Below are 115,343 nucleotides of genomic sequence, written 5' to 3'. Positions count from 1 at the left end.
GTAGCCGCCGTCGCGCAGAGGCGACATGTAGAACGGCGGGAGCCAGAGGGCGTCGATGCCGAGCCACTGCAGGTAGTCGAGCTTGGAGGCGAGCCCGTTGATGTCGCCGGCGCCGTCGCCGTTGGAGTCGTAGTACGACCGGATCATCACCTCGTAGAACACCGCCCGGCGGTACCACTGGGGGTCGAGGGCGAGTCCGGGGAGTTGGATCGGCGACGTGAAGCTCACGGTGCTCCTTCTGCTGCTGCCTGAGCGGATGACCGTCTCGCGAGACGGGTGGGCGGTGCGCCGTGTTGCGAGCGCGTGATCATGCTCCCGGCTCGGATCGAGGCCACGCAAGGCGTTGCGGCCAGATCTTCGACGGGCTTTCCCTACGATAAGGAACGCGATGACCACTCCCTCCCCCTACGCCTCCGATCTCGGCCGTGTCCCCGTCCGCGAGGCCGCGGTGGACGTCGCCGGATCCCGCACCGCCTACTGGACCTACGGCGCTCCGGACGCCTCGAGCGTCCTCGTGCTGGTGCACGGGTTCCGCGGCGAGCACCACGGCCTCGAGCCCGTCGTCGCCCGTCTGCTCGCCGGGGGAGCGGACGTGCGGGTCGTCGCTCCCGACCTGCCCGGCTTCGGCGCCTCGACCCCCATGACGCGCCTGCCGCACGACGTGGACGGCTACGCCTCCTGGCTCGGCTCCTTCCTCGACGCGCTGGGGCTCCGCGGAGAGGCGGCCGTCCTCGGCCACTCCTTCGGCTCGATCGTCGCGGCCGCGGCCGTCGCGGACGGGCTGCCCGCTCCGCTCCTGGTGCTGGTCAACCCGATCGGCGCGCCCGCCCTGCAGGGTCCCCGCGGCGTCCTGACCAGGCTCGCCGTCCTCTACTACCGGCTCGGCGCGCTCCTGCCGGGGCCCCTCGGACGCCGCCTGCTCAGCGACCCGTTGATCGTGCGGGTGATGAGCCTGGCGATGGTGAAGACGAAGGAGCCGGCGCTGCGACGCTTCGTGCACGACCAGCACGACCGCTACTTCAGCGCCTTCGCCTCCCGCGACACGGTCCTCGAGGCGTTCCGCGCCTCCGTCTCGCACGACGTCGGCGAGTACGCCTCCCGGATCGGCGTGCCGACCCAGCTGATCGCCGCGGCGCAGGACGACATCACTCCGCTCCCGGCGCAGTACCGCCTGCTCGAGAGGCTGCCGCACGCCCGCCTGCACGTCATCGACGGAGTCGGCCACCTGATCCACTACGAGACGCCGGACGAGGCCGCCGCCGTGCTGCGGACGGCCCTCGAGGAGGGGATCGACCGATGAGGATCGTCGTCGACTGCCGGTACACCCGGCTCGAGCGGCACGACGGGATCAGCCGCTACACCGCGGAGCTCGTCCGCGAGCTCGCGAAGCTGCACGACGTGACCATGCTGATCAGCGACCGCCGCCAGCTCGCGATGCTCCCGTCGCTCCCGTGGGAGCGCGTGACCGGGCCGACCAGCCCGTTCGAGCCGTTCGTCGCGCTGCTGGTGAACCGGCTGCGGCCCGACGTGGTCTTCTCGCCGATGCAGACCATGGGCTCGCTCGGCCGCCGCTACCGGCTCGTCCTGACCGTGCACGACCTCATCTACTACCGCCACCGCACTCCGCCGCGCGACTTGGCCGCTCCCGTGCGCGCGCTCTGGCGGCTCTACCACCTCGCCTGGTGGCCGCAGCGGAGGCTCCTCCAGCGCGCCGACGCGGTCGTCACCGTTTCGGAGACGACCCGCGACCTGATCCGCTCCCACCGCCTCACCACCCGGCCGGTGGTCGTCGTCCCGAACGCGGCGACCGAGCCCGACGAGGCGAGCGCCGCTCTGGCGGGATCGCTGCCCGACCGGTCGGCCGCGCGCTCGCTCGTCTACATGGGCTCGTTCATGCCCTACAAGAACGTCGAGACGCTCGCGCGCGCGATGCGGCTGCTGCCCGACTACGAGCTGCACCTGATGAGTCGGGCGACCGACGAGACCGTCGAGACGCTCCGGGCCCTGGCGCCGACCGCGAAGCTGGTGTTCCACCAGGGGGCGCCGGACGCGGAGTACCGTGCGGTGCTCGCGCGGGCGACCGCTCTCGTGACGGCGAGCAGGGACGAGGGCTTCGGGATCCCGCTGGTCGAGGCGATGGCGCTCGGGACGCCGGTCGTGGTGAGCGACATCCCGATCTTCCGCGAGATCGCCCAGGACGCCGCCGTGTACGTCGACCCGTCGAGCGCGAAGGGCATCGCGGACGGCGTGCGGTCGCTCGAGGACGGCGCCGTGTGGCGGACGCACTCGGCCCGGGCGAGGGAGCGGGCCGCGGCCTTCTCCTGGCGCGACTCCGCCCGGGTGCTCTTCGGGCTCCTGCAGGACCTCGGCCGGCGCTGACGCGGTCCGGCGATCGGACCGCCTCCGGGAGGCGGGCCGTCAGGCTCCCGGGGCCGGGCTGAGCACGTCGTCGAGGTCGACGTCCGCCACGACCACGTCGCCGGAGTCGTCGACGCCGACGATGCGCAGTGCCCCGTCGACGATCGCGAAGTCGTGCCGGGAGCCGTTGCCGACCGAGACGCCGTGCACGGGGAGGTCCTCGCTGCTGAGCGCGCGGATCAGGCTGCCGATGACCGCACCGTGCGTGGCGACGACGACGGACGCGTCAGGGAAGCGCTCGGCCACCTCGAGCAGCGCGGCGGTCGCCCGCTCGACGACTTCGGCGCGGGTCTCGCAGCCGGGGATCGGCGCGCGCTCGATGCCTCCGGGGAAGCGCTCGGCGAGCTCGGGACCGGTCATCCCCTCCGCCTCGCCGTAGGCGCGCTCGGCCAGGCCCGGCACCGCCAGCGGCTCGTCGAGTCCGAGACCGCGCGCGATGATCGCTCCGGTGTCGAAGGCGCGCTGCAGCGGACTGGCGACCACCGCGTCGAAGCGCCGGTCGGCGAGCAGCCGCGCCGCCGCCCGCGCCTGGGCGCGCCCGGTCGCGTTGAGCGGGATGTCGCTCCTGCCCTGGATGCGCCGGGTGGCGTTCCAGTCGGTCTGGCCGTGGCGGACGAGGGTGAGCTGGGTCACAGGGGCCTCTCGGGAGGTCGGGTGCGGAGCGGGCGGGAGCTCAGAGGGCGGCGGTGCGGCGCGCGGGCAGGCGCTCGGCGAGCTCGCGGAGCACCTCGCTGGTGCCTCCGTCGATCTTGATGCTTGCCCGCGAGTCGCCCTTGGTGGTGCCGCGGTTGACGATCACGATCGGCATCCGGGCGCGTCGGGCGATCTCGAGGAAGCGGATGCCGGAGTTGACCACGAGCGACGAGCCGGCGACGAGCAGGGCGTCGGCGCCCGCGACGATGGCGCGCGCCTCCTCGAACCGCTCGGTCGGGATGAACTCGCCGAAGAAGACGATGTCCGGCTTCAGGATCCCGCCGCAGACCGTGCACTCGGGGACGGTCATCGCCGAGACGTCGTGGACCTCGGCGTCGCCGTCGGGGTTGAGGGAGGAGACGTCGGGGTCGTCGAGCCAGGGGTTGAGCGCCTCGATCCGCTCGGCCACCGCGTCGCGGGCGAAGTACTGGCCGCAGGTCATGCAGCGCACACGGTCCGCCGAGCCGTGCAGATCCACCACGCGGCGCGAACCGGCTCGGACGTGCAGGCCGTCGACGTTCTGCGTGACGACGCCCGTGAGCAGGCCGCGCTCCTCGAGCCGGGCCAGGGCCCGGTGGCCGTCGTTGGGGCGCGTGCTGGTGAAGCGGCGCCAGCCGAGCTGGCTGCCGGCCCAGTACCGGCGGCGGTAGTCGGGATCGGCGACGAACTGGGAGTAGGTCATCGGGCTGCGCACCGGTGCCCCGGCTCCGCGGTAGTCGGGGATGCCCGAGTCGGTGCTCATGCCCGCGCCGGTGACGGCGGCGATGCGGCGCCCGCTGAGGAGTTCGACGGCCTGCTCGACCGCGAGCGCCTCGGGGCCCTCGGCGACCGGTGTCGGACTCGACTCCATCCGCGCCTCCTTCGAGGGCCGTTCGAGCGGCCCCTGGACGAGTTTAGTCCGCGCCGTGCCCTAGATTGCCGGGATGCCGATCGTGCACATCACCGACCTCGACCACCCGCTCCTCGCCGACTACCACCGCCTCACCGACGTGGCGCTGCGGCGGGTGCTGGAGCCGGAGGGCGGTCTGTACATCGCCGAGTCCGCCAAGGTGATCGAGCGGGCGCTCGACGCCGGGCACCGTCCCCGCTCGGTCCTGGTGCAGGAGAAGCGGCTGCCGGACGCGGCCGGGGTGCTCGAGCGTCACCCCGAGGTGCCGGTCTTCGTGGCGCCGGATCCGCTGATCGAGGAGCTGACCGGATTCCACCTCCACCGCGGAGCGCTCGCCTCGATGCACCGTCCGCCGTTGCGGCCGATGGCCGAGCTGCTGGAGGGCGCGCGCCTCGTCGTGATCCTGGAGGACCTGGTCGACCACACGAACGTCGGCGCCGTCTTCCGCGCCGCGGCCGGCATGGGCGCGGACGCGGTCCTCGTGACGCCGCGCTGCGCGGACCCCCTGTACCGTCGCAGCGTCCGGGTGAGCATGGGCACGGTCCTGCAGGTGCCGTGGACCCGCACCCCCGAGTGGGCACCGGCTCGCCGGGCTCTGGAGGAGGCCGGGTTCTCGGTCGCCGCGCTGGCGCTCGCTCCGGACGCGGTGCCGCTCGACGAGTACGCGGCGGCTCGCCCTGAGCGCGTCGCGATCGTCCTGGGCGCCGAGGGGGACGGGCTCAGCCGCGCGGCGCTGGCCGCCTCGGACACCGTCGTCACCATCCCGATGCTGCACGGCGTCGACTCGCTCAACGTGGCCTCGGCGAGCGCCGTCGCACTGTGGGCGCTGACCCGCGGGCGCTGACCGCCCGGCTCCGGCGCTCGGCGGCCCCGCGGTGACCTGCTGCTGACGCTCCCGCCGCTGGATCGGGGTCGGTGCCGCGCGTCACCCGCCGCGTCCGACGACGGGGCGGCGTCCGGGACGGGTGAGAGGCCCGCCCGTACGATGACGGGGTGACCTCCCCGACCCGATCCGACGACGCCCTCGACCTGTTCGGGGAGCCCGCCGCGCCGGAGCCGCGACCGCGTCGACGGCGCGGGGCGGTCGTCGCCGGTCTCGTCGCTGCGACCGTGCTGGTCGGTGGAGGCGGTGCCTACGCGACCAACGCCGCGACCGCGGAGCTGCCGACGGCGAGCGCCGTCGCGGTGGACCCCGTCTCGAGCACCGTCGACGCGCCCGCTCCGGCCTGGCCGGCCTACGGCTCCGGCGCCGTGGCGGCCGTGGGCATCGACGGGACGGAGGAGGACGGGCTGCTCGCCCGCTACGGCTCCACCGGAACCGTGCCGACGGGGAGCATCGCCAAGGTCGTCACCGCTCTCGTCGTCCTCGCGGCGAAGCCGATCGCAGAGGGGACGGACGGGGAGACCATCACCTTCACGAGCGCGGACGTGCAGTACTACAACGACACCCTGGCCGAGAACGGCTCGAACGCTCCGGTCACCGCGGGTCTGCAGCTGACCGAGCGGGAGGCGCTGACCGCCATGATGCTCCCGTCCGCGAACAACTACGCGAAGTCCCTCGCGATCTGGGCGTACGGCTCGGAGGACGCCTTCCTCGCCGCGGCGCGCGGCTGGCTGGACGGGCAGGGGCTCGAGCGGACCTCCCTCGCCGACACCAGCGGGCTCTCGCCGGCGACGGTCAGCACGACGGCCGAGATGGTGCGCCTGGGCGAGCTGCTGATCGCGGACCCGGTGCTCGCTCCGATCGTCGCGATGCCGACCGCGGTCATCCCGGGGGTCGGCGAGGTCGACAACACCAACTCGCTCCTCGGCCGCTCGGGAGTGGATGGGATCAAGACGGGGACGACCGACGAGGCGGGCTCGTGCCTGCTGTTCTCGCTCGACGCGACCGTCGAGGGCCGGCCGGTCACCCTGGTCGGCGTGGTGGTGGGCGCGCGCACGCACCCGCAGCTCGCCGCGGACGTGCTGACCCTCGTCCCGACCGTCGAGGCGGGCTTCCGGACCGTCCCGCTGACCGTCGAGGGGCAGGACTACGGCACCCTCACGAGCGCCTGGGGGGAGACGGCGACGGCCGAGACCGCGGAGGCGCGGTCCGTGCTGGTGTGGGGTGCGGTCTCGACGTCGACCACGGTCGCCCTCGATCCGCTCGAGACCGTCGCCGACGGCGAGCGCGTGGGGACCGCGACCGTCGACGTCAACGGCACCCCGTACGAGCTTCCCCTCGTCGCCGACGGGTCGATCGAGGACCCGGGCTTCGCCTGGCGCCTCGGCCACCCGGCCGAGCTGTTCGGCTGAGCGCGGGGCGAGCCGCCGCCTCCCGGGAACTGATCAGTCCACGGGATCCGCGGCCCGGTCGCCGACGATCCGCACGCCGGCGGTCGCGATGTCCTCGGCGACCTCCTCCGGCGTCGCGTTGCCCGGCACGACCGAGCCCGGCTCCGAGGCCGCGGGAGCGGTGCTCCAGCGCTCGGCGGAGGGCCGCTTGGCGGTGATGAAGTCGCCGAAGGACTGGTGGCGGACTCGGCGCAGCACCCAGGGCACGAGGTACTCCCGCGCCCACTGGATGTCCTCCGTGCGGGCGGCACGCCAGGTGCGGGCGTGCAGCGGCTCCGGGGCGAGGGGGCGCAGGTCGTTCTCGACGTTCAGCGACTCGAGGACCATGCGCGCGACCTCGTGGTGGCCGTGCGGGTTGAGGTGCAGGCGGTCCGGCGCCCACATCCGCACGTCCTGGATCTCCTGGAGGGACCACTGGTCGGCGACGATGCAGTCGTACCGCTTGGCCAGCGCCCGCAGGTTCTCGTTGTAGATCGCGACCTTCCCGCGGATCCGCCCGAACACGGGGGAGAAGCCCACGTCCACTCCGGTGAAGAGGACGACGGTCGCCCCGTCGGAGCGGAGCCGGGCGAGGCCCGACTCGAAGCGGGACGCGATGTCGTCGGGGTCGGTCCCCGGGCGGATGACGTCGTTCCCGCCCGCGGAGATGGTGATGAGGTCGGGGCGCAGCTCCAGGGCGGGCTCGACCTGCTCGTCGACGATCTGCTGCAGGAGGCGGCCGCGGACCGCCAGGTTGGCGTAGGCGAAGTCCTCGTTCTGGCTGCCCAGGACCTCCGCCACGCGGTCCGCCCAGCCGCGGTGCCCGCCGGGGCTGCCGGGCTCGGGATCGCCGATCCCCTCGGTGAAGGAGTCGCCCAGGGCGACGTAGCGGGACCACGGATGACGCTGCTCGACCATCCCTCCATCATGCTCCGCACCCGGCCGCCGGTGGCACGGCGCGACACGCCGTGCGCCTCCCGGCGGGCCGCGGAGACCGAGCCGCTGTCGGAGGCGTCGGCTAGATTCGGTCCACGTGAACAGTCCCTCGAGCTTCGGTCATCAGGTCGGCACCTCCGCCGCTGAGCACCTGTCCCCGTCGTTCCCGGGCAGGGCGCCGTGGGGTACCGCGAACAAGCTCCGCGCCTGGCAGGCGGAGGCGCTCGAGGCCTACTTCCAGCACGAGCCGCGCGACTTCCTGGCCGCCGCGACCCCGGGCGCGGGCAAGACCACCTTCGCGCTGCGTCTGGCCGCCGAGCTGCTGCACAACCGCACGGTCGACCGGATCACCGTGGTCGCACCGACGGAGCACCTCAAGCGCCAGTGGGCCGAGGCCGCGCACCGCGTCGGCATCCGGCTGGACCCGACCTTCACCAACCGCATGGGCCGCCACGCCCGCCACTACCACGGCGTCGCCGTCACCTACGCGCAGGTCGCCGTCCGCGCCGAGCTCCACCGCGAGCTCACCCTGTCCGGACGCACCCTCGTCATCCTCGACGAGGTGCACCACGCCGGCGACGCCCTCAGCTGGGGCGACGCGGTGCGCGAGGCCTTCGAGCCCGCGGTCCGCCGGCTCTCGCTGACCGGGACGCCGTTCCGCTCGGACACGGCGGCGATCCCGTTCGTCAGCTACCTGCCGGACGAGGAGGGCATCCGCACCTCGCTCACCGACTACGCCTACGGCTACGGCCGCGCGCTCGCGGACGGCGTCGTCCGGCCGGTGCTGTTCATGGTCTACGCCGGGCAGATGCGCTGGAAGTCGAAGGCCGGCGACGAGATGGAGGCGCGGCTCGGCGAGGGCAACACCAAGGACATCACCTCGCAGGCCTGGCGGACCGCGCTGGACCCGAAGGGCGACTGGATCCCCTCGGTCCTCCGCGCCGCCAACACCCGCCTCACCGAGGTGCGGCGCGCCGTGCCCGACGCCGGCGGCCTGGTCATCGCGACCGACCACTACACCGCGCGCGCCTACGCCGCCATGCTCCGCGAGATCAGCGGCGAGACCGTCACCGTCGTGCTCTCCGACGAGAAGGAGGCGAGCGACCGGATCGAGGAGTTCGCGAAGGACACCGGTCGCTGGATGGTCGCGGTCCGCATGGTCTCCGAGGGCGTCGACGTGCCGAGGCTCGCCGTCGGCGTGTACGCGACATCGGCGTCGACTCCTCTGTTCTTCGCCCAGGCGATCGGCCGCTTCGTGCGCGCGCGGCGCCGCGGCGAGACCGCCTCGGTGTTCCTCCCGAACGTGCCCGGCCTGCTCGCGCTGGCGGGCTCGATGGAGCTGCAGCGCGATCACGCCCTCGACCGCAGGACCTCCGACGACGAGGAGTACCCCGAAGCCGACCTGATGGCCGACGCCGAGCGCAGCGACAAGGCGTCCTCCGATCTCCTGGAGGAGGGCCGCTTCGAGTCGATCGGCTCGGCCGCCACCTTCGACCGCGTCGTCTACGAGGGCGCCGAGTTCGGGATGGAGGTCGAGGTCGAGAGCGAGGAGGAGCTCGACTTCATCGGCCTGCCGGGGCTCCTCGAGCCCGACCAGGTGCGGGAGCTGCTCCAGCACCGGCAGCAGCGGCAGGCCAAGCGCGCCGGCAGCCGCGCGGGGGCGGCGGCCCCGGCCGAGCCGGCGAGCGAGATCCCGGCGCCGCTCTACCGCACGCTCAAGGAGCAGCGCAGTCTGCTCAACTCCCTGGTCGGCCTGTGGGCACGGGGGACGGGCGAGTCGCACGGCCAGGTGCACACCGAGCTGCGCCGGCTCTGCGGCGGACCCGCGGTGGCGCAGGCGAGCGTGACCCAGCTGCAGGCGCGGATCGACCTCCTGCGGCGCAGGCTCGGCTCGCACTGATCGCGGTGCGGCGCCCCGGTACGTGGCGCCGCATTCTCGACGACGGAGCCGATCGCTGCTCCTGCCCAGCGGGCCGGCCCCTCTTCGTGCGCCGGACAGTCCCTCCGGCGCGTTCTAGCCGATGCACCCGGCGCGGCGCCAGCCCTCCCCGGCGGACCGGGCGCGACCGTACTGTTCGAGCGTGACCCACCGGAACGACCTGCCCGCTCACGCGCCCGCAGGACGAACCGGACGGCGGTTCCGGCCGCCGGTCGTGACCACCGGAGGAGGACCGCGCGATGAGCGCTGACCGTCAGGGGAATGCTCGAGACACGCTCGCTAAGCTGAGCAGTCGGTCCGTCGCGGAAGTGACGGACCATCACCCCCGACGTCGGGCATCCGCAGACCGCACATCGGCGTCTCCCGGACTGCCCGAGAACAATCCCCTGAGGAGTCTCGTGGAGACCTGGCCCGGAACCGCCTACCCGTTGGGCGCGACGTTCGACGGAAGCGGCACGAACTTCGCCCTGTTCAGCGAGATCGCCGAGCGCGTCGAGCTGTGCCTCTTCGCGGAGGACGGCACCGAGACGCGTGTCGAGATCCAGGAGTCGGACGCCTACGTCTGGCACTGCTACCTCCCGCAGGTCCAGCCGGGCCAGCGCTACGGCTTCCGCATCCACGGACCGTACGACCCCGACGCCGGCCACCGCTGCAACCCGAACAAACTGCTGCTGGACCCCTACGCGAAGGCGATCTCGGGGGAGATCGACTGGGACCAGTCCCTCTTCTCGTACACCTTCGGCGACCCGGACTCGACGAACGACGAGGACTCGGCGCCGCACATGATGATGGGCGTCGTCATCAACCCCTTCTTCGACTGGGCCGGTGACCGCCGCCCGCGCACCTCCTACGACAGCACCGTGATCTACGAGGCGCACGTGAAGGGGCTCACCAAGACGCACCCCGACGTGCCGGAGGAGCTCCGCGGCACCTACGCCGGAGTCGCCCACCCCGCGGTGATCGACCACCTCAAGCACCTGGGCGTCTCGGCGATCGAGCTCATGCCCGTGCACCAGTTCGTGAACGACTCGACGCTGATGGACAAGGGCCTCTCGAACTACTGGGGCTACAACACGATCGGCTTCTTCGCACCGCAGAACACCTACTCCTCCACGGGCGACCAGGGCCAGCAGGTCCAGGAGTTCAAGAGCATGGTGAAGGCGCTCCACGCGGCCGGCATCGAGGTCATCCTCGACGTGGTCTACAACCACACGGCGGAGGGCAACCACCTCGGCCCCACCCTGTCGTTCCGCGGCATCGACAACGAGGCGTACTACCGCCTCGTCGACGACGACAAGCGCTACTACATGGACTACACCGGCACCGGGAACACCCTGAACGTGCGACACCCGCACTCGCTCCAGCTGATCATGGACTCGCTGCGCTACTGGGTGACGGAGATGCGCGTCGACGGCTTCCGCTTCGACCTCGCCTCGGCGCTGGCACGCGAGTTCTACGACGTCGACCGGCTCTCCACCTTCTTCGAGCTCGTCCAGCAGGACCCGGTGGTCTCGCAGGTGAAGCTGATCGCCGAGCCGTGGGACGTCGGGCCGGGCGGCTACCAGGTGGGCAACTTCCCGCCCCAGTGGACGGAGTGGAACGGCAAGTACCGCGACACGGTCCGCGACTTCTGGCGCGGCGAGCCGTCGACGCTGGGGGAGTTCGCCTCGCGCCTCACCGGCTCGGCCGACCTCTACGCGCACTCGGGCCGCTACCCGGTCGCCTCGATCAACTTCGTCACGGCGCACGACGGCTTCACCCTCCGGGACCTGGTCTCGTACAACGAGAAGCACAACGACGCCAACGGCGAGGACGGCAACGACGGCGAGTCGCACAACCGCTCCTGGAACCACGGCGTGGAGGGGCCCACGGACGACCCGCGGGTGCTCGCGCTCCGGGCGCGCCAGCAGCGGAACTTCCTCGCGACGATGCTGATCTCCCAGGGCGTTCCGATGATCCTCCACGGCGACGAGCTGGGCCGGACCCAGAACGGCAACAACAACACCTACGCCCAGGACAGCGAGCTGACCTGGATCGACTGGGCGCACGCCGACCGGCCGCTGCTCGAGTTCACCGCGGCGCTCATCCGCCTGCGCGCCGAGCACCCGACCTTCCGCCGCATGCGCTTCTTCGACGGCCGCCCCGTCCTGCGCGGCGACGGCGAGCCCCTGCCCGACATCGTCTGGTTCACCGCCGCCGGCACCGAGATGTCCCCGTCCGACTGGGACTCCGGTCTCGGCCGATCGGTGGGCATCTACCTCAACGGCAACGGGATCCGCGAGCGCGACCAGCGCGGGCGCCCCGTCACCGACGACAGCTTCCTCCTGTACTTCAACGCCGACGACGTCGACGTCGAGTTCGCGATCCCGAGCGACGAGTACGCGCTCGAGTGGAGCGTCCTCGTCGACACCGCCGGCGCCGAGGCGGACTCGATCCCGCGTCCGGCGGGGGCGATGCTCACCGTCCAGGCGAAGTCTCTCGTCATCCTCCAGGAGCACAGCACCCCCGAGCCCGAGGTCGACCACTCGGTCGCCGCCTCGCTCGCGTCCCTGGCCGCCACCTCGGCCATCCCGATCGTCTCCTCGACGGGACCCACCAGCCCCCACGCCGAGTCGACCGACTCCGCGACCGCACCCTCGACAGGAGCCTGACGTGCGTCTGCCCGCCTCCACCTACCGCCTCCAGATCCGGTCGGCGTTCGACCTCGACGACGCCGCCCGCGTCGCCGACTACGTGCGCGCGCTCGGAGCGGACTGGCTGTACTTCTCGCCGCTGCTGAAGGCCGAGCCCGGCTCGGACCACGGCTACGACGTGGTGGACCACACCGAGGTCGATCCCGACCGCGGTGGCGCGGCCGGCCTGGCGAACGCCTCGGCCGCGGCGCGGGCGGAGGGCCTCGGCGTCCTCATCGACATCGTCCCCAACCACATGGGCGTCGCGACCCCGAGCGGGAACTCGTGGTGGTGGGACCTGCTGAGGAACGGGAAGTCCTCCCGCTACGCCACCGCCTTCGACATCGACTGGGAGGCGGGGGGCGGGAAGCTGCGCGTGCCGATCCTCGGCGACGGTGCGAGCGAGGGCGACAGCGACAGCGAGCTCGACGCGCTCGAGGTCGTCGGCGACGAGCTGCACTACTACGAGAACCGCCTGCCGATCGCGCCCGGAACCGCCGAGCCCGGCGACTCCGGCCGCACGGTGCACGAGCGCCAGAGCTACGAGCTCGTGAACTGGCGCCGCGCCGACGCGGAGCTGAACTACCGCCGCTTCTTCGCGGTGAACACCCTCGCCGCCATCACGGTCGAGCGGCCCGAGGTGTTCGACGCCTCGCACGCCGAGATCGTCCGCTGGTTCACCGAGGGGCTCGCAGACGGCCTGCGCGTCGACCACCCGGACGGCCTGGCCGACCCGGGCGGATACCTCGACGACCTGGCCCGCGCGATCGGCGGCGCCCCGGTCTGGGTCGAGAAGATCCTCGAGGGCGACGAGGAGCTCCCGCCGCACTGGGCGACCGTCGGCACCACGGGCTACGACGCCCTGGCCGACGTCGACCGCATCCTGGTCGACCCCGACGCCCGCCCCGTGCTGGAGGGCCTCGACGCCGAGCTCACGGGGAAGGGCGCCCCGCTGCAGTGGGCCGACCTCATCCACGACACCAAGCGCGGCATCGCCGACGGCATCCTCCGCTCCGAGGTCCTGCGGCTGGCCCGCCTGATCCCCGGCATCGAGGGAGCGGACGACGCGCTGGCGGAGCTCCTGGCGACCTACCCGGTCTACCGCAGCTACCTCCCCTACGGAGCGGAGCACCTCGAGCACGCCCGCGTCGACGCCGTGCGCCGCCGTCCCGAGATCCGCGCGACCATCGACGAGGTCGCCGCGGCGCTCGGCGAGACCGGCACTCCGGTGTCCGTGCGCTTCCAGCAGACCTCCGGCATGGTGATGGCGAAGGGCGTCGAGGACACGGCGTTCTACCGCTTCAGCCGCCTCACCTCGCTGAACGAGGTCGGAGCGGACCCGGACGAGTTCGCGATCGACCTGGTCGAGTTCCACCGCCGCCAGGCCGTGCGCCAGGCCTCGTTCCCCGCCTCGCTCACCACGCTCTCGACCCACGACACGAAGCGCGGCGAGGACACCCGTGCCCGCATCACCGCACTGGCCGAGGACCCGGAGGCGTGGGCGGCGACGCTCCGCGAGCTCCACGACCTCGTCGGCTTCGGCGACGGCCCGATCGAGCACCTGCTCTGGGAGGCCGTCGTGGGGACCTGGCCCGCCAGCCGCGAGCGCCTGCACGCCTACGCCGAGAAGGCGTCGCGCGAGGCCGACGACTCGACGCACTGGACCGCTCCTGACGAGCAGTTCGAGAAGCGGATGCACGCGGCGATCGACGCGGCGTTCGACGAGCCCGCCGTCCGCCGGCTGGTCGAGCAGACCGTCGAGCGGGTGTCGGCCGCCGGCTGGTCGAACGGCCTCGCCGCGAAGCTCGTGCAGATCACCGCCCCGGGCATCCCGGACGTCTACCAGGGCAGCGAGCTCTGGGAGACCTCCCTCGTCGACCCGGACAACCGCCGCGAGGTCGACTTCGGGCAGCGTCGAGCGCTGCTGGAGCGGATCGACGGCGGCTGGAAGCCCGCGATCGACGCCGAGGGAGCCGCGAAGCTCCTCGTCACCTCACGCGCCCTCCGGCTCCGCCGCGACCGCCCCGAGCTGTTCACCCGCTACGCCGCCGTCCCCGCGATCGGGCCCGCCGCCGAGCACGCGATCGCTTTCGACCGCGGCGGCGCGCTGACCGTCGCGACCAGGCTCCCCGAGGGCCTCGCCGCTTCGGGCGGGTGGAACGGCACGGTCGTGGTCCTGCCCGGGCACCCGATGGAGGACGTCCTCACCGGCCGCACCTTCGCGGGAGGAGTGACTCCGGTCGCCGAGATCCTCGCCGACTACCCCGTGGCACTGCTCGCCCCGGTCTCCTGACCGGTTCCGCACCGCACCGCAGACCGATCCGACCCCTCCTGGAGACAGCAGTGATCAGCACGACTCCCTACCGCTACGCACTCCCGACGACCGGGCCCGAGCGGTTCGACGTCTGGGCCCCCGAGGCCTCGACGGTCGAGCTCCTCCTCGGCGACGACTCGTCGCTGACGATGACCCGCCACGGAGACGACGGATGGTGGCGGGCGCCCGCGTCGGCCCCGGCCACCGGCGAGGTCGACTACGGGTACCGGGTGGACGGCAGCGGTCCGCTGCCGGACCCCCGCTCGCGTCGCCAGCCGAAGGGCGTGCACGAGCTCTCGCGCACGTTCGACCCCTCGGCGCACGAGTGGGGCGACTCCGCCTGGACCGGGCGCGAGCTCGCCGGCGCCGTCATCTACGAGCTGCACCTCGGCACGTTCACACCCGAGGGCACCCTGGACGCGGCGGCGGAGCGCTTCGAGCACCTGCGCTCGATCGGCGTGGACTTCATCGAGCTGCTGCCGGTCAACGCGGTGAACGGAACGCACAACTGGGGCTACGACGGCGTCCTCTGGTACGCCGTGCACGAGCCGTACGGCGGACCCGAGGCGTACCAGCGCTTCGTGGACGCCGCCCACCGTGCCGGCCTCGGCGTGGTCCAGGACGTCGTCTACAACCACCTCGGCCCGAGCGGCAACTACCTGCCGGAGTTCGGCCCGTACCTCAAGAACGAGAAGGCCAACACCTGGGGCAGCTCGATCAACCTCGACGGCGAGGGTTCGGACACCGTCCGCGGGTACATCATCGACAACGCTCTGATGTGGCTGCGCGACTACCACGTCGACGCCCTGCGCCTGGACGCGGTGCACGCCCTCTCGGACGAGCGGGCCGTGCACGTGCTCGAGGAGATGGCGAGCGAGGTGGCCGTGCTGTCGGCCCACGTCGGGCGCCCTCTGACGCTGATCGCCGAGTCCGACCTCAACGACCCGACGCTGATCACTCCGCGGGAGGCGCACGGCTACGGGCTCGACGCGCAGTGGAGCGACGACTTCCACCACGCGGTCCACGTCGCGCTGACCGGGGAGACCACGGGGTACTACGAGGACTTCGCGCCGCTCGGCGCCCTCGCGAAGGTGCTGACGCGGGGCTTCTTCCACGACGGCACCCTCTCGACGTTCCGCGGCCGCCACCACGGCCGTCCGGTGGACACCGAGCACATGCCGACCTGGCGCCTGGTGGTCTGCAGCCAGAACCACGACCAGATCGGCAACCGGGCGGTCGGCGACCGTCTGACGGCGACCCTCGACGAGGGGCGCCTCGCGATCGCCGCGGCTCTGACGCTGCTGGGCCCTTTCACTCCCATGCTGTTCATGGGGGAGGAGTGGGCGGCGTCGACCCCGTGGCAGTTCTTCACCTCGCACCCGGAGAAGGATCTGGGCGAGGCGACGGCGAAGGGCCGCATCGAGGAGTTCGCGAAAATGGGCTGGGACCCGGAGGTCGTGCCCGACCCGCAGGACCCGGAGACGTTCCTGCGCTCGCGGCTCGACTGGTCCGAGGTCGGGGAGGGGCGTCACGCCCGCACCCTCGAGGTGTACCGCGAGCTGGCGGCGATCCGCCGCCGCTACCCCGAGCTGACGGACCCGCGCTTCGGGTCGCTCCGCGTGGAGTTCGACGAGGAGGCCCGCTGGCTGACTCTCGGCCGCGGTCGGGTGACCGTCGCGATCAACGTCGGCGAGTCCGCCGCCCGCATCGCCCTGCCGGAGGTGGCGGAGACGCTGCTCGGCGTCGGGGAGTACGCGGTGCAGCCCGGGGACACCGAGGTGGATCTCGGCGGTTCCTCGCTGCTGGTGACGCTGAGCGCCTGAGCTCCGTGGCGGCCGGCTCTTCAGGTGGCCGGCCGCCGCTGTCCTGAACGGCCGCCTCGGGCCCGAGCGCTCAGAGCGTGACCGCGGCGTACTCCGTCGCGGTCACGACCCGCACTCCCTCGTCGTGGACGAGCAGGAGCGCGCGGAGGGGGATGGCCCGCTTGTGGCACGCCGCCGCCAGGTGACGGGCGAGGACCCGGTCGGTCTCGCCGAGGAAGGCGCGCCCGGGACGTTCCAGGGCGAAGGCGAGCGAGCCCACGTCCTGGTGCGCGACGGCCTTGGCGAGGGTGGCGACGATCCGCTCGGTCTTCTCCTCGTCGGGGTGCACGGGGAGCCCGTCCACCGGGTAGAGGATCGGCAGCTGCACGCCGTCGCGGTCGAGGAAGATCGGCCACAGGGCCCGGCGGTAGGCCGGTCCGATCAGCGAGGAGACGCGCTCGCGCAGCTCGCGGTCGTTCAGGAGCGGCGCATCGAGGTGCGGAGCGGGAGCGGCGTGGTCGAGAGTGGTCATGGTGTCGCTTTCTCGTGGGCGAGCGGGCGGTGCCGCTGAGGGGTCATCGGAAGTTGCGGGAGGTGGTGCGAGCGCCGACCGTGAGGGTCTCGAACCTGTCGGCGAGGAGGTTCGTCACCCCCTCGTCGGAGCGCTCGAGGATCCCCCTGACCAGCAGGGCGGGTGCCTCGCGGGCCACGCGGCGGTAGCGGTTCCATACTCCGACGGAGCAGATCACGTTGAGGATCCCGTGCTCGTCCTCGAGGTTGAGGAAGGTCACTCCACCGGCTGTGGAGGGACGTTGGCGGTGGATCACGACCCCACCGACCTCGATCCGGGTCCCCGAGGGGATGCCGGGAAGATCGGCCGAGGAGCGGGCGCCGCGGCGAGCGAGCCCCTCGCGGAGGTGGCGCAGCGGATGGTCGTCGGGCGAGATGCCGGTGGCCCAGAAGTCGAAGACCACGCGCTCCTGAGGGGAGAGCATCGGCAGGAGCGGGGGCTGCACGACGACCGTGGAGCCGGCGAGGAACTCCTCGCGGTCGCCTGCGGCGGTGCCGGCCTCCCAGAGCGCCTGCCGACGCTGCAGACCGAGCGAGTCGAAGGCGCCCGCGGCGCCGAGGGCCTCCAGCTGAGCCGCGGTCGTGCCGACCCGACGCGAGAGGTCGGCCATGCTCGCGTAGGGTCCGCCGCGTTCGCGCTCGGCGACGATGTGCTCGGCGAGCGCGGTGCCGATGCCCTTCACCCCTGCCAGCCCGAGCCGGATCACGAAGCCGCTGTCGCGCCTGTGGTCGTCCGTGTGGAAGTGCTCGGTGCGGTCGAACAGTCCCGTGGGCGGCTGATCGGCGCGGAGGCAGTCGTCGCTCCCGTAGGCGGCACCGCCCCTCCGGCGTGCGGGGGTGTCCTCCTTCGCCTCGAGCCCGGGAGGCGCCAGCGAGCGGTTGACGTCGGGCGAGACGACCTCCACTCCGTGACGCCGGGCATCGGCGACCAGGGTGTGCGGGGCGTAGAAGCCCATGGGCTGCGCCCTCAGCAGCGCGGCGGTGAACGCGGCGGGGTAGTGCAGGCGGAGCCAGGCGCTCGCGTAGACCAGCAGGGCGAAGCTGATCGCATGGCTCTCGGCGAAGCCGAAGTTCGCGAAGGCCTGGATCCGGAGGTAGATGTCGTCCGCGACCTCGCCCGTGATGCCGTTGCGGGCCATCCCCTGGTAGAGCCGCTCGCGGAGGGTCTCGATCTTCTCGGTCCCGCGCTTGGACCCCATCGCCCGGCGCAGCAGGTCGGCGTCCTCCGCGTTGCAGTCGCCGACGGCCACGGCCACCTGCATGAGCTGCTCCTGGAAGAGCGGCACGCCGAGGGTGCGCTTGAGCGGCGTCACGAGGAGGGGGTGCTGGTACGTCACCGGCTCCTCGCCGAGCTTGCGGCGGATGTAGGGATGGACCGCACCGCCCTGGATGGGGCCGGGGCGGATGAGCGCTACCTCGATCACCAGATCGTAGAAGCGGCGCGGCTGCAGCCGGGGGAGGGTGCCCATCTGCGCCCGGCTCTCGACCTGGAACACCCCGATCGAATCGGCGCGGCAGAGCTGGTCGTAGACGCCCTTCTCCTCCCGGGGGAGGGTGGAGAGGTCCCACTTCTCGCCGACGTGCTCGGCGACGAGGTCGAACGTGTACTGCAGGGCGGCGAGCATCCCGAGCCCGAGGAGGTCGAACTTGACCAGGCCCATCCAGGCACAGTCGTCCTTGTCCCACTGCAGGACGGTGCGGTCCTCCATCCGGGCGGGCTCGATCGGGCAGACCTCGCCCACGGGCCGGTCTGTCAGCACCATGCCGCCGGAGTGGATGCCCAGGTGCCGGGGCGTTCCCAGCACCCGGGTGGTCAGGGCGACCACGTCCTCGGGGATGTCGTGGTCGGTGCTCTCGGTGACGGACCCCCACCGCTCGACCTGCTTCGACCAGCCGTCCTGCTGCCCGGCGCTGTATCCGAGGGCCTTGGCCATGTCGCGCACGGCGAACTTGGGCCGGTAGGTGATGACGTTGGCGACCTGGGCCGCGTTCAGACGTCCGTACTTCCGGTAGACGTACTGGATCACCTCCTCGCGTCGCTCCGAGTCGAAGTCGACGTCGATGTCGGGCTCCTCGTCGCGGATGCTGGAGAGGAACCGCTCGAACGGCAGGTCGTAGAAGATCGAGTCGACCGCCGTGATGCCCAGGACGTAGCAGACCGCCGAGTTGGCGGCCGAGCCGCGTCCCTGGCAGAGGATGCCGTTCCGCTTGGCGTAGTGGACGATGTCGTGGACGATCAGGAAGTAGCCCGGGAAGTCCTTCTGCTCGATCACCGCGAGCTCCTTCTCGAGGCGCGCGAGGACGTCGGCGTCGGCGCGGGGGTACTTGGCCGGCACGGCCTCGCGCACGAGCTCGCGCAGCCAGCTCATCGAGGTGTGCCCCTCGGGGACCTCCTGGCGCGGCAGCCGGGGCCGGACTCGGCCGAGCTCGAAGGCGATCTCGTCGGCGACGCGCACCGTGTTCTCCACGGAGCCGGGGTAGCGGCCGAAGCGCTCGGCCATCTCGGCTCCGGAGCGCAGGTGGGCGCCGCCCGCGGCGGGGAGCCAGCCGTCCATCTCGTCGAGGCTCCGGCGTGCTCTGACCGCGGCGAGGGCCGTCTGGAGGGGGCGCTCCTCCGGCCGGGCGTAGTGCACGTTCCCGGTGGCGACCGTCCGCAGCCGGAGCTTCTCGGCGATCGCCGCCAGCTGGTCGTTGGCGCGCGAGGCGAGGGGATCCCCGTGGTCGTACAGCTCCACGAGGACGTTGGCGGGACCGAAGAGCCGGACGAGCTCGCGGACCTCCTGCTCGGCCGTGGCCACTCCTGCGGCGGCGAGCGCTTGACGGACCGCTCCCTTGCGGCAGCCCGTCAGCACGATCCAGTGGCCGTCGGCGGCGCGCGCGAGCTCCTCGAGGTCGTAGCTCGGCTTGCCCTTCTCGGCTCCGGCGAGCTGGGCGGTGGTGATCGCACGGGCGAGGCGGTGGTAGCCCTCCTCGCGGCGCGCGAGGACGAGCAGGTGGGTCCCCTCCGGATCGGCGACCCCGTTCTGAGGCGAGGTGAGCCCGATCGAGAGCTCGGCTCCGAAGGCCGTGCGGACGGCGTGCCCCTGCGCGGCCTCGGCCATCCTCACGATGCCGTAGAGGCCGTCGTGGTCGGTGAGCGCGAGAGTGTCGATGCCGAGCCGGACCGCCTCCTCGACCAGCTGCTCCGGCTTGCTCGCCCCGTCGAGGAAGCTGAAGTGGGAGTGGGCGTGCAGCTCGGCGTAGGGCACCGGATGAGCCGGCGGCCGGACGTCGTCCCCTGCCACGTAGGCGGGGCGCTTGTGCGACCAGGCCGGACTGTCGCCGCCGTCGCCCTGGACGACCGTGCCGTCGGCGCGCTTGCCGCTGGAGAGGCGGCGCTCGAACTCCGACCAGGGGATCGGCGGGTTGTTCCAGCCCATCGGGGCTCCTTCGGTGCTCGTTCGCGGTGGTGGAGGGATGCTCCGGTTCAGTCGTAGCGGGCCTCTGCGGCCCAGACCCCGTCGAGGCAGAGCAGCAGCCAGGCGACACCGGCGGCGTCGACCACCTGGAAGCGGTCGTAGCGGACGGCGGTGCTCGGATCCCACCAGCGCTCGTCGATCGGCCAGGGACCCGCCCATCCGGCGAGGGGCTCCAGGCGTGCCTGAGAGGTCCCGGGGGTGAAGTAGGCGGGCACGGAGCTGAGGGCGCCGCGCTCGTCGACGGCGACGGGTTCGCCCCTCGGTCCGCGGACCAGCACGGCCGCGGGCTCCGCGAAGACCGTCGGCGGGAGGGGCGGCGGCAGGGAGCCGGGCCAGGGCAGGGTCCTCGGCCGTGCGTCGCCCGGCTCCCGGTCGCCCCAGGGGATCAGGTGCTGGCGGTCGCGGAGGGATCGACCCCCTCCGATCGACGCGGTCATCACGGCCTCGTGCCCGAGCATGCTCTGCACGCGGCTCAGCCCGTGGTGGACGCGCTCCTCCGGAGCGGTGCCCCAGAGACCCTGCTCGTGGTTGCCGATCGCGTCGACCGCCTCGGGCTCGACGCACAGCCGCGAGATCGGCGCTCCGAGACCGGTGTCGATCTCCCCGCTGCCCTGCAGCTGCCAGCGGACCCGGTCGAGCACGTCGCCCGGGGTGAACCATCTCGGGTGCAGCCAGCTCCGGGAGGAGACCTCACCGCGCTCGCTGACGACCTCGATGCGGATGGCGGTCGCGACCAGCTGTGCGCGGGTGAGCCCGGCGACGAACTCCTCCGCGGGGACGCGGAAGGCGAAGGCGGCCTGGTCGATGCGGTCCAGAGGGGGCTCGAACTCCATCGCCCGGTCGAGGCGCTCCGGCGGGAGCCGGGGCACCACCGTCTCCGACTCCGCACCGGCGGCGAGGAGGTGCGCGTGGGCGCCCTCCGGTCCGAACCGGGCGGCGACGTCCTCGCGAGGGAGGGCGGCGAAGGCGCCGAGGGTGCGGACGCCGAGCCTGCGCAGGAGCGCCACCAGGTCGTCCCCCCGGCGGGGAGCACGGGCAGGGGCAGCGACGGACTCGGTCTCGAGGGCGTCGAGCGGGAGCGGAGCGAGGAAGCCTGCCGCTGCTCCCGGGGGCACGACGGCGACGGGGCAGCCGGAGTGCTTCGCGGCGAGCTCGGAGGCGAAGAGCCCGTCGGCGATCCCGATGCGGGCGTCGGGGAGACCCAGCTCGGCCAGCCGCTGCAGGATCGCCTCGGCCGCGCTCTGCTCGCTCCCGTAGTAGCGGCGCGGACCGCGGGCGCGGATCGCGCACAGACCGGGCCGGATCAGCTGGACGCCCGGGGTGATCTCCTCGAGCGCCTGGATGAGCGGCTCGAACGCCCGGTGGTCGAGCACCGGGTCGTACGGGAGGACGGCGAGACCCGTGCAACGGGACTGCGCCTCGCGCACGCGCATGCCCCGCCGGACCCCCTCCGCCCGAGCAGCGGGGGAGGAGGCGAAGACCAGGCTCTTCTCCGTGAGGGCCAGGGGGTGCCCGGCGCCGAGGCCGGCGTCGGCGGCGGCCGCGAGGAGGGGCCAGTCGGGGCACCAGACGAGGATCGTCCGCCGCAGCTCGGGTGCGCTCGCCATCTCAGACCGCCCGCTCGTGCAGGCGGCCGTGCTCGACCCGGGAGCCGAAGGCGCTCTCGACGCCGGGCATGCTCATCCGCACCGTGCGCACCCGGGTGCCGGCCCGGCCGACCACATCGACCATCGCCTCCCGGGAGCGCAGGTAGCCGTGGCCGTCGCCGAGCCCCTCCCAGCGGCTGCTGCGGATGCTGAGCCGCGCCTCGGCCTGGGGCCACTCGCCGAGGACCACGAGCGTGGCACCCCGCTGGCGCAGTCGTGCTCCCAGACGTGAGACGTCGGTCGAGGAGACGGAGGCGGGCGGACGGGTGAGCACGACGGTCAGCACATCGACCAGAGCGGCGGTGACGGTGAGCCAGTGCTCGGCCGGTGCGGGCACGAGCACCAGGCGCTCGAGGTCGATCCCCATGCCGGCCGCGGCCTCGGCCCCGAACTCCGGGACGCCCACCACGCCGCACCACGAGCCCTCGGCGGACGGGCCGGCCAGCAGCCCCATCGCCAGACTCATCGAGCCCTCCACCGAGTAGGCGGCACCCTGCTTGAGCGAGCCGCCCGGGAGCACGGAGGAGAAGGCCGGCAGGGTGGCGAGGCTCCTGGTCTCGAGGGTGGTCGCCTGCATGTCCCGGATGCGGGACTGCAGCTCCTTCACCGACGCGAGCTGCCGCAGAAGGGGCTCTGCGGCCTCGGCCGTCTCCGCGGAGACGAGGGATGAAGGGGGGCTCATCTGCCCATGTTCGAACATGTGTTCGAGTATGTCAATCGCCACCGACATCCACCGGCGAGCCGCTCGGACCCTTCCGTGACCGCCCGGCAAGGGGCACCGTGAAGGAGGTTCCAGACGTCCCGGGCAGTCTCGCATCCGCCCCCGACATCCCCGTCCGGGGGCGTTCTCCGCCGGGTCTCGGCGAGGGAGGGCCTCCTACCGCGCCTCTAGCATGGAGCCATGTCCGACGCCCTGCCCGACCCCGCCGACTCCGACGCCACCGCCCCGGCCGCGCCGCGCAGAAGGACCCTCGTGGTCAAGATGGGGTCCAGCTCGGTCACCAAGCAGTCGGGTCCGGATCCCGTTCTCCTGGCCAGCGCGCTCGAGAGCGCCTTCGCCGCCCGCGCGCTGGGCTGGGACGTCGTGCTGGTCTCCTCCGGCGCCGTCTCCTCGGGTCGGGCGCTCTTCGCCCGCTCGCAGGAGGAGCCGATCAGCGCCCGCCTGGCGGCAGCGGTGGGCCAGACCGTCCTGATGGGCTTCTACCGCTCGGTGGCCGAGCTCTCGGGCGCCCTGATCGCGCAGATCCTCATCGGCGAGTCCGACCTCGCCTCTCCCCGGCAGATGGCACACGTCGCCGAGGCGATCCGCCACGCCCTCGACGCCGGAGTCGTGCCCGTGGTCAACGGCAACGACACGATCGACTCCGCCGGCTCGGACAACGACGGCGTCGCCGGCGGATTGGCGATGCTCCTCGGCGCGGACCTGCTGCTGCTGCTCACCGACGTCCCCGGCGTCTTCGCCGGCAGCATCGCCGAGGGCGTGCACCTCGAGGAGCTGGGCATCTCGGAGCTGCGCCGCATCGGCGTGCAGAAGGGCGGCACCGGCCGAGGGGGCATCCGCTCCAAGCTGCGGGCCGCCGAGCTCGCCGCGCACAACGGCGTCTCGACCAGGATCGCCGGGGCGCGCACCCCCGAGGTCATCCTGGGCGCCCTGGGAGGGCCGGGCCCGGGCACCCTCGTCCGCGCCGTGCACGCGCATCCGCCCGTGGAGCAGCGCTGGATCTCCGGAGTGGCCACCGGCCGCGGCCGCGTCGAGATCAACCTCGAGGCCGAGCGGAGCATCGGAGCCGGCTCGAGCCTGTTCGCCTCGGGCATCAAGCGCGTCTCCGGCGAGTTCGGCGGCGGCGACGTGATCGAGGTGCGCGCCCTCAGCGGAGAGCTCCTCGCGCGCGGCGTCTCCCGCGTCTCCTCGCGTCTGCTGACCCTGGTCCGCGCACTCCGGGTCGACGAGATCGCCCGCGTCTTCGTGGCGGTCCTCGGCCATGCCGCCACGACGGCGCCGTCGGCGAGTCCGGAGGGGGAGGAGAGGCCGCAGCTGACCCGCGCTCTGGAGTACGCGCGCACTCTCTCCTCCGAGCACGCTCGGGCCGTCGCGATGGAGATCGTCTCCCTCTTCCCCGCCGAGAGCATCTCGGCCCTGCTGGGGCAGGGCGCGGGGGAGGGCGAGCTCGTCGAGCGCTACACCCGCCTCGTCCGCACCCTCGCCATCGTGGAGAACGAGAACCTGGCCGTCTTCCGCTCCTGACCGCCGGTGGCGCGCCACGTCTCAGTGCATTTCGCGCCTTCGCGTCATGATCGCCGTTCTCCGGTGTCTTCCTGGTGATGGCGCCGCTCCTGGGCGCCCCCGACGGAACGGATCATCGATGAGCGTCCCCACTTCCACAGCCGGCCACTTCCGCGAGTCCGACATCACGCCCGAGAGCTTCGAGATCGAGCGGCTCGAGCGGCGGCTCGCCCTGCTCGAGGCCTCGATCGCCCAGGGGGAGCGGGCACTGCTGGGCCGGGTCGACCCGAGCACCGGAGATCCCCTCCCAGGCGCCTGCGGGGGGCACCGAGCCCAGCTGGTCAGCAACCTGACGACGGAGCGGGCCCTCGCCGACCGCATCCGGGAGATGCTCGCCGCTCGGAGCTGACGGGGTGCGTACGGCACCATGGGGCCATGGTCACCATCACCGTCGCCGGTCTCGCCCAGCACTTCCACCCCGCCGAGCGGGGCACCGTCCGCCTCGAGATCCGGCGCGAGTCGCGATCCCGACCCCAGGCGCTCGCCGAGGTCACCGCCCTGCACGCGCGGGTCCGTGAGGAGGCGGCCGCCGAGCAGGCGTCCGGCGCCGCCACCTGGTGGTCCTCCGATCAGATCTCGGTCTCCTCGATCCGCCGGTACATCAAGGACTCGGACGTCACGCAGCTGTTCCATGTCGCGGCCGCCGGGGTCCGGGTGAAGTACCGGGACTTCGCGGCTCTCGGGCGCTGGGTCGGCTCGATCTCGGAGGTGCCGGGGATCCAGATCTCGGGGATCGACTGGGACGTGACGGCGGCGCGACGGGCGGGCATCGAGCGCGAGGTCCGCACCGCTGCCGTGCGCGACGCGCGCGAGCGGGCCGAGGCCTATGCGGCGGCCCTCGGCCTGACCGAGGTGCGGGTGCTGACCCTCTTCGAGCCGGGACTGCGGCCGCACACGCGCATCGAGGGCGGCTCGGCGATGATGAGCCGCGCCAAGGCGTTCTCCTCTCCTGAGGAGCCGCTGGCCCTCAAGCCGGAGGACATCGAGGTCACCGCCTCGGTCTCCGCCGACTTCGAGGCGCACTGACGCGGAGACGCGACCGGGCGACCGGTTCCGCTGCGGACGGAGAGCGCATGCCTGCACCTGCGACCCGCTGATCGTCTGCATGGCGACCCCGAGAGTCGCCCCGAGGCGACCGACCATCGGCTCCACGACGACCCCTCTCCGCCCCGATCAGCGGGCACGCGACCACCATACGTGTATTGAGGACTCCTCGGGAGCGCTGTCGCGGTTCGGCGTCCGCCGTGCACACCCTCCGGGAATAGCGGGGGACCCCCGAGCGCTGAGGCAGGCATGGTCTCGCGCATCGGCTTCCTCTCCTTCGGCCACTACCAGTCCGTCCCCGGGTCTCAGACCCGCTCGGCTCGCGACGTCCTCCTCCAGACGATCGAGCTCGCGGAGGCGGCGGAGGAGATCGGCATCGACGGCGCCTACGTCCGCGTGCACCACTTCGCGCCGCAGCTCGCCTCGCCGTTCCCGCTGCTGGCGGCGATCGCCGCGCGCACCCGCCGCATCGAGATCGGCACCGGGGTCATCGACATGCGCTACGAGAACCCGCTCTACATGGCGGAGGAGGCGGCCGCCACCGACCTGATCTCCGACGGCCGGCTCGAGCTCGGGGTCAGCCGGGGATCGCCCGAGACCGCCCTGCGCGGGTCCGAGACGTTCGGCTTCGTCCCCCCGGAGGGGATGACCGACGCCGACCTCGCCCGGCAGAAGGTGCGCATCCTCCGGGATGCGCTCGCCGGAGCGCCGGTCGCGCAGTCGGATCCGGCGATGACGCGCCAGTCGCTCCCGCTCTCGATCGAGCCGCGCTCGCCCGGCCTCGAGGACCGGATCTGGTGGGGTGCCGGCAGCTTCGCGACCGCGCGCTGGGCGGCCGAGCAGGGCATGAACCTGCAGTCGTCGACCCTGCTCCTGGAGGAGGAGGGCGTGCCCTTCGACGAGCTGCAGGCCCGCCAGATCCGCGAGTACCGCGCCGCGTGGAGCGAGGCGGGCTGGGAGCGCACCCCGCGCGTCTCCGTCTCGCGCAGCGTCCTCCCGATCACGAGCGATCTCGACCGCATGTACTTCGGCGGCCGCGGTGAGCAGGACCAGGTCGCCACCCTCGAGGGCGTCCGCGCCCGCTTCGGCCGCAGCTACACGGGCGAGCCGGACGCCGTCGCCGCCGAGCTCGCTGCGGACGCCGCCGTGCAGGAGGCGGACACGCTGCTGCTCACCGTTCCCAACCAGCTCGGGGTCGAGTACAACGCGCGGCTCCTGCGCACTGTCGTGGAATCGATCGCTCCGGCTCTCGGCTGGTCGCCGGCGACAGCAGGCGTCTGACGCCGAGGCACGGTCTGTGCAGGAGGGCCCTGCGGTGCAGGAGCGCCCCTGCGGTGCAGGAGCGCCCGTTTACTGCAGGAGCGCCCGTTTACTGCAGGAGACGCCCCCACCTCTTCGGGAAAGAGCGGGGCGTCTGCTCTCTCCGACCACAGCATCTTTCCCGCCGGCGCGAGGAGCGGACGGTGCCGGGAACGACGGAACCCCCCGCCTCTCCGAGGAGAGACGAGGGGTTCCGATCAGTGTGTCCGAGGGGGGACTTGAACCCCCACGCCCTATACGGGCACTAGCACCTCAAGCTAGCGCGTCTGCCATTTCCGCCACCCGGACGAGTGTTTCCTTCGACCTGCGTTTCCGCGGCCGAAGAAGACATTAGCACGGTTCCGGGGCCTCTCACGCCACCTCCCGGCCCACCGTCCTCCGCGCGCCGTCGAGCCCGCGCCGGTACCGTTGCCCGCATGTCCGACAGCATCGACAGCGCGCCCGTGACCGACAGCACCCTCGACGAGACGGCGCTCATCGCGCGCGATCTCATCCGCTTCGACACCAGCAACTACGGCGACGGGAAGGCGGAGCCGGAGCGCCCGGCCGCGGAGTACGTCGCGGCGAAGCTGCGCGACCTCGGCCTCGAGCCCGAGCTGATCGACTCCGACCCGGGACGCACGAGCGTCGTGGCGCGGGTCGCCGGGGAGGACCGCGAGCGCGGCGCCCTCGTCGTCCACGGGCACCTCGACGTGGTGCCCGCCATCGCCGACAACTGGAGCGTCGACCCGTTCGGCGGCGAGATCAAGGACGGCATGCTCTGGGGCCGCGGCGCGGTCGACATGAAGAACATGGACGCGATGATCCTCGCCTCGCTCGGCGACATCCTCCGTGAGGGGAGGCGCCCCTCCCGCGACCTCGTCATCGCCTTCTTCGCCGACGAGGAGGCGGGCGGTGTGCGGGGATCGGGATTCCTGGCCCGTGAGCGGCCCGAGCTGTTCGCCGGAGCGACCGAGGCGATCAGCGAGGTCGGCGGCTACTCGATCGAGCTGGCCGGCAAGCGGGCCTATCTCGTGCAGACGGGCGAGAAGGCGCTGATGTGGCTGACCCTCCGCGCGCACGGCACGGCGGGGCACGGCTCGCAGATCAACTCCGAGAACGCCGTCACCCGGCTGGCGCAGGCGATCGCCCGCATCGGAAGCGAGGAGTGGCCCACCCGCCTCACCGACACCACGCGCGAGCTGCTCGACGAGGTCGCCCGCCTGCTCGGCCACGACCCTCAGCGCAGCACTCCGGAGGAGCTGGCACTCGCCACCGGCACCGCCTCGCGCTTCATCGCCGCGACGCTGCGCACCACCGCCAATCCGTCGATGCTGTCGGCCGGCTACAAGGCCAACGTCATCCCGGACACCGCGGACGCCACCATCGACGTGCGCGTCCTCCCCGGCGAGGAGGACGCGGTGCTCGAGCGCCTGAAGGTCCTCGCGGGCGAGCACGTCGAGATCCTCGTCCAGCACCGCGACATCGGACTCGAGGTGCCCTTCGCCGGCCCCCTCGTCGAGAGCATGGCCTCCTCGATCCGCCGGTTCGATCCGGGCGCCGAGGTCCTCCCGTACCTGCTCTCCGGAGGCACCGACAACAAGGCGCTCTCGACGCTCGGCATCACCGGATACGGGTTCGCGCCGCTCCAGCTGCCGTCGTCCCTGGACTTCCCGGCGCTGTTCCACGGGGTCGACGAGCGCGTTCCACTGGACGCACTAGTGTTTGGCAGGAAGGTCCTGACCGATCTCCTGCTGAGCTCCTGACGGCGCCGCGGACCGGGTCAGCACCGACCGATCCCGACCGACTGCTGGCCGACGACGCCCCAGCCCTCCTCGAAAGTGACGCATGGGCCTGCTCGACGCGCTGATCCTGGGACTCGTCCAGGGTCTGACCGAATTCCTCCCCATCTCCTCCAGCGCCCACCTCCGGATCGTCAGCGAGCTGCTGCCCGGCCTCGGCGGCCGCGACACCGGAGCCGCTTTCACCGCGATCACGCAGCTGGGCACCGAGACCGCCGTCATCATCTACTTCTGGCGCGACATCGTGCGGATCGTGTCGCACTGGGCGCGCTCCCTCGTCGGCCGGATCCCGCGCTCGGACCCGGACGCCCGCATGGGCTGGCTCATCATCCTGGGCAGCCTTCCGATCATCGTCCTCGGCCTCGTCTTCCAGGACGCGATCGAGACGACCCTCCGCTCTCTGTGGGTGGTGGCCACCACCCTCATCCTCTTCGGCATCCTGCTCGGCATCGCCGACGCGGTCGGCGCGAAGAAGCGCCGCCTGCGCGACCTGGGCGTCCGCGACGGCCTGATCTTCGGAGGTGCGCAGGCGCTCGCCCTGATCCCCGGCGTCTCGCGCTCGGGAGGCACCATCACCGCCGGCCTCTTCCTCGGCTACGAGCGCAAGGCTGCGGCGCGCTACTCCTTCCTCCTCGCGATCCCCGCGGTGTTCGGCAGCGGTCTCTACCAGCTGTACAAGAGCATCAGCGACCCGGTCGTGCTCCCGAACCAGGTCCAGGTCGGCGGGCTCGAGACCCTCGTGGCGACCATCGTCGCGTTCGTGGTCGGCTTCGTCGTGATCGCGTTCTTCATGAGCTACATCTCCCGCCGCAGCTTCCTCCCGTTCGTCGTGTACCGCATCGTCCTCGGCGTCGTCCTGATGGTCGCGCTCGCCACCGGCCTGATCGCCGCCTAGATGCGCGCCTGGACCGCCGCCGACGTCCCCGCCCTGCCCGGCCGGGGGAGCGCACCGCGCCTGCACGACACCGCGACCGCCGGCCCCGTCGAGCTCGACGCGCCCAGCGGAGTCGCGAGCCTCTACGTCTGCGGCATCACGCCCTACGACGCCACCCACCTCGGGCACGCGTCGACCTACCTCGCCTTCGACACGGTCCAGCGCGTCTGGCTCGACGCGGGCTACACGGTCGAGTACGCCCAGAACGTGACCGACGTCGACGACCCTCTGCTCGAGCGTGCGACGGCCACCGGCGTCGACTGGCGCGACCTCGCCGAGGAGCAGGTCGAGCTGTTCCGCGGCGACATGGCCGCCCTGCGCGTCCTGCCTCCGCAGCACTACGTCGGAGTCACCGAGACCGTGGATCCCATCGCGGAAGCGGTCGCCCGCCTGGAGCGCGACGGCGTCGCCTACCGCGTCGCTGCTCCGGACGCGGCGGAGGAGGGCGCGAGCGACCTCTACTACGACATCGCCGCGGCCGAGAGCGCCGTCTGGCACCTGGGCAGCGAGAGCCGGCTCGACGCGGAGTCGATGGCCCGCTTCTCGGCGCTGCGCGGGGGCGACCCGGAGCGCGCCGGCAAGCGCGACCCCCTCGATCCGCTGCTCTGGCGGGCCGAGCGCGCCGGCGAGCCCGCCTGGGACGCCGAGGTCGGCCGCGGCCGTCCGGGCTGGCACATCGAGTGCTCGGTGATCGCCCTCGACCGGCTCGGACCCGAGTTCACCCTGCAGGGCGGCGGGAGCGACCTGGTCTTCCCGCACCACGAGTTCAGCGCCGGCCACGCCGCGTCGCTGTCCGGCCGTCCTCTGGCCCGCGCATACGCGCACGCCGGGATGGTCGCCTACCAGGGCGAGAAGATGAGCAAGTCGCTCGGGAATCTGGTGCTGGTCTCCCGTCTGCGGAGCGAGGGCGCGGACCCGCGGGCGATCCGCCTCGCGCTCCTCGCGCACCACTACCGCTCCGACTGGGAGTGGCTGCCCGAGGACCTGCCGTCGGCCGAGGCGCGCCTGGCGCGCTGGGAGTCGGCCCTCGCCGCCGTCGGACCGCGCTCGGCGCTCGAGGTGCTGGCGCAGCTGCGCGAGGCGCTGGCCGACGACCTCGGCACTCCGGCCGCCCTCGCCGTCGTCGACGCCGCACTGACCGAGGGCGTGGACGACCCGTCGCTCCTGCGCGACGCGGTCGACGCCCTGCTCGGGGTGCGCCCGGCCTGAACCCCGTCAGGCTCGAGTCCCGAATGGCTCGAGTCCCGTCAGGGCGGCCGGGAGGGGCATCGGCCGGCAGCGGTCCCGTGATCGACGACCGTCTCGGACGAGCGGGCGCCGGCGGATGCTACGGCCGCCAGGGCTCCTCGCCGGAGCGGCCGTCGCCGCGGCGGCGCAGGTAGCGCTCGAACTCCTGGGCGATCGCCTCGCCGCTCGCCTCGGGCGAGTCGACGGTGTCGCGCGCCTGCTCGAGCTGGGCGATGTAGGACGCCATCTCCTCGTCCTCGGCGGCGAGGGCGTCGATGCCGCGCTCCCACTCCTCCGCCTCCTCGACGAGGTCGCCGCGGGGGATCGCCAGGCCGACGACCTCCTCGAGCTTCTCGAGCAGCGCCAGCATCGCCTTGGGCGAGGGCGCGTTGTGCACGTAGTGCGGGACGGAGGCCCAGATCGAGACGGCGGGGATGCCGACCTTCTGCGCGGCCTCGCCGATCACGCTGAGGATGCCGACCGGCCCCTCGTAGCTGGAGCGCTCGAGCTCGAAGGAGCTCCGCAGCTCCGCGTTCTCGCTCGAGGCGAAGATCGAGATCGGCCGGGTGTGCGGGACGTCGGCGAGCATCGCGCCGAGGAAGACGACGGCGGAGATGTCGATCGCGAGCATGGCGTCGACGACCTCGGCGGCGAAGCTCTTCCAGCTGCGCGAGGGCTCGGTGCCGATCATGAGGTACAGCGCGCTCTCGGCGTCGACCGAGGTGTCGGCCGGGCCGAAGATCTGGGTGCCGGGCCAGGCGAGGCTGCGGCGGCCGTCCTCGCCGATCGAGAGCATGGGGCGGGTGTACTGGAAGTCGTAGTACTGCTCGGCGTCGACGGCGAAGAGGGGCACGTACTCCCCGGCGTCCTTGACCAGCCGCAGCGCGCCGCTGGCGGCGTCCCCGGCGTCGTTCCAGCCCTCGAAGGCCACGACCAGGACGTTCCCCGTGATCACGTTCATAGGCAGGATCTCCGCGTTCGGCTCGATGTGCGGGGAGCGCACACCGCGCCTGTCCCTCCGTCCAGGATAGGACCGCCCCCGGCCGCGCCCGTCCCGTCCGGCGGGATCGGCCGCGCTGTTCGCTCTCGGCCCGCGGCCGGGGAGGGGCGCGGCCCTGCCGGTACCATGGTCGCTCGTGACTCCCGAGACCTCCGCCCGGCCGCTGTCCTCCGAGCCGCTCGGAGGAGCGTCCGCCCCCGCCGCCGTCCTCTGGGACATGGACGGGACGCTCGTCGACACCGAGCCGTACTGGATGGCGTCGGAGCACGCGCTCGTCTCCTCCTTCGGCGGAGTGTGGACCCACGAGGACGCGATGGGACTCGTCGGCTCGGGCCTGCCCGCCGCCGCCCGCATCCTGCAGGGCAAGGGCGTCGACCTCTCCGTCGACGCGATCATCGACCGGATGACCGACGAGGTCGTCGACCAGCTGGCCGTGAGCATCCCGTGGCGACCGGGCGCGCTCGAGCTGCTGCACGCGGTGTCCGAGGCGGGAGTGCCGCAGGCGCTGGTCACGATGTCGATCTCGCGGATGGCCGCGGCCGTCGTGGACCGGATCCCGTTCCCCGCCTTCGCCGCCGTCGTCAGCGGCGACATGGTCGAGCGCAGCAAGCCTCACCCCGAGGCGTACCTCCTCGCCGCGAGCACCCTCGGTGTCGACATCGCCGCCTGCGTCGCGATCGAGGACTCCCTCACGGGCCTCGGCGCGGCCGTCGCCTCCGGAGCCGCGTCGATCGGCGTCCCGCACCAGCTGGAGCTCGACCCCGCCGGCCCCTACGCCCTCTGGCCCACTCTCGCGGGCCGCACCGTCGCGGACCTCGCGACGGTGTCCTCCGAGCACCGCGGCTCCGGCCCGGCCACGACCGAGACGGAGGCCCGCCGATGACCGGTGAGGCACTGCAGCATTCCGGACCCTTCCGCGCGGGAGACCGCGTCCAGCTGACGGGACCCAAGGGGCGGATGAACACCATCACGCTCGTTCCCGGCAAGGTGTTCCACACGCACCGGGGCGGCATCGAGCACGACACGGTGATCGGGCTGCCCGACGGCTCGGTGGTGACCAACACCGTCGGCGTCGAGCACCTCGCGCTGCGCCCTCTCCTCGCCGACTTCGTGATGTCGATGCCCCGCGGCGCGGCGATCGTGTACCCGAAGGACGCGGCCCAGATCCTCGCCCTCGCCGACGTCTTCCCCGGCGCCCGCGTGGTCGAGGCCGGTGTCGGCTCCGGCGCGCTCTCGCTCTGGCTGCTGCGGGCGGTGGGTCCGACCGGCCGGCTGTCGTCGTTCGAGCGGCGCGAGGAGTTCGCGGATGTCGCACGGGCGAACATCGAGACCTTCCTCGGCTACACGCCCGACAACTGGAGCGTCACCGTCGGCGACCTCGTCGAGGCGCTGCCCGGCACGGTCCCGTCCGGCGAGGCCGACCGCGTCGTGCTCGACATGCTCGCGCCCTGGGAGTGCCTCGACGTCGCCGCCGAGGCTCTCACGCCCGGGGGAGTCCTCCTCTGCTACGTGGCCACCGTCACGCAGCTCTCGCGGACGGCGGAGGCGATCCGCGCCTCGGGCCTGTTCACGAACCCGTCGTCGAACGAGACCATGGTCCGCGGCTGGCACGTCGAGGGCCTCGCGGTCCGGCCGGACCACCGGATGATCGGCCACACCGGCTTCCTCATCACCGCTCGCCGGCTCGCTCCGGACACCGTGCTCCCCGAGCTCAAGCGTCGCCCGTCGAAGACGGACTTCAGCGACGAGGACGTGGAGGCCTGGACCCCCGGCGCGCTCGGCGAGCGCGCCGTGAGCCCCAAGAGCCTGCGCAAGCGGGTCCGCGAGTCCGCCACCAGCGCCGAGCTCTCCCGGGCCCGCGGGTTCGGCGAGGAGACCGCGGAGCCCGACGACGAGGGCATCCTCTAAGCTGTTCCCGGCCTCCGGGCCGTCTCCACCCCGGGCGTCACCGCTCCCCTTCACTCGAATCGAGGACCCGTGCGCAGGACCACCGCGCTCATCGCCGGCATCGGCATCGTCGCCGCTCTCACCGGATGCACCGCGTCCTCCTCGCAGGCGGACTGCGACGCTCCGTTCTCCTCCGGCGACTCCTCGGCGGCGGTCAGCGCCACGGGCGACTTCGGAGCGAAGCCGGACGTCAGCGTCCCGACGCCGCTGAAGGCGGACGGCACGCAGGTCAGCACCCTCATCGAGGGCTCGGGCGCACCGCTCGAGAAGGGCCAGCTCGTCACCATCGACTACACCCTGGTCAACGGAGCGGACGGCACGGTCCTCGAGACCTCGCCCTACGACGGGTCGAGCACCGCCCGCTTCGGCGTCGGCGGAGCCGGGCTCGTCGGCCTGAACGAGGGCCTCCTCTGCACGCAGGTCGGCTCGCGCGTCGCCATCGCGATCGCCCCCGAGGACGGCTTCGGCCAGTCCTCGTCGCAGCTCGGCATCTCGGAGGACGACACGCTCGTGCTCGTCGCGGACGTCCGTGAGGCCTCGCTGGCCCGCGCGAACGGCGCCGCCCAGCCCGCGCCCGACGGCTTCCCGACGGTGACGCTCGGCGACGACGGACGCCCGGGGCTCGCGAAGCCCTCCGGTGACGCGCCGACCGACCTCCGCATCGCCCAGCTCAAGAAGGGCGACGGCGACGTCGTCGCCGAGGGCGACCAGGTCGTCGTGGCCTACACAGGCTGGCAGTGGAGCGACGGGAAGGTGTTCGACTCCAGCTGGGAGAAGGGCGCTCCCGCCGTCTTCACGGCCGCCGACGGCTCGACCACCCAGGGCGGAGTCATCGCCGGATTCGCCGACGCCCTCATCGGCCAGCCCGTCGGATCCCAGGTCATCGCGGTCATCCCGCCGGACCAGGGCTACGGCGACCAGGGCTCCCCTCAGGGCGGGATCCCCGGCGGCGCGACGCTGATCTTCGTCGCCGACATCCTCGGAAAGGTCTGACCGGGCCCGGCCCTAGACTGGAGGGCGTGCCTTCCGACGCCCCGTCCTCGAGCCGCGTCCCGGCCGAGGAGCGTCTGTTCAACCTCGTGCTCGCGCTCGTCGCGGCCGAGAACGGACTGACGAAGGCCGACGTCCTCTCCACGGTGCAGGGCTACCGGCAGCGGGTGGGCCGGGGCGACCGGACCTCGCTCGAGCGCCAGTTCGAGCGCGACAAGGACGACCTGCGCGAGCTGGGCATCCCGATCGAGACGGTCGACGCCCCGGGCGACCCGGGCAACACCCAGACCGTCCGGTACCGCATCGCGAAGCGCAGCTACGACCTCCCGGCCGACCTGACCTTCGACCCGGAGGAGCTCGCGCTGCTCCGCCTGGCCGGGGCGGTCTGGTGCGAGGGGACGCTCTCGGCGGAGTCGCGGCGCGCGCTGATCAAGCTGCGCTCGATCGGGGTCGAGTCCGTCGACCCCGTCATCGGCATCAGCCCCTCGATCCGGGTCCGCGAGGCCTCGTTCGAGCCGCTCAACGCTGCGCTCGACCGCGGCCAGGTCGTCCGCTTCCCCTATCTGAAGCCCGGCGGCGAGGAGCCGCGCGTGCGCACCGTGCAGCCCCGCGCCCTGGTGAACCACCAGGGGCGCTGGCACCTCCACGGCTGGGACGAGGGCGCCGAGGGCACGCGGACCTTCCTCCTGTCGCGGATCGTCGGGCCGGTCGCGTCCACCGGCCGCACCGCGCCTCTCGTGGAGGGGGACCACGCGGCGACCGCTCTCGCCCAGCTCGACGAGATCCTGCAGCGCAACAGCGCGCTCCTGCGCGTCGCCCCCGACTCCGACGCCGCCCTCCGTCTCGGCGGGCGTGCCGAGGCCGAGGGCGAGGGCCAGGGCCTGCTGCGCCTGCACTACACCGACCCGGACGTGCTCGCGGACGAGCTCGCCGGTCACGGTCCCGAGGTGCGGGTGCTCGAGCCGGAGGAGCTCCGCCGCCGCGTCCTCGACCGCCTCCGCCGCACCCTGGACGACCATGGAGGGGATCCCCGTGGCTAGACCCCGCTCCCTGCAGGCGCGCGACCGCCTGGCCGTCCTCCTCTCCCTCGTTCCCTACCTGCTCGACCGGGGCCGCGTCTCCGTCGCCGAGGTCGCCGCGCACTTCGAGATCCCGGAGGAGGAGGTGCGCCGCGCGGTGCGCCTCATCGCCGTCTCGGGCATCCCCGGCGAGACCGCGCAGTACCAGGCGAACGACCTCTTCGACATCGGCTGGGACGACTTCGAGGAGAACGACCACGTCGTCCTCACCCACCAGGTCGCGATCGACGACTCGCCGAGGTTCTCGGCGCGGGAGGCCGCCGCCCTCATCGCCGGCATGCAGTACCTCGCAGCGCTGCCCGAGAACCAGGGCAACGACCGGATCGCCTCGCTGATGGGGAAGCTCGCACGCGGCGCCTCCTCGGCCCCGAGCGCGGTCGCGGTCTCGCGCGGCACGGGCGCGGACAGCGCTGTGGCGCTCCTGCGGACAGCGATGGGCTCGGCGACGCAGGTCGCTTTCGACTACCGCAGCGCCCGCGGCGAGACCGAGTCCCGGCTCGTCGACCCCTTCGTGCTCGAATCGGTCGATCGGGACTGGTACCTGCGGGGATGGGACCACCTCCGCGAGGGCGTCAGGACGTTCCGGGTCGACAGGATGCGCTCCCTCCGCGACACGGGGACGCCGATCGTCCGGCGCCGCAACGAGGTGACCCTCTCGGAACGGCTCTTCGAGGCCTCCGCCTCCGATCTCGTCGTGGACCTGCGCGTCGCCCCCAGCGCCGTCGTGCTGCTGGGCGACTACGCGGCCGACGCCGAGTTCCCCGATCCCGTGCCGGGGGAGGAGGACCACGGTGTCCTCGTCCGTCTCCGCGTCGCCCATCTGGAGGGATTGACGCGCCTGGTGGCGTCGTTGGCGGGTCTCGTCACCGTGGTGGCACCCCCCGAGGCGCGCACCGCGGTCGCGCTCTGGGCGGCCTCCGCGCTCGCCGCGAACGTGGGGGAGCCGTCGTGACCTGGTGGTCGTGGATCCTGATCTGGCTCGGCCTCGCGCTGGGCGCTCTGGCGATGCTGGTCCTCTTCGCCCTCTCCTACTGGCGCAAGGGGAAGGTGCTCCTCGGACAGCTGTCCGAGGTCACCGCGAAACTCGAGACACTGAGTCCTGGAATGACGGACGACCTGCCGCCCCGGCCGTCCTCGTCGCTGTTCGCCGATCGCGACGACGTGAGGCGTGCGCACGAGGGCCGGCGTGACGCACGTCGCGACAGGATCGATCTCCGCCGGTCAGAACGGGTCGAACAGGGTAAGCTCCTCGTACACCGCAACCGACAAGTGAAGTGAGTCTGCAATGTTCGCTGGCCTCCAGGGGTGGCACCTCCTCATCATCCTCGCCGTGATCCTCCTCCTGTTCGGTGCGCCCAAGCTCCCGCAGCTGGCCCGCAGTGTCGGGCAGTCGATGCGGATCTTCAAGAGCGAGGTCAAGACCATGAAGGACGAGGACGGCACCGAGCGCCGTGAGTCGACCGAGGGGACCACCGGCACCGTCGCCGGATCCACCGGCACGACCACCGGCACCGGCACCACCACGCCGCCCGAGTCCCCGCTCAAGTAATGACGTCCGTGGCACCGAAGAAGCCACGGACGAAGCGGACGAAGAACCCCGACGGGCGCATGTCGCTCGGGGCGCACCTCGTCGAGCTTCGCAACAGGCTCTTCAAGTCCGCGATCGCGATCGTCATCGCGTGCGTCGCGGGGTGGTTCGTCTCGGAGTGGGTCTTCGAGGCCCTCAAGGCTCCGATCTCCGAGGTGGCCTCCACCCAGGGCAAGGAGGCGATCCTCAACTTCCCGACGATCGCCGGTGCCTTCGACCTGCGGCTGCAGATCGCCATCACGGTGGGCATCGTCCTGGCAAGCCCGGTCTGGCTGTACCAGATCTGGGCGTTCCTCGTCCCGGGCCTGACCCGCAAGGAGATGCGGTACGGCCTCGGCTTCATCCTCACCGCCATCCCGCTGTTCTTCGCGGGCTGCGCGGCCGGCTGGTTCGTGTTCCCGCACATCGTGGAGCTCCTGACGAGCTTCACCGGCAGCAACGCGGCGAGCTTCCTCGACGCCAAGATCTACTACGAGTTCGTTCTCAAGCTCGTGCTGGTCGTCGGCATCGCCTTCGTGCTGCCCGTCTTCCTGGTGCTCCTCAACTTCCTCGGCGTCCTCCCCGGCATGCTGATCCTCAAGTCGTGGCGCATCGCGATCATGGCGATCGTGCTCTTCACGGCGATCGCGACCCCCGCGGCCGACCCGATCTCGATGTTCCTCCTGGCCATCCCGATCATCTTCCTGTTCTTCCTCGCCTGCGGGATCGCGATCCTGCACGACCGGCGCGCCGCCAAGCGCCAGCTGGTGTTCGACGGCAGCCCCTCCGACCTGCCCGCGTGACCGGACCGTCTCCCGCCGAGCGGTTCGCCGCGTTCCGGACGCGCCAGGGCCACGCGAGGGTCGAGGCGTTCCGCTCGACCCTCGCGTTCGACCTCGACCCCTTCCAGTACGAGGCCTGCAGCGCGCTCGACGACGGCCACAGCGTCCTCGTCGCCGCGCCCACCGGCGCCGGCAAGACCGCGGTGGCCGAGTTCGCGATCCACCTGGCCATGCAGGACCCGACGGCCAAGGTCTTCTACACGACGCCGATGAAGGCGCTGAGCAACCAGAAGTTCCAGGAGTTCGTCGAGGACTACGGAGCCTCCGAGGTCGGCCTGCTGACCGGCGACTCGAACGTCAACGCGCGCGCCCGCATCGTCGTGATGACGACCGAGGTGCTGCGCAACATGCTGTACGCCGACTCGGACCTCCTGCGCGACCTCGCCTACGTCGTGATGGACGAGGTGCACTACCTCGCCGACCGCTTCCGCGGCGCCGTCTGGGAGGAGGTCATCATCCACCTCCCGCAGCGCGTGCGGCTGGTCTCGCTCAGCGCGACCGTGTCGAACGCCGAGGAGTTCGGCGACTGGCTCCAGACCGTCCGGGGCGAGACCGAGGTCATCGTCTCCGAGGAGCGGCCCGTCCCGCTCGACCAGCACGTCCTGGTGGGCGGCAAGCTGGTCGATCTCTTCGACTCCTCCGGTCGGGCGGCGACGAACCGGGTGAACCCCGAGCTCGCCCGCATGGCCCAGGGCGGCTCCCGGGTCGAGCGCGGCGGCAGGGGCGGCCGCAACGGCCGAGGCGGTCGCGGCCGCTACCCGGAGCAGCGCACCGAGGAGCTCGTGCTGCGCTCGGAGGTCGTCGAGATCCTCCGCGGCAAGAACCTCCTCCCCGCGATCTTCTTCGTCTTCAGCCGTGCGGGCTGCGACCAGGCCGTGCGCCAGGTGCTGCGGTCGGGCGTGCGCCTCACCGAGCGCCACGAGCGCGACGAGATCCGCGCGATCGTCGAGGAGCGGTGCCGGACGATCCGCGACGAGGACCTCGCGGTGCTCGGCTACTGGGAGTGGCTCGACGGACTCCAGCGGGGCGTCGCCGCGCACCACGCCGGGATGCTCCCCGCCTTCAAGGAGGTCGTCGAGGAGCTGTTCCTGCGCCGGCTCGTGCGCGTGGTCTTCGCGACCGAGACGCTCGCGCTCGGCATCAACATGCCGGCCCGCACGGTCGTCCTCGAGAAGCTCGAGAAGTTCAACGGCGAGGCGCGCGTCCCGATCACACCGGGGGAGTACACCCAGCTCACCGGCCGGGCGGGCCGACGCGGCATCGACGTCGAGGGCCACTCGGTGATCCAGTGGCGCGGCGGGATGGACCCCCAGGCGGTCGCGTCCCTCGCCTCCCGGCGGACCTACCCGCTCAACTCCAGCTTCCGCCCCAGCTACAACATGGCCGCGAACCTGATCGAGCAGTTCGGGCGGGTGCGCACGCGCGAGATCCTCGAGTCGTCGTTCGCGCAGTTCCAGGCCGACCGGTCCGTCGTCGATCTCGCCCGCCGGGTCCGCCAGCAGGAGGAGTCGATGGCGGGCTACGTCACGGCGATGCAGTGCCACCTGGGCGACTTCGAGCAGTACGCGGCGATCCGCCGTGAGATCGGCGACCTCGAGCGCCGGGGCGCGGTGCGCGGCGAGTCGGCCTCCCACGCCGAGCGCGAGAAGCGCCAGGGACAGCTCACGAGCCTGCGGCGTCGGATGAAGGCGCACCCGTGCCACGCCTGCTCCGACCGCGAGCAGCACGCGCGCTGGGCTGAGCGCTGGTGGAAGCTGCGCCGCGAGACCGACGAGATCGAGCGCCAGATCCGCTCGCGCACCGGCGCCGTCGCCCGCATCTTCGACCACATCACGGACGTGCTGCTCGAGCTCGGCTACTTCCGCCGGGACGAGGTCGGCGAACTCTCGCTGACGCCCAACGGTCGCACGCTCCGCCGGATCTACGGGGAGCGGGACCTGCTCGTCGCCGAGTGCCTCCGGAAGCAGGCGTGGACGGAGCTCGATCCGGCCGGCCTCGCGGCGATGGCGTGCTGCCTGGTCTTCGAGCCGCGACGCGAGGAGGGGACGCTCGGCGAGCAGTTCCTGCCCCGCGGCGCGTTCCCCGAGGCGCTGGAGAGGACCCAGCTTCTGTGGGCCCGGCTCGACGACGTCGAGCGGGAGCACCGCCTGCCGGGCAGCAACCCGATCTCGACGAGCCTGGCGCTGTCGATGAACATGTGGGCCAAGGGCATGCCGCTCGACATGGTGCTCCGCGAGTCCGACATGGCCGCCGGCGACTTCGTGCGCTGGGCGAAGCAGACCATCGACCTCCTCGATCAGCTCTCCGTCGTCGCCGAGGGCAAGGTCGGCCGCGCGGCCCGGACCGCCCTCGACCTGGTCCGCCGCGGCATCGTCGCGTACTCGACGGTCGCATGACGCCGATCGCTCCTCCGCCCGACGGGCGGACCGTTCCGCTGTGGGTGGCGCTGCCCCTCGCCGCCCTCGGCGGCGCCGTGCTCGACCGCGGCTTCCCCGACTCCGACGTCTGGCCGCTGGCGATCGTGGGCGCCGCGGCGATCCTGTTCGCGCTGGCGGGGCGCGGCTTCTGGAGCGGGAGCCTCGTCGGCCTCGTCGGCGGAGCGGTCTTCTGGGGCGTCCACATCGAGTGGCTGACCCTCTACCTCGGCCCGGTCCCGTGGGCGGCCCTCGCCGGCCTGCAGGCGATCTTCTTCGCGCTCTCCGCGGGGCTGATGGCGGTCGTCTCCACGCGCGGCCACCGCGTCTGGACGGGACCGCTAGGCCGGATGGTCGGCCTCCCCGCCCTCCTGGCGGCGCTCTGGATCGGGCGCGAGTCGATCACCAGCGTCTGGCCCTACGGCGGCTTCGCCTGGGGCCGCCTAGCGATCTCGCAGTCCCTCGGCCCGCTCGCCGGTCTCGCGGCGTGGATCGGCTTCGCCGGCCTCGGCTTCGTGGTGGCGTTCCTCGCGGCCGTGCTCGCGCAGGCCGTCCGCGAGATGTCCGTCCCGGCCTCCTCTCGCGTCAGCGCCCTCGCGGGCTTCGCGATCGTGGCGCTGGTGTTCCCCGCCTGGCCGGCACCGACGGAGGGCACGACCCGGATCGCCGCCGTCCAGGGCGACTCCGATGCGGGCCTGTTCTCGCAGAGCTACCGCGGGCAGATCCTCGAGGACCACACCTCGGCGACGCTGCCGATCCTCGATCAGGACGTCGACATGGTGGTGTGGCCCGAGAACGGCGTCGACATCGATCCGACCCGGAACGCCCAGTCGGCCGCCGTCCTCGACTACCTCAGCCGGACGATGGACGCGCCGTTCGTCGTGGGCACGATCACGAACCCCTCGGACGACGTCTTCTACAACAGCTCGCTGCTCTGGAAGGCGGGGGAGGGGGCGACGCAGGTCTACGACAAGGTGCATCCCGTCCCGTTCGCCGAGTACATGCCGGACCGCGCGTTCTGGCGGATGTTCGCTCCGGACCTGGTCGACCTGGTGAGCCGGGACTACTCGATCGGCACCCGTCCCAACGTCTTCGACGTGAACGGCGTCCTCGCAGGCATCGCGATCTGCTTCGACATCTCGGACGACGCGCTGACGAACGCGATGGTCGACGGGGGAGCCCAGGTCATCCTCGGGCAGACCAACAACGCCGACTTCGGCCGGACGGACGAGAGCGTCCAGCAGCTCGCCATCGCTCGCCTGCGGGCCATCGAGACCGGGCGCAGCGTGGTCAACATCTCGACCGTCGGGACGAGTGGGATCATCGGGCCGGACGGCGCGACGATCGACTCCCTGACATGGTTCGAGCCGGGTGCCATGGTGGACGAGGTCCCCCTCAGCTCCACCACGACCCCGGCTCTGGTGTGGGCGCGAGACCTCGGCTGGTACTTCCTGGCCGCCGGTCTCATCCGCATGGTCTCGTTCGTCCTCAGGACGCGCGAGCCGCGACGCCGTTCCCGCTGACCGGCGCTACGCGCCGATCTTGTGCTCGCCGCGCCTGGCGCGCAGATAGGCGAGCCGCTCCTCGAGCAGCTCCTCCAGCTCCGCGCGGGTCCGGCGCTCGAGCAGCATGTCCCAGTGGGTGCGCGGAGCCTTCTGCTCGCCCTTGTCCACGACGACCGGCTTCGAGTCCACCATCAGAGTGGCCTCGTGACCGCAGGAGCGGCACTCCCAGGTCTCCGGCGCTTCCGCATCGGCCGAGAACACCATGTCGGTGTCGTGGCCGCAGTTCGCGCAGTGGTACTCGTACGTCGATCGCGGGGAGAAGACGACGCCTTCTTCGCTCTGCAGGCTCTGGGATCCGAGCCGCATTCCTCGCAAGCTTCGATCTGCCATTGTGTGGTCTCCTCTCGCTGTGCTTCCCCAGTGTCAACGTCGTACCTGGAGGTGGTCTTCCCGTCCCTGCCATTGCCAGAGAATCCTCAGGTCGGAGGCGTATTCCGCGGTTCCTGAGGGCGTGGCCGACGGGCGCTGAGGAAGGCGTCGACGGCCGCTCGGGCGAGGTCGGTGCGGTCGGTCACGAGCCCGTCGATCCCGAGCGCGAGGAGCTGCTCCATCCGCTCCGGATCGTCGATGGTCCAGAGGTGGATCTCGCAGCCGGTCACCCGCAGCCGGGCGAGGATCCGCGGCTCGGCGACGCGGGGGCCGAGCGCGCGCTCGGGCACCTGGAGCGCGTCGATGCCGCGGAGAGCGAGACGCACGGGGAGGGCGGCGCCGAGGTGGGCGGCGACCAGGGCGACGACGAAGCGGACCGCCGACGCCGAGGTCGCGGCGCCGGGAAGACGGCGGAGGGCCGCTGCTCGACGGATCTCGGAGAACGAGGTGATCAGGACGCGCTCCGCGGCGGCGGCGCCGGACACCGCCGCGACGACCGGGTCGATCGCGTCCCGCGACTTCACGTCGATGTTGAAGCGCGCGCGGGGGAGTGCGGCGAGGGCCTGCTCGAGAGAGGCGAGCCGGGCGCCGCCCGCCAGTCGGAGGTCGGCGAGCTCCTCCCACCGGGTGGCGGCGACGACGTGGCGGCGGCCGGAGCGGTCGATCACCTCGGCGTCGTGGACGAGCACGGCGACCCCGTCGAGGGAGGCGCGCGCGTCCGTCTCGAGGAGGTCCGCACCCGCGGCGAGGGCGCGTTCGAAGGCGGCGAGCGTGTTGCACTCGGCCGGCGGGCCGAACCCGCGATGCGCGATCACCCGGGGGGTCGGCCCGCTCAGGGCGAGGGGTCGCTCAGGGGTGCGCATCGCGGACCGGGTCCGCGGCTAGACGGCCGGCGGCGGGGGAGTGGGCGCTGAGTCCGGGGTTCCGTCGGTCGTCGCGGGCGCCGCGGGGGCGGACGTGTCGGATCCGGGCTCGACAGGAGTGGAGCCGGCGGACCCGGATGCGGCAGGCGCGGACGCCGCAGGCGCCGACGGGGGTGCCGCGTCCTGTGGGCGGACCGCCGGGGCGGACTGGCCGCGCTGGCCGAGCGCGCCTCCGATGCCCTTCAGCGCCTCGGTGAGCTCGCTCGGGATGACCCAGAGCTTGTTCGCGCTGCCCTCGGCGATCTTGGGGAGCGTCTGGAGGTACTGGTAGGCGAGGAGCTCGCTGTCGGGGCGGCCCTCGTGGATGGCGTGGAAGACGGTGGTGATCGCCTTGGCCTCACCCTCGGCCCGCAGGACCGCCGCCTTCGCCTGGCCCTCCGCAGCGAGGATCGCGGCCTGGCGCTGACCCTCGGCGTTCAGGATCTGGGACTGCTTGGTGCCCTCGGCGGTGAGGATCACGGCTCGACGGTCGCGCTCGGCGCGCATCTGCTTCTCCATCGAGTCCTGGATGGAGAGGGGCGGGTCGATGGCCTTGAGCTCCACGCGTCCGACGCGGATGCCCCACTTTCCGGTGGCCTCGTCGAGGACGATGCGCAGCTGGCCGTTGATGTTGTCGCGGGAGGTCAGCGCCTCCTCGAGGTTCAGGCCGCCGACGACGTTGCGGAGCGTGGTGGTGGTCAGCTGCTCGACCGCGCCGAGGTAGTTGGCGATCTCGTAGGTCGCCGCCCGGGCGTCCGTCACCTGGAAGTAGACGACCGTGTCGATGGAGACGACGAGGTTGTCCTCCGTGATCACGGGCTGGGGCGGGAACGAGACGACCTGCTCGCGCAGGTCGATCAGCGGGCGGACCCGGTCGATGAACGGCACGACGAGATTGAGGCCCGGCAGCAGGGTCTTGTGGTACTTGCCGAGGCGCTCCACGACCCCGGCGGTGGCCTGCGGGATGATGCGGACCGCTCGGAAGAGGACGACCAGGGCGAAGAGGACGACGGCGGCGACGACGACGATGGTCACGACGGAGGACGGTGTCACGGTGTGCTCCTTTCGGCGGGGACGACGACCGCGGTCGCGCCCTCGATGGCGGTGACGACGACTCTCTCGCCGACTCCGAGTGTGCGGTCCTCGACGAGCGGGGACAGGCGGACGGTCCAGGTCTCGCCGTTGGCGAGCTTGACCTGGCCGGCTCCGGGGCCGGCGAGGACGACGCTGCCGGAGAGCCCGAGGAGAGCGTCCGCTCCGCTGGGGGTGGGATCGCCGCCCCGTTTCAGCAGCCGCAGCAGCGGCGGCCGGACGGTGAACAGCAGGAGGGCGGCGAGGACGGCCGCGACGGGGACCTGGACCCAGAAGGGAGCCCCGACCAGCCCGGTCAGCAGTCCGCCGATGCTGCCGACGGCGAGCATCAGGAACGTGAACTCGAGAGTGATCATCTCGACGATCACGAAGATGAGGATCAGCGCGAGCCAGAGGATCCACGCGTACTGGGTGACAGCGTCCATGCTGTGTGCTCCTTCCCCTCGACGAGCATTCCCAGGCTATCAACGCCCCCCGGACGAGGGCTGGGAGAGGGGGTGCGCCGACGGTCTCGAGGCCCTTGGTAGACTCCTCCGTCGGGCCGTGGCCCGTCATCGTGCCCGATCCGGTCTCCGAGCCGGCGTTCTGGAGGAATACCCGTGTCCAATCCCCTCGCCCCCGGCTCCTTCGACGGCAAGCGCGCTCTCGTCACCGGGTCGTCCCGCGGCATCGGCGCCGACACGGTCCGCTACCTGGCCGAGGCCGGAGCCCGCGTCGTCGTCAACTACCGCTCGAAGGCGCCGCGCGCCGACAAGCTCGTCGCGCAGATCGTCGAGGCCGGCGGCACCGCCATCGCCGTCGGCGCCGATCTCACCGACGCCGACTCGCGCGCCGAGCTCTTCTCCCGCATCGAGAAGGAGTACGGAGGACTGGACGTGCTCGTCCTGAACGCCTCCGGCGGCATGGAGAGCAACATGGGGGAGGACTACGCGATGGTCCTCAACCGCGACTCGCAGGTCGCCGTGCTCGACGCGGCGCTGCCGCTGCTCTCCGAGGGATCTCGTGTCGTGTTCGTCACGAGCCACCAGGCGCACTTCATCCGGACCACGCCCACGATGCCCGAGTACGAGCCCGTCGCGCTCTCCAAGCGCGCCGGCGAGGACGCCCTGCGCGAGCGGATCGGTGAGCTCGCCGAGCGCGGGATCGAGTTCGTCGTCGTCTCGGGCGACATGATCGAGGGCACCATCACCGCGACCCTGCTGGAGCGCGCGAACCCGGGCGCGATCAGCTCGCGTCGCGAGTCGGCCGGCAAGCTCTACAACGTGCAGGAGTTCGCGGCCGAGGTCGCTCTGGCGGCCGTCGAGCCGATCCCCGCGGACAACACCCGCCTCGTCGGCGACATCTCCGACTTCGCCTGATCGCCTTCGCGGAATGACCCCGGCGCGCGGGTCTGCGATCCTCGACGGATGACTCCGATGGACGGCAGCGGACCGGCATCGGGGGAGTCCGATGCCGTCGTGGGCGAAGTCCGTTCGTCGGCGGACACCGGGCGGCGTGAGCATCCTTCTCGTGCCGTCGCGGTGATGGTGAACCGGCGGGAGCGCTTGCAGGAAAGCTGACGCGCGTTGCGGCGGGCGCCCGGGAGGATCGAGGCGACGGCCGCGTCCGCGGCACGATGACCGTCGATCCGCGGCTACGGCTGGTCACGCACTTCGACACTCCGACCGAGACGTGGTGGTACGAGGACGTCGAGCCGTGGGTGGAGCATTCGCCTGTCCGCTGATGACGTGCCGGACCGTCGGGCGGCCTCGGTCCCGGTCCGTCCGGCCCTTCCGCCGTTATCCGATAATGCACATTATGTCAGTTCGACCGAAGCCCCGGTCGGCAGGATGGCGATCGGCTCCCCTCAACGCTCCTGAGACAGGACGTCATCGATCGCCGCCGCGCTCCGATGGCAGACCGGGCGCTTCGACGGTGAGGCCTCGGATCACCGCGGCGACGACCATGCGCTGCGTGAGTTCGGCGCTGGTGTCCACGGGCCACTGGCTCACCGACCCGACGTGCGCCGCGACGACCGCCTTCGCCAGGACGGCGGACTCGACGGCGGGGACGCGGCCGTGCACGGCGGCGAGGGCGGCGAAGCGCTCGCCCAGCTCGCGCGAGACGCGGTCGTCGTCGATCATCATCCGCTCGGCGAACTCCGGGTCCGCGGCAGCGCGTGCCAGGAGCACCGACCGCAGGGAGAACCACTCGCGGCTGGACGGGAGCGCGTCGAGGAGGGAGCGTACGGCGCCGTCGAGGGTCGCCGCGCGGTGCTCCTCCTGCAGCTGGACGTCGAGGGCCTCCTGCAGGCTCCCCCACACTCTCGCGGCCTGCTCCTCGTGGAGTGCGAGGAAGAGCTGGTCGACGCCGGTGAAGTTCGAGTAGAACGCGCCGCGGGTGAAGCCCGCCTGCGCGCAGATGTCCTCGACGCGCTGGCCGATGGTGCCCGTGCTCTCGAAGAGCTCGGCGGCCGCGGCGAGGAGACGTCGTCGCGTCTCGCTCCTCCGCCGGACCGGAGCCTGCTCGCCTGTGACCACGCCCCCAGCCTATTCGGATCCTTGCGCTGAATGGGCCTTTTCAGTACGTTTCGTTTCCAATGCATACCGTATCGAAAACTGGATTGCCCGAACCTCGACGGCGACGGTCCCGGTGGCTGCCGACCGCGACCGTCGTGCTCATCGGGGCGGTCCTCGCCTGGCTGAACCGGGTGGAGTGGTGGGGGTGGCTCGTCGTCGCGGCGGCCGCGGTCCTGATCGCGGCCGTCTCGAGGAGCTGGCGGCACCGGCACTGGATGCTGCGTACGGCGGCCTGGGTCGCGTCCGCAGGGCTCGTCGGAGCCGTCGCCCTCGCCGCGGGTCCTCTCCCGGCGACGCGGACGCTCGCCGGTCCGCACACCGCCCCGGTCACGACCCGGCAGGGCGACGTCGTCGGTGTGCACGACGCCGCGGCCGGGGTCGACGCCTTCGCGGGGATCCCCTACGCCGCTCCCCCGGTCGGCCCGCTGCGTTGGGAGGCGCCCCGCCCGGCCCCGCAGCGGTCGGCGACCCTCGTGGCCGACGACTTCGGCCCCTCCGCCGTTCAGCCGGAGCCGACGTTCCTCTCCCGAGCGGCGACCCGCGTGCTCGACCTGCCGCTGGAGGAGACGCTCCTCGGCGGGTACGCGACGGACGAGGACAGCCTCCGCCTGAACATCTGGACGCCGGCCGGCGGGGCGGGCGACTCCAGCCCGGTCCTCGTCTACCTCCACGGCGGCGCGTTCGTCTCGGGGTCCGGCGCCCTCCCCGCCTACGACGGCGCGGCGCTCGCCTCCCGGGGCGCCGTGGTCGTCACCGTCGCCTACCGTCTGGGCGTCCTCGGATTCCTCGCCGGTGATGTGCTCGGCGGCGGCACCCCGGGGAACCAGGGACTGCTCGACCAGGTCGCCGCTCTGCAGTGGGTGCAGGACAACATCGCCGCTTTCGGCGGGGACCCAGGGCGGGTGACGGTCGCCGGCCAGTCCGCCGGCTCCGGCAGCGCCTGCATCCTCGGGGCCTCGCCGCTCGCCGCCGGCCTCCTCCACGGGATCATCGGGGAGAGCGGAGGATGCCTGGGGTCGGCGGGAGACCGCGAGGACGGCGACCTCTACGACGACGCCGCCACCGCTCGGGAGGCGGCTGCGCGCCTGAGCGAGGCCCTCGGCGGGGCGAGCCTCGCCGAGATGAGATCCCTGCCGGCCGAGCGCATCGTCGCGGCCGCCGCGGGCCTCTCGCAGCACTGGTGGCCCTCGATCGACAGCGTCGTCCTCCCCGACACGCCGCTCGCCGTCTACGAGGCCGGTCGGCAGAACGACGTCCCCCTCCTGCTCGGCAGCAACTCCGACGAGACCTCACTCGATCTGCTGGGAGGCGTCGACTCGGATCCGGACGCCTATGAGCAGGAGGTGCGCCGGGAGCACGGAGACGACGCGGACCGCTTCCTCGCGCTGTACCCGGGTGCCGTCGAGGACCAGGTCGTCGACTCCCGGCTGCGCGCCGGCAGCGACCGGACGATGACCGCCCCGATGCGGCTCTGGGCGCTGACGGCCGCCCGGACCGGGCGGGCGGGCGTCCACGCCTACATCTTCACGCGCACTCCCCCGGAGAGCGGACTCGAGCGGTTCGGCGCGTACCACGGCGCCGAGGTGATGTACGCGTACGGGAACCTCGGGGCGGACGGCGACGCCGACTACACGGACGTCGACCGCCGGCTCGAGCAGGAGATGACCGCGCGCTGGCTCGCGTTCGTCTCCCACGGCGATCCGGACGCCGCCGGCCGCGAGCGGTGGCCGGCCGTCCAGGAGGATCCGGACAGCGTGCTCGAGTTCGGCGACGTCGTCCGGGTCGCCGGGCGCCCGTCCCCCGACGCGGTCGACTTCTGGCTCGCGGGGACGGGCTGACGCGGGGGCGCTCCTCGCGGCGGAATCCTCCGGTCAGCGGGGAGCCTCCGCTCAGAGCTGCCCGACGAGGTGCGCCTGCCGGCCGTCGCGCGCGAAGACCGGGATGACGGCCAGCGGCGCGTCGGCGACGATCCACTGCCCGCCCTCGCGCTCGGCGCCCGTCGAGAGCTCCGTCCAGCGCGCCCCGGCGGGCAGGTAGACCCGTCGGGAGACGGCTCCGGCGTGCGTGACCGGAGCCACCAGCAGGTCCGAGCCGAAGAGGTACTGGTCGGCCAGATCCCAGGCCTCCGGGTCCCCCGGGAACTCGTGGAACACCGCGCGCAGCACCGGCTGGCCCAGCTCGTGCGCCTCCCGCATCGCCTCCCGCGTGTACGGGCGCAGGGTCTCGCGCAGATGCAGCAGGCGGGTGAGGATCGGCGTGGCCTCCTCGCCGAAGCTCCACACCTCGTTCGCGGCTCCGGTCGCGGCGCGGCGGCTCCCGTCGGCGGCCGTGACCGGGGCCGACGGCGCGCGGTCGCCGTGGAGGCGCATCACCGGGCTGAACGCGCCGAACTGGAACCAGCGCACGAGGAGCTCACGGAACTCCGGATCCGACGGGTCTCCCCCGGCGAATCCTCCGATGTCGGTCGTGAACCACGGGATCCCCGCGACGCCCATGTGGATGCCGGCCGTGATCTGGTGGCGCAGGTCCGCGAAGGTCGAGTGGATGTCGCCCGACCACACGAGCGCACCGTAGCGCTGGCTGCCCGCCCACGCGGTGCGGACGAGGTTGACGATCGCGGTCTCCCCGCCCTCGCTCTGCCCCTCGAAGAATCCGCGGGAGAACGCCTGCGGGTAGAGGTTGCCGACCTGGACGGCGGGGCCGGCGGCGTAGCGGTAGTTGTCGAAGTCGTAGACGCCGTACTCGGGCTCGGCCTCGTCGAGCCAGAAGAGCCGGATCCCGTGCTCGCCGTAGTTGCGCCGGCACGCCTCCCAGACGAACCTCCGGGCGGCGGGGCTCGTCGCGTCGTAGAACGCGCTCGGACCCTCGAACTGCATGTGCAGGTCCAGGCCCCGCTCGGCCTTGACGAGGAGGTTCCCCTTCTTCATCGCGATGTAGTTCTCGGACTCGACCGACACCTGCGGCCAGACCGAGACCATCAGCTCGATCCCGAGCTCGCGCAGCTCGGCGACCATGGCGGACGGATCCGGCCAGAACTCCTCCTCGAAGCGGAAGTCGCCCATGTGCGGCCAGTGGAAGAAGTCGGCCACGATCACGTCCATCGGCAGGCCGCGGCGCCGGTGCTCGCGGGCGACCTCGAGCAGCTGCTCCTGGTTCCAGTAGCGCAGCTTGCACTGCCAGAAGCCGAGGCCGTGCTCGGGCATCATCGGGACGTGCCCGGTCGCGTCGGCGTAGGCCCGGGTGATGTCGGCCGGGGTCTCCCCCGCGGTCACCCAGTAGTCGAGCTGCTGGGAGGACTCGGCGGACCACTCCGTGCGGTTGGCTGCGAAAGTCGCGCGGCCGATCGCGGGGTTGTGCCAGAGGAACCCGTAGCCGCGGCTCGACAGCACGAACGGGACGCTCGACTGGGAGTTGCGGTGCGCGAGCTCGAGCGTGCAGCCCTTCAGATCGAGGATGTCCTGCTGGTACTGCCCCATCCCGTACAGCTTCTCGTCGGGGGACGTCTCGAACAGCGCGGTCAGCCGGAAGTCGCCGCCCAGGTGCGGACGCTGCTCGCGGGCGCGCAGCTTGAGCGCTCCCCCGCTCCCGAGCTCTCGGAAGAGCAGCTCCCCCCGACGGTCGTAGAAGGAGAGGGAGCAGGAGAGCTCGTGGTAGCCGGTCTGGTACCCGTAGCCCTCCTGCTGCTCGAGGACGACGGTGATGCCGCCGGCGCGCAGCGTCGCCCGCGGTCCCTCGATCGAGACCTCCGGCGCGCGGCGCTCGGGGGCGATCAGCGCCCAGTCGGTGTCGAGGACCTCCCCGGACCGGCGGGCGCGGACCCGGACGCTGTCCCTCCCCCACGGCTCGACGACGACGGTCTCGCCGTCGCCGCGCCAGACGAGGCGGTCCCCCTCGAGCGCGAACGCGTCGGTGTCCATGTGCTCCTGCTTCCTCGAGTCGGGCACGGCGCTCAGTCCTTGACCGCGCCGGCGGTGACGCCGGCGGCGACGTAGCGCTGGGCCACGATCAGCAGCACGGCGGCCGGGATGGAGGCGATCACGGCGGTCGCCATGATCCCGTTCCAGTTGGTGGTGGTCGATCCGATGTAGCGGTAGAGGCCGAGGGTGAACGGCACGATGCTGTTGCCCGAGGTGAGCGAGTTCGCGTTGAGGAAGTCGGCCCAGGCGAACAGGAACGAGAACAGGCCCGCGGTCACGATCGAGTTCCGGCTCAGCGGGATGACGATCGAGACGAAGGAGCGCCAGTTGCTCGCACCGTCGATCCGCGCGGCCTCGATCAGCTCGTCGGGGATGCCGAGCATGAAGGCCCGGAGGATGATCACCGCGAACGGCACGGAGGCGGTCGCGTCGGCGAGGATGAGGCCCGGATAGGTGTTGAGCAGCCCCAGCGCGTTGTAGATCGCGAACAGCGCGGTGACCAGGACGATCCCGGGGATCATCTGGGCGAGGAGGAACACGAACATCACGACGCCGGTCCCCCGCACCCGGAACTTCGCCATCGCGAAAGCGGCGGGCAGGGCGATCGCCAGCGTCAGGATCACGCAGCCGATCGAGATCACGAGGCTCGTGATGAGGTTCGGCAGCTGCGTCGAGAACGCCTGCACGTACCCGTCGAGGGTCGGGTCGCCGGGGAACAGGCTCGGCGGGGTCTGGATCAGGTTCTGCGGCTTGGTCAGCGAGACGTTGACCATCCAGTAGAGCGGGAAGAGGAGGAAGCCGCAGAGCACGATCGCGATGACCACGTCGATCCCGCGGCGCAGCCCTGTGGTGTGCCGGTTCATCCGAGGTCCTCCTTGCGCTGGGCGCGGATGTAGATCACGCCGAAGACGAGGGCGACGATCACGAGGATCTGGCCGGCCGCCGCACCGACTCCGAACTGCAGGTCGGTGAAGGACTGCTCGTAGGCCCAGGTCGCGAGGGTGTGCGAGCTGTTGGCCGGGCCTCCCTTGGTGAGGATCCAGATGACGTCGAACACCTTGATCGTGTAGACGAGGCCGAGGAGGAGCGTGACGGAGGTCACCGGTCGCAGCAGCGGCCAGGTGATGCTCCAGAAGGACCGCCAGCGCGAGGCGCCGTCCAGTGCCGCGGCCTCGTAGAGGCTCTCGGGGATGCCCTGCAGGCCTCCGTGCAGCAGCACCATGTTGAACGGGATGCCCAGCCAGATGTTGGCGATGATGACCGCCCACAGCGAGACGGACGGATCGGTCAGCCAGCCGACCGGCGTGCCGATCGCGGCGTTCAGGATGCCGAACTGCTGGTCGAAGATCCAGCGCCAGGCCGTCGCCGAGACGATCAGCGGCAGGAGCCACGGCAGCAGGATGAGGGAGCGGAACGTCGCCGAGAGCGGGAACCGGCGGCTGAAGAACAGCGCCAGGGCCATGCCGATCGTGAACTGGCCCACCAGCGAGACCACGGTGAAGACCACGGTGTGCCAGGCGATGCTCGCGAAGATCGGATCGGTGACGACCGTGACGTAGTTGTCGAAGCCGACGAAGGGGGCGATCCCGGTCACGAAGGACGACGGTCCGAAGTCCTGGAGGCTGAGGACGACGCCGCGGATGATCGGGTAGACGAAGAAGACGGCGAGGAAGATCACCACGGGCGCCATGAAGGCGGCGGCGGCGAGGCGGAGGTGAGAGCGGGGTCGGCGGCGGACGGGCGGCCTGGTGGCCGCCCCGCCCGCGACCGGCGCCGTGAGCACGGCGGGGTCGGTCATGCGGCCGCTACTTCAGGCTCGCCGCGGCGTCGTCGAGGGCCGCCTGCGGCGTCTTCGAGCCGGTCAGCGACTCCTGGATCGCGGTCCAGAGCGCCTTCGAGGTGTCCGGGTAGGCGACGCCGAGGTCGCTGGTGCGTCCCTGCGCGACCGAGATGGCCTCGACCCACGGCTGGAGCGCGGGGTCCTCGGTCGCCTGCTCGGCGGCCGCGTCGGCGTACGGCATGATGTACGACTGGCCGGCCGCCCAGGCCTTCAGGCTGTCGGGCTGGATGACGCACTGCGCGAACTCCGTGGCGAGGGTCTGCTTCGCGGCGTCGGAGGCGACCACCTCGACGAACTCGCCGCCGAGCGGGCTCGGTGCCGCTCCCCCGTCCTTCGCCGGGATCGGCACGACGCCGTAGTCGATGCCCGCCTCGTCGAGGGCGGAGAGCTGCCAGGTGCCGTTGACCATCATCCCGAGCTTGCCCGCGAGGAACTGGTCGCGGACGTCCTGCTGGTTGGCGTTGACGTTCGCCTGCGAGGCCGAGCCGCTCTTCACCAGGTCGGTCCAGAGCGCGAGCGCCGAGACGGCGTCGTCGGAGGAGATGTCCTCGAGGGTCGCACCGGAGCCCCAGAAGAAGGGCAGGAACTGGAAGGTGCCCTCCTCGGTGCCGATCGCGGAGAAGCCGAGCCCGGTGACGTCGCCCGCGGTGAGGGCCTTCGCGGCGGTGGTCAGCTCGTCCCAGGTCGTCGGCGGAGTGACGCCGGCGGCCTCGAAGAGCGCCTTGTTGTAGAAGAGCGCGAGGGTGTTCGAGCCGATCGACGAGCCGTAGGTCTTCCCGTCCAGCTGGCCGGCGGCGAGCACGTTCGGGAGGACGTCGCTGGTGTCGAGCCCGGAGGCGGCGTTGTCGACGAGCAGGCCGGTGTCGGCGAACTTCGCGACGTTGGGGTTGTCGAGGACGACCAGGTTCGGCGTCGTCTTCGACGCGGCCGACTGCAGGAGCTTGGTGGTGAGGTCGGGGTCGGAGGTGCGCTCGAGGGTGATCCCGGTCGAGGCCTCGCAGCCGGCCAGGAGCTGGCCGTAGGGGGAGGACGCGTCGTACTGGGTGAAGCTGTCCCAGAGGGTGAGCGACTTCGACGAGTCGTCGCCCGCTCCCTGTGCGCTGCACGCGCTGAGGGCGGCTCCGGCGATGAGGACGAGGGAGGCGGCGCCTGCGGCCCGTCGGATGCTGTTCTTCACGGTATTCCTCTCTGAATACGGTCGGGACGAGCGGAGCGCTCGCGCCGGGAAGACCCTCCGGGGGCGCCCGCTGAGGCGGTCCGACCGGAAGTCGTGGCGAGCCTAACCGAGTCGGAGAACCGGTTCAATAGATTTCGGAGAACCGGTTCACCGATCGCCCGGGGAACGCTCCGGACGACCCGGCGACGTCAGCCGCGCGCCCGCCGCCACGAGGGGACGACGCCCCGGCTGGTGCCCGGCGAGAAGGGCGCGGTGGTGCCGAGATCAACGACGACCGCGGGCAGCAGCTCCGTCACTCCCGGAGTCGCGGTGCCGGCGAGCTCGTCGAGCACCAGGTCGACCGCCCGCGAGACCATCTCGTCGCCGGGCAGGTCCACCACGGTGACCGGCTGGTCGGCGTGCCGCATCACCGCCTCCGGGGCGATGGTCATGATCGAGCAGTCCTCCGGGACGCGCAGGCCCAGGCCGCTGAGGCGCTGCAGGAACGGCTCGAGCACGCCCGGCCCGTGCGTGACCACGGCGCTCAGGCCGGGGAGCTGCTCCTGCGCCTGCTCGAACCAGTCGTCGACGTCGTCGGTGCTGGGGATGACGGCTCCCCGCACGCCGCGCAGGCGGCACTGGTCGAGGAAGCCCTCGCGGAACCGCAGGGCGAAGGCGTAGCCGCTCTCGTAGGCGTCGGGGCCCATCCCGAGGACCGCGATCTCGACGTGCCCGAGGTCGGCGAGGTGGTCGACGGCGACCCGCGCCGCGCCGTCGAAGTCGAGGTCGATCGCGCTGAACGGGCTGCCCTCGCCCGGGTAGCCGACCAGCGCGGTCGGCAGGCCGATGCTCGCGAGGACCGGCAGCCGGGGGTCGTCCCGGCGGATGTCCATCACGACGAGCGCATCGGCGAGGACGTCGCGCGCGAGCTCCCCCTCGCCCGTGCCCATCATCAGCAGGTCGAAGCCGCGGGCGCGGGCCGCGTACATCGCCGCCCGCACGAAGCGCATGAAGACGTCGACATCGGTCTGCCGCGACTCCGGATCGACGGAGGCGAAGAAGCCGAGGATGTTCGTGCGCCGCAGCGCCAGGGCCCGCGCCATCGGGTCGGGCCGGTAGCCGAGCCGCTCCACGCTCGCGAGCACGCGCAGGCGGGTCGCCTCCGGGAGCTTCTTGTTGCCGGAGAGCACGTAGGACACCGTGCTGCGGGCCACCCCCGCATCGGCCGCGACGTCGCGAATGGTCACCATGGGCTCAGCGTAGTGAGGGCCCGGCGACGGGAGGGCCCGCCGGCGACCCCCTCGACCGGTGGGCAGCAGCGTGCATACAAGGGCGGTCCGGCCGTCCCGCCGTGGGTGGAGAGCCGTCCGCCGCGAGCCGCGCGACGGCGCCGACGGACGCAGGCCGCGGACGAGCAGTCGGTCACGGTTGCGCGTGTATCGACGGGCACTTACGGTCGTCGGGTACCTCGTCGCGAGCCGCGACGTCGGTGCGGCCGCCACACCGGCCGATCCAGCGGCTCGCGGTCACGGGGGCTCCCCGCACGGAAGACGGACTCTTGCGCTCCAGCACCGGTACTGCGTCCACGACGCAGCAGCTGCTCTCGCACTGACGTCCCCCGTGCCCGCCCCTCAGGGGCGAGCCGCTGCTCCTCGGAGCCCGGTGGTCGTCGTGCGCCGACACCGACCACTGGAGCACCGTGCCCTCCTCTTCCCGCACCACCCCGCCCGCCGTCGTCCTCCACGACTGCACGTTCGCCTGGCCCGACGGCTCCGTCGTCCTCGACCGCGTCACCGCTGCGTTCGGGCGCGGGCGCACCGGTCTCGTCGGCGCGAACGGCGCCGGCAAGTCGACCCTCGTCCGCCTCGTCACCGGTGGCCTCTCCCCCACCGCCGGGAGCGTCTCGACGACGGGACCTGTCGACCTGCTGCCCCAGCGCCTCCGGCGAGGGCCCGACGACACCGTCGCCGATCTCCTCGGGATCCGGCAGCGCCTGGACGCTCTGCACTCGATCCTCCGCGGCGACGCGGATCCGAGGCACTTCGAGGTGCTCGCGGACGACTGGGACCTCGAGGCCCGGGCGCTCGCCGCACTCGGCGACGCCGGTCTCGACCTGGAGGAGGCGGACCTGCTGCGGCCGGTCGCGACCCTCTCCGGAGGGCAGGTCGTCCTCACGGCCGTGACCGGCGTCCGGCTGCGCGGCCGGCCGATCGCCGTGCTCGACGAGCCGACGAACGACCTCGACCGGCGCTCCCGAGGGCTTCTGCTCGACCTGGTCGACCGGTGGCGCGGGACGCTCGTGCTCGTCAGCCACGACCGGGAGCTGCTCGAGCACGTCGACGAGATCGCGGAGCTGCGCAACGGGGCGGTCCGCACCTCGGGCGGGACGTTCTCGGCGTTCGAGGAGCGGCTCGCCCTCGAGCAGGCGGCCGCGGAGCGCGATCTGCGCGACGCCGACCGGCTTCTCCGCGCCGAGCGGCGGCAGCGCATCGAGGCCGAGACGACCATCGCCCGCCGGGCGCGGGCGGGGGCGCGATCGGCGGAGTCGATGCCCGCGATCCTCGCGAACGCGCGGAGAGGACGAGCCGAGGCGACCGCGGGACGGCTGCGCTCCGGGCACGGGGCCGCGGAGGCGCGGGCGCGCGAGCAGGTCGACGCAGCGTCGCGAGCAGTCCGGGACGACGACCGGGTCCGCCTCGACCTGCCGGACCCCGGGGTCGCGGCCGGGCGCCGTCTGGCGGAGGTGACGGTGCGCGGCCGGACGACGGTGCTCCAGGGGCCGGAGCGGATCGCCGTGGTCGGCGCGAACGGGACGGGGAAGACGACCCTGCTCGAGCACCTCGTCGGGGCGCCGGGTGCGCGGGAGCATCCGCTCGCCGGCACCACGGCCCGAGCGCTGACGGAGCGGGTCGGCTGGCTCCCCCAGCGCCGCGAGGGACTCCTCGACGAGGAGGCCACCGTGCGGGAGCACGTCTCCCGGGCCGCGCCGGATCGTCCTGCGGTCGAGCTGCGGAACGCCCTCGCGCGGCTCCTGGTGCGCGGCGACGTGGTCGATCGGAGGATCGCGTCGCTCTCGGGCGGCGAGCGGTTCCGCGTCGCGCTCGCCGGGCTCGTGCTGGCGCAGCCGGCTCCGCAGCTGCTCGTGCTCGACGAGCCGACGAACGACCTCGATCTCGCCACGACCGACCACCTCGTCGACGTTCTCGCCGCCTGGCGGGGCGGCCTGGTCGTCGTCAGCCACGACGAGGCGTTCCTCGACCGGCTCGGACTCCACTCCCGAGTGGTGCTCGACGCGGAGTGACGGCTGGTCCCCCGGCCCCCGGCGGTTCTGGCCTCGACCGGGCCCCTGCCGCCGGGGAGACTGTCCGGGCCCCTCCCGCCCTCAGCGAACGGACCGACGTGCTCACCGGACTCAGCGCCTTCCCCCTCACACCGCTCCGCGACGACAGCATCGACGAGCGGTCGTTCGCCGCTCTCGTCGAGCGGCTCGCGCGGGCGGGAGTCGACTCGATCGGCGCCCTGGGCTCGACCGGCTCGGCTCCGTACCTGGACCGCGGCGAGCGCCGGCGCGCCGCCGAGATCGCCGTCCGCGGCGCTGGCCCGGTGCCGGTCGTGGTCGGGATCGGGGCGCTGCGCACCTCGCAGGTGCTGGCGCTCGCCGAGGACGCGCAGAGCGCCGGAGCGAGCGCGGTGCTCCTGGCGCCGCTCGGCTACCAGCCGCTGACGGACGAGGACGTGCTGGGGCTCTACGAAGACGTGACGGCTCAGCTCTCGGTGCCGCTCGTCGTGTACGACAACCCCGGGACGACGCGCTTCTCCTTCTCCGACGACCTCTACGGGGCCGTCGCCCGGCTGCCGCAGGTCGCCTCCCTCAAGATCCCCGGCGTGCCGGAGGGACCGGGCGCCGCGGCGGCGCGCGTCAGCGAGATCCGGGCGCGGGTGCCGGAGGGGGTCACCGTCGGGGTCTCGGGGGACGCCGCGGGTGCGCGCGGGCTGCTCGGCGGCTGCGACGCCTGGTACTCGGTGATCGGCGGCATCTTCCCGCGGACGGCGCTGTCGATCGCCCGGGCGGCGCAGTCGGGCGATGAGGCGGCCGCGATCGCGGGATCGGCACGCCTGCAGCCCGTCTGGGACCTCTTCGCGGAGCACGGCGGCAGCTACCGCGTGGTCGCGGCGATGGCGGAGCAGCTCGGTCTCGCCGAGGCGCGCTGCCTCCCGCGTCCGGTCCGCGGGCTCGGTGCACGGGCGCGGGCCCGGGTCGCGGAGGTCCTGGCGGAGCTGGGGCCGGTGCTGGAGTGATCCGCGGGCGGGTCGGCGGGAGGACGGCTCGGACGGCGTGGTCGTTCCGGACAGCCGGAGGGGCGGGCCGGGGATGTCCCCGACCCGCCCCTCCGGCGGAGCACGCGACCTCAGCAGGCCTTGGACGCGCGGTAGGTGTTGCGTCCCGCCGCCACGAACAGCGCGTCGAGGACTCGGGCCTTGCCCGGCGCCACGGAGTAGCAGCTGCCGTCGAAGTCGGCGATGATGTCGGCCTTGCGCTCGACCGTGCTCGACCCGCAGTTGCGGAAGACGAGAGCGCGCTGGCGCAGGACGCCCTCGGGTCCGAGGGTGGCGCCGGTGGCCACCTCCTGGGCTCCGCACGCGTAGTTCCCGGCGCTCACGTACTGTCCGTTCGCGACCTCGGCCGCGGAGGCGGGCGTCGCGACAGCGACGACGCCGACGGAGGCGATGGCGCCCGTGAGGGCGAGGGTGGCAAGAGTTCGTCGAAGAGTCATGGTCGTTTCTCCTTCTGCTTCTCGGTCCCTTCACGCTGGCACCGGTCCGCCGACGAGCGCGAGGAACCTGGGAGCTTTCACACCGGGGGGCCAGACCGGTGCGGGGAAGTGCTCCCGAACGGAGCGAAAGGGTCGGAACCGGTGGGGCGGGCGATCAGGAACGGGCCTCTCCTTCGCTTCCGGAGCGCCTCGATCCGCCGCCGATGCGGTCGCCGAGCCGTGGATCGTTCCGCCCCTGCGGCGTCGTCCCTCCGCCGTCTCGCGACTGGCGCGCATCGACGGGTCGTCCGGCCGGTCCTCCGGCTAGCGTTGCAGGCACACCCCCCCCGCCGACCCGGACCGCTCCGCCGACCTCGTCGGTTCGCGGTCCCTGCACGAGGAGCCCCCGTGTCCCCCGACGATTCAGCAGTACCCCCCTCTCGAACTCCCGGCCTCCGGCGGCGCGCCGTCATCGGCGGCGCCCTCACGGGTGCTCTCGCTCTGGGCGCGGCGACGCTCCCGGCCGCCTCCGCCTCCGCCTCCCCCGTGCCCGGCCTGCCCGGGGAGAGGACCCGCACGATCAACGTGAGGACGAAGAACCGCGGCGTGCTCTACGACGTCCTCACGGTCTCGATCGCGGGCGACCTCGCGCGGATCTTCGTGCCGCAGACGGTGAAGCCGCGGCAGGCCGCGGCGGTACCGGTGATCTGGTTCATCCACTCCGCGCAGGCCGACCACACCTCGCTGTCCAGCGTCTTCGCGTACCCGGCCGAGCTCGCCGTCGAGCGGGGCGCCATCGCGATCTGCCAGACGCTCGGCGGAACGATCTGGACCAACGACACCGCGCAGAAGCACCAGCGGAACGGCTACGCCTACCTCTCCGGCCAGTTCCCGATCGCCGCCAGCTACCTCTGGGCGATGTCGGCCGGCGGCGCGCTCGCCTGCGAGGACTACGGCGCGCGGGTCTTCCCCGGCATCAACGGCGTCTACCTGGTCAACGGCGTCTACGACCTCCGCGACACCCACGACCGCACGACGCGGGGCCGCTTCTCGATCGGCGGTGCGTTCGGCAACAGCACCGCTCAGATCGACTCCCACAACCCGAAGCGGCTGCCCGCCTCCGCCTGGGCCGGCGCGAACATCCGCGCGGTGGTGTCCGACACGGCCCACCCGGACCCGAGCGTGCCGCCGGCACTGCACGGGCTCGCCCTCGTGAAGAAGGCGACGGCCACGGCCAGGGAGGCGACCGTCCGGACGCACGCGCTCGGCCACAACGCACCGTCGTGGGTGAACCAGGACGGCATCGACGCGATCTTCCGCTGGCACGCCGGGCTGGCCGCCGCGCCGGCGCCGTCGGCGACGCCGACCCCGACGAAGACCCCCGTCGTCCGCCCGTCCACCGCGGGCCTCTGGGACTTCGACCAGGCGGACGCTCCGTACGCGGGAGAGCCGGGGTCTCCGTTCCGACCCCGCTGAGCGGTCCGGACGCGACGGCGTCCCTCGGGATGCGCTGACCGTCACGGGCCCGCGGCGGGAGCGCTCGGCCGCAGTGAGACCGGGCCTACGTCCCCTCCGCGGAGCTCCGCGGCGCCCTCTTCCGGACAGGGCCGCTAGAGGACATTGTCAGCGGCGGGACGGCCGTGCCACGGTTCGAGGACGGCCGATGAGGGCCGTCCCGATCGAAGGCAGCACATGCGCTCCAGCACCGTCCCTCGTCCGCCCGCCGTCCAGGACGGCACGTCGCAGCCGCGGGATCCAGGAGCGGCGCGGCGGCTCCGGCGGGGTCTGCTCGGGTTGACCGCGGCCGTCGCGCTCCTCGTCGGCACCGCCGTTCCTCTCGCGGCGGTCGCCGCTCCGTCCGCCCCTGTCCTCGGGGTGGCGGCCTGGGGAAGCGGCACCGACGGGAAGACCACGGTCCCGGCCGGGGTCGAGGGCGTCCTCTCCCTCGCCGCGGGCCGGACCCACAGCCTCGCCGCGAACGGCGACGGCGGGGTCGTCGCCTGGGGCCGCGGGTCGTACGGGCAGACCAGCGTCCCCGACGGTCTCACGGGGGTCGTCGCGGTCTCCGCCGGCGACTACAGCAGCCATGCGCTGAAGAGCGACGGGACCGTCGTCTCCTGGGGCTACGACGGCGACGGGCAGGTGTCGAGGAGTGCCGCGCTGACCGGGATCGTCGCGATCTCGTCCTCCCTCGACAACAGCCTCGCGCTCGGCAACGACGGCACCGTCACGTCGTGGGGCAGCAACGGGCTGGGCGAGGGGCTGGTCCCGATGGGCCTCGGAGGCGTCACGGCCATCGCCGCGGGCCGGCGCCACAGCCTCGCCGTGTCCGGCGGGAGGGTGGTCGCCTGGGGCTGGGACCTCTACGGGCAGACCGACGTCCCCGCGGGGCTCGAGGGCGTGGTGGCCGTTGCGGCCGGAGAGACCCACAGCCTCGCGCTGAAGGAGGACGGCACCGTCGTCGCCTGGGGCGCGAGCTCCGATTCGGTCGTCGTCGACTACGGCCAGACCACGGTGCCGGAAGGCCTGTCCGGGGTCGTGGCGATCGCCGCCGCGTCCGACTACAGCCTCGCGCTGAAGGGCGACGGCACGATCGTCGGGTGGGGCCGGAGCTCGGCCGGGCAGCTGCAGTCCCCCGCCGGCCTCGCCGGCACGACGGCTCTCGCAGCCGGACCCGATCACGTGCTCGCCCGGGGCCCGCGTCCGGTCCTGACGGCGGATGCTCCTCCCGCGTCCGGGCCGCTCGGAGCGGCCGCCTCGTACACCTTCGCGGCCGACCGCCCCGCCTCGTTCGCGGTCGCCTCCGGCTCCCTCCCCGACGGCCTGTCCCTCAGCGCGTCCGGGGTCCTCTCCGGCACGCCGACGACCGCGGGCACGTCCACCTTCGCCGTCTCCGCGCGGAACCCCTTCGGCGCCACCGTCGGGGCCCCGCACACGTTCGCCGTGGCGGAGACGACGGTCGCGCCGACCCTGGCCGGCGACCCGCCCGCCGCGACGGTGGGCACCCCGTACGACTTCGACTACAGCGTGACGGGCACACCGGCGCCGACGGTCTCGCTCGTCTCCGGAACGCTCCCCGCCGGCCTGAGCCTCGATGATCGTGGCGGCCTGACCGGGACGCCGACCGCCGACGGACGCTCCACGTTCACCCTGCGGGCCTCGAACGCTGCGGGGAGCGCGGAGACCACCAGCACCGTCGTCGTCTCCCCCGCCGCCGCTGCACCGGCGATCTCCGGCACCCCCGGGCCGGGCGTCGTCGGCACCCCCTACGACTTCGGCTACACCGTCTCCGGCTTCCCCGCGCCGTCGGTGGCCGTCTCCTCCGGTGCGCTCCCGTCCGGCCTCACCCTGACTCCGGCCGGGCGCCTGACCGGGACTCCGTCCGCGCCGGGCACCTTCACGTTCACGCTGGCGGCCCGCGCCGGCACCGCCTCCGCGGAGACCACCAGCACCGTCACCGTCTCGTCGCCGACGGTCGCGCCGACCCTCTCCGGGACGGTCGCGGCCGGCGTCGTCGGCTCGGCCTACGACTTCCGCTACGCGGTGAGCGGCACGCCCGCTCCGTCGGTCTCCCTGGTCTCCGGCGCACTGCCCGCCGGACTCACCCTCGACGCGACCGGGCGCCTCTCCGGGACGCCGACCACGGCCGGGACCACCACCTTCAGCATCCAGGCCGCGAACTCGGCGGGCACGGCTCGGGCGACGAGCACGCTGACGGTCTCGCCGAAGCAGGTCGCGACGAAGGCCGATCTGCGCGTCGACCTCTCCGGGCCGGCCTCGGCGGTGAAGGGGAGGACGCTCACCTACACCCTCATCACGACGAACGCCGGTCCGGCTGCGTCTGGGTCGGTCTTCTCGCAGGTCGTCCTGCCCGCGGGTGTGCAGTTCGTCTCGGCGACAGGCTCGTACACCAGGGTCGGGAACGTCGTGGTGTTCCAGCGGGCCGGCCTGGCGGACGGGCGGACCGTGTCGGAGAAGATCACGGTGAGGGCGGCCGTCTCGGGCACGGCGACCGCGCTGGCGGCGGCGTTCTCGACGAAGACGCCCGACCCGTCCATCCGCAGCAACGCGGACACGGCGAGCACGACGATCCGCTGACCGCGGGAGCGTGACGGCGGGCGGTCCCTCGCGGGCCGCCCGCCGTTCTCGATGCGGGAGCGTCGAGGTCCGCCGCGTCCGCGCCTCGTCTTCGACCGCTAGCCGGCCCGAGGGCGGTAGAAGCGCACGACCGGGAGGGCAGCCGTCGGAGCCTCGCGCACGACGATCTCGAGGCGCTGGATCAGGGCCGGGACGGTCGGCGTGGTCTCGAGCCGGCACTCGAGCTCTCCGTCGCGGCCCGGCAGGAGGAAGGCCGCCTGCGCCGCGGAGGCGCTCCAGAGCAGCCGCTCCACCAGCGGCCTCGCGGTCGGGTCCTCGGCGAGCCCGCCGATCTCCGCGATCGCCGTGGCGAGGCGGCGGGCGCGCACGTCGGCCGGCACATCGCTCAGCAGGTTGGGGCTGAACAGGGCGCCGCTGCCCGCCTCCCCCGCCCGGGTGAGGTCTCCCGCGACGATCGCGGCCTCGACGGCGGCGGCCGCGGCGAGCGTCGACGGGAGGAGGGTGATGGTCCGCGCCGGAGGAGCGGTGTCCTCGAGGGCGGCGCGGAGGAGTCCCGTCGCGGCGGCGGCGAGCTTCGCCCCGTTCGCGGTCGCGAAGACCACGGCCCCCAGGCCCGACTCCAGATGCCACCGCATGTTCGACGACCAGCCCGGCAGGCCGCCGGAGTGGTGGGCGATCCCGCCGAAGCGGACGTCGTGCTCGACGACGAGGCCGAACCCGTAGGCGGAGCCGTCGAGCGTGCTCTCGACGGCGCGAGGGCTCAGCGCGGGGACCGGCGTCCAGCCGCGCTGCATCTCGCGGCGGGAGGCGCGGCTCAGCACCGGGTCGTCGTCCGCGCCGTCCTCGCCCTCGAACGCGGAGGAGAGCCAGCCGCTCCAGCGGGCGATGTCGCCGACCGTGCTGAACATGCTCGCGGCGCAGGCGCCCGCTCCGGTGCCGGTCACGGGGCGGGGCACCCAGGTCGCTCCGTCGTCGAAGGTGCTGAAGCCGGCCGCCAGGTCGGTGCCGTCGGGGTAGTCGCCGCTGTCGTAGCGGGTGTCGTGGAGGCCGAGCGGCTCGAGGATCGTCCGCGTCGCGAAGGACGGGAAGTCCTCCCCGGTCACGTTCTCGACGAGCACGCCGAGCAGCCAGAAGCCGATGTTGGAGTACTGGTAGACCTCACCCGGCCGCTCCGTGAAGGTCAGCCCGCGGCCGACGACCTCGAGGAACTCCTCCCGCGTCAGAGCCATGACGTCGTCGGCCCAGCCGTTGTCCTCCGGGAGACCCGAGCAGTTGCTGAGGAGCATCCTGACCGTCACGGGCAGCGGTCGGCCCGCGGAGTCGAGCGGGTCGGTGAACTCCGGCACGTGGTCGGCGACGCGGTCGTCGAGGCGGAGCAGCCCGCGGTCGCGCAGGATCAGCACCGCCGCCGCCTCGAAGCTCTTCGACATGGAGGCGATGCGGTGCACGGTCCCGGGCCCGGGAACGGCCCCGTCGAGGCGGTGCTCGCCGCGGCCGTGGTGGACGAGGAGCCCGCTGCGGTCGAACAGGGCCCAGCTCACCGAGGGGGCCGGCGGCGCCTCCTCGTCGAACCACCGGGCCAGCCGGTCCTGGAGCGGCGGGGAGAGGAGCGTCGGCGGAGGGAGCGTCATGCCCTCATCCTCCCGCACGCGGCACAGGCCGCCGCGGTCCTGCGGGTCACCGCGGGAGGACGCCGTCCGGGCTCAGCCAGTCCGGGCGGCTCCCCTCGACCGCGTCCAGGACGTCCTCCTGCGGGCCGGTCGCCGGTCGCCGCGGCGACGATGATCCGGTCGTCGACGGGAGCGGAGGGACCCGCCGTGCATCCGGCGAGCATCCCGATCAGCAGCACTCCCCCGGCGACGCGCGCCCGTCCGCTCACCGTCGAGCGTCGCGGCGACGGCCGCTCCGGCGGGCTGACGGGTCCCGGCGAGAGCCCGGAGCGACCGCCGTCACCTGCGAGCCGGACGAGGAACTTCTCAGGTCCTCTTGCGTGTCGCAGGCGCGGAACCTAGTTTTGTCGAACCGGTTCGAAGCACTGTTGCTCCGACCCCGGACCGACGCCCGCCGTCGTCCGGCCGGCTGTCCCCACAGAAAGTGACCAGCGTGACAACGATGTCCTCCCCGAGGCGCGGCACCCGCTCCCTCGCCCTCGCGCTGAGTGCCGCGACACTCGCCGCCCTCGCCGTCGCTCTCCCGAGCGCCGAGTCCGCCTCCGCGGCCGACACCTCCGTCCCCGCCGACGCGCTCATCCTCCAGTACGACTTCGAGCAGGGGCAGGTGTCCGGATCCACGGTCGCCGACCTCTCGTCGAAGAAGCTCGACGGCACCGTCGTCAACAGCGCGAGAGCGACGTACGTCGCGGGTCGGAAGGCCGGTACGACCGCGATCGACCTTCCCGGGGGCGCGGCGGACTCGACCTCCGCGCCGTACCTGACCGTGCCGAACGGGCTCTTCCAGGGCGTGACGCAGACCACCGTCTCCGCCTGGACGAAGTGGTCCGGCACCGGAGGCTTCCAGTGGCTGTGGTGCCTGGGCATCAGCCCCGACGCCGCGTCGGCCTTCGCTCCGTCGTTCGACGGCGGCAGCGCCCGCGCGATCATCAAGCAGCTGAAGGACGGCGGCGAGACCGGAGTCTCCAGCTCCTCGCCGCTGCAGAAGGACCAGTGGGTCAACGTCACCGCGACGATGGACGGCACGACCGTGACCCTGTACCTCAACGGTCTGCAGGTCGCGACGGCTCCCGCCTCCGTCGACCTCGCGAAGCAGCTCTACTCCGCCTCCGCCTCCAAGAGCGGCAACATCGGCCGGGCGCTCTGGAACGTGCACCCCTACTTCGACGGAGCGATCGACGACTTCCGCGTCTACAACCGGGCTCTGACCGCCGCTCAGGTCCGGGGTCTGGCGGGCGACGCCGCGCCGGCCGTCACCGGCGTTCTCTCGACGAGCGTCGCGGTCACCACCGGCATCGGCGTCGCGCCGGCCCTGCCGGGGGTCCCCGCCACCTACTCCGACGGCGTGAACCGTGACGCCCCGGTCACCTGGGAGAGCGTCCCCGCCTCCGCGTACGCGAAGCGCGGCACCTTCACCGTGAAGGGCACCGTCACCGGCCTCGGCACCGCGGTCACGGCGACCGTCACGGTGCGCGCACTCGACGAGATGACCATCGACCTCGGCACGAGCACCGGGGAGTTCATGGGCGGCGCGTCCGGCACCCTCTACGGGGTCTACGGCGAGGGCCTCCCCTCCGACAACCTCCTCGAGGGGATCGACCTGCGCACGGTCTCGACCAAGGCGCAGGACGGGCCGCAGCATCCGGGCGCGGACGCGTTGAGCGTCGCGAAGGCCGTCGCCGACACCTCGGACGGCGACACCTACATCTACATGACGGACATCTACCGCGGCTTCCCCTACGAGTGGCCGGGCAGTACTCCCCAGGAGAAGCTGGCCGACTACCAGGCGAAGATCGCCACGCAGGTCGACCAGGTGCTCGCGCTCCCCGAGGAGTACCAGGACAACATCGTGTTCGTGCCGTTCAACGAGCCCGAGGGCAACATGTTCGGCAACGGGAAGTGGAGCTACGACGGGAAGAGCTGGCTGGAGGACCCGACCGCGTTCTTCGCGGCCTGGGACAGCACCTACGCGCTGATCCGCGACAGGATGCCCGACGCCCGCATCGCCGGACCGAACACCAGCGTCCTCTACGACCAGGTCCGCGGGTTCATGACCCACACGCTCGAGCAGGACACCGTCCCCGACGTGATGACCTGGCACGAGCTGAGCGCCCCGGGTGAGATCCGCACCAACGTCGACCGCTTCCGGGCCTGGGAGGACGAGCTGTACGCGGGCACGTCCTACGCCGGGAAGCACCTGCCGGTGAACCTCAACGAGTACGCCTTCAATTACCACACCTCCGTGCCCGGCCAGATGGTCCAGTGGATCAGCGCGCTCGAGGACAAGAAGGTCGACGGCGACATCGCCTACTGGAACATCGACGGCAACCTCTCCGACTCCGCGGTGCAGGCCAACCGCGCCAACGGCCAGTGGTGGCTCCTCAACGCCTACGCCTCGATGACCGGCGACACCGTCGCGGTCACGCCGCCCAAGCCCGGCCAGAGCTACACCCTCCAGGGCGTCGCGACCCTCGACACCGCGGCCAAGCAGGCGAGAGCCCTCTTCGGAGGCGTCGGCGGCTCGCAGAAGGTCGCGTTCGAGCGCATCCCGGCCGCCACCTTCGGCTCGAAGGTCCACGTGGAGGTCAGCGAGATCCGCTGGACCGGCCAGGTCGGCGACTCGGGAGCCCCGCAGACGGTCAAGGAGTTCGACGCGTCCGTCGTGGACGGCGCCCTCTCGCTCGACTTCGGCGGATCCCTCCCCGCGCTCGACGTCGACTCCGCCTACGAGGTCGTCCTGACCCCGGGCGCCAACGCGTCGTCGCCGTCCGCCTCACCCGTCGACTTCCGCCAGAAGTACGAGGCCGAGGACGCCCGCTACACCGGATCGCGGAACCTCAACGGACCCGAGGGCTCGCCGACCAACGTCGGCGGCTTCTACACCTCGGGCGGACGCAACGTCGGCGGGATCCGCACCGGCGGCGACCTGAAGCTCGACTTCGCGGTCACCGTCCCGAAGGACGGCGAGTACGACCTCAGCGTCTTCGCCAACTCCCTCAACACCTACGCCGCCAACGCCCAGCAGGGTCCGATCAACGCGTTCCTGAGCGTCGACGGCGCTGCGGAGCAGGAGATCCTCCTTCCGCTGGCTTACAAGTTCGTGGTCTGGGACCACGCGGACACGAAGGTGAAGCTGACCGCCGGCACCCACACGATCTCGCTCGCCGCGAAGAACCTCGCCGGCACGAAGTCGACCGTGGGCGACGCGATCGTCGACAAGATCGAGCTCTCCCTCCCCAGCGCGGCCGCCGCGACCTCGATCCACGAGGCCGAGACCGGCACGCTCGACAACGGAGCGACGGCCGACTACTCCCGCGCCGGCGTCTCCGGCTCGGGCACGGCGACGCTCACTAGCGGCGCCTCCACCACCGTCTGGGGCTACTCCGCGAAGGACGCGCCGTCCTCCGTGACCGTGGACACCCTGGGCGGCGGCACCGGCGACCTCTACGTGAACGATGTGAAGGTCGGGCCGGTGGGCGCGAGCTCGACCCGTCAGGTCTTCCTCTCGGGCGGCGTGAACAAGATCGAGGTCGTCGGCACGAGCGGCACGCTCCTCGTCGATCGGATCGTCATCGGAGCGAGCGCGAACCCGCCCGCGACGACGAGCTATGAGGCGGAGGCGGCCACGATCACCGGCCCCGCCACGGTCCGCGACCTGTCCTTCGCGTCGGGCGGCAAGGCCGTCGGGAACATCGGGGGCGGACGCGACGGCGACTCGACCCTGACCTTCGGCGACGTGAAGGCCGAGCAGGACGGGACGTACGCGCTCACGCTGCGCTACTCCAACGAGGAGCAGTCCCCCGCGACGCACTACAACCCCGACCCGCTCGCCCGCCACGCGGACATCACGGTCAACGGAGTGACGCAGCGCGTGCTCTTCCCGCACACGTTCCACCAGAACCAGCTGTGGGACCTGAGCGTGCCGGTCACGCTCAGGAAGGGCTCGAACACCATCGCGATCACCTCGAAGGAGCTCCCGGGCTTCGACGGGACGACCTACCTCTCCGACACCTTCCCCGGCGTCCTGCTCACCTCGCAGTACGCGCCCAACATCGACAGGATCTCGGTCACGCCCTTCGTCGGGCGGACCACGGGCCTGACGGTGAGCGGCACGGCGGCCTCGCGCTGCACCGCGGGGAAGGTCACGATCACGGGGACGGCGACCAACACCAGCGCGGTCGCCGCTGACGTCACGATCGGCTCGGCCTGGGGCACGAAGACCTTCACCGGAGTCGCTCCCGGCAAGACGGTCTCAGCCGCCTTCAGCACCCGCGCTGCGAGTGTCGGAGCCGGCGCTCTCGACGTGCGGATCGCGGGGACGGTCGACGGCGCTGCGGCGAGCGGATCCACGGCACCGGCCTACGGTGCGGCGCGCTGCGGCTGATCCGTCCAGAACGCCCTGACGCGGCCGGGCACCTCGTGCGCCCGGCCGCGTCGGCGTGTCGTCGGGACCGGAGGTTCCCCGACGGGGACGAGCGCGCCGTGGACGAGCAGAGCGCCGGAGCCGCAGCGTCCGGTGCTCGCTCCGGGGACGCGGCGCCCGAGTTGCGTGCGCCGCGCCGCACTGCCACTCTCGACACGGTTCGAGCGGGGGTGGAGATGGCCACGATCGGAGACGTCGCGAAAGCGGCAGGGGTCTCGCGCAGCACGGTGTCGTACGTCCTCTCCGGCAAGCGCAGCATCTCCCCCGAGACGCGCAAGCGCATCGAGGACGCGATCGCCGAGCTCGACTTCACGGTCAACGCCGGAGCACGGGCGCTCGCGACGCGCCGCACCATGGCGCTGGGCCTGCTCGTCCACTTCGACCCGGACGAGTTCGCGCCCGCGATGGTCGAGTACGTGCTCCCCATCACGGCCCGCGCCCGCGAGCTCGGCTACGACGTGCTGCTGGCCACCGAGGCCGACGGGGCGGCTGCCGTCCGCCGGCTCACGCGCTCCGGCCAGGTCGACGGACTGATCCTCCTGAGCGTCGCGGACGACGACGACCGGCTGCCCGTCCTGCGCGCCTCGCGGCGGCCCGGTGCCGCCCTCGGCGTGCCCGCGGACGCCTCCGGGGTGGACGTCTTCGACCTCGACTTCGGCGACGCGGCCCGCCTGCTGATCGAGCACCTGGGCGCCCTCGGGCATCGGAGCATCGGTCTCATCACCCCGCCTGAGCGCGTCTTCGACCGCGGAGGGACCTACGGGCTCCGGTTCCGCGAGTCGGCTCTCGAGACCTCCGGTCGGCTCGGGATCGAGCTGGTGCTGCGCCCGGCCGCCACCGCCGCCGACGCCGTCGAGCCGATGGTCACGGCGTTCCTCGACGACAACCCCGGTCTCACGGCGCTGGTCGTCCACAGCGACCGGACCATCGCGATGCTTCCCGCGATCCTGGGCCGACGCGCTGTCGCCGTGCCCGGGCAGCTGTCCGTCGTGAGCCTGTACTCGGCCGAGTTCGCCCGCGACTTCTCGCTCCCCTACAGCTACGTCGAGACGGGTGCCGCCGAGCTCGGCGCGCACCTGGTCGACACGCTCGTCGAGCGGATCGAGCAGCCGTCCCGCGGCGAGGAGCCGTCGATCCGCCTCCTGCCCGCGCGTCTCGTCGACCGCGGGAGCGCCCGCGCGGTCTGAGGACCGCTCCGGAGCCCCCGAGGCCCGGTCAGAAGCGCGAGGCGACCTCGTAGAGGACCTCGTCGTCGCCCGCGTAGACGCCGTCGCGCCGCGGCCAGTGCGCGATCACGTCCGTGAAGCCGAGCTCCTCCGCCCGGCCGGCCATGTCCTCGAACCGGGCGACGCTCTCGAGGGAGTAGTCGCCCCCGGAGTCGAGCGAGAGGTGGCGCTCGACGGTGCGCGGGTCGCGCCCGGCCGCGTCGAGCGCCGCGTCGAGCCGCCGGGAGAGGGACGCGACCGCCCGCCACCACTCCTCGCTCGACACTCCCTCCGGGCCGGTGGTGACCCAGCCCTGCCCGCGCTCGGCGACGAGCGCGAGGCCCTTCGGCCCGTTCGCGGCGAGGACGAACGGGACGCGGGGGCGCTGCACCGGCTCGCCCACCATCCGCGCCGAGCGGGCGGTGAACCACTCCCCCTCGAGGTCCACGCCGCTCGAGCCGGGCTCCTCGAAGCGCAGCAGCGCGTCGAGGGCCGTGACGAACTCGGTGAAGCGCTCGTGCCGCTGCCGGGGCGAGTAGTCGGGCTGCCCGAGCACGCGCGCGTCGAAGCCCGTGCCGCCCGAGCCGACCCCGAGGATCGTCCGACCGCCCGAGATCTCGTCCAGCGTCGCGATCTCCTTCGCGAACGGCACCGGGTGGCGGAAGTTCGGGGAGGCCACGAACGTGCCCAGGCGGAGCGTCTCGGTCACCATCGCGGCAGCGGTGAGGGTGGGGACGGTCGCGTGCCACGGCTGGTCGGCGAGGGAGCGCCAGGAGAGGTGGTCGTAGGTCCACGCGTGGTCGAAGCCCAGGCCCTCGGCCGACTGCCACTTCCGGCGGGCCTCGGCCCACGGGTCCTGCGGGAGGATGACGATGCCGTGTCGCATCGTCCGAGTGTACGAGCGCCGTCGGGTCAGAGCGCGGCGGGCGGCACCGGGGGCGGATCGGGCACCTCGTCCACGACCGAGCGCGGGACCATCAGGGTCGGCATCCGCACGCGCAGGCGCAGCGGTTCCCGCTCCGACGCGCCGAGCAGCTCGCGGGCGGCGCTCCGCACCTGCCGGGCGAGCGCCGGGTGCACGGCCCCCGGATCCTCGAACGCGGAGACCAGCTCGCGCAGCACTCGGGTGGTGCTCCGCGGGTCGCCGTCCTGCCTGGGCATCGGATCGGCCCCTCACTCTCGGCACGGCCGTCAGGGTCCCGGCGGTGCAGCGGATGTCTCGCGCCGACGGTAGGGCCGGGGACGGCGCCGTGGCACTGAGGTTGACAACGGGAGGACCCGGCGGATCGCGGTGCGCGGGGTGCGATCCGGGCGAGGGCGGTCCTGCTGGGGATCGACGGCCACCGCCGGGAGAACCCGCTTCCCACGATCGCGCCCGTCCGGTCGCGGCTGCTCTCGGGGCGTGATCACGACGACGGAGCGGGTGGACGACTGGGTCGAGGGCTGGTGCCGGGCACGCGGCGTGCAGCGCGTCCGCGAGGACGGGGCCTGGCTGGTCGATGTCGGAGCGGAGTCGCGCACGCGGGAGCGGATCCTGGTCGATCCGTCGCCCTCCGCGCTGCAGGCGGGCGCCGAGCGGGTGGCCGGGCCCCAGGAGTGGCTGACGGTCATCGGCCTGGGCGACGACGCCCGCCTCGCGCCCGCCGCCGGGCTGGAGCTCGTCGCGGGCGACGAGAGCCTGATGGCGGCGCTCCTCGGCCCGGGCCGCACCGCCGAGGGTGCCCTGCTCGCGGGAGCCGTGCTCGAGGCCGCCGACGGAGTGGCGAGCGTCCGGCTGCTGGTCGACGGAGTCGTCGCCGCTCAGGGCACCGCCGCCGTGCACGGGACGGTCGCGGTCCTGGACCGGATCGAGACCGATGCGCGGTTCCGCCGACGCGGGCTGGGACGGCGGGTCGTCGACGCCCTCACCGCCTGGGCCCGGTCCGAGGGTGCACGGAGCGGTCTCCTCGTCGCCAGCACGGACGGCCGCGCCCTCTACCTCACCCTCGGCTGGGAGGTGGTCGCGCCGGTGCGCATCTGGCGCGGGGCCGCACTCCGAGATCCGGGACAGGGCTGCGCGGCCGCCGGGCGATGATCCCCCGCCGTACGGCCCTCCGGGAGCGCACGTCCGCCTGAGTACGGAATCCCGCGCAGCGGATACAGGCGGCGGAGAACGGCGGAGCAGCCGTGAAGCGGCCGCCCGCCGATCTGTATTCAGCCGATAACACCACCCTCGAAAGAGGGACGCCCGCTATCGCTCGAACGGCCTTGTCCGAGAAGCGGATCATCCGCTTCTCGGACTCGTGTCACCGCCCTCGGATCGTCAGCCGAGAGCGCCCTTCTCGGCCGAGTAGAGCTGCTTCACCTGCTCCGCGGTCAGCGCCCGGTCCCACACCCGCAGTCGGGCGAGGGAGCCGGCGAAGCGGTTGATCATCGTGCCGTCCCGGCCGACCGCTCCGACCACGAAGTCGCCCGGAGCCGCGTTGAGGCCGTCGGGGTAGACGTAGGGGTTCTTGGCGTAAGTCGCGCCGAGCTTGTCGGTGTACACCGGATACGCGGTGGCGGCGCCGTCGAGGTACGAGACCGCGACTGCGCCGTCATACGTCCCGACGTGCAGCTGCCACACGCCGCGCGTGATCCGGCGGGGCTCCACCGAGTAGTCGCGCGAGTACGGGTAGCCGGGCGTCGGCCCGCCGAGCTTCGAGACGTGCATGCACACGCGCTCCCAGCCGCCGTACTCGGGGAGGTTGTTGAACAGCGCATAGGAGCGCAGCGGCCCGACCGTCGACTCCTCCCAGACGCCCGCGATGCAGGCGCCGTCCGCGTCGGAGTTGAGCACCCACACCGCGATCGTCACCTGGCCGGTCGAGGCGCCCAGGTTGAGCGGGCCGACCTCGTCCTTGGGGACGACCAGGTGGTCCGTCGTCCCGTTGAGGGCGACTCCGGTGCCGAACGGCGTGGCGACGGCGCGGGCGGAGGAGCCCGCGCCCTGCCGGAGCGCCGGAGCGCCCGCGACGGCCGAGGCGAAGGGGGCGGCGCTCTCGGCGAAGGACCACTCCGCGATCGGCGTGGGCACGGTGACCGTGGGGACCGGAGCGGCGTCGCCGACCACGAACGCGTCGAGGATCAGGTTGGTGCCGCTCGAGGCCGGGTTGCGGCCGCTCCCGCGGCGGATGGTCACCGTGTGCGGCCCGGCCGCGAGCTGTCCGCTGCTCCAGACCGTCTGCTTCGACCGCGTCGCGGCGCTGTAGCGGTCGACGGACGCGACCTTGACTCCGTCGAGCTCGACCTCGTTGATGCCGGACGAGCCGGTGAGGCGGCTGATCCAGCTCACGCTGGTACCCGTGAAGGCGAGGGTTGCGGAGGCGCCCGCGGTGGTCGAGTAGGCGATGCTGCCGCCGCTGTCCGTGCTCGCCTTCAACGTCGACCAGGTGCCGGTCGTGACGATCGGGGCGGCGCCGTTCTCGTAGGTGCCCGCTCCGGGCAGCGTCGTCGCCGGCGGAGGCGTCGCGTCGCCGACCACGAAGGAGTCGAGCAGCAGGTTGGTCCCGGTCGAGGCCGGATTGCGGCCGCTCCCCCGGCGGATCGTCAGCGTGTGCGGCCCGGCGGCGAGCTGTCCGCTGCTCCACACCGTCTGCTTCGAGCGGGTGGACGCGCTGTAGCGGTCGACGGAGGCGACCTTCACACCGTCGAGCTCGACGTCGTTGATCCCGGAGGACGACGTGAGTCGGCTGATCCAGGCGATGCTCGTGCCGGTGAAGGCGAGCGTCGCGGAGGCGCCGGAGCTGGTCGAGTAGGCGATGCTCCCGCCGCTGTCCGCGGTGGCCTTCAGCGTCGTCCAGGTGCCGGTGGTGACGATCTGCGCGGCGCCGTTCTCGTAGGTGCCCGCGCCGGGCAGCGTGGACACGGGTGGCGTCTCGGGCTCGGGCTCCGTCTGCGGCACGGGGCCCTCGGTGATCCAGCGCTGGAAGGTGTCGAGCATCTCCTTGTTGGTGAAGCTCGGGACCTTGTGCCCGTCGGTGCCCTCCCCCGGGTGGGTGCGGACCGTCGCCTCCTTCGCCAGGGGCAGGGCCGCGGCGTGGAGGGCGGCGCCGTGCAGGGCGAACGGAACGACCTTGTCGTCGGGCGATCCTGTGATCCTCAGCCGCGCACCGCGCCACACCGACGCGGGCAGCCGCGCCGGGTTGGTGGCGGCGATGGCCGCGGCGTCGGCGTACTCGGGGCCGATCCGGTCCGGTTCGCTCGCCGCCCGCTCCTCCATGTCGTAGGAGCTGTTGCAGAGGTACGCGCCCCGGATGTTCGGCACCATCCGCTTCCCGTAGGCCCAGGTCAGAAGCGGCCCGCCCCCGGAGTCGGAGCGCAGGAGGCTCGCGTCGATCCGCCACACCGACGAGGCCCAGGCGACGACAGCGGCCTGGATCTCGATCGCCCGCGGGCTCGACCAGATGCTGCCGCCGTAGGTCGGGCAGATGCTGACGATGCCGCGGTCCACGGCGAGGTCGGCCGAGTACGCGAAGGCGCTCGAGAGCGCCGTGTGGGTGCCGTTGCGGGCGTGGTAGTACCAGAGCATCGATGCGCCCCTGGTCTGCGACGGAGGCGTCGCGTGCGGCACGAACAGGCGCGCCCGGTCCCCCGCGACGACGACGTCGATGATCTCGTAGCGCTTCCCGCCCGTCTTCGACGTGGCGGTGGACAGGCGCGAGACCTCGCCGGGCAGTCGGGGCACCGCGGTGAGGTCGCCGGCCGCGAGGGCCGGCGTCGCGAAGGCGATCGCGCCCGCGCCGGCGACGGATCCGGCGAGGATCGTGCGGCGGGAGAGAGCGGAGAGGGCCTTGACGCCCGATCGGGAGCCGGTGCGGGAGGAGTCGGCGGAGTCGCCGACGGCAGTGTCCTGAGGAGTCACGGAAGAGAGAGCCTTTCCGATCGTCACCGTTCCGGGTACACCGATCGAAAGAGGAGGAGAAGGCGTTCAGTGAACGAGCGGCAGCGCTCGCGCTACTGGTGCGGATCACCTTCTCCTCGAGAAGGAAAGGGAAGCCGGATCAGGCTAACAGAGGGGATGAGAAGGGGTTCAGTATTTCTACCCACCGTTTCATCAACCGGAGAAGAAGGAATCGCTTATCCGGCCGCTTATCGTCCCTTTTCCGGTGACACGACGCGTGCTGGACACCGCCGTCTGGCAGGATGCCCCCGTGTCGGAGACGGGTCGGCTGCAGCGGGGCGGCGCCCTCCCCGTGCTCCTCGTGTTCCTCCGCCTCGGGCTGACTTCGTTCGGCGGGCCGATCGCGCACCTCGGCTACTTCCGCGAGGAGTTCGTGGTGCGCCGCGGCTGGCTGACCGATCGCGCGTACGCCGACCTCGTCGCGCTGTGCCAGTTCCTCCCCGGACCCGCGTCCAGCCAGGTCGGGATGGCGGTCGGCCTGCAGCGCGCGGGACTCGCCGGACTGGTCGCCGCGTGGTGCGGATTCACGCTCCCCTCGGCGATCGCCCTGGTCCTCGTCGCCGGGCTCGTCGCCGGTGCGGGCGATGTCGCCTCCGCCGGCTGGCTCCTGGGCCTCCAGGCGGCGGCGGCCGCGGTCGTCGCACAGGCCGTGCTCGGGATGGCGCGCTCGCTCGCACCGGACCGCCGACGCGCGACGATCGCCGGCGCAGCGGCTGTCGCCGTCCTCCTCGCCCCGGAGCCCGCGCTGCAGGTGGCGGTGATCGCGGCGGCGGGCCTGGCCGGCGTTCTCTGGCTCCGCCGCGAGGAGGGGGCTCCGGACGACGGCCCGGGGTTCGCGGTCCGGATCCCGACGGCGCTCGCGGTCTCGGCCCTCGCCCTCTGGGGGCTCCTCCTGGTCGGCCTCCCCCTGCTCGCCACGCTCACCGGCGAGGGAGCGGCGGGTCTCGCCTCCGTCTTCTACCGGTCGGGCGCTCTGGTGTTCGGGGGCGGCCACGTCGTGCTGCCTCTGCTGGAGGCGCAGACGGTCGGCGCCGGCACGGTCGGGCAGAGCGAGTTCCTGGCCGGATACGGGGCGGCGCAGGCGGTGCCCGGCCCGCTCTTCACCTTCTCCGCGTTCCTCGGCGCGGTGGGCGCGGGGACGCCGGACGGTGTCGCGGGGGCGGCGATCGCGCTGGTCGCGATCTTCCTGCCGGGCGCTCTGCTCGTGGTCGGCGTGCTCCCGTTCTGGCAGCGGCTGCGGCACCTGCCGGTCGCGCAGAGGGCGCTGGCCGGCGTGAACGCCGGCGTGGTGGGACTGCTCGGCGGCGCCCTCTACGACCCGGTGCTGACCGAGGGCATCGGCTCGACCGGCGCTCTGGCGCTCGCGATCGGCGCCTTCGTGGCGCTGACGCGCTGGACCGTGCCCCCGTGGATCGTCGTCCTCGCCGCCGCGGGCCTCGGCGCCCTGCTCCTCTGACTCCCTCCGGGGACGACGATCCGGACCAGCCCTGGCAGTCTGGACGCATGAGGGCTCGGGGGACGACAGCGGCAGTGGCGACGACGGCAGCGGCGGGGCTCCTGCTGCTGGGCGGGTGCACCGCCGGCGGCGGGGCCGAGGCGGGCGCCACGGCGTCCGCGCCCGCCTCGCGGACGCCGAGACCCGCCATCACCGACCTGATCACTCCGAGCCCGACCCCCTCCGCTCCGGCGACCGCCGAGCCGGTCGGAACCGTCGTCGACGCCGGGCCGGTCGGCGAGGGAGTCCCCGCCACCGTCTCGGGCACCGGCCCGGCCGACGTGTCGTTCCAGCGGCAGGGCGAGTTCGCGGTCGTCCTGAGCCTGGACTGCTCGGCCTGCACCGGCACAGCGATCGTCACCGCCGCGGGCCGGATGACGCCCTTCGGCGAGGCCGCCGCCCCGATGACCGGGTCGTTCCTGACCGGCATCTTCCGCGACGACCCCGTCGAGCAGCAGGTGATCGTCCGAGCCGACGGGCCGTGGACGCTCGGCCTGCAGAGCTGGAACGATCTCGCGACGGTGAGCGGGGCGCAGTCCGGCACCGGCCCGGCCGTTCTGTTCTTCTCCGACGACGTCCCGCGCGTGACGGTCGACTACACGCCCGCGGGTCCGGACGACTCGTTCTCCGGCCGCGTGTTCACGACCTCCGATCAGCCGCAGCTGTTCGGCGACTCCGTCGCCTTCTCCGAGGTGTTCGAGGCCGACCTCCCCGGCGTCATGGCCGTCCAGACCGAGGGGACCTGGACCGTCACGCCGACGCCCTGACCCGGGGTCGCGACGCGCCGGCCGCGGAGTCGGGGAACGGGCGCCCCTCGGCCCAGACCCGCTGCACGCGGAGCGACGCGTCGAGCAGGACGACGTCGGCGCGGTACCCGGGCGCCAGCAGGCCGAGGTCGCCACGGCCGAGCACGCGGGCGGGAACGGCGGTGAGGGCGGCGACGGACGCCTCCAGCCCGAGCCGACCGGGCCCGACGGCGCGCCGCAGAGTCTCGTCCTGCGTGAGCGTGGATCCGGCGAGCACAGCGGTGCCCGCGAGCCGGGCGACCCCGCCGAGCACCTCGACGTCGAGCGGGCCGAGGCGGTGCGCTCCGTCGCCCGCCCCGGCCGCCGCCATCGCGTCGGTGACGAGCGCGATCCGCCCGGGAGCCGCCGCGAACGCGAGCCGCACCACCTCGACGTCCACGTGCCGGCCGTCGAGGATCAGCTCGAGCGCGACCCGCTCGTCTCCCAGTGCCACCGGGATCGGGCCCGGGGAGCGGTGGCCGATCCCGGGCATGGCGTTGAACGCGTGCGTGATCAGCCGGGCTCCGCGGTCGAACGCGGCCCGCGCCTGGTCGGCGTCCGCCTCGGTGTGGCCCACCGCGACCACCGTGCCGGCGCCGGCGAGCCGCTCCACCGCGGCGAGGGCTCCCGGCAGCTCGGGCGCGAGCGTGATCTGCGCGAGGCGTCCGCGGGCGGCGTCCAGCAGCCGGCCGACCGCGCCGGAGGAGGGGTGCACGAGAGCCGCGGGGTCGTGCGCTCCCCTGCGCGAGGGCGCGAGGAACGGGCCCTCCAGGTGCGCGCCGAGCACGAGCGGGTCGGCGGCCGCGAGAGCCGAGACCGCGTCCAGAGAGGCCTCCAGCTGCTCCAGCCGCGCCGAGACCAGGCTGACCAGCGAGCGCGTGGTGCCGCGGGAGCGGTGCAGCGCGAGGCCCGCGCGGATCGCCTCCGCTCCTCCGTCGAAGCGGTGACCGCCCCCTCCGTGCACGTGGAGGTCGAGGAAGCCCGGGACAGCGGTGAGGCCCCGCGCGTCGTGCAGCTCCGCCCCCTCCGCCTGCGCCTGCCAGCCGGTGCCGGTGCCGGTCGCCGTGATCGCGCCGTCCCGCGCGCGGAGCCAGTGGTCCTCCACCGTCCCGGCCGCGTCGACCTTCCGTGCGCTGTGGATGATCAGCGCGGCGTGCGCCATGCGGTCCCCTCCTGGGTGTTGGTTCCGGATCGGCGGGGACTCCGCCCCCTCCCGACGATGGCACAGCCCCTGCCGGTCGAGCCGGTCCGACACCGATCACTGCGCCACCCCGGACGCATTCCGCGCCTCCGCGTCACGAACAGGGACCTCGCGCGTCTCCTGTGCATGCCTCCCCTGGACATCCGAACCCCCACCCCCCGCCTCGCCGCCTCCCGCCGGCCGCTCGACGTCGTCGCCATCGCGGCGGCCGCCCTCGTCAACGAGCGCTACCTCGATCGGCGCTTCACCGTCCATCACCTCGCCGCCGAGCTGCGGATGCCCGCCCTGCTGCTGCGGCTGCGGTTCCGCCGCTGCTACGGGCTCGGCCTCGACGAGCACCTCGCCCTCCGCCGACTCGAGCTGGCCGCCGTCCTGATGGCGAGCACCCCCGTCGCTCTCGGCGGCCTCGACCGCATCGCCCGGGGCTCCGGCTACCGAGGCACCGCCGAGCTGGACCGCGACCACCGGAGGCACCGCCGGTCGTCCGCGCTGGCCGCCTGGTTCCGGGCCGCCCCGCGTCCCGAGCGCGAGCATCGGCCCGGCACCCGGCCCGAGGAGGAGCTGCTCGCCGCAGCGCCGGGCGCCGCGACTCCGGCCCGCCCCAGCAGCATCCGCTCGGCACCGGTCACCCCGCTGAGGCGCCGCGCCTGAGCCCGGCCGCGGAGCGGTACAGTGCCACGATGCGCACCTCCGGAACCCGCCGATGACGGCCGTCCGCTACGTCGCGATCGGCGATTCCTTCACCGAGGGCGTCGGCGACGAGCGGCCGGACGGCACCCCGCGCGGCTGGGCCGATCTGGCGGCCGCGGGATGGGCGGCGGCCACGGGTGAGCGGATCGAGTACGCCAACCTCGCGATCCGGGGCCGGCTCATCGCGCCGATCCTCGCCGAGCAGCTCGAGCCCGCGCTCGCCCTCGGCCCGACCCACCTCTCCTTCAACGGAGGCGGCAACGACATGCTGCGCCCGCGGGCCGACATCGAGCGGATCGCCGACGCCTACCTCCGTGTGCTCGAGCGCTGCGACGAGCAGGGCGTCGTGCTGATCGCCCTGGCCGGCGCCGACCCGTCGCCGCGGCTCCCGCTCGGCTCGCTCATCCGCCGCCGCGGGGACGCGCTGACCGACGCCGTCCTGCGCCGGACGAGCCACCGGACCGACGTGGTCGTCGCCGACAACTGGCACGACCCCGCTTTCGCCGATCCGGAGCTGTGGTCGGAGGACCGCCTGCACCTCGGCCCGCGGGGACACCGGCGGGTGGCCGACCGGGTCCTGCGGGCGCTCGGGCTCACGCCGCCCGCCGCGCTGCCCGACGCTCCCGAGGCCGCACTCCGGCGCGGCGGAACCGTGCAGTACTACCGGCAGCACGTCGCGCCGTGGGTGCAGCGGAGGCTCACGGGCACGTCCTCCGGGGACGGCCGCGCCGCGAAGTACGCGGGCTTCGTGCCGATCGACCCGGTCTGACGCCTCCTCCGAGGAGCACGGCTCTCGTTCGACGGGCAGGGATCTCCCCTGAGGCGCTCAGCGGCGACCTCTCGTGGCCGCTCGACGACGTCGAGCGCTCAGTGCCAGCCGTACCGCGCCGAGAGCACCCGGGCGACGGCGTCGTACCGAGCGCGCTCCAGAGCTGCTCCTTCGCGGCGCATCCCGGCGGGGTGCACGCGGAACACGCGCTCCGGGTCGACCCAGCTGGGCCGCCCGTCCGGGTCCCAGCCGCCGGCGCCGACCGCCAGGTAGTCGGAGTGCTCCTTCGAGCTCAGCCGCACGGCGAGCACCGTCCCCGACTTCTCGACCGCGAGCACGAGCACCGGGCGGTCCTTGCCGCGGCCGTCGTCCTCCTCGTACGGCACCCAGGTCCAGACGACCTCGCCCGGGTCCGGGTCGCCGTCGGGCGTGGGCGCGTAGCCCAGGCGGACCCCGCGGAGCCGCGACGGGTCGACCTCGACGGTGCGGCCCACTCCGCTCGCGCCCGGGGTCGGCGCCGTCGTGCTCAGGTACGGGCGCTGCGGGCGGGGCCCGGCGTCCGGCCGCGGGGCGACCGCGCGGCCGAGGAGTCGGAGGAGCAGGGACACGACCGAGCGCGAGGAGGGCACCCCGGAACCCTAGCCCGGATTCTCAGCCGCCCGCCCGCGGGGGCGCGCCCGGCGGTCGCCCGGCCCGGACGCGCCGACGGGGTGCCGGCTCCGGAGAGCCGGCACCCCGTCGGGTGCTGCGGAGGAGGGGGTCAGTCCGCCAGGACGTAGCCCGCCTCGCCGTGGATGGCCGTGTCGATGCCGGCGATCTCGTCCTCGTTCTTCACGCGGAAGCCCATCGTCTTCTGGATGATCCAGCCGATGAGGAGCGTCATGACGAAGGAGTAGGCGAGGACGGTGAAGGCCGCGAGGGCCTGCTTGCCGAGCTGGCTCGCGTCGCCGGTGAGGAACAGGCCCACGCCGGTGCCGAAGAAGCCGATGTAGAGCGTTCCGATGAGGCCGCCGACCAGGTGCACGCCGACCACGTCGAGCGAGTCGTCGTAGCCGAGGCGGTACTTGAGGTCGATCGCCAGGGCGCAGACGGCTCCGGTGATGACTCCCAGGACGATCGCCCAGAACGGCGACAGGCTGGCGCACGCCGGGGTGATCGCGACGAGGCCCGCGACCGCGCCCGAGGCGGCGCCGATCGAGGTGGGCTTGCCGTCCTTGATCTTCTCGACGACGAGCCAGCCGAGGATCGCGGCGGCCGGAGCGGCGATGGTGTTCAGGAAGGCGACGGCCGCGATGCCGTCGGCGGCGAGCTCGGAGCCGGCGTTGAAGCCGAACCAGCCGAACCACAGCAGTCCGGCGCCCAGGAGCACGAACGGCGGGTTGTGCGGCTGGTGCGCGCCCTTGGTGAAGTTGACGCGCTTGCCGAGCACCAGGGCGAGAGCGAGGGCCGCCGCTCCGGCGTTGATGTGGACGGCGGTGCCGCCCGCGAAGTCGATCGCGCCGACGCCGTAGGCGATCCAGCCGCCGTCGACGACGGTGGCGTCGTCGCCGAGGGTGAAGTTGAAGACCCACGAGGCGACCGGGAAGTAGACGACGGTGGCCCAGACGCCGGCGAAGACCATCCAGGCGCCGAACTTCGCCCGGTCCGCGATGGCGCCGGAGATGAGCGCGACGGTGATGATCGCGAACGTCGCCTGGAACGCGGCGAAGGCCAGCGTCGGGTAGGCCGACGTCTGCTCGCCGAGCGCGTCGTTGTAGATGCCCTGCAGGCCGATCTGGGCGGTGTCGATGCCGAGGACGCCGTCGATGCCGACGAAGGTGTCGGTCCCTGCGGGGCCGGACGGGCCGTTGCCGAACGCGATCGCGTAGCCGTACAGGACCCAGAGGACCCCGATGAGGCCCATGGCTCCGAAGCTGAGCATCATCATGCTGATGACGCTCTTCGCACGCACCAGGCCGCCGTAGAAGAAGGCGAGCCCGGGGGTCATGAGCAGGACCAGCGCGGCTGCGATGAGCAGGAACGCGGTATTGCCTTGATCCATTGTTGAACCTCTCGTGAGTGTGCAGAGAAAAGCCCGGAGCGAGGACGCTGCGTCGGAGCACGGCCTGGAGACACGCGGGTGTCGGGTCACCTCGGGTAGCCGACAGTCTGGTGGCGCGAGGTTTCGTCCCGTGAGGCACCACGTTTCGCGGAGGTTACGGCCGAGGCCCCTGTGTAAAAAGCGCGTTACGGCGCGCTGGCGGACGGCACGACGACGACCCCGGGAACGCCGGGAGGAGAGCGGATCCGCCCCTAGGAGCGGGGCGCCATCGAGGTGAGCGCGATGAGCCGCGACATCGAGCGCAGGTACTTCTTGCGGTAGCCGCCGCTCAGCATGTCGCCGCCGAAGACCTCGTCGAGGGGCGTCCCGGAGGCGAGGACCGGGATCTGCGCGTCGTAGACCCGGTCGATGAAGGCCACGAGGCGCAGGGCGTCGGTCTGGTCGGTCAGAGCGGTGACGCCCCGGAGCACGATGGTGTCGACGCCGTCGATCACCTTGATGTAGCGGGAGGGGTGCACGGTGCCCAGGTGGTGCACGGCGTCCGCGAACGGGTCGTCGGTGACGACGGAGCCGGCGGGGGCGGCCGCGACGAGAGCGTCGATCTCCTCGTCGGTGCGCACCACGGCGTGGCCCTCGATGTCGCGGCGCCGGTAGTCGGTGCCGTCGATCCGCATCGTCTCGAAGTGGGCGGCCATCGACTGGATCTCGCGGAGGAAGTCCGCCGCGGCGAAGCGCCCCTCGCCCAGCGCGTTGGGCGGGGTGTTCGAGGTCGCGGCGATGCGGGTCCCGGAGGCGACCAGCTCGCCGAGGAGCCGCGTCATCAGCATCGTGTCGCCCGGGTCGTCCAGCTCGAACTCGTCGATGCACAGCAGCGCCGAGCCCTTGAGGAGCGAGACGGTCGCCGCGTAGCCGAGCGCGCCGACGAGTGCGGTGTACTCGATGAACGTCCCGAAGTAGGTGCGGCCCGGCACCGCGTGCCAGATCGCCGCGAGCAGGTGGGTCTTGCCGACGCCGAAGCCGCCGTCGAGGTACACGCCCGGCTTGACCGCGGGGGCCTTCTTCCGGCCGAAGCCCAGGAAGCCGCCTCCGCCTCCCTTGGATCCGCCGCCGGCGGCGAACGCGCGGAGAGCCTCCACCGCGTCGGCCTGCGAGGGGTACTCCGGGTCGGGACGGTAGCTCTCGAAGGTGGCGCCCTCGAACTGGCGCGGGGGCACCAGCGTCGACGCGATCTCGTGCCCGCTGATCTGGGGCGAGCGGGCGGTCAGGCTGCTCGTCGATCGGACGTCGTCGGGGCTCACTCGCGTCTCGCATCCTGCGCACGGCGGGGTCCATGCGCTCAGTGGCGGCGGCCGCACCGGGCACGGAGCCGCCGCGGTTCTGTGTCGAACTCTTACGGCGCCCTCCGTGCGGCGTCGTCCGCGGACGCGTACTGTCGCTGAAGGGCGGGCTCCAGCGTAGCCCGCCGTGGAATCACGCCCGCGCTCCGCGCACCATCCTGGAGGTCCTCCTTGTCCGTCGAAACCGATCCGTCGCCGAAGTTCGCCTCCTACGCGCACCCCGAACGGCTCGTCAGCGCCGACTGGCTCGAGCAGCGCCTCGGCACTCCCGGTCTCGTCGTCGTCGAGTCCGACGAGGACGTCCTGCTCTACGAGACCGGCCACATCCCCGGCTCCGTCAAGATCGACTGGCACACCGACCTCAACGACCCGGTGCAGCGCGACTACATCGACGGCGCCGCGTTCGCCGCGCTCGTCGGCGGCAAGGGCATCGCCCGCGACACCACCGTCGTCGTCTACGGCGACAAGAACAACTGGTGGGCCGCCTACGCGCTCTGGGTCTTCACCCTCTTCGGTCACGAGGACGTCCGTCTGCTCGACGGCGGCCGCGACAAGTGGCTCGCGGAGGGCCGCCCGACGACCACCGACGCCTCCTCCCCGGAGCCCGCCGAGTACCCCCTCGTCGAACGCAGCGACGCCGAGATCCGCGCCTTCAAGGACGACGTCCTCGCGCACTTCGGCAACCCGCTGATCGACGTCCGCTCCCCGGAGGAGTTCACCGGGCAGCGCACCACGGCGCCGGCCTACCCGGAGGAGGGCGCCCTGCGCGCCGGTCACATCCCGAGCGCGCAGAACGTGCCCTGGGGCAGGGCCGCGGCCGAGGACGGCACCTTCCGCCCCCTCGACGAGCTGAACGGCATCTACCGCGAGGGCGCGGGGCTGAAGGACGGCGACTCCGTCATCGCCTACTGCCGGATCGGCGAGCGCTCCGCCCACACCTGGTTCGTGCTGACCCACCTCCTCGGCTTCGAGGGCGTCCGCAACTACGACGGCTCCTGGACCGAGTGGGGCAGCGCCGTCCGCGTCCCGATCGTGCAGGGCGCCGAGCCCGGCGAGGCCCCCGCGGCCCGCTGACGCGTCACGACGGAGGCCGGGAGCGCCGATCCGCCCGTCGACGGGCCGGATCCGGGCTCCCGGCCTCCGCTGCGACCGCCCGCCGCCCCTCCCCCGATGAGACACTGGACCGGATGACCGACACCACGCTCCCCGACGCTCTGCGCGACATCCGCGAGGAGTTCCTCGCCCTCGAGAAGCCGGAGCGCCTGCAGCTCCTGCTCGAGTTCTCGAACGAGCTCCCCGACCTGCCCGAGCGCTACCGCGACCACCCGGACCTCTTCGAGCGCGTGGAGGAGTGCCAGGCGCCCGTCTTCATCGTCGTCGATGTGGAGGGCGGGATCGTGCACCTGCACGCCACGGCTCCCCGCGAGGCGCCCACGACGCGCGGCTTCGCGTCGATCCTGGCGCAGGGCCTGGCCGGGCTCACCCCCGAGCAGGTGCTCGCCGTCCCCGACGACTTCCCGCAGACCATCGGCCTCTCGGAGGCGGTCTCGCCGCTGCGCCTGCGCGGCATGACCGCGCTGCTCGGCCGTACCAAGCGGCAGGTCCGCGCGCACCTGGCCGCATGATCCTCCGGCCGCTCGTCCCCGCCGGTCCGCCGATCGTGATCGGCGAGGAGGGCGCGCGAGCGGCGGTCGCGGACGCCTGGCGTCCCGACGAGGCGGTGCGCGTGCGCCTGAACATGATCGCGAGCGTCACCGGCTCCAGCACCGGCTCCGACGGCACGAGCGAGACGCTCACCAACCGCGTCGACCGCACGATCCTCGGAGTCGTCCGCGAGCAGGCCGACGTCGTCCTCGTCGGAGCCGCCAGCGTCCGCGCCGAGGGCTACCGAGTCCCCCGGCGGGTCCCGCTCGCCGTCGTCTCCGCCTCGGGCGATCTCGCCGGGCACCGCCTGGAGCTGCAGGAGGGCTCCCGGGTCCTGCTGCTGGTGCCGGAGTCGCGCGGCGCGGTGGAGGGGCTCCCCGCCGGCGTCGAGGTCGTCCCGGTCCCGTCCTCCTCGGAGCGGATCGGCGTCGACGAGCTCCTGGAGGCTCTCGCCGGGCTCGGCCTGCACCGCGTCGTCTGCGAGGGCGGCGCCTCGCTCTCGGGCCAGTTCCTCGCCTCGGGCCGGGTCGACGAGCTGTGCCTCACCACCTCGCCGCGCGTCGTCCTGCCGGGCCTCCCGGTCGCGACGGGCACGGCCGTCGTCGACGACGCCTACGCCCTGACGCTCCTGGCCGCGGACGATTCCGGGGCCGTCTACGCCCGCTGGAGCCGCACGCGCTGAGAGCCGCCCACCCGGCGTGCCTCCGCGTCCCGGGCGCGTCGGAACCCTAGTCTGCGACCGTGCCCGAATTCCCAGCGTCGTCCCAGCTCCCCGAGGAGTTCCGGGTCGCGACGGAGTCGATCCGCGCCGCTGCCACGCGCGCCGAGCTCACCGTGTCCGAGATCGCCTCGCCGTCGGGTCTCGCGCCCTGGGCCCTCGCCCTGTCGGGCGACGTCGCGCCCCACGCGCACGGACGCGACTCCGAGCTGGGCACGGGGCGCTTCATCCTGCTCTACGACCCCGAGGAGCCCGAGCAGTGGGGCGGCCCCTTCCGTGTCGTCTGCTTCGCCCAGGCCCCGCTCGAGGTCGAGATCGGCACCGATCCGTTCCTCGCCGAGGTCGCCTGGTCCTGGCTCATCGACGCCCTCGGGGCGCGGGGCGCCTCCTATTCCGCCGCGTCCGGCACGGCCACCAAGGTGCTCTCCACCGGTTTCGGCGAGCTGGCCGCTCAGGGCGACGGTGCGCAGATCGAGATCCGCGCCTCCTGGAGCCCGGATGATGCGCAGCTCGCCGCTCACGTGGAAGGGTGGGGGGAGCTGTTGTGCATGCTCGCGGGTCTCCCGCCCGTATCGAGCGACGGTGTGACCCCGCTCGCCTTCCGACGGAACAACCGTGACTGATTACCGTGTCCTCTCCACGCCCGACGAGTTCCTCGCCGCGGTCGACGCCCTCGCCGCCGGCGAGGGCCCCGTCGCCGTCGACGCCGAGCGCGCCTCCGGCTTCACCTACTCGCAGCGCGCGTACCTGATCCAGGTCTACCGGCGCGGCGCCGGCGCGTTCCTCTTCGATCCCCCCGCCATCGGCCGGATGGACGCCCTGCAGGCGGTCATCGGCCAGGAGGAGTGGGTCCTCCACGCCGCCAGCCAGGATCTCGCCTGCCTGCGCGAGGTGGGCCTGGACCCGGTGCGGATCTTCGACACCGAGCTCGCCGCCCGGCTCCTCGGACTGCCCAAGGTGGGCCTCGGCGCCGTCGTCGAGGACCTCCTCGGCATCCACCTGGCCAAGGAGCACTCGGCCGCCGACTGGTCGACCCGCCCCCTCCCCCAGAGCTGGCTCGTCTACGCCGCGAAGGACGTGGAGCTCCTCGTCGACCTCCGCGACCGCATGGAGGAGATGCTCATCGCCGCGCGGAAGACGCGCATCGCCCGCGAGGAGTTCGAGGCGACGCTCGCGCGCGCTCCGAAGGCGGTCCCGCCGGACCCGTGGCGCCGCCTCTCCGGCATGCACTCGCTCCGCGGCCCGCGCCCCCTCGCCGTGGCGCGCGAGCTCTGGCTGGCCCGGGACGCGTTCGCCCGCGAGCGCGACATCGCTCCCGGCCGCCTGATCCCCGACTCCTCGATCATCGCGGTCGCCCGCAACATCCCGACCAGCATCGGCCAGCTCTCGGGCCGCCGCGATTTCACCGGCCGCGCCAGCCGCGGCGAGGTCGAGCGCTGGTGGGCCGCGATCGAGCGCGGGACGACGACCGAGGACCTGCCGAGCCCGACCCGCCCGGCCGCCGACACGCTCCCCCCTCCGCGCGCGTGGGGCGATCGCAACCCGGCCGCCGACGCGCGCCTGAAGGCGGGACGCGCCGTGGTCACCGAGATCGCGGAGCTGCTCTCGCTCCCGGTCGAGAACCTGCTCACGCCGGAGCTGCTGCGCCGGGTGGCCTGGAACCCGCCCGAGCCGCTGACCGCGGAGTCGGTCGCCGCGGAGCTCACCCGCGCCGGCGCCCGCGCCTGGCAGGTCGAGGCCACATCGGGCTCGATCGCCACCGCGTTTGTCGAAGCGGCCCAAGCGCCGGCCGAGGGCACCGAAACCCCTTCGTAGGAAGCGGCAAAGGATTCCGGCTGCGCGGTGCCGGTTCCTACGATCGACGGCGACCGTGAGTTCCTGGGAGGCATTGTGGCCGAGAGATCCGAAGTCGTGTTCGTCGACGGAGTCCGTACTCCGTTCGGCCGTGCCGGCGAGAAGGGCATGTACTGGCAGACCCGAGCCGACGACCTCGTCGTCAAGGCGATGATCGGTCTGCTGGAGCGCAACGGCGCGCTGCCGAAGGAGCGGGTGGACGAGGTGGCGATCGCCGCCACCACCCAGCAGGGCGACCAGGGCCTGACCCTCGGCCGCACGGCGGCGCTGCTCGCCGGGCTGCCGAAGTCGGTGCCCGGCTTCGCCATCGACCGCATGTGCGCCGGAGCGATGACCTCGGTCACCGCGACCGCGGGCGGCATCGCGTTCGGCGCCTACGACGTGGTCCTCGCCGGCGGCGTGGAGCACATGGGCCGGCACCCGATGGGCTTCGGCGCCGACCCCAACCCGCGCTTCCTCTCCGAGCGCCTCGTCGGCGAGGACGCGCTCAACATGGGCCGCACGGCGGAGCGGATCCACGACCGCTTCCCGCACCTGACGAAGGAGCGCGCCGACCACTACGCCCTGCGGAGCCAGCAGAAGCTCGCCGCCGCGTACGCCGCCGGCAGCATCCAGCCGGACCTCGTCCCCGTCGCCACGCGCAGCGCCGCGGGCTGGAGCCTCGCGACCGCCGATGAGGCACCGCGCCCCGAGACGACCCTCGAGGGCCTCGCGGGCCTGCGGACCCCGTTCCGCCCCCACGGCCGGGTGACCGCGGGCAACTCCTCCGGGCTCAACGACGGAGCGACGGTGTCGCTCCTGGCCAGCGCCGAGGCCGCACAGGAGCTGGGCCTGTCCGCGAAGATGCGGATGGTGAGCTTCGCGTACGCCGGCGTCGAGCCCGAGATCATGGGCATCGGCCCGGTCCCCTCGACCGAGAAGGCGCTCCGCAAGGCGGGCCTGGGCATCGAGGACATCGGGCTCTTCGAGCTCAACGAGGCGTTCGCCGTGCAGGTGCTCTCCTTCCTCGACCACTTCGGCCTCGACGACGACGACCCGCGCGTCAACGAGTACGGCGGAGCGATCGCGATCGGCCACCCGCTCGCCTCCTCCGGGGTCCGGCTGATGATCCAGCTGGCCCGGCAGTTCGAGTCGCACCCCGAGGTCCGCTACGGCGTGACGGCCCTCTGCGTCGGCCTCGGCCAGGGCGGCACGGTGATCTGGGAGAACCCGCACTACGACGGCAAGCGCGGACGACGGAAGGGACGCTGACCCATGCTCGACGGATTCGAGAACCTCGTGGACCTCGCCGAGGGCGAGGTCGTCACCCACTCCTACGTCCGCGACGTGCCGCTGCCCAGCGGCCGCACGCTCGCCCTGATCACGCTCGACAACGACCGCGACCACACCCGCCCCAACACCTTCGGACCGGCGTCGCTCTTCGAGCTGGTGGACGTCCTCCTGGCGCAGAAGGAGCGCGCCTCGCGCGGCGAGATCCAGGCGGTCGGCATCACCGGCAAGCCGTTCATCCTCGCCGCGGGAGCCGACCTCAGCAAGGTCGGGGCCATCCCGAGCCGTGAGCTCGGCCGCCAGCTGGCGCGCCTGGGCCACCGCACGCTGGGGATGCTGGCCGAGCTGGGCGTGCCGTCCTTCGCCTTCATCAACGGCCTCGCCCTGGGCGGCGGCACCGAGATCGGCCTGAACGCCGACTACCGCACGGTCGACTCCTCCATCCCCGCGCTCGGGCTCCCCGAGGTCTTCCTCGGCATCATCCCCGGCTGGGGCGGCGCGTGGCTCCTGCCGAACCTGATCGGCATCGAGAACGCCCTCAAGGTCGTGGTCGAGAACCCGCTCAAGAACAACCGCACGCTCAAGGGCCAGGAGGTGTTCGACCTCGGCATCGCCGACGCGATCTTCCCGCCCGCGGCCTTCCTCGAGGACTCGCTCCGCTGGGCCGACGGCGTGATCGGCGGCTCCGTGAAGGTGGAGCGGCCGAACGCACCCGGCAAGCTGGAGCGGCTGGTCAAGTGGGACGTCGCGATCTCGATCGCTCGCAAGCAGCTGGAGTCGCGGATCGGCACGGTCGCGGCGTCTCCGTACCGCGCGCTGGAGCTTCTCAAGGCCGCGAAGAACACCACCCGCGAGGAGGGCTTCGCCGCCGAGGACGAGGCGCTGGCCGACCTGATCTCGGGCGACCAGTTCCGCGCGAGCATCTACGCGTTCGATCTGGTGCAGAAGCGCGCCAAGCGTCCCGCGGGAGCGCCCGACAGGGCGCTGGCCAAGCCCGTCACCAAGGTCGGGGTCGTCGGCGCGGGCCTCATGGCCTCGCAGTTCGCGCTGCTCTTCCTCCGCCGCCTCCAGGTGCCGGTGGTCATCACCGACCTCGACCAGGAGCGGGTCGACAAGGGCGTCGCGGGCATCCGCGCCGAGATCGATGCGCTGCTGGCGAAGGGGCGCGTCTCTCCCGACGACGCGAACCGCCTCCGGGCGCTGATCACCGGCACGACCGATCGCTCCGACTTCGCCGACGCCGACTGGGTGATCGAGGCGGTCATCGAGGAGCTGTCGGTGAAGCAGGAGGTCTTCGCCGACATCGAGCGCTACGTCTCGCCCACGGCGGTGCTCGCGACCAACACCTCGTCCCTCTCCGTCGAGCGCATCGGCGAGCGGCTGGAGCACCCCGAGCGCCTCGTCGGCTTCCACTTCTTCAACCCGGTCGCGGTCATGCCGCTGATCGAGGTGGTCCGGACGCCGCACACCGACGACGAGACCCTCTCGACGGCGATGGTCACCGCCGCGAAGCTCAAGAAGAACGCCGTCATCACGCGCGACACCCCGGGCTTCGTGGTGAACCGCGTGCTGGCGAAGGTCCTGGGCGAGGCGATGCACGCGGTCGACACGGGCACTCCCTTCGAGGTCGTCGAGCAGTCGCTGGCTCCGTTCGGCCTGCCGATGACCCCGTTCGAGCTGCTCGAGCTGGTGGGCCTCAAGGTCGGCGCGCACGTGCTCGACACCCACCACGCCGCGTTCCCCGACCGCTTCTTCGACAGCCCCAACCTGCACCGCCTCGCCGAGCTCGGCCACGTCTTCGAGCGCGACGCGAAGGGGCGTGTGAAGGGCGTCGACAAGCGCGCGGTCGCGATCGTCGCCGGGGGCACGGAGCCGATGACGGCCGAGCAGCTGCGGCTGCGCGTCGAGACGGGTCTCGCGGACGAGGTCAAGCGGATGCTGGACGACGACGTCGTGCACGCCGCGGAGGACATCGACCTCTGCCTGATCCTCGGCGCGGGCTACCCGTTCCAGATGGGCGGGCTCACGCCCTACCTCGACCGGGTCGGCGCGAGCGAGCGGGCGTTCGGGGACACGTTCCACCACCCCGCGATCCGCGGCGTCGACTGACGCGGAGTGCAGTGACGCGGAAGGGGCGCCGGATCTGATCCGGCGCCCCTTCCGCGCGTCGCCTGCGGGACGGGTCCCGACGGACGATCAGTCGCTGCGGGCGTCGTCCCGGGCCTCGACCTCGTCCGGGAGCGGACGGGCGACCGGGATCTTGCTGCCCAGCACCTGCGCGACGACGTCGCGGGCGATGTGCTGGGGAGTGAGCCCGACGTCCTCGAGGATCTCCTCGCGCTTCGCGTGGTCGAGGAACTGGTCGGGCAGCCCGAGCTCTGTCACCGCGGTGTCCACGCCGGCCTCGCGCAGGTCCTGGCGGATGCGCGTGCCGATCCCGCCGACGCGCACCCCGTCCTCGATCGAGACGACGATGCGGTGCTCGCGGGCGAGCTCGATGATGCTGGTGGGCACGGGCACGACCCAGCGGGGGTCGACGACGGTGGCTCCGATGCCCTGGGCCGCGAGCCGCTGAGCGACCTCGAGACCCATCGCGGCCATCGGCCCGACCGTGACCAGCAGCACGTCCTTGCGCTCGGCGCGGGCGAGCACGTCGACTCCGTCGCCGAGGCGCTCGACGGCGTCGATCTCGTCGCCGACGCTCCCCTTCGAGAAGCGCACCACGGTCGGCGCGTCGGTGACGCCCACGGCCTCGCGCAGCTCCTCGCGCAGACGCACGGAGTCTCGCGGAGCGGCGAGGCGGATGTTCGGGACGACCTGCAGGATCGCCAGATCCCACATGCCGTGGTGGCTCGGACCGTCGGGCCCGGTGACTCCGGCGCGGTCCAGTACGAAGGTGACGCCCGCGCGGTGCAGTGCGACGTCCATCAGCACCTGGTCGAAGGCGCGGTTCACGAAGGTGGCGTACAGCGCGACGACCGGATGCAGCCCGCCGAAGGCGAGACCGGCGGCCGAGGTCACGGCGTGCTGCTCCGCGATGCCGACGTCGAAGACGCGCTCCGGGTACTTCTCCGCGAGGCGGTCGAGACCGACGGGCCGGAGCATGGCGGCCGTGATGCCGACGATCGTCGGGTCCTCGTCGGCCAGGGTGACGATCTCCTCGGCGAACACCGAGGTCCACGATCGGGCCCCGGCCGCGCTCAGCGGCTCGCCCGTCTCGGGGTCGATCTGCCCGACGGCGTGGAACTGGTCGGCGAGGTCGTGCACGGCCGGACCGAAGCCCTTGCCCTTCTGGGTGATCGCGTGGACGATGACCGGCTGGCCGTAGTCCTTCGCCTGCTGGAGGGCCTCCTCCATCGCCGTCAGGTCGTGTCCGTCGATCGGCCCCAGGTACTTGATGTCGAGGTTGGAGTAGAGCGCCTCGTTGTTGATGAAGCGGCTGAGGAAGCCGTGGAGCCCGCCGCGCACGCCGCGGTAGACGGCGGCGGCGGGGCCGCCCAGCCGCTCCGAGACGGCCCGGGAGCCGCGGTGCATCGTGCGGTAGGTCGGCCGCGTGCGGACGCCGTTGAGGAAGCGGGCCATGCCGCCGATGGTCGGGGCGTAGGAGCGCCCGTTGTCGTTGACCACGATGACCAGCCCGCGGGAGTTGTCGTCGCTGATGTTGTTCAGCGCCTCCCAGGTCATGCCGCCGGTGAGGGCGCCGTCACCCACGACCGCGACGACGTGGCGGTCGGTCTGACCGGTCATCGTGAAGGCGCGGGAGATGCCGTCCGCCCAGGACAGCGAGCTGGAGGCGTGCGAGCTCTCGACGATGTCGTGCGGCGACTCCCTCCGCTGCGGGTAGCCGGCGAGGCCGCCGCGCTGCCGGAGCTTCGAGAAGTCCTGGCGACCGGTGAGCAGCTTGTGGACGTAGGACTGGTGGCCGGTGTCGAACACGATCGCGTCGTGCGGCGAGTCGAAGACCCGGTGGATCGCGATGGTCGTCTCGACGACGCCGAGGTTCGGCCCCAGGTGGCCTCCGGTCTTCGAGACCTCGCGCACGAGGAAGTCGCGGATCTCCTGCGCCAGCGTCTCGAGCTCGGCCGCGGTCAGGCGATCGAGATCGCGAGGACCGCCGATGGTCTCGAGAACAGCCATGCGCGCCGCCTTCCGGGGTCGTGAGCGAGGTGGGGACGTCTCCCGAGTCTACGCACGGGGCCCCCGGGAACGCGTGTGCGCCTCCCCCGCAGGGAAGGCGCACACGCTCTGCGGCTGATCTAGACGAGCGAGCGCAGCACGTACTGCAGGATGCCGCCGTTGCGGTAGTAGTCCGCCTCACCGGGGGTGTCGATGCGGACGACCGCGTCGAACTCGACGGTCCGCTTGCCCTCGGCCGAGTGCTCGGTCGGCTCGGCGACGACGTGGACCGTCTTGGGGGTGACGCCCTCGTTCAGCTCCTCGATGCCCGAGATGCTGATCGACTCGGTGCCGTCCAGGCCCAGCGACTCCCAGCTCTCGCCCGCGGGGAACTGCAGCGGGACGACGCCCATGCCGATGAGGTTCGAGCGGTGGATCCGCTCGAAGCTCTCGACGATGACCGCCTTGACGCCCAGCAGGCTCGTGCCCTTGGCCGCCCAGTCGCGCGACGAGCCGGAGCCGTACTCCTTGCCGCCCAGGATGACGAGCGGGGTGCCCTCGGCCTGGTAGTTCTGCGACGCGTCGTAGATGAACGACTGCGGGGCGTCCGGCTGAGTGAAGTCGCGGGTGTAACCGCCCTCCACGCCGTCGAGCAGCTGGTTGCGCAGGCGGATGTTCGCGAACGTGCCGCGGATCATCACCTCGTGGTTGCCGCGGCGCGAGCCGTAGGAGTTGTAGTCCTTGCGGTCGATGCCGTGCTCGTCGAGGTAGCGGCCGGCGGGGCTGTCGGCCTTGATCGAGCCGGCGGGGCTGATGTGGTCGGTCGTGACGGAGTCGCCGAGCTTGGCGAGCACGCGGGCACCGGCGATGTCGGTGACCGGGGTCGTCTCCATCGTCATGCCGTCGAAGTACGGGGGCTTCCGCACGTAGGTCGACGACTCGTCCCACTCGAAGATCGAGCCCTCGGGGGTCTGCAGCGCGCGCCAGCGCTCGTCACCGTCGAACACGCCCGCGTACTGCGTGTCGAACATCGACTTGTCGATCGACGAGTCGATCGTCGCCTGCACCTCGGCCGCGTCGGGCCAGATGTCCTTGAGGAACACGTCATTGCCGTCGGAGTCGGTGCCGAGCGCGTCGACCTCGAAGTCGAAGTTCATCGAGCCGGCGAGCGCGTAGGCGATGACGAGCGGGGGGCTCGCCAGGTAGTTCATCTTCACGTCCGGGTTGATGCGGCCCTCGAAGTTGCGGTTGCCCGAGAGCACGGCGGTCACGGCGAGGTCGTTGTCCTGCACCGCGGCCGAGATCTCCTCGAGCAGCGGGCCGGAGTTGCCGATGCAGGTCGTGCAGCCGTAGCCGACCGTGTAGAAGCCGAGCGCTTCGAGCGACTCGGTCAGGCCGGCCTTCTCGTAGTAGTCGGTGACGACCTTCGATCCGGGCGCCAGCGTGGTCTTGACCCACGGCTTGGCCTTCAGACCCTTCTGCGCCGCGTTGCGGGCCAGCAGGCCGGCCGCGAGCATGACGGACGGGTTCGACGTGTTGGTGCACGAGGTGATCGCCGCGATCGCGACGGCGCCGTGATCGATCGTGAAGGTCCCGCCCTCGCCGAGCTCGACCGTGGTCGGCTTGGAGGCGGTCGCCGGCGCGTGCGAGCGGTGGGTGTGCTCGTGGCTGCTGTGCTCGTCCTGCGGCTGCAGCTCTCCGGGGTCGGAGGCGGGGAACGACTCCGCGATGGTCAGGTCGACGATGTCGTGCGAGACGTCCGCGTAGTTGGTGAGGTCCGACTCGAACTGCGTCTTGGCGGACGAGAGCTCGATCCGGTCCTGCGGGCGCTTCGGGCCGGCGATCGAGGGGACGACGGTGCCGAGGTCGAGCTCGAGGTACTCGCTGAAGACCGGCTCGACCGCGGGGTCGTGCCAGAGCTTCTGCAGCTTGGAGTACTGCTCGACGAGGGCGATCTGCTCGTCGCTGCGGCCGGTGAGGCGCAGGTAGTCGAGGGTCACGTCGTCGATGGGGAACATCGCGGCGGTGGAGCCGAACTCGGGGCTCATGTTGCCGATGGTGGCGCGGTTGGCGAGCGGCACCGCGGCGACGCCGGCCCCGTAGAACTCGACGAACTTGCCGACCACGCCGTGCTTGCGCAGCATCTGCGTGATGGTGAGCACGACGTCCGTCGCGGTCACGCCGGTCGGGATCGAGCCGGTGAGCTTGAAGCCGACGACCTTCGGGATGAGCATCGAGACGGGCTGGCCGAGCATCGCGGCCTCGGCTTCGATGCCGCCGACGCCCCAGCCGAGCACGCCGAGGCCGTTGACCATCGTCGTGTGCGAGTCGGTGCCGACGCAGGTGTCGGGGTAGGCGCGCAGCGCGCCGCCCACCTCGCGGGTCATGGTGACGCGGGCCAGGTACTCGATGTTGACCTGGTGCACGATGCCGGTTCCGGGCGGGACGACCTTGAAGTCGTCGAAGGCGGTCTGGCCCCAGCGGAGGAACTGGTACCGCTCGCCGTTGCGCTCGTACTCGAGCTCGACGTTGCGCTCGAGCGCGTCCTCGGTGCCGAAGAGGTCGGCGATGACGGAGTGGTCGATGACCATCTCGGCGGGCGCGAGCGGGTTGATCCGGTTCGCGTCGCCGCCCAGGGCAGCGACGGCCTCGCGCATGGTGGCGAGGTCGACGATGCAGGGCACGCCGGTGAAGTCCTGCATGACCACGCGGGCCGGCGTGAACTGGATCTCGGTGTCGGGCTCCGACTCCGGGACCCACTCGCCGAGGGCGCGGATGTGGTCGGCGGTGATGTTCGCGCCGTCCTCCGTGCGGAGGAGGTTCTCGAGCAGCACCTTGAGGCTGAACGGGAGCTTCTCGTGACCGGGGACCCGGTCGATGCGGAACACCTCGTAGTCGGTCGAGCCGACCTTCAGGGTGTCTTTCGATCCAAAGCTGTCTACCGCGGACACGTCGCCCTCTCCTTCGCTGACTGCAGCGTCCGCCGACGGGCGGAGCCGCTCTCCGTCCTCATCTTGACGACCGCGCACAGCGGCCTGCCACCAAGGAGGACCTAACTCCTCGACGCCGAGGCGCCCGGTCGACCTCGCCGCGACGGTGCGGGGAGGCGAGCGCTATTTATCTCGACGTCGAGACAATTCTATGCACGATCCGGAGCATCGCCCGCATCGGCGCGCTCGCCGGCTCCGCGGTACTCGGCCCGGACGGCGAGCACGGTGAGCACCAGCAGCGGCGCGTACAGGGGCAGGCCCAGCGCCAGCTTCCAGATGCCCAGCGCCGTGGTGTCCTCGGCGAGGAACAGCGGGTACTGCACGGCCAGGCGCAGGAGGAAGAGCCCCGCCCACGCGAGGGTCAGGGCGCCGAAGAGGCGGCGCTTGCGCCGATCGGATCGCCAGGCGGTGCCGTCCCCCATCAGGAAGCCGGCGGCGACGCCGATCAGGGGCCAGCGCACGAGGACGGAGAGGAGGAAGACGAGCCCGTAGACGAGGTTGGTGAGCAGCCCCAGGGCGAAGTTGTCGACGCCCCGCCCGGTGAACAGCGCCAGTGCGGCCGAGACCACCACGGCGAGCAGTCCGCCGACGGCCTGGATCACCGGCGTCCGGCCGAGCACCCGCGCCACCGTGAACGCCACGGCGAGCCCGACGGATGCGACCAGCGAGAGCACCAGCTCCGAGGTGACCGTGTAGAGCAGGACGAAGGCGATGCCGGGCACGACGGCCTCGAGGATCCCCCGGACGCCGCCCATGGTGCGCAGCAGCGCCTTCCCGTCGAACGGCTCGCCGTCGGCGACCGCGCCGAGCCCCGAGCGGCGGGCGGCCTGCGCGATCGCGTCGCCGACCTCGGGCCGGACCGGCTCCTCCGATCGGGCCGGGTCCTCGGGCCGCACCGGCTCCATGCCGGTCAGCTCGCGCTCTGCTGGGTCTGGCTGCCGGTCGGCACCTTCAGCGGGATCAGGTCGCGCGGAGGCATCGGGCCGCTGCCGCGGACCACGACGATGCTGCGGAAGAGCTCCTCGACCGAGGCGGCCGCCTGCTCGTCGACGGCTCCGGCTCCGGCGATCACGCCGCGGAGGAACCAGCGCGGACCGTCGACGCCGACGAACCGGGCGACGCGGGTCTGGCCGCCGGCGATCGGGAGCTCGGCGACGAGCTCCGGACCGAAGACGCCGTCGCGCTCCGTCGTCGATCCGCCCTGACGGCCGATCTGCTCGGCGATCTGGCCGCGGATCTCGTGCCAGAGGCCCGAGGAGCGCGGCGCGGAGAAGGGCTGCACCTGCAGCGTCGACCCTGCGTAGTCGAGGCCGACGGCGATGACGCGCTTGGTCCCCTCCTCGACCTCGAGGCGGATGTGCATGCCCTCGCGGGGAAGCACCTTCACCCCGCCGAGGTCGATGTAGGGGCGGACCGGGTTGGCCTCGCGCTCGTCCAGGGGCCCGGCCTCCGCGCGGTCCTCCGGCGCCGACTTCTCGAAGTCCTGCTGGACGGGCTCGGCGGCCTCGCCGGTCGTGGACTGGATGTCGCTCATGCGCTCTCCTCGTGGATTCTGGTCTCCTGGGCGCCGGCGGCGTACCCGGTGGATCCGAAGCCGCCCGTGCCGCGGACCGACTCGGGAAGCTCGTCGACGGCCGTGAACCTCGCCTGGACGACGGGGACGATCACGAGCTGCGCGATCCGGTCCCCCGCCGAGACGCGGTACGTCTCGCGGCTGTCGGTGTTGAGCAGCGCCACCCGGATCTCGCCGCGGTAGCCCGCGTCGATCGTTCCGGGGGCGTTGACGACGGTGATGCCGTGCCTGAAGGCCAGCCCGCTGCGGGGGACGACGAAGCCGGCGTGGCCCTCCGGGAGGGCGACGGCCACCCCTGTGCCGACGGAGGCGCGCTCACCGGGGGCGAGCACCACGTCCTCCGTCGAGTGGAGATCGGCTCCCGCGTCGCCCGGACGGGCGTAGGAGGGGAGCCGGTCCGCGGTGATCGGGACGTCGACGGTTGCAGGCACGTGACGAGGGTAGACCAAACGTCTGATCCAATAGGGTCATGCCGTCCTACCGAGAGAGGCTGTGGCCCGCGCCCTGGCTCTTCGTCGCCACCGCCCTCGTGATCCCCGCCAGCATCCTGGTGTTCGCGCCCATCGACTTCGCGGTGGGGGTGATCGTCGCAGTCGTGCTGTACGCGGGCTGCGTGCTGTCGCTGCTGGCCCTCTCCCCCGTGATCGAGGTGGCGGAGGGGGAGCTGCGCGCCGGCCGCGCGCACATCCCGCTGGACCTCGTGGGCGAGCCGTCCTCCTACTCGGGGGACCAGGCGTTCGCCGAGCGTGGGACGCGCCTGGACGCGCGGGCGTACCTGGTCATCCGCGGCTGGGTGAAGGAGGTGGTGCGGGTCCCGATCGAGGATCCGGCCGACCCGACGCCGTACTGGCTGGTCTCCACTCGCCGCCCGGACGACATCGTCGCCGCGATCCGGGGATCACGGCGACGGAGCGGTCGTCCTTCGGAGCCGGGAGGCGCTTAAGCGGCGCACTCCAGGCAGATCGGTCCGAGCTTCTCCTCGTGGTCGATCTGCGAGCGGTGCTTCACGAGGAAGCAGCTCACGCACGTGAACTCGTCCGCCTGGGGCGGAAGGACCACGACGTCCAGATCGAGGTCGGACAGATCGGCACCGGGCAGTTCGAATCCGCCCGGGTTGTCGGCGTCATCGACGTCGACGACTCCGGACATCTTGTCGGGGACTCGCTCCTTCAGGGCCTCGATCGACTCGGAGTCGTCATCGGTCTTGCGGGGGGCGTCGTAGTCCGTAGCCATTCCCATCCACTTCTTATTTCTGCTGTTCAACAAATCGGCGGGGTCAGTGTGCATCACGACGCATCGATTCGCAAACCACCTCGAACGGCTCTTGACACCCGCTCGCCCCGCCTCCTTCCGCACCAACTTTCGACCCGCCCGGGGTATTCCCGGCCGATCGCCCGGGCGCGTGGCATCCTTGCCCGGTCCGCGTCCAGAAGGAGGGTCCCCACGATGATGGAACTGAAGGTGATCGGCGTCGAGGGCGGATCGCTCGTCCTCGTGTCCGAGGGCGGCGAGCGCTTCTCGGTCCGCATCGACGAGACGCTGCAGAGCCAGCTGCGGCCGCGGGTCCACACCCTCCCGCCGCGCGAGAAGCGCGTCTCCCCCCGCGAGATCCAGGCCCACATCCGCTCCGGGCTCTCCGCCGAGGAGGTCGCCGAGCTCACGGGCGCCGACCTGGGCTACGTCCAGCGCTTCGAGGGACCCGTCACGGCCGAGCGCGAGCACATCGTCGCGTCCGCCCTCGCCGTGCGCGTCTACACGACCACCGACCCCGATCCCCTCGAGGAGGGCACGCCCTTCGGCGACGTCATCCGCGACCGCCTCGCGTCGCTCGGCGCCGAGGGCGAGCAGTGGTCGAGCTGGAAGGAGGAGGAGGGCTGGGTCGTCAAGCTCCTCTTCCGCTCGGACGAGATCGACCACGACGCCCGCTGGCGCTTCGACCCGCGGAAGGCGCTGCTGTCGCCGCTGACCTCCGAGGCGATCACGCTCTCGCAGCAGGGCGAGATCCGGCCGACCCTCATCCCGCGCCTGCGCGCCGTCATCCCCGCCGCCGTCGACGAGCTCGCCACGCGCTTCGACCCGGAGTCCGCGGAGGCGCCGACCCGCTCCGCCCGGGCCGACCACCCCACGGCAGGCCGCCCCGCCGCGATGCCGCACGCCCGACCGGCCGCCGTCCGCCCCTCCGACACGGAGCCGCAGCCGGCCCTCTCCGAGACCCCGCGCCCGATCTCGACGCTCCCCCGCCCCGTCACGAGCACGACGGAACAGCGCGAGCGCAACCTCAACGACACCGCCGACCTCCTCGACGCCCTGCGGCGGCGCCGGGGCGAGCGCGATCACGCCTCGAGCCTCCGCGTCCGCGAGGAGCCGGAGCCCGAGGCCGAGGCCGCTCCTCCCGTCGAGAAGGCACCGGAGCCGCCGCGCACCGCTCCCCCGGTCCCCGAGCAGCCGTCGGGCGTGCGCGGGAGCCTCCGCAGGGGGCGGGCGTCGATGCCGAGCTGGGACGAGATCGTCTTCGGAGCGCGCAGCGACGACTGACCCTCCGCCGGCGCGGCTCCGCCGGGGTGGACGGTGCCCCCGTCCCCTCGGCCCGGCTCAGGCCAGCGCGCCGAAGCGGAGGAGCGGCACCTGCGTCTCCTCCGGCGTGAGCGACCCGTGCTGCCCGATCATGGAGCGGCCGGAGGAGTCGTCCGCCGCGTAGTAGGCGATGGTCCTCCGCGCCGCGACGAACACGTCGCCCATCCGCTCGGCCGCCGCCGGAGAGACCTCGCCGAACCAGCCGCTCACGGCGACCTCGTCGCGCGTCGCGATCCAGGCGCGTGCGCCCTCCGCCTCGATCCAGCGCCGCGCCACCTCGTCGGGGTCCACACCCGGCTCGAGGTGCAGCTGCAGGCAGCGGGGCTCTCCGCCGAGGTGCCGGACGCCCTCGAGCAGCGGTCCCTGCTCGACGAGCACGTGCGAGGACGCCGGGACGTCCACGATGCCGTGGTCGGCGGTGACCAGCACGCTCTCGCGGGCGGAGAGCCCGCGGACCGCTCCGCCGACCTCCCCGTCCAGGAGCTCGAGCGCTGCCGTCCACTCCGGCGACTCCCAGCCGCGCGCGTGCGCCGCCTGGTCGAGCTCGGGGACGTAGAGGTACACGAGCTGCCGGCCGCCCTCGTCGAGCAGGGCGCGCGCCGCCGTGAAGCGCTCGGCGACGCCGCCGGCGGAGTGGTACTCGGCGCCGCGCAGGATCGCCCGCGTGAGACCGGAGCGGGCGTACCGCGCGGGGCCGATCACTCCGGCCCGGACACCGGCGGCCGAGGCCTGCTCGAAGACCGTGGGGTGGGGCTGCCACGTCTCGGGCACCATGCCCTCGTCCCAGCCGGAGAGCTGGTTGACCAGGCGGTCGGAGGCGCGGTCGAGCACGCGGTAGCCGACCATCCCGTGCCCGCCCGGGCGCAGGCCCGTCGTCAGGCTCGCCAGGGCCGCCGCGGTGGTCGTCGGGAAGCCCGAGACGAGCGTGGTGCCGCGGTTGAGGGCCGGAGCGAGCGTGCGCGAGTGGCCCCCGCGCTGGCGGAGGTTCGCGGCACCCAGGCCGTCGACGAGGACGACCACGATCCGCTCGACGCGGGGCGAGCCGAAGAGGCCGGGGCGGCCCAGGAGCGCGTCGAGGGCGCCCGGCAGGACGTCGGCGAGGCTCCGCCGCCCGTCGGGGGCTGGCGGTAGCATGTGGGTCATCGCGCCCAGTTTCGCACAGCGCCGCCGTCCCCGCCGGGCCGGTGCAGCGGAGCGTCCGCGTGAACGGGAGGGCCGGTCCCGTCCGCGAGGCGCCGTCTCCGCTCCGCCCGTCCCGTCGAGCGCCGCAGGGCGGTGCAGTCCCCCGCCGCCGCCCCGCGCCCGCCACCGAATCGAGTCATGAACGCTGCAGCCCCCTCCTCCGGATCCTCGCTCACCGAGCGCATCGAGGACGTCGACGTCTCGGCCGAGATGGAGGGGTCCTTCCTCGAGTACGCGTACTCGGTCATCTACTCGCGGGCCCTGCCCGACGCCCGCGACGGCCTCAAGCCGGTGCAGCGCCGGATCCTCTACATGATGAGCGAGATGGGGCTGCGGCCCGATCACGGCCACGTGAAGTCGGCCCGCGTGGTCGGCGAGGTGATGGGCAAGCTGCACCCGCACGGCGACGCCTCGATCTACGACTCCCTCGTCCGCCTCGCCCAGCCGTTCACGATGAGGGTCGCCCTCGTCGACGGGCACGGCAACTTCGGCTCCCTCGACGACGGCCCGGCCGCGGCCCGCTACACCGAGGCCCGCCTCGCCCCGGCCGCCACGGCCATGACCGAGCACCTCGGCGAGGACGTCGTCGACTTCGTCCCGAACTACGACAACTCGCACGACCAGCCCGAGGTCCTCCCCTCCGCGTTCCCGAACCTGCTGGTCAACGGGGCCAGCGGCATCGCCGTCGGCATGGCGACGAACATGGCGCCCCACAACCTCGTGGAGGTGATCGGGGCGGCCCGGCACCTGATCGCCCATCCCGACGCGTCCCTGGACGACCTGATGTCGTTCGTCCCCGGACCGGACTTCCCGAGCGGTGGCACGATCGTCGGCCTCGCCGGCGTGCGCGACGCTTACGCGACCGGCCGGGGCGGCTTCAAGACCCGCGCGCGCGTCTCGGTCGAGAGCATCACCGCGCGCAAGTCCGGCCTGGTCGTCACCGAGCTGCCCTACCTCGTCGGCGCCGAGAAGGTCATCGACAAGATCAAGGACGGCGTCCAGAACAAGAAGCTCAGCGGCATCTCGGACGTCACCGACCTGACGGACCGGGACAACGGCCTCCGGCTCGTCATCGGGATCAAGACCGGCTTCAGCCCGGAGGCCGTCCTCGAGCAGCTCTACCGCTACACGCCCCTCGAGGACGCGTTCTCGATCAACAACGTCGCGCTGGTCGACGGCGGCCCGCGCACCCTCGGCCTGAAGGAGCTGCTGCAGGTCTACATCGGCCACCGGGTGCAGGTCGTCACCCGGCGGACCCGCTACCGACTGCGCAAGCGCCAGGAGCGGCTGCACCTGGTCGAGGGCCTGCTCATCGCGATCCTCGACATCGACGAGGTCATCCAGCTGATCCGCGGGAGCGACGACACCGCGGCGGCGCGGGCCCGGCTGATCGAGGTCTTCGACCTCAGCACCCTGCAGGCCGACTACATCCTCGAGCTCCAGCTCCGCCGCCTCACGAAGTTCTCGCGCATCGAGCTCGAGACCGAGCGCGACACCCTCCTCGCCGAGATCGCCGAGCTCGAGGCCCTCCTCGCCAGCCGCTCACGGATCGACGAGCTGGTCTCGGACGAGCTCGACGAGGTCGCCCAGCGCCTCGGGACCCCGCGGCGCACCCTGCTCACCGAGGCGCGTCCCTCCGTCGCCACCACCGGGCGGAAGGCCGCCGCGGTGCTCGAGATCGCGGACGTGCCCTGCCGGGTGCTGCTGAGCACCACCGGCCGCATGGTGCGGGTCGACCGCGACCCCGAGGCCGCTCCCCACCCCGAGCGCGCCACGCGCCGCTCGAAGCACGACGCCGTCCTCAGCGTGCTCGACACGACCAGCCGGACGGAGATCGGCGCGGTCACCAGCGCCGGTCGGCTCCTCCGCTTCTCGCCGGTCGACGTGCCCGCCGTCCCCTCCTCCTCGGTGCAGCTGGGCGCGGGCGTGCGCATGAGCGACTACCTCCCGCACCTGGCGAAGGACGAGCGGGTGCTCGCGCTCGTCGCCCTCGACGACGAGCGGCCGATCGCGCTCGGCACCCAGCAGGGCGTCGTCAAGCGCGTCGCGCCGGGCGAGCTGCCCAACCGCCCGGACATCGAGCTCATCGCCCTGAAGCCGAAGGACGCCGTCGTGGGCGCGGCCGCGTCGGCGGAGGAGGACGAGCTGGTCTTCGTCACCGGCGAGGCCCAGCTGCTGCGCTTCCCCGCGTCCGCCGTCCGCCCTCAGGGCCGGACCGCCGCGGGGATGGCCGGGGTCAAGCTGGCCGAGACCGACGACGTCGTGCACTTCGCCGTCGTCGCCGCCGAGGACCGGGACGAGGCCGTCGTCGCGACGGTCGCCGTCGACAGCTGGGCCCTCTCGGGGACCGACACCGGCAGTGCGAAGGTCTCGCCGTTCTCGGAGTTCCCCGCCAAGGGCAGGGCCACCGGCGGAGTCCGTGCGCAGCGCTTCCTCAAGGGCGAGACCGCCCTCGGAGTGGCGTGGGTCGGCCCCGGTCCCGCGCACGCGCTCGAGGCCGACGGCTCGGTCGCCGCGCTGCCCGACTCCGGGATGAAGCGCGACGGCTCCGGCGTGGCGCTCGCGGCGCCGATCGCGACGATCGGAGCGGCGCCCGAGGTGTTCTGAGCCCCGCGGCTCAGACGTCGATGCGGTCCCGCGACAGCGACTCGGACCCGCGGACGATGAACTCCTTGCGGGGTGCCACGTCGTTGCCCATCAGCAGCTCGAACACCCGGCCGGCGTTCTCCGCGTCGGCGACCCGCACCCGGCGGAGGGTGCGGCGGGAGCGGTCCATGGTCGTCGTGGCCAGCTGGTCCGCGTCCATCTCGCCGAGCCCCTTGTAGCGCTGGATCGGGTCCTGGTAACGGCGGCCCGCCTTGCCGAGGGCCGCGAGCACGCTCTGCAGCTCCTTCTCGGAGTAGGTGTAGATCGTCTCGTTCGGCTTCTTCCCCGCGTTCATCACCACGAGCCGGTGCAGCGGAGGCACGGCGGCGAAGACGCGCCCCGCCTCGACGAGCGGCCGCATGTAGCGGAAGAAGAGCGTGAGCAGCAGGGTGCGGATGTGGGCGCCGTCGACGTCGGCGTCGCTCATCAGGATGATCTTCCCGTAGCGGGCGGCCGAGAGGTCGAAGGAGCGGCCGGAGCCGGCTCCGATCACCTGGATCATCGAGGCGCACTCGGCGTTCGAGAGCATGTCGGCGATGCTCGCCTTCTGCGTGTTGAGGATCTTCCCCCGGATCGGCAGCAGGGCCTGGTACTCGCTGTTGCGGGCGAGCTTGGCGGTGCCGAGGGCGGAGTCGCCCTCGACGATGAAGAGCTCGCTGTTCTCGACGTCGCTGCTGCGGCAGTCGACCAGCTTCGCCGGAAGGGAGGAGGACTCCAGCGCGTTCTTGCGGCGCTGCGTCTCCTTGTGCGCGCGGGCCGAGATCCGCGACTTCATCTCGGCGACGACCTTCTCGAGGAGCTGGGAGGTCTGCGCCTTGTCCTCGCGGCGCGTCGAGGAGAACACCACGCCCAGCGTCGAGGCGATGGTGGAGGCGACGATCGCGCGGACCGCGGGCGTGCCCAGCACCTCCTTCGTCTGGCCTTCGAACTGCGGCTCAGGGAGCCGCACGGTCAGCACGGCGCTGAGCCCGGCGAGGACGTCGTCCTTCTCGAGCTTGTCCGAGCCGACCTTGAGGCGGCGGGCGTTCGCCTCCACCTGGGAGCGGAGCAGCTTCAGCAGGCCCTGCTCGAAGCCGGTCTGGTGCGTCCCGCCCTTGGGCGTCGAGATGATGTTCACGAAGCTGCGCATCACCGTCTCGTAGCCGGTGCCCCAGCGCAGGGCGATGTCGACCTCGCAGGTGCGCTCCACCTCGGTGGGCACCATGGCGCCGCCGGGGGTCAGCACCGGCACGGTCTCGGTGAAGGTGCCGGAGCCGGTGAGGCGCAGCACCTCGGTCACGGGGGCGTCGGGGGCGAGGAACTCGACGAACTCCGAGATGCCGCCGTCGTAGCGGAACATCTCGGCGCGGCGCTCGTCCGCCCGGTCGTCGACGATGTCGATCGTCAGGCCGGGGACGAGGAACGCGGTCTGCCGGGCGCGCGTCACCAGGTCGTCCGTCTGGAACGAGGCGCCCTTCGTGAAGATCTGGCGGTCGGCCCAGTAGCGCACGCGCGTACCGGTGACGCCCTTGGCGACCTTCCCGACGACCGTCAGCTCCGACCCGTTCTCGAACGGCGTGAACGGAGCGTCGGGGGTGGGCTCGCCCGCGTCGGCGAAGCGCCCGGGCTCCCCCCGGTGGAACGACATCCGGTAGGTGCGGCCGTTGCGGTCGACCTCGACGTCGAGGCGCTCCGAGAGCGCGTTGACCACGGAGGCGCCGACGCCGTGCAGACCGCCGGACGCCGCGTAGGACCCGGAGCCGAACTTGCCGCCCGCGTGCAGCTTCGTGAACACGACCTCGACTCCGGAGAGCCCCGTCTTCGGCTCGATGTCGACCGGGATCCCGCGCGCGCGGTCGCGCACCTCGACGCTGCCGTCGGCGTGCAGGAGCACGCTGATCTCGGTCCCGTGCCCGGCCAGCGCCTCGTCGACGGAGTTGTCGATGACCTCCCAGAGGCAGTGCATGAGGCCGCGCGAGTCGGTCGATCCGATGTACATGCCGGGCCGCTTCCGGACCGCCTCGAGACCCTCGAGGACGGAGAGGTGGCGGGCGTTGTAGTCGGTGGAGGCCATCCGCCCAGTCTACTTTCGGGAACCGCTCCGGCCGCGGTGGCGCGGCACCCGACGACAGCACGATGGCCGCTCGGCGCGGGGCCCCTACGCGCAGAGCGAAATGCCGACCGATCGACTCCGTGCGGAAACAATCGCGTGCTTGGATGGGTTCCACTAAGCAGAGATCGAAGAACGAGTGCAGGAGGCCAAGTCATGTCGACCACAGCAACCCAGAACGGCGTGGACGAGCTCGCCGGTGCCCACCAGCTCTCCGCCGCCGACCGCTGCGACAGCTGCGGTGCGCAGGCGTACATCCGAGTGGTCGTGAACAACGGAGAACTGCTGTTCTGCGCGCACCACGGGAAGAAGTACCAGGAGAAGCTCTCCAGCATCGCCCAGAGCTGGCACGACGAGTCCGCCCGACTCTTCGAGGAGCAGCGCCCCTAGCGCGTCCCCGATCAGCCCGGACGGCGCGTCAGCGCCCTACCGACCGACGCCGAGCCGCTTCGCGATCACATCGCGAGCGGCTCGTGCCGTTTCATCGACCAGGCGGAGACGCTCGTCCGACGGGGAGTAGGCGTCGCCGAGGGCGCGCCGCAGGATCGCGTCCGCGAGCGAGGGGTTCTTCGCGAGGACGGGGCCGTGCAGGTGGGTGCCCAGAAGGCCTCCCTCCGCGTAGCCCTCGTGGCCGGCGCCGTCGCCGGTGCCGTGCAGCACTCGGCCGAGCGCGTCCTCGGGCGCGATCCCGGTCATCCGGCGCTCGTGGTTCTCGAATCCGACGAGGACGCCGCCCGGCGTCTCGACGAGGAGGTCGTCGGTCGCGCGCTCGCCCGTGACCGAGTCTCCGGGGAACAGCCCGATCCCCCGGGCGCCGCCCGCGGCCGTGCTGATCGAACCGGCCAGCATCTCCCAGCCGGCTCCGACCGCGACCACCTGGGTGCCCTGGTCGACCCAGGCCCGCAGCGTCGGCGCGATCTCGTGGAGGAGTGCCAGGACGCCCGGGAGGTCCTCGTCCGCTCCCGTCCCGGCGACCAGGACGTCCGGACGGACCTCGGCGTCGGAGGCGGTCGCCAGCGGCACCACCTCCGCCTCGACGCCCGACCAGCGCGCCCGAGCCGCGAGGACCCGGGCGTTCGCCGCGTCGCCGTTGCTGTCCAGGACGTCGGGAGCGAGCACGGCGATGCGGAGGGTGGTCACGCGGTCTCCTCGCGGTTGGTGATGAGCTGCAGGTGCGCACGGGTGCGGCGCATCGAATCGGCCGAGAAGACGATGGTCTTCCGGCCGGAGGCGGGGGTCGGCAGAGCGAGGAACGCGTCGAGCGCGCGACCCAGGTCCTCGTCGACGGAGTCGACGCGCACGCCGTCGTAGCGCAGGTGCAGCGCCGCCTCGTGCGCCTTCGACCCCGAGACGACCCGGACGTGCCCGAGCACGGAGGTGTCCACGGGCCAGAAGTAGGAGGGGTCTCGGACGTCGGAGCCGATCGCGAGCATGATCTGCTCGGTCCCCTCGGGGATCTCCGCGATGTTCAGGCGGTAGCTCGCCGGGTTCTGAACCAGGACGAACTCGACCTCGTGGCCGCGCACGGTGACGATCTCGCCCCGCCCGAAGACGGGGTCGATGCTCGAGAGCGCGGAGGCGGCGAGGACCGGGTCGAAGCGCTCGGCGAGCACGGCGCGGGCCGTGGAGACGGCCGCCGCGGCGTCGACCGCGTAGTGGACGCCCCGCGCGGGGAGCCGGACCTCGAGCGGGTCGCCGTCGCTGACGATGCGCGCGACCGCTCCCGTCGTGCTCTCGACGACGGTGGTGGCACGGTCGGTCCCGGCCTCCGCCTCCGCGGCGTAGCCGAGACCGCCGGACGCGGAGTCGCGGACGGAGGAGGAGACGCCGTACCAGCGGATCCGCTCGTCGGGGAGGGATGTCGCGACATCGGCGACGTGGCGGTCGTCGGCGTTCAGCACGACGGGACCGGTCGCGCGGGAGGCGATGGTGCCGAGCATCCGGGCGACCATGGCCGGATCGAAGAAGCGGTCGATCTGGTCGACCACCACGTTCGTCAGCAGGACGACGCGGGGGCGCATCCGGGGCGCGAGGCGCGCGCCGTGACCCTCGTCCATCTCGAGGACGGCGATGTCGGCGTCGATCCGTCCGCGGAGGTCCGCCCGCTCCAGGAGCGCGGAGGTCAGCCCCTGGGCGATGTTGGCCGTCGACGGGTTGGTGAAGACCCGGAGCCCGTGCGCGCGGAGCACCGCGACCAGCATCTTGGTCGTGGTCGACTTGCCCGCCGATCCCGTGACGACCACGAGGCCGTCCCGGAACCCGTCGAGCACCGCGGGCAGGAATCCGGGCGCGACGCGGTTCACCACGAGTCCGGGCACGGCGGATCCCCCGCCGGGCTTCCGGACCCGCGCGGCGAACCGGGCGGCCCTCCCGAGGAGGACCGCCGGCGCGTAGCGGATCACCGGCCTACTCGAGGTAGTCGCGGAGCGACTGCGAGCGGGACGGGTGGCGGAGCTTGGCCATCGTCTTGGACTCGATCTGACGGATGCGCTCGCGCGTCACGCCGAAGGTGTCGCCGATCTGGTCGAGCGTCTTCGGCATGCCGTCGCCGAGGCCGAAGCGCATGCGGATCACGCCGGCCTCGCGCTCCGAGAGCGAGTCGAGCAGCGACTCCAGCTGCTTCTGCAGCATGGTGAAGCCCACGGCGTCGGCCGGGACGACCGCCTCGGTGTCCTCGATGAGGTCGCCGAACTCGCTGTCGCCGTCCTCGCCCAGGGGCGTGTGCAGCGAGATCGGCTCGCGCCCGTACTTCTGCACCTCGATGACCTTCTCGGGGGTCATGTCGAGCTCGCGCGAGAGCTCCTCGGGCGTGGGCTCGCGGCCCAGGTCCTGGAGCATCTGGCGCTGCACGCGGGCCAGCTTGTTGATGACCTCGACCATGTGCACCGGGATGCGGATGGTGCGGGCCTGGTCGGCCATCGCGCGGGTGATCGCCTGGCGGATCCACCACGTGGCGTAGGTCGAGAACTTGAAGCCCTTGGTGTAGTCGAACTTCTCGACCGCACGGATGAGGCCCAGGTTGCCCTCCTGGATGAGGTCGAGGAACTGCATCCCGCGACCGGTGTAGCGCTTCGCGAGGCTGACGACGAGCCGGAGGTTCGCTCCGAGCAGGTGGCTCTTCGCGCGCTGGCCGTCCTTCGCGACCCAGCGCAGCTCGCGGACGAGCTCCGGGCTGAGGTCGGTCGAGTTGGCGAGCTTGTCCTCGGCGAACAGGCCGGCCTCGATGCGCATCGCGAGCTCGACCTCCTCGGCCGCGTTCAGGAGCGCGACCTTGCCGATCTGCTTCAGGTAGTCCTTGACCGGGTCGGCGGTGGCGCCGGTGATCGCGGTCGAGTAGACCGGGACCTCGTCGTCCTCTCCGCCGAACGACAGGACGAGCGCACCGCTCGGGAGCGGCTCGGCCGGAGCGGCGACGGCAGCGGCGGCCGGGGCCTCCGGCGTCTCCGCGTCGTCCTTCGCGTCGGTCTCGGTGTCCTCGGCGACGACCTCGGTCTCCTCCTCCGCCGCCTCGTCGGGCTCGACGGCGTCGGTCGGCTCCTCCTCGGTGTCGGCGGGAGCGGCGGCCTTGGTCGTGGCGCGCGAGCGGGTCGTCTTGGCCGCGGTGGTCTTGGCCGCCGTGGTCTTCGCCGCGGGCTTGCGCGTCGCGGGCTTCTTGGTGGTCGTCGTCACGTCGTCGTCGACGGCGTCGAGCGTTGCGGTCTTGGTAGCTCTGGTGGCCATGGCGGCACCTCTCCATCCGTTGCGTCCCGGGGGCGGGCGGCGCGGGAAGGCGTCGTCCGTCGGTGGGCATTACGAGGACCCATGTCAAGTCGAGGACGTCGCACGCCCGACGTGGGCCTGGTGCTCCTCGACCCGAACGGGTCCTATTGACAATTATTGCACGTCTGAGTAGTGCAGCCGTGCGGTGCGGTGCGAGTGGGGCTCGATCCGGCGGGATCCGGGCCGTTCCGCTGGGACATCGCGTCTGCAGAAGGGCGGATCGACGGACGACCGTCAGCGCCCCGCGCGGCCGCGGCGCATCCGGTCACTCAGTGCAACCCAGAGAGGGGCCACGGTTATTCCCTCGTCCTCGGCCAGGCGGCGGCGGGTCCGGCGGCGCGCGACGACGAGTCCGACGACTCCGGCGCCGACCACCACGTACTGCACGCACCACGCCAGGCGGAAGTGCTCGAGCGAGTAGGTCTGCTCGGAGGAGGCACCGGGACCGGCCAGTGCGTCGAGGATCAGGCCGATCGCGAACATCATCGTGAAGCTGGCCAGGAACCCGCCCACGTTGACGACTCCGTTCGCCGCGCCGAGGCTCCGCGAGGGGTTGAACGTGCGGGCGAAGTCGAACCCGATCATGGAGCCGGGGCCGCCCGCTCCGACGACGATCAGGAGCAGCACCACGAGCCAGTACGGCGGGACGCCGGGCCAGAGCAGCACGACGGTCCAGGCGACCGCCATCGCCGAGACGATCCCGAGCACGAGGTTGCTGCGGCGCATGGGGTGGCGAGCGGTCAGGACGCCGAGCACCGGCCCGACGACGATCCCCGCGATCACGACGATCGTGAGGGTCGGCGCGGCGACGGTCGGCGGCAGGCCGATCGCGTAGACGAGGAAGGGGTAGCCCCAGAGCAGCGTGAACACCGTGCCGGAGGACTGCGTGACGAAGTGCGACCAGAAGCCGAGCTGCGTCCCCGGCCGGCGCAGGCTCACTCCGAGCTGCGCGATCGTCGCCCGGAGCGTCGGAGGCACCACCGTGATCGGCTCGGTGCGCGGCGGGACGTCGGCGACCAGGAGGAGCACGCCGAGGAAGGACACGGCCCCGAGGCCGGCGGCGCTGAGGAACGCGGGCTCCCAGCCGAACGTGTGGAGGATCGCCGCGAACGGGAGTGCGGAGAGGATCTGGCCCACCTGGCCGATGTTGCCGATCCACTGCGAGAGCTGCGGCACGATCGGTCCGCTGAACCAGGTCACCGTGAGGCGGATCACGGAGGTGAAGATCGCGGCGTCCCCGGCTCCCAGCAGGATCCGCCCGACGATCGCGACGCCGATGCCCGGCGCGATCGCGACTACGACCTGGCCCGCCATCATCAGGGCCGTGCCCGAGAGGATCAGGGTCCGCGGGCCGAACCGGTCGATGAGGATCCCGACCGGGATCTGCATCCCGGCGTAGACGATCAGCTGGACGACGGCGAGCGACGAGAGGACGGCGGCGGCCACCCCGAACCGCTCCGCGGCGTCCACTCCTGCGACGCCCAGCGTCGTGCGGTCCAGGACCGCGACGAGGTAGGCGAACGCTCCGGCACCGAAGACGAACCAGGCTCGACGATCACGCACTCGTCCGATCCTACGGCCGCTCAGGAGGCGGTGGGCTCCTCGCCCGGGCGGCGGATCGCGAGGAACTTCTCGAGCTCGGCGGCGATCGCGTCGGCGCTGGGCACGAAGCCGTCCTCGTCGGTGAGCGGCGAGCGGAGGCTCGTCCCCTCCATGTAGGTGTCGTGCCGCGCCTCGAGGGCCGAGACCAGCTTCTGCAGCTCGTCGTTGCCGCCGACCTGCTCGTCGACCTTGCCGAGGAACTCCCGCCCGCTCTCGCGCAGGCGGTCCGTCGGGAAGATGAGGCCGGTCGACGCCGAGATGCTCTCGAGCGCCGCGACCGCCGCCTGCGGGTACTCGGTGTCCGACAGGTAGTGGGGGATGAGCAGCGCGAAGCCGACCACGGTCAGACCGCGCTCGTAGAGGCGCAGCTCGAGCAGGTGGAGGACGTTCGAGGGCACCTGCGTGTGCGGCTTCCAGACCGACATCGCCTCGATCAGGTCCTCGCGGTTGCCGCTCACGGTGACGCCGACGGGCCGGGTGTGCGGCACGGGCATCGGGATCGCCTGGACCCACGTGGTCGAGGCGACGTCGAGCCGCTCGAGGAGGGAGACCACCGCGCGGGTGAACCGCTCCCACTGGAAGTCGGGCTCGAAGCCGGTGAGCAGGAGGAACGGCTGGTGCAGCTCGTCGTGCGCGAGCGAGAGCCGGAGCATCGCAGGACGGTAGTCCGTCAGGTGGTCCTGGTCGAACGTGATGATGGGGCGGCGGGCCCGGTAGTCGAGCAGCTGATCCTGGTCGAAGACCGCGACTTCGCGGTGCTCGAGGGTCTCGAAGAGGTACTCCCCCAGCTGCCCCACCGCTCCCCCGGCGTCGGCCGAGCCGGTCAGGCCCGTGACGAGGTGCAGCCCGCGCGGGATCTCGGAGAGGTCGCCCTCGATCTCGAACAGGTCTTCCGGATCCAGCATGCGTCCAGTCTAAACGGGGGTCCCGGCGCCCCGTCCGGGTCCGCTGAGCCCTCAGCGAACAGCGCCTAGCATTGCCGCCATGCCCCTCTCCTCTCTCGAGTACTCGACCGTTCCCGCCTCCGACATCGACACCGACGCCCTCGTCCTCGGCGTCGCCCCGGGACCCGACGGTCCCCGGCTCGTCGGCGCTGAGGGCTTCGAGGAGCTGGCCCCCGCGCTGAGCGCGCTCGGCGCGACCGGCGCCGCCGAGACGCTCGTGCGCGTGCCGTCCTCGGTCCGTGCCGGAGTGATCGTCCTCGTCGGCCTCGGCTCGGCGGAGCCCGACGACACCGCGCTGCGGAACGCCGCGGGCGCCGCCGTCCGCCTGCTCGCGGGGTCCGCCTCCGTGGCCCTCTCCCTCCCCGCCGGCTCCGACGGCACGCTCGCCGCGGTCGCCGAGGGCGCCGCGCTCGGCTCCTACTCCTTCACCGCCTTCCGCAGCAGCACCGCCGCCGCGGCGAAGGCGCCCGTCGAGCACGTCGTCCTGCTGGGCGGCGGCGAGTCGGCCGACCCCGCCGTCCTGGACCGGGCGCTCGTGCTCGGCCGCGCGGTCGGCACGGTGAAGGACCTCGTCAACACTCCCCCGTCGCACCTCTACCCGCAGACGCTGGCCGAGGCCGTGCAGACCGGCGCCGAGGGACTGCCGCTCGAGGTCACCGTCTGGGACGAGGAGGCCCTCGCGGAGGAGGGGTTCGGCGGCATCCTCGGAGTCGGCAGCGGCTCCTCCCGCCCGCCCCGCCTCGTGAAGGTCGCCTACGCGCCCGAGGGCGCGAGCACCCACCTCGCCCTGGTCGGCAAGGGCATCACCTTCGACAGCGGCGGACTCTCGCTCAAGCCGCCGGCCTCGATGATCGGGATGAAGACCGACATGGCGGGCGCGGCGACCGTGTACGCCGTCGTGCGCGCCATCGCGGAACTCGGCCTCCCGCTCCGCGCGACCGCCTGGCTCTGCATCGCCGAGAACCTCCCCTCCGGGACCGCGATCCGCCCGGACGACGTGCTCACCGTGCGCGGCGGGACCACGGTGGAGGTGCTGAACACCGACGCCGAGGGCCGACTGGTGCTCGCCGACGGCCTCGTCGCCGCCAGCGAGGAGCAGCCCGATGCGATCATCGACGTCGCGACGCTGACCGGCGCCTCCGTGGTCGCCCTCGGCAACCGGACCGTCGGCGCTCTGGGCGACGACGAGCTGGTCTCCCGCGTCCTCGACGCCGCCCGCGCGGCGGGAGAGCCCTTCTGGCAGATGCCCCTCCCCGCGGAGCTGCGACCGCTGCTGAACTCGGAGATCGCCGACATCGCGAACGTCAAGCCGGGCAACACCGCCGGCGGCATGCTCCTCGCCGGCCACTTCCTCCGCGAGTTCGTCGGGAAGCGCGGCGAGGGCGAGGACGCGACCACGATCCCGTGGGCGCACCTCGACATCGCCGGCCCCTCGAGCAACGGAGGCGGCGGCTACGGCTTCACCGGAGCCGGCGCCACGGGGGTCTCGGTGCGCGCGCTGATCGCCCTGGCCGAGGGCTTCGCGAGCGCGTAGTAGGGTCGACGGGGCGGGAGATCCCGCCTCGTCCCCCCTCCCGATCCGCTCGGCGCTCAGCGCCGGAGCCGGTCGGCCGGGAAGCGGGACCGCACGTCGCGAGGGAGTCACTGGGTGTCGGAAGAGCGCTACGACCTGGTCGTGCTCGGAGGTGGCAGCGGCGGGTACGCGGCGGCCCTCCGGGCGACGCAGCTCGGGATGAGCGTCGCGCTCGTGGAGCGCGACAAGCTCGGCGGCACCTGCCTGCACCGGGGATGCGTGCCCACCAAGGCCCTGCTGCACGCCGCCGAGCTGGCGGACGGCGCCCGCGAGGGAGAGAAGTACGGCGTGCTCTCGAGCTTCACCGGGATCGACATGGCGGGCGTCACGCGCTACCGCGAGGGCGTCGTCGCCGGCAAGTACAAGGGGCTCCAGAGCCTCGTGTCCTCGCGCGGCATCACGGTCGTCACGGGCGAGGGCCGTCTCACCGCGCCCGGCACGGTGACCGTCGGCGAGCACGTGCTCCACGGCGCGTCGATCGTCGTCGCCACCGGGTCCGCCTCCCGCACCCTCCCCGGCATCGAGATCGGCGGCCGGATCCTGACGAGCGACCAGGCTCTCGAGCTCGACCACGTGCCCGCGAGCGTCGTCGTCCTCGGCGGCGGAGTGATCGGCGTCGAGTTCGCGAGCGTCTGGCGCTCGTTCGGCGCCGAGGTCACGATCGTCGAGGCCCTCCCCCACCTCGTTCCCAACGAGGACGAGAGCGTCAGCAAGCAGCTGGAGCGCGCCTTCCGCAAGCGGGGCATCGCCTTCCAGCTGGGATCCCGCGTCGCGTCGGTCTCGCAGAGCGAGGGCGGCGTCTCCGTGTCGCTCGAGAGCGGCGCCACGGTGGAGGGCGAGATCCTGCTGGTCGCCGTCGGCCGCGGCCCGGTGACCGCGGGCATCGGCCTCGAGGAGGCCGGGGTCCGCCTCGACCGCGGCTACGTGCTGACCGACGAGCGCCTGCAGACCTCCGTCCCCGGCGTGTACGCCGTGGGCGACATCGTGCCGGGGCTCCAGCTCGCGCACCGGAGCTTCCAGCAGGGGATCTTCGTCGCGGAGGAGATCGCCGGTCTGGGCCCGCAGGTCGTCTCGGACGTCAACGTCCCGAAGGTGACCTACAGCGACCCCGAAGTGGCCTCCGTCGGCCTCGGCGAGGCCCGCGCGATCGCCGAGTACGGCGCCGAGCGCGTCGCCGTGTACGACTACGGCCTCGGCGGCAACGCCCGGAGCACGATCATCGGGACCACCGGCTCCGTGAAGGTCGTGCGCCTGGTCGACGGCCCCGTCGTCGGCGTGCACATGGTCGGAGCCCGCGTCGGCGAGCTGATCGGCGAGGCTCAGCTCATCGTGAACTGGGAGGCGCACCCCGAGGACGTCGCGCCCCTCGTGCACGCGCACCCCACTCAGAACGAGGCGCTCGGCGAGGCGCACCTCGCTCTGGCCGGGAAGCCGCTGCACGCCCTGTAGAACCACTGCGGTGCGGCGATCCGCCGCTTCCGCATCAGTAAGCTGGACATCGAAACACAAGCGTCTTAAGGAGACAGGCTCATGAGCGAATCCGTCAGCCTCCCGGCACTCGGAGAGAGTGTCACGGAAGGAACGGTCACCCGCTGGCTGAAGAACGTCGGGGACCGCGTCGAGGTGGACGAGCCCCTGCTCGAGGTCTCGACCGACAAGGTCGACACCGAGATCCCGTCGCCCGTCGCGGGAGTGATCGAGGAGATCCTCGTCCAGGAGGACGAGACCGTCGAGGTCGGCGCCGAGCTGGTGCGCATCGGCGACGGCTCCGGAGCCGCGTCGGCGTCCGAGCCCGAGGCTCCCGCCGAGGAGGCCCCCGAGGTCCAGGCCGCCGAGACCGAGGCCACCGACGAGGCGACCCCGTCGGTCGACGCCGAGAGCGACGCCGAGGCCCCCGCCCCGGCCGAGCCCGAGCCGGCCCCGGCCGCCGAGAAGCCCGCCGC

Annotated in this window: 94 protein-coding genes and 1 tRNA gene (1 of these 95 running past the window's edge); 53 read left to right on the top strand and 42 right to left on the bottom strand. The window is 72.5% G+C overall.

All coding sequences use genetic code 11. The features are described 5' to 3' along the window. A protein-coding gene (gene treS / locus C5C29_RS08610) for a maltose alpha-D-glucosyltransferase (protein WP_104221970.1) crosses the window boundary here: on the bottom strand, positions 1-228 show its 5' portion. Its footprint begins 1,488 nt before the window's first position; only the first 228 of its 1,716 coding nucleotides appear in the window; it begins with the start codon at positions 226-228; its stop codon lies beyond the left edge, outside the window. A gap of 160 nt (positions 229-388) precedes the next feature. Between treS and C5C29_RS08605 the strand changes: the two genes are divergently transcribed. Both C5C29_RS08605 and C5C29_RS08600 read left to right on the top strand, forming a co-directional pair. Continuing rightward, entirely contained in the window at positions 389-1,300 is a 912-nt protein-coding gene (locus tag C5C29_RS08605) for an alpha/beta fold hydrolase (protein ID WP_104221972.1), read from the top strand. Continuing rightward, on the top strand, positions 1,297-2,379 hold the full coding sequence (locus tag C5C29_RS08600; protein ID WP_104221974.1) for a glycosyltransferase family 1 protein: 1,083 nt from the start codon (positions 1,297-1,299) through the stop codon (positions 2,377-2,379). The genes C5C29_RS08605 and C5C29_RS08600 overlap by 4 nt, the downstream gene beginning before the upstream one ends. A gap of 39 nt (positions 2,380-2,418) precedes the next feature. On the opposite strand, the gene C5C29_RS08595 is transcribed toward C5C29_RS08600, so the two are convergent. Continuing rightward, complete coding sequence (locus C5C29_RS08595; protein WP_104221976.1) at positions 2,419-3,051, bottom strand: histidine phosphatase family protein; 633 nt, start codon at positions 3,049-3,051, stop codon at positions 2,419-2,421. Positions 3,052-3,091: 40 nt separating this feature from the next. Beyond that, on the bottom strand, positions 3,092-3,961 hold the full coding sequence (locus tag C5C29_RS08590) for a Sir2 family NAD-dependent protein deacetylase (RefSeq protein ID WP_104221978.1): 870 nt from the start codon (positions 3,959-3,961) through the stop codon (positions 3,092-3,094). Between the two features lie 73 nt (positions 3,962-4,034). Between C5C29_RS08590 and C5C29_RS08585 the strand changes: the two genes are divergently transcribed. Both C5C29_RS08585 and C5C29_RS08580 read left to right on the top strand, forming a co-directional pair. After that, positions 4,035-4,844 carry an RNA methyltransferase gene (locus C5C29_RS08585; RefSeq protein ID WP_104221980.1) on the top strand — a complete coding sequence of 270 codons (810 nt, stop codon included), beginning with the start codon at positions 4,035-4,037 and terminating at the stop codon, positions 4,842-4,844. A 149-nt stretch (positions 4,845-4,993) separates the two neighbouring features. Then, positions 4,994-6,295: a D-alanyl-D-alanine carboxypeptidase family protein gene (locus C5C29_RS08580; RefSeq protein WP_104221982.1), complete on the top strand. Its 1,302-nt coding sequence runs from the start codon at positions 4,994-4,996 to the stop codon at positions 6,293-6,295. A 33-nt stretch (positions 6,296-6,328) separates the two neighbouring features. Here C5C29_RS08580 and C5C29_RS08575 read toward each other — a convergent pair whose 3' ends face one another. Next, entirely contained in the window at positions 6,329-7,231 is a 903-nt protein-coding gene (locus C5C29_RS08575; protein ID WP_104308244.1) for an SGNH/GDSL hydrolase family protein, read from the bottom strand. Between the two features lie 115 nt (positions 7,232-7,346). Here C5C29_RS08575 and C5C29_RS08570 point away from each other — a divergent pair, with 115 nt between their 5' ends. The 4 genes from C5C29_RS08570 (at position 7,347) to treZ (ending at position 15,997) form a co-directional block, all read left to right on the top strand. After that, positions 7,347-9,149 carry a DEAD/DEAH box helicase gene (locus C5C29_RS08570; RefSeq protein WP_104221986.1) on the top strand — a complete coding sequence of 601 codons (1,803 nt, stop codon included), beginning with the start codon at positions 7,347-7,349 and terminating at the stop codon, positions 9,147-9,149. A 437-nt stretch (positions 9,150-9,586) separates the two neighbouring features. After that, a complete protein-coding gene (gene glgX / locus C5C29_RS08565) occupies positions 9,587-11,839 on the top strand; it encodes a glycogen debranching protein GlgX (protein ID WP_104221988.1) in 2,253 nt (750 codons plus the stop codon). 1 nt (position 11,840) lies between these two features. After that, the gene (gene treY, locus C5C29_RS08560; RefSeq protein WP_104221990.1) at positions 11,841-14,153 is read left to right on the top strand and encodes a malto-oligosyltrehalose synthase; all 2,313 of its coding nucleotides are present in this window, start codon (positions 11,841-11,843) and stop codon (positions 14,151-14,153) included. 50 nt (positions 14,154-14,203) lie between these two features. After that, positions 14,204-15,997 (top strand): malto-oligosyltrehalose trehalohydrolase, encoded by a 1,794-nt coding sequence (gene treZ / locus C5C29_RS08555; RefSeq protein WP_258062130.1) that lies wholly within the window; start codon positions 14,204-14,206, stop codon positions 15,995-15,997. 70 nt (positions 15,998-16,067) lie between these two features. On the opposite strand, the gene C5C29_RS08550 is transcribed toward treZ, so the two are convergent. From C5C29_RS08550 to C5C29_RS08535, 4 genes are read right to left on the bottom strand one after another with little or no spacing between them, the layout of a single operon-like run. Then, the gene (locus C5C29_RS08550) at positions 16,068-16,508 is read right to left on the bottom strand and encodes a hypothetical protein (protein WP_104221992.1); all 441 of its coding nucleotides are present in this window, start codon (positions 16,506-16,508) and stop codon (positions 16,068-16,070) included. A 43-nt stretch (positions 16,509-16,551) separates the two neighbouring features. Further along, entirely contained in the window at positions 16,552-19,965 is a 3,414-nt protein-coding gene (locus tag C5C29_RS08545; protein WP_104221994.1) for an error-prone DNA polymerase, read from the bottom strand. Between the two features lie 47 nt (positions 19,966-20,012). Further along, positions 20,013-21,611, bottom strand: coding sequence for a DNA polymerase Y family protein (locus C5C29_RS08540; RefSeq protein ID WP_104221996.1), 1,599 nt, complete (start codon positions 21,609-21,611; stop codon positions 20,013-20,015). 1 nt (position 21,612) lies between these two features. Then, a complete protein-coding gene (locus tag C5C29_RS08535; protein ID WP_104221998.1) occupies positions 21,613-22,332 on the bottom strand; it encodes a hypothetical protein in 720 nt (239 codons plus the stop codon). 219 nt (positions 22,333-22,551) lie between these two features. Here C5C29_RS08535 and proB point away from each other — a divergent pair, with 219 nt between their 5' ends. The 4 genes from proB to C5C29_RS08515 all read left to right on the top strand — a co-directional run bounded on the left by proB (position 22,552) and on the right by C5C29_RS08515 (position 26,259). Further along, entirely contained in the window at positions 22,552-23,895 is a 1,344-nt protein-coding gene (gene proB, locus C5C29_RS08530; RefSeq protein WP_104222000.1) for a glutamate 5-kinase, read from the top strand. 118 nt (positions 23,896-24,013) lie between these two features. Further along, complete coding sequence (locus tag C5C29_RS08525; RefSeq protein WP_104222002.1) at positions 24,014-24,283, top strand: hypothetical protein; 270 nt, start codon at positions 24,014-24,016, stop codon at positions 24,281-24,283. A gap of 26 nt (positions 24,284-24,309) precedes the next feature. Beyond that, the gene (locus tag C5C29_RS08520) at positions 24,310-24,960 is read left to right on the top strand and encodes an SIMPL domain-containing protein (protein ID WP_104222004.1); all 651 of its coding nucleotides are present in this window, start codon (positions 24,310-24,312) and stop codon (positions 24,958-24,960) included. Positions 24,961-25,227: 267 nt separating this feature from the next. Continuing rightward, the gene (locus C5C29_RS08515) at positions 25,228-26,259 is read left to right on the top strand and encodes an LLM class flavin-dependent oxidoreductase (protein ID WP_104222006.1); all 1,032 of its coding nucleotides are present in this window, start codon (positions 25,228-25,230) and stop codon (positions 26,257-26,259) included. A 242-nt stretch (positions 26,260-26,501) separates the two neighbouring features. Here the strand turns inward: C5C29_RS08515 and C5C29_RS08510 are convergent. Then, a tRNA-Leu gene (locus C5C29_RS08510) sits at positions 26,502-26,586 on the bottom strand. A gap of 128 nt (positions 26,587-26,714) precedes the next feature. On the opposite strand from C5C29_RS08510, the gene C5C29_RS08505 reads away from it, so the two are divergent. The 3 genes from C5C29_RS08505 to mshC all read left to right on the top strand — a co-directional run bounded on the left by C5C29_RS08505 (position 26,715) and on the right by mshC (position 30,222). Next, complete coding sequence (locus tag C5C29_RS08505) at positions 26,715-28,043, top strand: M20/M25/M40 family metallo-hydrolase (protein ID WP_181065457.1); 1,329 nt, start codon at positions 26,715-26,717, stop codon at positions 28,041-28,043. A gap of 82 nt (positions 28,044-28,125) precedes the next feature. Next, a complete protein-coding gene (locus C5C29_RS08500; RefSeq protein WP_104222008.1) occupies positions 28,126-28,974 on the top strand; it encodes an undecaprenyl-diphosphate phosphatase in 849 nt (282 codons plus the stop codon). Continuing rightward, on the top strand, positions 28,975-30,222 hold the full coding sequence (mshC, locus tag C5C29_RS08495) for a cysteine--1-D-myo-inosityl 2-amino-2-deoxy-alpha-D-glucopyranoside ligase (protein ID WP_104222010.1): 1,248 nt from the start codon (positions 28,975-28,977) through the stop codon (positions 30,220-30,222). A gap of 118 nt (positions 30,223-30,340) precedes the next feature. Here the strand turns inward: mshC and C5C29_RS08490 are convergent, their stop codons facing one another. Then, positions 30,341-31,201, bottom strand: coding sequence for a proteasome assembly chaperone family protein (locus tag C5C29_RS08490; protein ID WP_104222142.1), 861 nt, complete (start codon positions 31,199-31,201; stop codon positions 30,341-30,343). Between the two features lie 175 nt (positions 31,202-31,376). On the opposite strand from C5C29_RS08490, the gene C5C29_RS08485 reads away from it, so the two are divergent. The 10 genes from C5C29_RS08485 (at position 31,377) to lnt (ending at position 41,602) form a co-directional block, all read left to right on the top strand. Beyond that, entirely contained in the window at positions 31,377-32,123 is a 747-nt protein-coding gene (locus C5C29_RS08485) for an HAD family phosphatase (RefSeq protein WP_258062132.1), read from the top strand. Then, positions 32,120-33,148 carry a tRNA (adenine-N1)-methyltransferase gene (locus C5C29_RS08480; RefSeq protein ID WP_104222012.1) on the top strand — a complete coding sequence of 343 codons (1,029 nt, stop codon included), beginning with the start codon at positions 32,120-32,122 and terminating at the stop codon, positions 33,146-33,148. The genes C5C29_RS08485 and C5C29_RS08480 overlap by 4 nt, the downstream gene beginning before the upstream one ends. A 69-nt stretch (positions 33,149-33,217) precedes the next feature. After that, entirely contained in the window at positions 33,218-34,180 is a 963-nt protein-coding gene (locus C5C29_RS08475; RefSeq protein ID WP_104222014.1) for an FKBP-type peptidyl-prolyl cis-trans isomerase, read from the top strand. 26 nt (positions 34,181-34,206) lie between these two features. Further along, positions 34,207-35,217: a YafY family protein gene (locus C5C29_RS08470; RefSeq protein ID WP_104308243.1), complete on the top strand. Its 1,011-nt coding sequence runs from the start codon at positions 34,207-34,209 to the stop codon at positions 35,215-35,217. Next, on the top strand, positions 35,210-36,208 hold the full coding sequence (locus C5C29_RS08465) for a YafY family protein (RefSeq protein ID WP_258062133.1): 999 nt from the start codon (positions 35,210-35,212) through the stop codon (positions 36,206-36,208). Before C5C29_RS08470 ends, C5C29_RS08465 begins: the two co-directional genes overlap by 8 nt. Further along, on the top strand, positions 36,205-36,534 hold the full coding sequence (locus tag C5C29_RS08460; protein WP_104222020.1) for a hypothetical protein: 330 nt from the start codon (positions 36,205-36,207) through the stop codon (positions 36,532-36,534). Before C5C29_RS08465 ends, C5C29_RS08460 begins: the two co-directional genes overlap by 4 nt. 7 nt (positions 36,535-36,541) lie before the next feature. Further along, complete coding sequence (tatA, locus tag C5C29_RS08455; RefSeq protein WP_104222022.1) at positions 36,542-36,805, top strand: Sec-independent protein translocase subunit TatA; 264 nt, start codon at positions 36,542-36,544, stop codon at positions 36,803-36,805. A 59-nt stretch (positions 36,806-36,864) separates the two neighbouring features. Continuing rightward, complete coding sequence (gene tatC, locus C5C29_RS08450) at positions 36,865-37,626, top strand: twin-arginine translocase subunit TatC (RefSeq protein WP_104222024.1); 762 nt, start codon at positions 36,865-36,867, stop codon at positions 37,624-37,626. Beyond that, the gene (locus C5C29_RS08445; RefSeq protein ID WP_104222026.1) at positions 37,623-40,061 is read left to right on the top strand and encodes an RNA helicase; all 2,439 of its coding nucleotides are present in this window, start codon (positions 37,623-37,625) and stop codon (positions 40,059-40,061) included. Before tatC ends, C5C29_RS08445 begins: the two co-directional genes overlap by 4 nt. Continuing rightward, positions 40,058-41,602 (top strand): apolipoprotein N-acyltransferase, encoded by a 1,545-nt coding sequence (gene lnt / locus C5C29_RS08440; protein ID WP_104308242.1) that lies wholly within the window; start codon positions 40,058-40,060, stop codon positions 41,600-41,602. The genes C5C29_RS08445 and lnt overlap by 4 nt, the downstream gene beginning before the upstream one ends. A gap of 6 nt (positions 41,603-41,608) precedes the next feature. Here the strand turns inward: lnt and C5C29_RS08435 are convergent, their stop codons facing one another. The 4 genes from C5C29_RS08435 to C5C29_RS08420 form a co-directional block, all read right to left on the bottom strand. After that, positions 41,609-41,974 carry an RNA polymerase-binding protein RbpA gene (locus C5C29_RS08435; protein WP_068207052.1) on the bottom strand — a complete coding sequence of 122 codons (366 nt, stop codon included), beginning with the start codon at positions 41,972-41,974 and terminating at the stop codon, positions 41,609-41,611. Between the two features lie 86 nt (positions 41,975-42,060). Continuing rightward, the gene (locus C5C29_RS08430; protein ID WP_104308241.1) at positions 42,061-42,876 is read right to left on the bottom strand and encodes a glycerophosphodiester phosphodiesterase family protein; all 816 of its coding nucleotides are present in this window, start codon (positions 42,874-42,876) and stop codon (positions 42,061-42,063) included. Between the two features lie 18 nt (positions 42,877-42,894). Then, positions 42,895-43,950 carry an SPFH domain-containing protein gene (locus tag C5C29_RS08425; RefSeq protein ID WP_374953249.1) on the bottom strand — a complete coding sequence of 352 codons (1,056 nt, stop codon included), beginning with the start codon at positions 43,948-43,950 and terminating at the stop codon, positions 42,895-42,897. A 14-nt stretch (positions 43,951-43,964) separates the two neighbouring features. Further along, complete coding sequence (locus tag C5C29_RS08420) at positions 43,965-44,432, bottom strand: NfeD family protein (protein ID WP_104222034.1); 468 nt, start codon at positions 44,430-44,432, stop codon at positions 43,965-43,967. A 174-nt stretch (positions 44,433-44,606) separates the two neighbouring features. Here C5C29_RS08420 and C5C29_RS08415 point away from each other — a divergent pair, with 174 nt between their 5' ends. Both C5C29_RS08415 and C5C29_RS17125 read left to right on the top strand, forming a co-directional pair. Beyond that, a complete protein-coding gene (locus tag C5C29_RS08415) occupies positions 44,607-45,365 on the top strand; it encodes an SDR family oxidoreductase (protein WP_104222036.1) in 759 nt (252 codons plus the stop codon). A 48-nt stretch (positions 45,366-45,413) separates the two neighbouring features. Then, positions 45,414-45,566 (top strand): hypothetical protein, encoded by a 153-nt coding sequence (locus C5C29_RS17125; RefSeq protein WP_181074882.1) that lies wholly within the window; start codon positions 45,414-45,416, stop codon positions 45,564-45,566. 309 nt (positions 45,567-45,875) lie between these two features. Here C5C29_RS17125 and C5C29_RS08410 read toward each other — a convergent pair whose 3' ends face one another. Next, complete coding sequence (locus C5C29_RS08410) at positions 45,876-46,526, bottom strand: TetR/AcrR family transcriptional regulator (RefSeq protein ID WP_104222038.1); 651 nt, start codon at positions 46,524-46,526, stop codon at positions 45,876-45,878. 83 nt (positions 46,527-46,609) lie between these two features. Here C5C29_RS08410 and C5C29_RS08405 point away from each other — a divergent pair, with 83 nt between their 5' ends. Beyond that, positions 46,610-48,403 carry a carboxylesterase/lipase family protein gene (locus C5C29_RS08405; protein WP_219812897.1) on the top strand — a complete coding sequence of 598 codons (1,794 nt, stop codon included), beginning with the start codon at positions 46,610-46,612 and terminating at the stop codon, positions 48,401-48,403. Positions 48,404-48,454: 51 nt separating this feature from the next. Here the strand turns inward: C5C29_RS08405 and C5C29_RS08400 are convergent, their stop codons facing one another. The 5 genes from C5C29_RS08400 to C5C29_RS08380 form a co-directional block, all read right to left on the bottom strand. After that, entirely contained in the window at positions 48,455-50,482 is a 2,028-nt protein-coding gene (locus tag C5C29_RS08400) for a TIM-barrel domain-containing protein (RefSeq protein ID WP_104222042.1), read from the bottom strand. A gap of 32 nt (positions 50,483-50,514) precedes the next feature. Continuing rightward, on the bottom strand, positions 50,515-51,345 hold the full coding sequence (locus C5C29_RS08395; protein ID WP_104222044.1) for a carbohydrate ABC transporter permease: 831 nt from the start codon (positions 51,343-51,345) through the stop codon (positions 50,515-50,517). Further along, positions 51,342-52,280, bottom strand: coding sequence for a carbohydrate ABC transporter permease (locus tag C5C29_RS08390; protein WP_104222046.1), 939 nt, complete (start codon positions 52,278-52,280; stop codon positions 51,342-51,344). Before C5C29_RS08390 ends, C5C29_RS08395 begins: the two co-directional genes overlap by 4 nt. Positions 52,281-52,287: 7 nt before the next feature. Then, a complete protein-coding gene (locus C5C29_RS08385) occupies positions 52,288-53,499 on the bottom strand; it encodes an extracellular solute-binding protein (protein ID WP_104308240.1) in 1,212 nt (403 codons plus the stop codon). A gap of 188 nt (positions 53,500-53,687) precedes the next feature. After that, positions 53,688-54,728 carry a LacI family DNA-binding transcriptional regulator gene (locus tag C5C29_RS08380; RefSeq protein WP_104222050.1) on the bottom strand — a complete coding sequence of 347 codons (1,041 nt, stop codon included), beginning with the start codon at positions 54,726-54,728 and terminating at the stop codon, positions 53,688-53,690. A 449-nt stretch (positions 54,729-55,177) separates the two neighbouring features. Between C5C29_RS08380 and C5C29_RS08375 the strand changes: the two genes are divergently transcribed. Together C5C29_RS08375 and C5C29_RS08370 are read left to right on the top strand one after the other, a co-directional pair. Beyond that, on the top strand, positions 55,178-56,779 hold the full coding sequence (locus C5C29_RS08375; RefSeq protein ID WP_104222052.1) for an ABC-F family ATP-binding cassette domain-containing protein: 1,602 nt from the start codon (positions 55,178-55,180) through the stop codon (positions 56,777-56,779). 98 nt (positions 56,780-56,877) lie between these two features. Further along, on the top strand, positions 56,878-57,777 hold the full coding sequence (locus tag C5C29_RS08370) for a dihydrodipicolinate synthase family protein (protein WP_104222054.1): 900 nt from the start codon (positions 56,878-56,880) through the stop codon (positions 57,775-57,777). 110 nt (positions 57,778-57,887) lie between these two features. Here the strand turns inward: C5C29_RS08370 and C5C29_RS08365 are convergent, their stop codons facing one another. Next, positions 57,888-58,253, bottom strand: a complete 366-nt coding sequence (locus C5C29_RS08365; RefSeq protein ID WP_104222056.1) for a hypothetical protein — start codon at positions 58,251-58,253, stop codon at positions 57,888-57,890. 387 nt (positions 58,254-58,640) lie between these two features. On the opposite strand from C5C29_RS08365, the gene C5C29_RS08360 reads away from it, so the two are divergent. Then, the gene (locus C5C29_RS08360; protein WP_104222058.1) at positions 58,641-59,708 is read left to right on the top strand and encodes a hypothetical protein; all 1,068 of its coding nucleotides are present in this window, start codon (positions 58,641-58,643) and stop codon (positions 59,706-59,708) included. Positions 59,709-59,924: 216 nt separating this feature from the next. Next, entirely contained in the window at positions 59,925-62,330 is a 2,406-nt protein-coding gene (locus tag C5C29_RS08355) for a putative Ig domain-containing protein (protein WP_104308239.1), read from the top strand. A gap of 98 nt (positions 62,331-62,428) precedes the next feature. Here C5C29_RS08355 and C5C29_RS08350 read toward each other — a convergent pair whose 3' ends face one another. Continuing rightward, positions 62,429-63,961 carry a serine hydrolase gene (locus C5C29_RS08350; protein WP_104308238.1) on the bottom strand — a complete coding sequence of 511 codons (1,533 nt, stop codon included), beginning with the start codon at positions 63,959-63,961 and terminating at the stop codon, positions 62,429-62,431. Between the two features lie 481 nt (positions 63,962-64,442). On the opposite strand from C5C29_RS08350, the gene C5C29_RS08345 reads away from it, so the two are divergent. Together C5C29_RS08345 and C5C29_RS08340 are read left to right on the top strand one after the other, a co-directional pair. Next, complete coding sequence (locus C5C29_RS08345) at positions 64,443-68,384, top strand: LamG-like jellyroll fold domain-containing protein (RefSeq protein WP_104308237.1); 3,942 nt, start codon at positions 64,443-64,445, stop codon at positions 68,382-68,384. Positions 68,385-68,599: 215 nt separating this feature from the next. Then, positions 68,600-69,610: a LacI family DNA-binding transcriptional regulator gene (locus tag C5C29_RS08340; RefSeq protein WP_104308249.1), complete on the top strand. Its 1,011-nt coding sequence runs from the start codon at positions 68,600-68,602 to the stop codon at positions 69,608-69,610. Positions 69,611-69,638: 28 nt separating this feature from the next. On the opposite strand, the gene C5C29_RS08335 is transcribed toward C5C29_RS08340, so the two are convergent. Next, on the bottom strand, positions 69,639-70,514 hold the full coding sequence (locus tag C5C29_RS08335) for an LLM class flavin-dependent oxidoreductase (protein ID WP_104246838.1): 876 nt from the start codon (positions 70,512-70,514) through the stop codon (positions 69,639-69,641). Positions 70,515-70,540: 26 nt separating this feature from the next. Further along, the gene (locus C5C29_RS08330; RefSeq protein WP_146076891.1) at positions 70,541-70,789 is read right to left on the bottom strand and encodes a hypothetical protein; all 249 of its coding nucleotides are present in this window, start codon (positions 70,787-70,789) and stop codon (positions 70,541-70,543) included. Between the two features lie 241 nt (positions 70,790-71,030). Here C5C29_RS08330 and C5C29_RS17325 point away from each other — a divergent pair, with 241 nt between their 5' ends. Further along, entirely contained in the window at positions 71,031-71,702 is a 672-nt protein-coding gene (locus C5C29_RS17325) for a GNAT family N-acetyltransferase (protein WP_219813599.1), read from the top strand. A gap of 228 nt (positions 71,703-71,930) precedes the next feature. Here the strand turns inward: C5C29_RS17325 and C5C29_RS08320 are convergent, their stop codons facing one another. Next, positions 71,931-74,510 carry a LamG-like jellyroll fold domain-containing protein gene (locus C5C29_RS08320; RefSeq protein WP_104225244.1) on the bottom strand — a complete coding sequence of 860 codons (2,580 nt, stop codon included), beginning with the start codon at positions 74,508-74,510 and terminating at the stop codon, positions 71,931-71,933. 289 nt (positions 74,511-74,799) lie between these two features. On the opposite strand from C5C29_RS08320, the gene chrA reads away from it, so the two are divergent. Both chrA and C5C29_RS08310 read left to right on the top strand, forming a co-directional pair. Beyond that, the gene (gene chrA / locus C5C29_RS08315; protein ID WP_258069477.1) at positions 74,800-76,005 is read left to right on the top strand and encodes a chromate efflux transporter; all 1,206 of its coding nucleotides are present in this window, start codon (positions 74,800-74,802) and stop codon (positions 76,003-76,005) included. Positions 76,006-76,079: 74 nt separating this feature from the next. Continuing rightward, positions 76,080-76,811 (top strand): hypothetical protein, encoded by a 732-nt coding sequence (locus C5C29_RS08310; RefSeq protein WP_104225243.1) that lies wholly within the window; start codon positions 76,080-76,082, stop codon positions 76,809-76,811. On the opposite strand, the gene C5C29_RS08305 is transcribed toward C5C29_RS08310, so the two are convergent. Beyond that, positions 76,795-77,991, bottom strand: a complete 1,197-nt coding sequence (locus tag C5C29_RS08305) for an N-acetylglucosamine-6-phosphate deacetylase (RefSeq protein WP_104308236.1) — start codon at positions 77,989-77,991, stop codon at positions 76,795-76,797. The two genes, C5C29_RS08310 and C5C29_RS08305, sit on opposite strands and share 17 nt — an antisense overlap. A gap of 165 nt (positions 77,992-78,156) precedes the next feature. On the opposite strand from C5C29_RS08305, the gene C5C29_RS08300 reads away from it, so the two are divergent. Then, entirely contained in the window at positions 78,157-78,681 is a 525-nt protein-coding gene (locus C5C29_RS08300; protein ID WP_104308235.1) for a hypothetical protein, read from the top strand. A gap of 52 nt (positions 78,682-78,733) precedes the next feature. Next, positions 78,734-79,489 carry an SGNH/GDSL hydrolase family protein gene (locus tag C5C29_RS08295; protein WP_104262912.1) on the top strand — a complete coding sequence of 252 codons (756 nt, stop codon included), beginning with the start codon at positions 78,734-78,736 and terminating at the stop codon, positions 79,487-79,489. A 98-nt stretch (positions 79,490-79,587) separates the two neighbouring features. Here the strand turns inward: C5C29_RS08295 and C5C29_RS08290 are convergent, their stop codons facing one another. The 3 genes from C5C29_RS08290 to zapE form a co-directional block, all read right to left on the bottom strand. Continuing rightward, positions 79,588-80,118 carry a type II toxin-antitoxin system PemK/MazF family toxin gene (locus tag C5C29_RS08290; RefSeq protein WP_219813777.1) on the bottom strand — a complete coding sequence of 177 codons (531 nt, stop codon included), beginning with the start codon at positions 80,116-80,118 and terminating at the stop codon, positions 79,588-79,590. A gap of 131 nt (positions 80,119-80,249) precedes the next feature. Further along, on the bottom strand, positions 80,250-81,530 hold the full coding sequence (locus tag C5C29_RS08285) for an ammonium transporter (protein WP_104222080.1): 1,281 nt from the start codon (positions 81,528-81,530) through the stop codon (positions 80,250-80,252). Between the two features lie 251 nt (positions 81,531-81,781). Continuing rightward, positions 81,782-82,828 carry a cell division protein ZapE gene (gene zapE, locus C5C29_RS08280; RefSeq protein WP_104222082.1) on the bottom strand — a complete coding sequence of 349 codons (1,047 nt, stop codon included), beginning with the start codon at positions 82,826-82,828 and terminating at the stop codon, positions 81,782-81,784. 210 nt (positions 82,829-83,038) lie between these two features. Here zapE and C5C29_RS08275 point away from each other — a divergent pair, with 210 nt between their 5' ends. From C5C29_RS08275 to C5C29_RS08245, 7 genes are all read left to right on the top strand, one after another. Then, a complete protein-coding gene (locus C5C29_RS08275) occupies positions 83,039-83,941 on the top strand; it encodes a sulfurtransferase (protein ID WP_104222084.1) in 903 nt (300 codons plus the stop codon). Positions 83,942-84,054: 113 nt separating this feature from the next. Next, complete coding sequence (locus C5C29_RS08270; protein ID WP_104222086.1) at positions 84,055-84,492, top strand: SufE family protein; 438 nt, start codon at positions 84,055-84,057, stop codon at positions 84,490-84,492. Next, a complete protein-coding gene (locus C5C29_RS08265) occupies positions 84,489-85,193 on the top strand; it encodes a dihydrofolate reductase family protein (protein WP_104222088.1) in 705 nt (234 codons plus the stop codon). Before C5C29_RS08270 ends, C5C29_RS08265 begins: the two co-directional genes overlap by 4 nt. A 59-nt stretch (positions 85,194-85,252) precedes the next feature. Further along, complete coding sequence (locus tag C5C29_RS08260; protein ID WP_104222090.1) at positions 85,253-85,852, top strand: DUF3000 domain-containing protein; 600 nt, start codon at positions 85,253-85,255, stop codon at positions 85,850-85,852. Then, entirely contained in the window at positions 85,845-87,044 is a 1,200-nt protein-coding gene (locus tag C5C29_RS08255) for a ribonuclease D (protein WP_104222092.1), read from the top strand. Before C5C29_RS08260 ends, C5C29_RS08255 begins: the two co-directional genes overlap by 8 nt. 75 nt (positions 87,045-87,119) lie before the next feature. Next, on the top strand, positions 87,120-88,334 hold the full coding sequence (locus C5C29_RS08250) for a thiolase family protein (RefSeq protein ID WP_104222094.1): 1,215 nt from the start codon (positions 87,120-87,122) through the stop codon (positions 88,332-88,334). A 3-nt stretch (positions 88,335-88,337) separates the two neighbouring features. After that, a complete protein-coding gene (locus C5C29_RS08245; protein WP_104222096.1) occupies positions 88,338-90,461 on the top strand; it encodes a 3-hydroxyacyl-CoA dehydrogenase NAD-binding domain-containing protein in 2,124 nt (707 codons plus the stop codon). Positions 90,462-90,548: 87 nt separating this feature from the next. Here C5C29_RS08245 and dxs read toward each other — a convergent pair whose 3' ends face one another. The 5 genes from dxs to dut form a co-directional block, all read right to left on the bottom strand. After that, positions 90,549-92,489, bottom strand: coding sequence for a 1-deoxy-D-xylulose-5-phosphate synthase (gene dxs, locus C5C29_RS08240; RefSeq protein WP_104222098.1), 1,941 nt, complete (start codon positions 92,487-92,489; stop codon positions 90,549-90,551). Positions 92,490-92,608: 119 nt separating this feature from the next. Then, positions 92,609-95,419 (bottom strand): aconitate hydratase AcnA, encoded by a 2,811-nt coding sequence (gene acnA, locus C5C29_RS08235; RefSeq protein ID WP_104222099.1) that lies wholly within the window; start codon positions 95,417-95,419, stop codon positions 92,609-92,611. Between the two features lie 188 nt (positions 95,420-95,607). Then, complete coding sequence (locus tag C5C29_RS08230) at positions 95,608-96,363, bottom strand: DUF3159 domain-containing protein (RefSeq protein ID WP_104222101.1); 756 nt, start codon at positions 96,361-96,363, stop codon at positions 95,608-95,610. A 5-nt stretch (positions 96,364-96,368) separates the two neighbouring features. Continuing rightward, complete coding sequence (locus C5C29_RS08225; protein ID WP_104222103.1) at positions 96,369-96,992, bottom strand: DUF3710 domain-containing protein; 624 nt, start codon at positions 96,990-96,992, stop codon at positions 96,369-96,371. Beyond that, the gene (gene dut, locus C5C29_RS08220; RefSeq protein ID WP_104222105.1) at positions 96,989-97,462 is read right to left on the bottom strand and encodes a dUTP diphosphatase; all 474 of its coding nucleotides are present in this window, start codon (positions 97,460-97,462) and stop codon (positions 96,989-96,991) included. The genes C5C29_RS08225 and dut overlap by 4 nt, the downstream gene beginning before the upstream one ends. A 38-nt stretch (positions 97,463-97,500) precedes the next feature. Here dut and C5C29_RS08215 point away from each other — a divergent pair, with 38 nt between their 5' ends. Continuing rightward, positions 97,501-97,974: a DUF3093 domain-containing protein gene (locus tag C5C29_RS08215; protein WP_104222107.1), complete on the top strand. Its 474-nt coding sequence runs from the start codon at positions 97,501-97,503 to the stop codon at positions 97,972-97,974. Here C5C29_RS08215 and C5C29_RS08210 read toward each other — a convergent pair. Next, the gene (locus C5C29_RS08210; protein ID WP_055792269.1) at positions 97,971-98,264 is read right to left on the bottom strand and encodes a DUF4193 domain-containing protein; all 294 of its coding nucleotides are present in this window, start codon (positions 98,262-98,264) and stop codon (positions 97,971-97,973) included. The genes C5C29_RS08215 and C5C29_RS08210 overlap by 4 nt on opposite strands. 213 nt (positions 98,265-98,477) lie before the next feature. Between C5C29_RS08210 and sepH the strand changes: the two genes are divergently transcribed. Then, a complete protein-coding gene (gene sepH, locus C5C29_RS08205; protein ID WP_104222108.1) occupies positions 98,478-99,566 on the top strand; it encodes a septation protein SepH in 1,089 nt (362 codons plus the stop codon). Positions 99,567-99,623: 57 nt separating this feature from the next. Here the strand turns inward: sepH and C5C29_RS08200 are convergent, their stop codons facing one another. Further along, positions 99,624-100,748, bottom strand: a complete 1,125-nt coding sequence (locus C5C29_RS08200; RefSeq protein ID WP_258062136.1) for an alkaline phosphatase family protein — start codon at positions 100,746-100,748, stop codon at positions 99,624-99,626. 177 nt (positions 100,749-100,925) lie between these two features. Between C5C29_RS08200 and C5C29_RS08195 the strand changes: the two genes are divergently transcribed. Next, positions 100,926-103,394 carry a DNA topoisomerase (ATP-hydrolyzing) subunit A gene (locus C5C29_RS08195; protein ID WP_104222110.1) on the top strand — a complete coding sequence of 823 codons (2,469 nt, stop codon included), beginning with the start codon at positions 100,926-100,928 and terminating at the stop codon, positions 103,392-103,394. 10 nt (positions 103,395-103,404) lie between these two features. Here the strand turns inward: C5C29_RS08195 and C5C29_RS08190 are convergent, their stop codons facing one another. Then, positions 103,405-105,486 (bottom strand): type IIA DNA topoisomerase subunit B, encoded by a 2,082-nt coding sequence (locus C5C29_RS08190; RefSeq protein WP_104222112.1) that lies wholly within the window; start codon positions 105,484-105,486, stop codon positions 103,405-103,407. Between the two features lie 192 nt (positions 105,487-105,678). On the opposite strand from C5C29_RS08190, the gene C5C29_RS08185 reads away from it, so the two are divergent. Beyond that, complete coding sequence (locus tag C5C29_RS08185; protein ID WP_068212876.1) at positions 105,679-105,912, top strand: hypothetical protein; 234 nt, start codon at positions 105,679-105,681, stop codon at positions 105,910-105,912. Positions 105,913-105,948: 36 nt separating this feature from the next. On the opposite strand, the gene C5C29_RS08180 is transcribed toward C5C29_RS08185, so the two are convergent. The 5 genes from C5C29_RS08180 to C5C29_RS08160 all read right to left on the bottom strand — a co-directional run bounded on the left by C5C29_RS08180 (position 105,949) and on the right by C5C29_RS08160 (position 111,788). Beyond that, positions 105,949-106,662 (bottom strand): type 1 glutamine amidotransferase, encoded by a 714-nt coding sequence (locus C5C29_RS08180; protein WP_146076889.1) that lies wholly within the window; start codon positions 106,660-106,662, stop codon positions 105,949-105,951. Then, positions 106,659-107,924, bottom strand: coding sequence for a Mur ligase family protein (locus C5C29_RS08175; RefSeq protein ID WP_104222116.1), 1,266 nt, complete (start codon positions 107,922-107,924; stop codon positions 106,659-106,661). The genes C5C29_RS08180 and C5C29_RS08175 overlap by 4 nt, the downstream gene beginning before the upstream one ends. Before the next feature lie 4 nt (positions 107,925-107,928). Further along, positions 107,929-109,242 carry an RNA polymerase sigma factor gene (locus tag C5C29_RS08170; RefSeq protein WP_104222118.1) on the bottom strand — a complete coding sequence of 438 codons (1,314 nt, stop codon included), beginning with the start codon at positions 109,240-109,242 and terminating at the stop codon, positions 107,929-107,931. Positions 109,243-109,515: 273 nt separating this feature from the next. Then, positions 109,516-110,844, bottom strand: coding sequence for a nitrate/nitrite transporter (locus C5C29_RS08165; RefSeq protein ID WP_104222120.1), 1,329 nt, complete (start codon positions 110,842-110,844; stop codon positions 109,516-109,518). A gap of 20 nt (positions 110,845-110,864) precedes the next feature. Continuing rightward, positions 110,865-111,788, bottom strand: coding sequence for a proteasome assembly chaperone family protein (locus C5C29_RS08160; RefSeq protein WP_104222122.1), 924 nt, complete (start codon positions 111,786-111,788; stop codon positions 110,865-110,867). Positions 111,789-111,867: 79 nt separating this feature from the next. Here C5C29_RS08160 and C5C29_RS08155 point away from each other — a divergent pair, with 79 nt between their 5' ends. From C5C29_RS08155 to C5C29_RS08145, 3 genes are all read left to right on the top strand, one after another. Continuing rightward, positions 111,868-113,361, top strand: coding sequence for a leucyl aminopeptidase (locus tag C5C29_RS08155; protein ID WP_104222124.1), 1,494 nt, complete (start codon positions 111,868-111,870; stop codon positions 113,359-113,361). Between the two features lie 114 nt (positions 113,362-113,475). Beyond that, on the top strand, positions 113,476-114,849 hold the full coding sequence (gene lpdA, locus C5C29_RS08150; RefSeq protein ID WP_104222126.1) for a dihydrolipoyl dehydrogenase: 1,374 nt from the start codon (positions 113,476-113,478) through the stop codon (positions 114,847-114,849). An 81-nt stretch (positions 114,850-114,930) separates the two neighbouring features. After that, the coding region (locus C5C29_RS08145; protein WP_308470864.1) for a biotin/lipoyl-containing protein at positions 114,931-115,343 on the top strand (413 nt) is incomplete at its 3' end.

Origin of the sequence: Rathayibacter sp. AY1H2 (genome assembly GCF_002931985.1) — a bacterium.
Classification (GTDB): Bacteria; Actinomycetota; Actinomycetes; order Actinomycetales; family Microbacteriaceae; genus Rathayibacter.
The sequence above is the reverse complement of the archived record's forward strand: the minus strand, read 5'-3'. Positions and strand labels throughout refer to the sequence as shown.

Coding starts and splice junctions, on each gene's coding strand:
- C5C29_RS08535 (WP_104221998.1), bottom strand. CDS start 22,332: ATGAGCCCCCCTTCATCCCTCGTCTCCGCGGAGACGGCCGAGGCCGCA.
- dxs (WP_104222098.1), bottom strand. CDS start 92,489: ATGGCTGTTCTCGAGACCATCGGCGGTCCTCGCGATCTCGATCGCCTG.
- C5C29_RS08160 (WP_104222122.1), bottom strand. CDS start 111,788: ATGCTGGATCCGGAAGACCTGTTCGAGATCGAGGGCGACCTCTCCGAG.
- sepH (WP_104222108.1), top strand. CDS start 98,478: ATGATGGAACTGAAGGTGATCGGCGTCGAGGGCGGATCGCTCGTCCTC.
- C5C29_RS08155 (WP_104222124.1), top strand. CDS start 111,868: ATGCCCCTCTCCTCTCTCGAGTACTCGACCGTTCCCGCCTCCGACATC.
- C5C29_RS08420 (WP_104222034.1), bottom strand. CDS start 44,432: ATGGACGCTGTCACCCAGTACGCGTGGATCCTCTGGCTCGCGCTGATC.
- C5C29_RS08605 (WP_104221972.1), top strand. CDS start 389: ATGACCACTCCCTCCCCCTACGCCTCCGATCTCGGCCGTGTCCCCGTC.
- C5C29_RS08195 (WP_104222110.1), top strand. CDS start 100,926: ATGAACGCTGCAGCCCCCTCCTCCGGATCCTCGCTCACCGAGCGCATC.
- C5C29_RS08515 (WP_104222006.1), top strand. CDS start 25,228: ATGGTCTCGCGCATCGGCTTCCTCTCCTTCGGCCACTACCAGTCCGTC.
- C5C29_RS08505 (WP_181065457.1), top strand. CDS start 26,715: ATGTCCGACAGCATCGACAGCGCGCCCGTGACCGACAGCACCCTCGAC.
- C5C29_RS08590 (WP_104221978.1), bottom strand. CDS start 3,961: ATGGAGTCGAGTCCGACACCGGTCGCCGAGGGCCCCGAGGCGCTCGCG.
- C5C29_RS08245 (WP_104222096.1), top strand. CDS start 88,338: ATGCTCGACGGATTCGAGAACCTCGTGGACCTCGCCGAGGGCGAGGTC.
- C5C29_RS08540 (WP_104221996.1), bottom strand. CDS start 21,611: ATGGCGAGCGCACCCGAGCTGCGGCGGACGATCCTCGTCTGGTGCCCC.
- mshC (WP_104222010.1), top strand. CDS start 28,975: ATGCGCGCCTGGACCGCCGCCGACGTCCCCGCCCTGCCCGGCCGGGGG.
- C5C29_RS17125 (WP_181074882.1), top strand. CDS start 45,414: ATGACTCCGATGGACGGCAGCGGACCGGCATCGGGGGAGTCCGATGCC.
- C5C29_RS08365 (WP_104222056.1), bottom strand. CDS start 58,253: ATGACTCTTCGACGAACTCTTGCCACCCTCGCCCTCACGGGCGCCATC.
- C5C29_RS08200 (WP_258062136.1), bottom strand. CDS start 100,748: ATGACCCACATGCTACCGCCAGCCCCCGACGGGCGGCGGAGCCTCGCC.
- C5C29_RS08345 (WP_104308237.1), top strand. CDS start 64,443: ATGTCCTCCCCGAGGCGCGGCACCCGCTCCCTCGCCCTCGCGCTGAGT.
- C5C29_RS08575 (WP_104308244.1), bottom strand. CDS start 7,231: ATGGTCGAGCAGCGTCATCCGTGGTCCCGCTACGTCGCCCTGGGCGAC.
- C5C29_RS08395 (WP_104222044.1), bottom strand. CDS start 51,345: ATGAACCGGCACACCACAGGGCTGCGCCGCGGGATCGACGTGGTCATC.
- proB (WP_104222000.1), top strand. CDS start 22,552: ATGTCCGACGCCCTGCCCGACCCCGCCGACTCCGACGCCACCGCCCCG.
- C5C29_RS08435 (WP_068207052.1), bottom strand. CDS start 41,974: ATGGCAGATCGAAGCTTGCGAGGAATGCGGCTCGGATCCCAGAGCCTG.
- C5C29_RS08305 (WP_104308236.1), bottom strand. CDS start 77,991: ATGGCGCACGCCGCGCTGATCATCCACAGCGCACGGAAGGTCGACGCG.
- C5C29_RS08490 (WP_104222142.1), bottom strand. CDS start 31,201: ATGAACGTGATCACGGGGAACGTCCTGGTCGTGGCCTTCGAGGGCTGG.
- C5C29_RS08340 (WP_104308249.1), top strand. CDS start 68,600: ATGGCCACGATCGGAGACGTCGCGAAAGCGGCAGGGGTCTCGCGCAGC.
- C5C29_RS08520 (WP_104222004.1), top strand. CDS start 24,310: ATGGTCACCATCACCGTCGCCGGTCTCGCCCAGCACTTCCACCCCGCC.
- C5C29_RS08190 (WP_104222112.1), bottom strand. CDS start 105,486: ATGGCCTCCACCGACTACAACGCCCGCCACCTCTCCGTCCTCGAGGGT.
- C5C29_RS08525 (WP_104222002.1), top strand. CDS start 24,014: ATGAGCGTCCCCACTTCCACAGCCGGCCACTTCCGCGAGTCCGACATC.
- C5C29_RS08230 (WP_104222101.1), bottom strand. CDS start 96,363: ATGGAGCCGGTGCGGCCCGAGGACCCGGCCCGATCGGAGGAGCCGGTC.
- C5C29_RS08355 (WP_104308239.1), top strand. CDS start 59,925: ATGCGCTCCAGCACCGTCCCTCGTCCGCCCGCCGTCCAGGACGGCACG.
- C5C29_RS08500 (WP_104222008.1), top strand. CDS start 28,126: ATGGGCCTGCTCGACGCGCTGATCCTGGGACTCGTCCAGGGTCTGACC.
- tatA (WP_104222022.1), top strand. CDS start 36,542: ATGTTCGCTGGCCTCCAGGGGTGGCACCTCCTCATCATCCTCGCCGTG.
- C5C29_RS08170 (WP_104222118.1), bottom strand. CDS start 109,242: ATGGCCACCAGAGCTACCAAGACCGCAACGCTCGACGCCGTCGACGAC.
- C5C29_RS08270 (WP_104222086.1), top strand. CDS start 84,055: ATGACCGACACCACGCTCCCCGACGCTCTGCGCGACATCCGCGAGGAG.
- lnt (WP_104308242.1), top strand. CDS start 40,058: ATGACGCCGATCGCTCCTCCGCCCGACGGGCGGACCGTTCCGCTGTGG.
- tatC (WP_104222024.1), top strand. CDS start 36,865: ATGTCGCTCGGGGCGCACCTCGTCGAGCTTCGCAACAGGCTCTTCAAG.
- C5C29_RS08215 (WP_104222107.1), top strand. CDS start 97,501: ATGCCGTCCTACCGAGAGAGGCTGTGGCCCGCGCCCTGGCTCTTCGTC.
- C5C29_RS08350 (WP_104308238.1), bottom strand. CDS start 63,961: ATGACGCTCCCTCCGCCGACGCTCCTCTCCCCGCCGCTCCAGGACCGG.
- C5C29_RS08210 (WP_055792269.1), bottom strand. CDS start 98,264: ATGGCTACGGACTACGACGCCCCCCGCAAGACCGATGACGACTCCGAG.
- C5C29_RS08600 (WP_104221974.1), top strand. CDS start 1,297: ATGAGGATCGTCGTCGACTGCCGGTACACCCGGCTCGAGCGGCACGAC.
- C5C29_RS08185 (WP_068212876.1), top strand. CDS start 105,679: ATGTCGACCACAGCAACCCAGAACGGCGTGGACGAGCTCGCCGGTGCC.
- C5C29_RS08585 (WP_104221980.1), top strand. CDS start 4,035: ATGCCGATCGTGCACATCACCGACCTCGACCACCCGCTCCTCGCCGAC.
- C5C29_RS08335 (WP_104246838.1), bottom strand. CDS start 70,514: ATGCGACACGGCATCGTCATCCTCCCGCAGGACCCGTGGGCCGAGGCC.
- C5C29_RS08480 (WP_104222012.1), top strand. CDS start 32,120: ATGACCGGTGAGGCACTGCAGCATTCCGGACCCTTCCGCGCGGGAGAC.
- C5C29_RS08550 (WP_104221992.1), bottom strand. CDS start 16,508: ATGACCACTCTCGACCACGCCGCTCCCGCTCCGCACCTCGATGCGCCG.
- C5C29_RS08300 (WP_104308235.1), top strand. CDS start 78,157: ATGCCTCCCCTGGACATCCGAACCCCCACCCCCCGCCTCGCCGCCTCC.
- C5C29_RS08390 (WP_104222046.1), bottom strand. CDS start 52,280: ATGACCGACCCCGCCGTGCTCACGGCGCCGGTCGCGGGCGGGGCGGCC.
- C5C29_RS08265 (WP_104222088.1), top strand. CDS start 84,489: ATGATCCTCCGGCCGCTCGTCCCCGCCGGTCCGCCGATCGTGATCGGC.
- C5C29_RS08285 (WP_104222080.1), bottom strand. CDS start 81,530: ATGGATCAAGGCAATACCGCGTTCCTGCTCATCGCAGCCGCGCTGGTC.
- C5C29_RS08400 (WP_104222042.1), bottom strand. CDS start 50,482: ATGGACACCGACGCGTTCGCGCTCGAGGGGGACCGCCTCGTCTGGCGC.
- C5C29_RS08380 (WP_104222050.1), bottom strand. CDS start 54,728: ATGGTGACCATTCGCGACGTCGCGGCCGATGCGGGGGTGGCCCGCAGC.
- C5C29_RS08545 (WP_104221994.1), bottom strand. CDS start 19,965: ATGGGCTGGAACAACCCGCCGATCCCCTGGTCGGAGTTCGAGCGCCGC.
- C5C29_RS08295 (WP_104262912.1), top strand. CDS start 78,734: ATGACGGCCGTCCGCTACGTCGCGATCGGCGATTCCTTCACCGAGGGC.
- C5C29_RS08225 (WP_104222103.1), bottom strand. CDS start 96,992: ATGAGCGACATCCAGTCCACGACCGGCGAGGCCGCCGAGCCCGTCCAG.
- C5C29_RS08330 (WP_146076891.1), bottom strand. CDS start 70,789: ATGCCCAGGCAGGACGGCGACCCGCGGAGCACCACCCGAGTGCTGCGC.
- C5C29_RS08430 (WP_104308241.1), bottom strand. CDS start 42,876: ATGCGCACCCCTGAGCGACCCCTCGCCCTGAGCGGGCCGACCCCCCGG.